The sequence below is a fragment of the Glaciecola sp. 1036 genome, assembly GCF_050306235.1.
Classification (GTDB): Bacteria; Pseudomonadota; Gammaproteobacteria; order Enterobacterales; family Alteromonadaceae; genus Glaciecola.
This window is the reverse complement of the sequence record NZ_JBLWFH010000003.1, coordinates 346,028-461,370: the sequence shown is the minus strand read 5'-3', so window position 1 is coordinate 461,370 and position 115,343 is coordinate 346,028. Positions and strand designations below refer to the sequence as shown.

Sequence of the window (115,343 nt, the reverse complement as noted above, 5' to 3'; positions counted from 1 at the left end):
GGGCATGAAACCGTAGTTAAAACATGTCGAGAAGTGCTCAAATTATCTCAAGATGCGGATGATGAATCTACTTCGGCTCTAGTAGGTGACCGCATGCGAGTGCATGAGAAAACGGCTTGGATGTTACGAGCGACCTTGGATTAGGAGTACACATGCGTCATTCATTAACGGGTGCTTTTATCAGTGCATCCTTGTTGGTTTGTGCAACAGCATCCGCTGAAGCCCAATTCACTGTAACGGAAGTCACTGATGGATTAAAACATCCATGGGGCATGGCTTTTCTTCCCAATCAAGATCTACTTATTACAGAACGAAATGGTGGATTAAGATTATTAAGCAAAGAGGGTAAGCTCAGTGGCAAAATCTCAGGATTGCCTGAATCTGTGCAAATGGGACAAGGCGGTAACTTAGGAATTGCCATTGATCCAGACTTTGCTACCAATAATAAGGTTTATGTTTGCTCCAGCATGGCTGGGGATGGTGGATTCGGCAGTGAAGTGCACGTGGGTGAATTTACCGGCCAAGAGTTAGTTAATGTAAAAAAGGTCTTTACAGCATTACCTAAAAAGCAAACCCCTTATCATTTTGGCTGTCGCATAGTATTCGACAAACAAGGAATGATGTTTGTTTCGTTGGGCGAAAGAGGCAGTTTTAAAGAGGAAGCCCAAAACACCGACAATCACCTAGGTACCGTCGTAAGAATTCATCCTGATGGCAGTGTTCCTGAGGACAATCCTTTTGTTGATGGTCAGGCACCTGAAGTATTTACTTATGGTCACAGGAATGTGCAAGGCATGACGGTTCATCCCGAAACAGGTGAAATCTGGACCCATGAACATGGCCCTAGAGGTGGTGATGAAGTCAACATTTTATCCAAGGGTGATAATTATGGTTGGCCGGAAATTACCTATGGTATTAATTACAATGGATCGATAATAACTGACAAAAAAGAAATGGAAGGTATGCGTCAGCCGTTGCAGTATTGGGATCCGTCGTTTGCACCTTCTGGCATGACATTTTACACCGGAGATATGTTTCCAGAATGGCAAGGGGACCTTTTTATCGGTTCACTGAAATTCATGTACTTAAAGCACTTGAAAATCGAAAACGGTAAAATCCTTGGTGAAGAAAATCTGCTTCAAGATCAACAGGCTCGTTTTCGTGACGTTGTGCAAGGTCCTGACGGCGCTATTTACGTACTAACAGATTCTTCCGACGGGAAAGTACTTAAAATTAGCAAATAGTAATTATTATTTTTAAAGCGAATAGGTTTACACTTATTCGCTTTTTTGCACCTCACGCAGACTGATTTTCCCGAGCCAAATATCCTTATACATGACCCAATCTCCGATCAAGCTATATAAAGGATACTGAAAGGTCGCAGGTCGATTTTTTTCGAATACAAAATGTCCAATCCAAGCAAAGCCATAACCAATCAATGGCAGAAGCCATAAATAAACCCATTGAGCTGTTATAATGGTAAAGACCATTACCGCCAGCACAAGGGTAGAGCCAATAAAATGCAACAATCTGCACTTAGGATGGCTATGTTCCTCTAAATAAAAAGGATAGAACTCACGGAATGAAGAAAATTGTTTTGCCATATTTCGTACATAGAAGGTTGTAAAATCTCTAATCATCACCATAATTCTTGTTATCAAAAAAAGCAAAAAATGTAGTTATGTCAGAAAATATTCTAGATCTTAATGTCGAAAACTTTAAAGATGTGATTATTGACGGTAGCCAAACAAAATTGGTCGCTGTTTATTTTTGGGCGCCCCAAGATCCAACGTCAGCCCAGATGTTACCGAGTGTTGAAACCCTAGCAACTGAGCACGCCAATCACCTTGTACTGGCTAAAGTGAATGTTGAGCAAGAACCTCAAATCACCCAACAGTTTGGGGTACGAGGCTTGCCTACCATTATGTTGGTAAAAGAAGGGCAACCCTTGGACGGCGCAGCGGGTCCTATGGATGCTCAGCAATTAAGAGAGTTGTTTGAAAAACACTTACCAAATCCTGAAGATGACTTGTTGTTGCAAGCTGCTGAGTTGGTAAACCAAGGACAATATCAAGATGCCTATACCTTTGCTAAACAAGCATTTGATATCAATAACTCAAATATTGATGCCAGATTTTTACTTGCAGACTGTAGTGTTGAACTTGGGAAAGTAGATGCGGCGAAAGCCTTACTTTCTGAGGTTACCTTAGTCGATCAAGATGCACGATATACGAGTTTAATGGGTAAGATTGAGCTTGCAGAGAAAGCCTCTGAATCACCAGAAATTATAGAGTTGCAAAATAAACTAGCGGCAGAGCCAGATAATATGGAAATTAAGTTACAACTGGCTGTGCAATTACAACATGTGCATAAGGTGGAAGAAGCTTTAGAATTGCTATTTAGCATCATCACCAAAGACATGAATTTTGCCGACGCAAAAAAAACAACCTTAGATACTATCAATGCTTTACCTGACGGCGACCCTTTAAAGTCTAAATATCGTCGTAAGTTCTACAGTTTATTATATTAGCGATTAACATCATGCTCGTAAGCCTGCTGATAGCGTTTAGTCTGGTAATAATAATTGAAGGCCTTGGGCCTTTGTTAATACCGAATAAATGGCGGGCTTACATGCTACAACTTAGCCAATTGCCAAGTGAACAAATCCAACGACTTGGTGGTGCTTTGGTTCTCATTGGTACAATAAGCTTATTTTTAATTCTTATCTAAGCAATAAAAAAACGCAAATAAGCCCAATCCTAGACGTTTTATAACGAAAAAATCATATTTCAGAACTAAAGCCTCTCAACAATTCTGTATAATTTTGATAGAATCGCCGCCTAATTTATTTATCGAATAGTTTCATGGCAAAAAATGTAGTTGTACTTGGCACTCAATGGGGTGACGAAGGCAAAGGAAAAGTTGTTGACCTTTTAACTGATCAGGCGCGTTATGTTGTGCGTTATCAAGGCGGTCACAATGCAGGTCACACACTGGTTATTGACGGTGAGAAAACCGTTCTTCATTTGATTCCCTCTGGTATTTTACGTGACAACGTTACTTGTGTTATTGGTAACGGCGTGGTGCTAAGTCCAGAAGCATTGTTGACTGAAATGAAAATGCTGGAAGACAAAGGTATTCCAGTGCGCGAACGTTTAAAAGTGAGCGAAGCTTGTCCTCTCATTCTGCCCTTTCATGTGGCATTGGATGTCGCACGTGAACAAGCGCGAGGGGCTAAAGCCATTGGTACTACTGGCCGTGGTATTGGTCCTGCCTATGAAGATAAAGTATCACGTAGAGGCTTGCGTGTAGGTGACTTGTTTAATGCGGAAGATTTCGCTATTAAGCTAAAAGAAGTCATGGCTTATCATAACTTTATGTTAACCGAATACTATAAAGCCCCTGCGGTTGACTATGATGCAGTATTGAAAGACGCATTGGCTGTAGCAGATCTATTTAGATCTATGGTTACTGATGTTACGCATTTATTAGAAGTCGCCAAACAAAATGGTGATCCTATTATGTTTGAAGGTGCCCAAGGTACTTTGTTAGACATAGACCATGGGACTTACCCTTATGTAACCTCGTCTAATACCACTGTTGGTGGTGTAGCTACTGGCGCTGGTTTTGGCCCTTTAAGTATTGATTACGTCCTAGGTATCGTAAAAGCCTACACCACTCGTGTTGGTTCAGGTCCTTTCCCTACAGAATTGGATTGCGAAGTTGGACAACATTTGGGTGTTAAAGGTCATGAATTTGGTGCTACTACTGGTAGAAAACGTCGCACAGGTTGGTTTGATGCCGTAGCAATGCGCCGTGCAGTTCAACTAAATTCAATTACTGGCTTTTGTTTGACTAAATTAGATGTATTAGATGGCTTAGAAAGCTTAAATATTTGCGTTGGTTATCGTGATGGAAATGGCAATATCAGCGATATTCCTCCACTAGCTGCAGAAGGTTATGAAGCTATTACACCTGTGTACGAAGAAATGCCTGGTTGGTCTAGCAATACCTTTGGTGTGAAAGAGTATGATGGATTACCACAAGCGGCAAAAGATTATATTAAACGATTAGAAGAACTAACGGGTGTACCTGTAGATATTATTTCTACTGGCCCAGATCGTAATGAAACTATAGTGTTGCGTCATCCGTATTCAGTATAACTTCAAAAAATGTTGGTATATAAAAGCGGCTATCTTTTGAAGAAGCCGCTTTTTTTATACCATGCATTTTTACTAGTGAATGAGTTGATTCAAAATTCTAACCTTTGAGAATAACTCAAACTTCAACGGAAACAATATTTATGCAAGCCTATTTAGACACCTTTGAAAAACATAAAACTTATTTTGATACAGGTGTTACTCGGGATGTGGAATGGCGTAAACAACAACTGTCAAGGTTAGCTGATTTAATAAAAGAAAATAAAAATGCAGTATTCTCGGCTTTGCAAAAAGACTTGGGCAAGTCAAAACAGGAAGCCTATATTACGGAAGTCGGCTATGTGTTATCTGATATAAAACACAAGCTAAAAAGGATTAAAAAATGGAGTAGGGCTAAAAAAGTAAAGACTCCCCTTGCGGCTATGCCTGCACATTCTTTTATCCAGCCTCAACCTTTGGGTACTGTGCTTATTATTGGGGCATGGAATTATCCGTTTCAACTATTACTTGCGCCCTTTGTTGCTGCCATAAGTGCAGGCAACTGCGCAATTCTAAAGCCAAGTGAATTGGCCCCCAACGTCAGCCAATTAATTGCAGATTTAGTGCCTAAATACCTAGATGAAAAAGCGTTTTCAGTGGTGCAAGGGGGGAAAGACGAAACTAGCGGATTACTAGAACTATCGTTTAACAAGATTTTTTATACTGGCGGTGAGGTAGTCGGCAAAATTGTAATGACGGCGGCGGCAAAGCATTTAACACCAGTGACCTTAGAACTCGGCGGGAAAAGTCCTTGTGTAGTGGATACCACTGCAGACTTAGCGGTTACTGCTAACCGCATCGTATGGGGGAAGTTCATGAATGCAGGACAAACCTGTATTGCCCCAGATTACATATTGGTTGAACCTTCAATTAAGCAACAGTTGATAGACGAACTGATAAAAGCGATTGAAACTCAGTACACAGCCACACCTAAAACATCAAAAGATTATGGACGCATCGTCAATGAAAGGCATTGCCAGCGATTGTCAGATTATTTAAGTAATCAAAAAGTGGTGTATGGAGGAGATGTAGATATACAACAGAAGTATATGGCACCTACTTTAGTGGTTGATCCTGAGCTGTCAGATCCACTGATGCAAGAAGAAATATTTGGGCCTATATTGCCCATTGTCGAAATGAATTCGCGAAACGCAATGCTGTCCTTTATTCAGCAGCGGCCACAGCCTCTCGCGGCCTATTTATTTACACAGGATGATGAATTTGAATATAGGTTTGTAGACGAGGTGAGTGCTGGTAATATGTGTATCAATGATATTAGCATGTTCGCACTCAATCACGAATTGCCTTTTGGCGGTGTTGGGACTAGCGGCATGGGGCGTTATCACGGAAAGTTTGGTTTTGATACCTTTAGCCATCATAAAGCTGTTATGCACCGTAGCTTTTCCATGGAAAACACCTTACGTTATGCGCCCTTTTCAAAAATTAAGTTTTGGCTGTTAAAAAGGTTTATTTAGTATGAGTTTAGCTCCATTTCATTTAGCAATTCCGGTAACCAATTTGGCTCAAGCAAGAGAATTTTATGGAGAATTAATCGGCTGCGAACAAGGACGCGAAAGTCATCATTGGATAGATTGGAATTTTTACGGTCATCAGCTAGTCACGCATTTAGTCGAGGCGATGCCAACCTCGTTAAAGCCAAATGAAGTGGATAGTAAAGCTGTGCCTGTACCACATTTTGGCTTGGTATTACCAAAACAACAATGGCATGCATTAGCGGATAAATTTACTTCAGTAAACTATGAATTTGTCATTGCACCCTATATCCGGTTCAAGGGACAAGTGGGGGAGCAAGGAACGTTTTTTATTTACGATCCTAGTGGCAACGCGCTTGAATTCAAATACTTTGACGATATGTCGCAATTGTTCGCTTCTTGATCTCAGGACGAGCCTGTTTGGTCAATTTCGCTTTCAAGTTGTATGATTTCCCGATAATACTGTGCAATAAGGGCGTGCCTACTGTTAATTTGTAATTTTCGATAGATATTGGCGCAATGGAACTTAACTGTTCTTTCGCTAATATATAAATCATACGCAATTAACTTGTTTGGTTTGCCTTCCATTATTTTGACTGCTATTTGTTTTTCCCGTTGAGACAGCAACTCAATGTTGTTTGCAATTTCCATGTTTTCATTCCTTTGCTTTGGTTGATGTTAAAAGTTTGGGGTGTTGACGTTCGATAAATCCGTTAGAGGTGAGTTGCACTATGCGATCTGCGCTTTGAATAGTGTGAGGACGATGGGCTATCATGATGACTGTGATGCCCAGTTGACGAAGATTCTTCATTAAGCGTTTTTCGGTTGGAATATCTAGGTGGCTAGTGGCTTCATCTAGTAATAATAATTTGGGGTGGGAATAGAGTGCTCGAGCTATCATCAACCTTTGTTTTTGCCCGCCGCTAAGGCTACTTCCCATGTCGCCAATAAGACTGTGAAACTGCATCGGCTGATTCATAATATCTTGATAGATACAGGCATGAATACAGGACATTACAACGCGTTTTATGTCAGTTGAGACATTAAAGCCGGTAATGTTTTGTAAGATGCTACCACTGAGTAGACTGTCATCTTGCATTACACAAGCAATGTTTAAATGCGAACGCGTCCCAGCAGTTAAAAGCCTTTGTTGAATATGGATTTGTCCACTGCTGGGCTGAGTTAATCCGGATAAACAATTAAGAAAGGTCGTTTTTCCACTGCCACTCTTTCCCAAAACAGCGACAATTTCGCCATCATAAATATTGAGGTTGAGATTTTGGAATACAGGGGGTTGTAGTGGGTAATGGAATGCTAATTTCTGAATGCTAACCTGATATGTATTTTGAGTATTAACGCCTGATGGCAAGGCAGTTTGAGATAGTTGGAATGGGGAAGTTTGCTGTTCTTTCGGGGAATAAAGAATATCTTCTAATCTGCCCAGATGCACTGACAGCATAAGGTAATTTATCCATTGTTGAATAAATTGGTTAACTGCGCCAGTAAATCTCGTTTTGTAGCTGATAAAAGCGAATAACATGCCCAAGCTAAAGGCGTTACTCATGACTAAGCCCGCCGCGAGGAAAACGATAACGATGTTTTCTAAACCAAAAATCAATTTATTCACTGACGCAAAGGCAATTTGCCATTTACTTAGCTTTACATTGTGCTGAGTAAGGTCGCACAGCTTATTCAACCATTCTGATTCAACTCTGGGGATATTGCCGGATAGCTTTAACGTTTTTATAGCTCGCAAACTTTGTAAAAAATGGCTTTGTTGTTTGGCGTCTGCGACCAAGGTTTCCGTTTGTATTTGTTTGATTTGACGTAGGCAAATCCAGCGAATAAGCAGATAAAAGCAGCTAGCAATCAACACTACATTTGCTAGAAGCGATGAATACACGTATAGCACAGCTAGAGTAGCCAGGGCCATAAAGCCATCCAATATGCCGCTTACAACGCCGGACACTAAAAATTCACGTATTGGCACTAAGCTGTTAAATCGGGTAGAAATATCGCCTAAATGACGACGTTGAAAAAATTCTGTAGTGAGTTGCATTAGATGGCGAAACACTGTCATCGACAACATTAAGCTTAAGGAGGTGGTGGAGCGCAAAATGAGGAACTCTCTAAACCAACTGAAAACAACTTCTAATAAAAGTAATAAAGTAAATCCAATAGCCAAGCTAAGAAGTAAATCTTGGGCATTTTGCACCACCACTTGATCTACTACAGTTTGAATATAAAAGGGACTCAACAGGGCTAGAAGTTGAAGACAAAGGGAGAGCAAACCAATTCCAATGAGTTGACGCTTAAAGCCTGAAGTCTTTTCCACAAAATGCCAAATAGATAACTTTTTTGGCGGTTTCTTGTGGCTAAATGTTTTGGTTGGCAGAAGTTCTAATGCTATGCCTGAAAACCGCTTATCAACTTCCTGCATGCTCACTTTGACTTGGCCAAGGGCTGGGTCATGAATCACAATAAAGTGTTTAGCGACAGATTTGAGAACTACAAAATGATTTAAATCCCAATGTAAAATACATGGCGTATTGAGTTCTTTGAGCTCAGATAAGGATAGTTGTAAAGGTCTTGCTGCTAAATCTAACTGCTGGGCATACTCAATTAATTGTGCCAAGCTTGTGCCATTGGCTTGTGGACCAAATTTTTGTCTTAGCTCGTCTATCGTCGTTTTATAACCGTGGTAAGATGAGAGCATAACCAAACATGCTAATGCACACTCAGTGTTTTCGTTCTGTAAAACCACGGATAATCTTGGTTTTATAAACAGGTCTTGTTGTAGGGCTGCAAACGAAGATTTCATCGACGATCACTCAAGCTCAATAAAGGCCCCAAAAACCACTCTAAAAGCGTTTGTTGTTGAATCACCAAATCAGCTTGTAAGGTCATGCCATCTCTAAGACTTAGATTACTAGTATCCGAAGCTGTTTGTTGCGTCGTTAAATCGACATGTGCAATATAGAAGGCCGGCGCTAGCTGAATAGGAGGATTAGTAATATCTGTGTGACTGCTAAGGGTACCTTCAATTTTACTGATTTGTCCTTGCACTAATCCAAACTCTTGGTAAGGGAAGGCGTCTATTCGCATAGTGACCTGGTTGGCGGTAAAGGATTTGCCGCCAATGTTCGATGGAATAGTCAGAATAGCTTTTGCTAAGCCAGTGGATTGTTGAATACGTATCAGCGCTTGCCCTGAATGCACGGTTTCACCTACTTCATATAAAATGCTATCGATTTTTCCGTCTACAGGGGCTCGCAATACATAATGGGTTTGAGTGGTTATGGTAGCTTTTTGATTCAATAGTTCATCTATTGATATTTGATGGGCTTTGCCTAAGTGAAGTAATTCTTCTTCAAGGGCGAACAACAGATTTTCTGTTGTTTCAATTCTATTTTGAACATCTTGTATTTGAATCTGCAATCTGTTGATTGTGATGAGAAAATCCGAGTGTTCGATCTCTAGCCTTATTACACTATCTTGACTAATGCTTCCTTTACTTTCGAGTAGTTCACTGGCGAGCAATCTAGCATGTAATTTGTCGGCACTCGATTGAACAAGTTGTTGTTGGGACTTAAGTAATTGTTGTTGGGTTTTTAAGTTTTTATTGCGTGCTTTGGCATCTTGAATCTGGCGTTGTATATCTTCAACAGATTCGTGGTAGTCGGTTTGAAGTTTGTTATTTAAAATTTCCCAATTTTTTAGCTTCAATTGCTGGGATTCAACAAATTCATTGTTGCGATTGAGGCGCATTAAGGGTTGGCCTTTCACAACAGCTTGGCCACTAGCAACATTATATTCGGCAATTTGACTGTTGTTCTCTGTGGCAAGCGCACGAAATGTATTGTCTTTAACAATCCAGCCTTGTACATTTTGAGTTTTAGCGAACTTCACAGTCGATATAAAAATCAAAATGCCTGCAACAATTGCGAGCAATATACTAATTGACCACCAATGAACGGCAGTTGGCATTAACAAACTCTTTCCATAGTCTTTTTGAAACTGCGCTTGCCAAGCTTGTTGTCTGAATAGCGGATTCTGTTGCATATTGCATCCCTCAATGATGATGCAACTAGATTAGAAAATCAGTGGTGTAAATACCGTTAATTAACGGACAATTTGTAACACTCACCAGACATCTAAGTTAAGCTGTCTGATAATTCATAGTGTATTCAAGTTCAGGTGAAGCTAATTTGTGGGCATAAAAAAGGGCTATCCGATGGCAGCCCTTAATTGGTCAATAGAATTTAGTGACGCCAATGATAACGTTCAGCTTTAGCTTCTATTTCTTGTTTAGTGTCTTGTGGTAAGAATAACTTATTGTTGGTTTCAAAATAGAAAGCAGGTCGTTTGTCATCACTGCCCACTTCGTTCATGCTGGTATTATCCAGTATTTTGCCATTGATAACAGTATGGGTGACAAATTCACTCAAACGGATGTCATTTAACACATCTCCATCAATGATCGCTAAATCCGCTAGCTTACCAACTTCTATACTGCCGATATATTTATCCATGCCCAAGGTTTTAGCTCCATCAATAGTGCCACCTCTTAGCGCTTCAAAAGGAGTGAAGCCGCCTTGATGCATGATCCAAAGCTCCCAATGGGCACCCAAACCTTCACGTTGCCCATGTGCTCCAATTTGCACTCGCACACCGGCATCTCTTAATTGTTTAGCATATTTAGCCACTTCAATATGATTGTATTGATCATCAGGCGCTGTTTGACGTCGAATAGCGCGACCATCGACTACATAATTGGGAACATAGCGCATCAAACGTTGGTTTTTCCACACCTCTGTTCTGTCGTACCAGAAATACTCCCCAGACAATCCACCAAAAGACACCACAAAGGTTGGAGTGTACCCATTTTGGGTGGCAGCCCATAATTGAGTTACGTCATTGTAACCTCGAGCAATAGGTAAAGAATGCTCCAAAGTTGTATGGCCATCCACTAGCATTGACATATTCTGTTGGAACTTACCACCACCTTCAGGCACGACTAACATCCCCAGCTCTCTGGCGGCTTGTAACACTTGTTGCCTTTGATCTCTTCTAGGTTGATTGTAGGATTTTACTGAAATTCCGCCCATGTCTTTTAAGCGGCGAACATGGAAATAGGCATCCTCATAATTATTGATCACGGCTTTATAAGCCAAGGCTTCAGCGCCATATAATATAGTGCCGGTTGAATAAATACGCGGTGCGAGTATTTTCCCTGCTTTTTGTAACTCTGACGCTGCCAATATTTCACTGGTTGCATTAGAAGGATCATGGATAGTGGTAACACCAAAAGATAAATTCGAAAACTGAATCCAGTTTTGTTGGGGAATAATGCCGTTGCTGGCTTGTGACCCATGAGCGTGAGCATCAATTAAGCCCGGAATTACAGTTTTGCCGCTAACATCCAACACCTCAGCGTTTTTGGGGATTTCTATTTGATCTCGAGTACCAACCGCTTGGATTTTTTCATTCTTGATGATGACTACGCCATCTTCAATCACTTCTTGCTGATTGTCAGCATCGCGCATGGTGACAATTTTTCCACCTACTAAGGCTTTAATCTCATCAGGTTTTGCATAAGAATGTTTAAAGCTTAGATCCATGCCTTCTTGCAATGGATCGGGCAGGGTTTCAGGGGCATTTTCACGGTACGCAAACGCTTCATCTAATGAGCGTTCAAAATACAAGGGTCCATAGGACCAACCTAATGTATTGTTATCATCGCGCCAAGTCATATAGTTTCCAGCACGAGCGGATAATTGAGTAACAGGAAAACTGCCTATATTAGGACCTATATTGAGTTTTTTTCCGGTTTGTACGAATGGCATAACATAGGTGTTATATTGATGCACAAATCCAATGAATTTACCATCTGGAGATAGTCTGTACTCACTAACTTTGTCACCACCATATAGGTGAGTAATTTTATCGTTACCTTGCAGATTGACACTTGAGAATTGGCTTTCCGGATAAGAACCATAGATTGATTCGGTAAAATAAACACGGTCATTTTGCTTTCCAAAATGCGGTTCAACGCCAGATTTTGCAACTCGAGTTGCAACTTCTTTATCAAGGTCAAGAACATAGATGCCTGGTTCTGTACCATAGGTTGGATCAAGTAGGTAACCACCACTTACTTTTTTATAAGTGATCAGTTTGGCATCCGACGAGAAACTTGGCTCTATATAATGTCCAGGGGATGTACTCACCACCTTTCCTTTGCCGCCGCGAGATGATATTACTCGAATGCTCCCCAATTCTTTATCGTTCCATGTGGTATATACGATTTGTTTGCCATCTTGAGAATATCGGGGATAGAACTCATCGTGAGAATCTTGCTTGGTCAACCGGGATACTTTGCCAGATTTTATATTTTTAATGTAGAGCTTACCTAAAGCTTGAAAGAGTATTGATTTGCCGTCTGGTGAACGTTGCGCCCAACGGATAGCTTTTACATCAAATTCATTTCCAGACACATCTACATCAAAGAGTAATTTATTCGCATATTTTACTTCTGTGGTGACGTTAACATCTAGCGTTTCAAGTGATTTATTGGCAACAGATAATTTATGGAATTTACCACCGGTCCAAAAAACTATTTGTTTGCTATCAGGCGTCCAATCAAAATAACTAAAATAGCCCTCGGTACCAAAACCTTCTTGCATGTCCCTTTCAAGGTCTAAATACAGTGGATTTTCTAGTCCAGTCTCAAGGTCTTTTAAAAATAGTCCTGTCTTGTCCTGCACACGCCGAATAAAAGCAACGTACTTGCCATCAGGCGAAGGGGTTGGCACAACGGCGCCACCTGTACCTGAAATAAAGGTTTCTTCTTCACCTAAACGTCTGTCGTAACGTTTAATAGCAAAAATACTTTTTAGGGGATCGCGATTGTACTCAAAATAGGAACCTGGGCTAATATCTTGAGTAAAGTAGATGTAATTGCCATCTGGTGAAAATGCAGGGTCGGCAATATTCTGTTGTTCAACGTTACCATTCTCTCTGGCTTTTATCACAATGCCATCGCCACCAGATTTATGGTACATCCAGATCTCCCCTGCAGGTATACTGCGAGACGACATAAAGCCCTTGGTTACTATTATGTATTCACCATCTGGACTCCATTTAGGCGCATGTATAAGATGCTTTTTCTCTTTGGTTATTTGGGTAAGATTGCCGCCGTCTAAATCCATAACCCAAACGTTTGATAGACCATCTCTGTCTGAGATAAAGGCTATTTTGCTGCCATCAGGGCTAACGGAAGGCTGGATATTCCAAGCGAAATCCTGAGTAATTGCAGAGGCACTTCCGCCTGTAATATCGGCGATAAAAATATCACCCAACATGTCGAAAACAAAATGTTTGCCGTCAGGCGTCACATCAAGAGAGGACCAGGTGGTCTGGTCGGTATTAATGGTTACTTTATTAAGTTCAAAGGGCGGATTTAACACATCCCATTGGGCGTATTTGTTTTCAGTGTCTGTTTTTGTCGATTCTTGAGCTTGCAAGCTAATTGGCGTTAGAGCACTGACTAAGGCACAAACAATAAGTTGTTTGTGGAATAACTGTCGAATTTTCATAGATTGTTCTTATTGATTGAATGCTAACAAGTTAACAATAAAAGTAATTTACTATAGGTGCAAGCTAGTTAAAGAGGATTTAGACGATAGTTGGTTACATCGAATTTAACGAATATTGCCTATTCAAAATCGCCATCAGGGTAGAGTCTGCTACCTCGCCAATTTCATGATAAGCAGGTCCTGTAGGCTCCAACAATAAATAGGTGGTTTGGTTTTGCTGAATCGTTATCTGATCTGGCGTTGCAGGTAACGGAATCCCAATCAAGGCATGCTGCGGCAATAACACCATAGTGATATCAAGATTTTCGTTGTAGCCCATTAAAAGCGCTGCTAATAAGGTTGACTTACTATCACAATCCCCACGATTCATTTTAAGTAACTCAATAGGCGATAAAAATCCTGCTCCATTGGAGGTGATTCTATTTTCCAAGTCATCGTAAGGAATACTTTGAATCCAACTTAATGCAATATTGATAAATTCTCGTATGTCTTTGGGTTGTTTTTGAATACTTTTTATCGCCTCTACCACGGCGGTTAGAGCAGGAGCGCTTTGACGGGCGAAGTGACTATGGTCGTAAATAATGCCTTGTTCCCCAACTGCATTCTGGTGCAAGGTAAATCCATTTTTTTCTAAAAACTCAGATTGCGCCCCTTGGCTGGCAGCTTTTAAGTTTTGCATTACTTGATTCACTTGTTCGTCACTTGGACCTTGTACATTAAAATCAAATCCCTCGTTTAAGCGTCTAATATTGACTTGTATTCCCTGTGCTTGAGCATCGCGTGAGACAGCCATTAACGCCATATAGATTTCTTGCTGCATCATGCGATTGCTGAATCTAATGGGGGTTTCCGGTACTTGCATTAAGGTGTCACGCGACAACACAAAGGACAAGTTATAAATGTTATTCTTAGCTTTCCAAGCATAGGCAAATTGAAGATTGCCATCTTCATTGGTGCGGGAAAAGCTAGTTTGATTTGCCAGAGAATTTTTAGCCACTAGAAAGGAAAAAGCACAAATGAGTATTAGAGCAATAACTCGGTTCAACATAGTCAAGGCTCCTTATTGCATCTTAATATTTGATTTATTGGTGGTTAAACCAATCCAAGCTTTTGTGCAAACTAACAACACCACCGACAATGATCAAGGTTGGAGGCGCAATTTCATCTAGCCGAGGATCGTCTAGTATTGTTGACAAAGTAGCGGTAACTACTTTTTGAGTATTTCTGGTGGCATCTTGTACTAATGCAATCGGGGTTGCAGCACTTAGACCATGCTCAATGAGGGATTTACAAATAATCGGTAGTCCGGTAAGTCCCATATAAAATACAATCGTTTGATTCGGCTGAGCCAGTGCTTGCCAATTTAAATTGATGCTGTTGTCTTTTAAATGGCCGGTGGTAAAGACTACGGATTGCGCGTGGTCTCTATGGGTTAGAGGAATACCGGCATAACTAGAGGCTCCACTGGCTGCGGTAATGCCTGGGACCACTTGAAAATCAATGCCATGGGCGATCAGCGTTTGAATTTCTTCTCCGCCTCTACCAAAAATAAAGGGATCCCCCCCTTTTAATCGGACCACTCGTTGTCCATCTTTGGCTAATTTAGCCAGTAGTTCATTGATATCCTTTTGTGGAATACTGTGGTTGCTTTTCGCTTTACCTACATAAATTTTCTCAGCGTCTCGGCGCACTAATTCTAATATCTCGTCAGAGACTAAACGGTCATATACAACAACATCGGCTTTTTGCATTAACCTAAGCGCGCGAAAGGTTAATAAATCAGGATCACCGGGACCTGCGCCGACCAAGTACACCTGACCTTGGGTTCTTTTATTTTGTTGATAATCAACGAGTCTTTGCTCAAGCTGTTGATCGGCCAGCGCATTATTCCCATTAAGTACGTTTTCTCCAACGTCGCCATCGAGAATATCTTCCCAAAAATAACGCCGTTGTGTCACTGAACTAAGGGCCTGTTTTACTCGCATTCGCCATTTTTCTGAAAATTTTCCTAAACGGCTTAGATTGTTAGGGATTAAAGATTCAAGACGTTGACGCATATAGCGCAATAGCACGGGAGCCACTCCGCCGCTAGAAAGCGCAATGACGATGGGATCTCTGTCGACGATTGAAGGCGTGATAAATTTACACAGAGGCGTATTGTCTACCACATTGACCAGAATATTTTGTTCATGCGCCAAATCATGAATATCTTTGTTCAACTGTTCATCGCTGGTGGCAACAAATATCAGGTTTTTACCCTCGATATCCGCTTCACTAAATTCTTTTTCAATCAACTCAACCTGAGTTGACGCTGATAGTCTTTTTACCGTATCACATACCCAGGGCGCAACTATAGTAATCTTGGCTGGGGTTTTTAAAAGCAGTTCACACTTGCGCGCAGCAACTTCTCCAGCCCCTACAATTAGGCAGTTTATATGTTGAGCATCAAGGAAGATAGGGAAGTAATTCATGCTTAAAAAGAAGTAAGGCCAAGTGTCATGGGTAATATTATGACCTTGGCCTTAGAAGTTATAAACAATAAAAATCGACTTTTATATAATTAAATTTACTGAAAGTTTGTTTTTATCGTTTTTTGGGTGGTTTATCGCTCCACGGACGAATATTCAATTTCTGTCCAGCTACACGTGCTTTTGATAGCACAGCTTGGGTTTCTTTAGGCATACTTTCTGGCAAATCTACCAAGGTATAGTTTTCATGTATATCAATGGCACCAATATACTGACTGCTAATATTGGCTTCGTTCGCTATAGCACCAACGATATTGCCAGGTTTTACGTTATGCACATAGCCAACATCAAGTCTAAATCTTTGCATGCCTTTTTCTGGCTTGCCTCTTGTGCGAACACTTGGCTTACGATCGCCATTGCGAGGGTTCTTACCGCCGCGGTCACGCTCTCTAGGTCGTCTTTCTGGACGATCATTTTTCATTGGCGCATTTAGGTCTTCGCTTTTTTCTTCGTCCAATAATAATGGCTCGTCACCTTGTGCAACCTTGGCTAATGCGGCCATGACGCGCTCTGGTGTGACTTCGGGATTTGCAGCCAATGCATCTTCTACAATAGATTCAATCATTGGAACATAATCGCTCAAATCACCTTCATTCAGTACATTTAATACGTTGCGTTTAAACTTATCCAACCGAGTTTCATTCAACTGTGAAACAGATGGAATCTGCATCTTTTCGATGCTTTGTTTGGTGGTCTTTTCAATAGAGAACAACAAACGTTTTTCACGATTAGAGATAAATAAGATTGCATCTCCAGAACGTCCAGCACGACCTGTACGCCCAATTCGGTGTACATATGATTCAGTATCGTAAGGGATATCGTAATTGATTACGTGACTAACACGTTCAACGTCTAGCCCTCTAGCGACTACATCGGTAGCAACCAAAATATCGATAGCACCATTTTTTAAACGCTCAACAGTACGTTCGCGGGCATTTTGTGGAATATCCCCGTTTAATGCTTCAACATCAAAACCACGGGCACTTAATTTATCTGCCAATTCAAGAGTAGCGGTTTTGGTACGTACAAAAATAATAACACCGTCAAAGTCCTCAACTTCCATGATACGAGTCAAGGCTTCTAACTTATGATGAGGCGCAACCAAACAATAGCGTTGCCTAACCGTACTTGCAGTAGTTGCTTTAGCGGCAATTTTCACTTCTTGCGGATTGGTTAAATAACGATTGGTAATCTTTTGAATTGGCGCAGGCATTGTGGCTGAGAACAATGCAGTCTGACGTTCTTTCGGCGCATGGGATAAAATAAGCTCAACGTCGTCGATAAAGCCCATTCGCAACATTTCATCGGCTTCGTCTAATACTAAAAATTTTAGATTATCAAGTTTAAGTGTTTTACGTTGAATATGGTCAATAACACGCCCCGGTGTTCCAACCACAACTTGAACGCCACGCTTCAACTGACGAATTTGATTATCGTATGACTGACCGCCATAGATAGGCAATACTTTAATCTTCTTTGAAAAACTGGCGTAAACTTGAAACGCCTCGGCGACTTGGATAGCCAATTCGCGAGTAGGAGCCAACACCAACAATTGCGGATGTTGATCGTCTGGATTAATGTTGGCAAGCATAGGTAAAGCAAAGGCGGCAGTTTTGCCGGTGCCCGTTTGGGCTTGTCCCAGAAGGTCATGACCTTGTAACAATAGTGGGATACTTTGTGCTTGAATTGGAGATGGCTTTTCATAGCCAACTTTTTCTAATGCTTGTAATATCTCAGGGGGTAGCCCTAAGTCTGCGAAAGTCATATCGACAGAGTCGCTCATAAATTTTCCTGATAACAATTGAAATGGGGCAAAGCAGAGAGGATGCGAACGCCGTATATTCGATATATTATACGTCATTAAATCTATATATACCATTAAACTATTGGGGTATGTTATGGTTTAATGCGATTATTACTGGTATTAATACACCACACGCTTGTCACTAAAAGGAATGAAGTATGCAAAGCGAACAAAATCTCGCAACATCTCGGACGATAATTTCCAAATTTATCAAAGGATTATCTTTAAGTGCTTGTTGTTTGTTTATGTGGGCTTGTGCTGAAAAAAGCGCAGAAGAACACATAGAGCAAGCAAATGTATTCTTGCAACAAGGCGATAACAAATCTGCCATTGTTGAACTCAAAAACGCAGTTCAACAAAATCCCTCTCTCCCCGTAGCTAGATTTGAACTAGGCAAAATATATCTTGATATTAAAGACTTTGAATCAGCAGAAAAAGAATTGTCCAGAGCGTTAGAGCTTGGTTATAGCGCATCTAAAGTCATTCCTTTGTTATCTGAAGCTTACCAGCGCACTGGTGCAAATGTTGCGCTTTCAGAGCTTGACTTAGAAACCTCTGAATTAACATCTGCTGAAAAGTTGGAAGTAGGATATCGAAAACTCCAATCTTTATTGCAACTGGAAAAAAATGAAGAAGCGCAAAGTTTAATTGAAGAATTGTTGGCGCTAAATTCCGATACTGTATACAAGGGCTTAGTTGCCGCCATTAGTAAAGTGATAGAGCGCGATTTTGTTGGTGCTTTAGAGACTGCTGAAAGCATGCGTGAACGAGCGCCACTGAATCGGGACGTTCTGAATTTTACCGCGCGCATGCACATTATCAATAATCAACAAGAAGAAGCAGCCAAGGTATACGAAGACTACATCAGAGTTGCTCCTGATGATGTTGAGATTAAATTCGCTTTAGCCAATATGTTGGTAGAACAAGGGCAAATGGAAAAAGCCGAAAAGTACATTGACGAGTTAATGGAAATTAACAATCAAAATGGACTTTTAAATCAACTAAAAGGTGTGGTGAGAGCTGCTGCTGGCGATCATGAACAAGCCTTAACCTTTAGTGAAACTGCAATCCAAAACGGTCGAGTAGAACCTACGGTGAGATTAGTTGCTGGTTATTCTGCTTTTCAATTAGGTAGATATGAAAAAGCAGTTCAGCATCTTTCCTATATTGCCGAATTCTTGCCCGATAACCACCCTGGATTGAGAATTCTAGCAGCAAGCCAATTGCAGTCGAACATGGGCGATCAGACTCAAGAGGTGTTAGCCCGTGTGGATCCGAAAGTTGGAACTGACGCTTCGCTATTTTCACGCGCTGGGTATGAATTATTAAAAGCTGGTGACGAAGAAGGCGCTAAAAAGATAATAGAGCAAGCTGAGAAGATCAGTGAAACTGCGGATGATTTGACCCGTTTAGGTATTTTAAAACTTTCCTTAAACGATATTGAAGGTATGATCAATCTTGAGGATGCCGTCAATAAAGCGCCTGAGTCGGTAACTGCTAAAACTACGCTTGCCACGGCCTATTTGGCTACCAATCAATTAGACAAAGCTATGGCTTTGGCTAAAGAGTGGCAATCAACTGCACCAGCAGACGTTGAAGGTTATTTGTTACAGGCGGAAGTTGAACAACGTCAAGAGAACTACCAAGCAGCAGCGCAAACGTTGGAAAATGCAGCCTCATTGGATGATGCTAACGACAACGTATTGGCCGCTAAAGTACGTCTACTCTTAAGACAAAACAAAATTGATGATGCTCTTGCAGCCACTGAAGAGCTTCTTGCAAAAACGCCAGCGCATTTAGTTGGTCTTGCTAGTTACTTTGCGATTAATGCGCAAAAGGGTGAAGTAGAAAAGGGCAAGCAAAAATTATTTGAGCAATTAAAAGCAAATCCAGACAATAAAGTAATTAAATTACTTGCCGCTAGAGCTTCCTTAATTACTAATAAAGTAGATGAAGCTCTAGAAGTGCTTTCTACAATTGAAGCAGATAAAGAAGCCCCGGCGCAATATTGGCCGTTAAAAGGTACTGCGTTGTTGCGATCTAATGCAGTCAATGAAGCAGAGGCTCATTACAATACTTGGTCTAAGCTTTACCCTAATCAGGAAGCCGCAGTTTTAGGTTATATTTTAGTTTTAGATAGTAAATCTGAGTACCAAAAGGCCCTGGACAAGGCGAACGAATTTTTAGCCAAAGAAAATAACCTTCAGGTTAATTTTGCTCGCACTTATTTGTTAATTATGACTAATCAATTTGCTGAAGCGAAAACTGCTTATGAGAAAATTGATAACAAATACAAAGAGCTTCCATTCTTGAGAGGCATTCAGGCGCGCTTACTATTAATTGATAATAAGCCGTCAGAAGCTGTGCCACACGCGGTTGCAGCCTATGAATCTAATAAAGGTATCAAAAACCTGTTAGTCTTGATTCAAGCCTATGAGCTTGCTGGTCAGCCAGATGAAAGTTATGAATTAATTAAGCAGCATGCGGTAGAATTTCCGAATGATGTGCGCAACTTAATGTTGTTGGCCGAGCGTCAAATTGATAAAGATCAAGAGGAAGCAATTGCCACCTACAATAAGATATTAGAAGTAACACCCAATAATTTTGTCGTGTTAAACAATTTGGCTTATTTGGAAATGGAAAAGGGCGATCTAGCTAAAGCTGAAGTTCTGGCAAAGCAGGCCTTAGATATTCAAGCGGATAACGTTGCCATTGCCGATACTTATGCACAAATTTTAGTAAAGCAGAGTCGGATCGAAGATGCACTGGAAGTTTATAAGCGTGTGATTACAGACAATACTCGAAATGAAGAGATTCTTTTGAACTATATTGAAGCATTGTTGCAAAATGGTGATTTAGTAATTGCTGAACGACGCTTGGAACGAAGCAGTTTTACAGCCGCAGAATCTAAAGCACGAATTGATTCACTAAGACAAACTTACAATTTATAATTCCAACTAAATGTTAGTCAGCTGGCCCAGTCTAACCTGGGCCAGTTTTGGTTTGGAACCCCTTTAAATGATCAAAAAACTTCATCAAGGTCTGATTAAGCTTAGACACAATAAGGTGTTTGAGCTTTTCGTAATTACCGTGATTATAGTGTCTGCACTTGAGATTGGTGCTAAGACTTACCAATTATCTGAAAGTGCCGTGCGCTTTACATTGTATCTGGATGTGTTTATCACAGTGTTTTTCCTCGTGGAAATTCTCATTAGGTTCATTGCTGAAGAACGCAAAAAAGACTTCTTTAAATCAGGGTGGAATATTTTCGACACGCTAGTGGTGGTTATTAGCCTGATGCCTATGCAGGATTCAGAAATGGCGCTCTTAGCGCGATTGGTGCGAGTCTTTAGAGTATTAAGGATGATTTCCATCGTCCCTGAATTGAGGGTACTGATAAATTCATTATTTAAAGCACTTCCTCGGCTGGGTTATGTTGTACTGTTAATGTTTATTATTTTCTATATTTACGCTGCAGTGGGTAGTTATTTGTTCCATGACATTAATCCCGTGTTATGGGGAAACATCGCCATCTCTATGTTGACCTTGTTCCGTGTGATGACCTTTGAAGATTGGACAGACATTCAATATGAGACCATGGATGTTTATCCCATGAGTTGGATTTATTACATGACCTTTATATTCTTTACCGCGTTTGCTTTCTTAAACATGGTGATAGGTATAGTGGTTGGGGTAATGGAAGAAGAACACCTTAAAGAGCGTGAAGCTGAATTAGAAAAGAAAAACATTGGCAAACCTACGCTAACCGACCTTCAACAGCAAATTGCGGCTCTGAGTGAGCAAATCAGTCAATTACAAGCTAGTCAAATAGCTTCAGGCAATAAAAAAGCTGGCGAATAGCGCCAGCTTTATATTCATTTAACCTTTGATTAAGAGTTTGAAGATTGAACAGGCGCTGGTGATAGGGCTCTGTTAATGTCTACAATGTCTTCTTTAGTCAAAGTACCCGCAGATTGTTTTAGCGTAACAATTGCTTGAATAAAGTTATATCTAGCATCAGCTAAATTTCGACGAGCATCAAACAGGTTTCTTGTGCTGTTTAATACGTCTACGATTGTTCTAGTACCCACATCAAAACCTGCTTCAGTAGCGTTTAATGCACTTTCTGCAGATACTACAGACTGTTCTAGAGCTCTGATAGTAGAAATAGCTGCTTTAACATCGTTAAATGAACTTCTTACTAAACGTACTGTTTGACGGTATGTAAGTTCTAAGTTTTCACTTGCGACAATGTAATTTGCTCTGGCTCTTTTAGTTTGCGCTGTTGTTGCGCCACCTTCATATATAGGCACATTTAAGCTCAGTGTAATGCTTCTGTTATCCAATGGATCAGGATCGTTCACACGGGTTTCAATTGGCAAGCCAGTATCTGGGTCGATACCGTCCAAAGATGTCTCGGTTTTACTATCGCTTCTAGAGTATGAGCCGCGTAAACCTAAGCTCGGATAGTGACCAGACTGAGAAATATCGATATCTTCTTTTGCAATATCACGAGCAAATCTTTGCGCTAACAAATTAAGGTTAGCTTCTTCTGCTGTAGATAGCCATGAAGTCACATTATCTGGGCTTGGTGGAACTGCCGAGAACTTACTAGTATCCAAAATATCAATTCTGTCATGATATTTACCGGTGATTTCACGTAACTCTTCTAATCGTAGTTCTAACAAGTTTTCAGCTCTGATTTGACGAGCAATGGTATTATCGTAATTGGCTTGTGCTTCGTGTACGTCAGTGATCGCTGTAAGACCCACTTCAAATCGTTGTTTTGTTTGTTCTAATTGACGCTCAATAGCGCGAAGTTCTGCTTTTACAAACTCAACGTTGTCTTGTTCTCTAAGCACAGCCAAATAAGCGGTAACTGTTCGGCCCATCAAATCCTGTAAAGCAGCACCTAGGCTAGCATCACTTTGTTGTGCAACGATTTCTGCTCGGTTTAAATTTAACCAGTTAGAGTGGTCATACAGTGACATGTTAAGGTCAAGACCATAACTCAAGCTGCTGGTGTCAACGTCACCACTGATTTGGATAAATTCAGTTTCGCTAATCAGCTGTTGGTCAACGATTTCACGGCTTGAATCTGTATAACTAACAGAACCACTAATTTGCGGCAGTAAGCTTGCACGGCTGATATCAATACCAGCATATGCTGCGTCTTTTTGTGCTTCCGCACGGTTAATAAGCGGATCATTTTCTACAGCCATTTGATAGACGGTGAGTAAATCATCGGCAAAAGCTGAACTTGACAAACTAATGCCAAGGAAAATGGAAACAAGCGTTTTTTTCATCCGATAAAGCCCTTATCAATATTCTAATTTTTTAACATTAAGGTCATTTTAAAACAATCAAGCGTTACTTAGTATCGCAAGCCTGTATCAAATTTGGTTTAAGTGTAACAGAATATGTGAAAAACTCTGATTTAGATTGCTCAAATATGAAATTTCGACAGATTTTCGTTAAATTAAGTAAAATTAAACTAAGATCGCAGTGAAAGGGAGCCAGTTTTCATGCAAGAGTTAGGCAAAGATGATGTGAAGGTTATTAACAAGGAGTCGCTACATACTGGTTTTTTTAAAACTAATTTATATCACGTCCAACATAAAAAGTTTGATGGTAGTTGGACACCAGTATTTACCCGTGAAGTGTTTGAACGCGGGCATGCGGTGGCTGTATTACCTTATGATCCTGAGCTTGAAGAATTTGTTTTAATAGAGCAATTTAGGTTTCCTGCCATGGAAACGGCTAAAACTCCCTGGCAGTTAGAAGTGGTTGCTGGCATTATCGAACCAAACGAATCCTATGAAGAGGTGATTCACAGAGAAGCTAAAGAAGAAGCGAATCTGGTGTTGGATAAAGTGTTTGAAATACCGAGTTTTTTAGTCAGTCCAGGTGGCACCACTGAACGCATTTATGCTTATATTGGCAAAGTCGATGCGTCGAACGCTGGGGGCGTACACGGACTAGATGAAGAAACAGAAGATATTCGTGTGCATAGAGTATCAGAGGCTGTTGCGAAAGAATGGTTATTGTCGGGGAAATTAGAAAACGCGACAGCAATAATCCTGCTACAATGGTTCTTTTTAAATAAACAAAATATTCTGGATGCATGGGCATCTTAAGTTGGAAGTGAAGTGAAACAGCGATATGTACCACATTTACCTAGTATTCTCTCAATTTGTGAGAATAACTATATGTGCATGTTAAAGCTGTTGCCTGATTGTGACACAGAAGATTTGTCTTACCAGTTTATTATTAACGGCGCACTGGAGTATCGCATTCAAATTTTGGAATCTACGCCCTATACAAGTACGCTTACTATGGCGCAAATAACATCAGGCACACCTGCGTTTTTGCGCCCTGCGATGGTCATCCGAATGTATCATGATGCAAAAGTTGCTGAAGTTTTGGAAACGCAGCGAGTGAAACGCCTAAAGCCAGTGTATGAATACCCCAACTTACATATGCATCAACGAAATGAAAAATTTATGACCAACTTATTCTTAGCAGAATGGCTAAAATTCTGCATGGATAATAACGACAAGAGCATAAGACAAAATCAGTCTTCAAATACACAGAATTAATACATGCAGCATATTATTTATTTACATGGGTTTTTAAGTTCCCCCATGTCTGAAAAAGCGCGTCAGACTCAAGCATTTTTTAAAAAACATTATCCAAGCATAAATTTACATGCGCCCCGATTGCCCGGAAATATTGATCGTGCGGTTGACATTATTGATTCTTTGGTTAAAACATTACCAGCGAACGAGCTAAGATTTATTGGCAGCTCTATGGGCGGATTTTTATCCAATTATTTTGTTGAAAAATATGGCGGTAAAGCTGTCTTAGTTAACCCAGCTGTGGAACCTTTTCGATTATTAGTAGACTATATGGGGAAGCACATTAACCCATATAGCGGTGAAGTTTTTTATATAACGCCAGAAAATATTAGTCATTTATACGGCTACTACAGTGAGCAAGTTAAAAAGCCAGACAATTACATGGTGCTACTGCAAACCGGTGACGAAACTTTAGATTACCGTACAGCTGCAGAAAAGTTTCGAAATAGCCATTTATATATAGAACAAGGCGGCGATCATAGCTTTGTTGATTATCACCAATGGCTACCAAAAATAATCGCCTTTTTGCGCTAGTTGATTATTGCTCGGAACAAGTCCCCTTGATACTATTGAGGGCTATTAAAGGGCAAATATAAGTCCTGATGTCACTGCTGTTCGCTAGCTGAAAACAAGCTTAACAATAAAGAAAAATAACTATGACAAGCCAATATAATTCAGATGCCATTGAAGTCTTAAACGGGTTAGAACCGGTAAAGCGACGCCCCGGAATGTACACAGATACCGCGCGCCCAAATCACTTGGCACAAGAAGTCATTGATAATAGCGTGGATGAAGCTTTAGCGGGTCATGCGAGCAACATTAAAGTGATACTACACCTAGACCATTCTTTAGAAGTCATAGATGATGGTCGTGGTATGCCAGTGGACATTCACCCAGAGGAAAAAATATCTGGGGTCGAATTGATCATGTCCAAACTCCACGCGGGTGGTAAATTCTCAAATAAAAACTACGAATATTCCGGTGGTTTGCACGGCGTTGGTATTTCGGTAGTAAATGCGTTATCGAATAAGGTCGAAGTAACCGTAAGACGTGATGGCCAAGTTTATGAAATGGCGTTTGCTGACGGTGATAAAACCCGCGAGTTAGAAGTCGTCGATAGCTGTGGGAAGCGCAATACTGGAACACGGGTACATTTTTGGCCAGATCCCAAATATTTTGATTCAGAAAAGTTTTCGGTAAGCCGCTTATTGCATCTTTTGAGAGCCAAGGCGGTGTTGTGTCCAGGTTTGAAGATTCGCTTCGATAATAAACAAACGAAAGAAAGCCAAGAATGGTATTACGAAGACGGCTTAAGAGATTATCTATATCAATCAGTCAAAGACAGTATCACGATTCCTGAGGACACGCCTTTTGTGGGGCAATATTCGGGTAACGGGGAAACTGCAGATTGGGCGGTCATGTGGTTGCCAGAAGGCGGCGAGATGGTCACCGAAAGTTATGTGAACTTGATTCCAACTGCCCAAGGCGGTACTCACGTTAATGGTCTCAGACAAGGTTTATTAGATGCCATGCGAGAATTTTGTGAGTTTAGAAACTTATTGCCGCGCGGCGTCAAAATTACCGCTGATGATATCTGGGATCGTTGTGCCTACATTCTTTCTACCAAGATGCATGATCCACAGTTTGCGGGACAAACCAAAGAAAGACTGTCTTCACGTCAAGCCTCTGCTTTTGTTTCTGGCGTAGTGAAAGATGCCTTTAGTTTATGGTTAAACCAACACACTGATGTTGCAGAAGTATTAGCGGAAATGTGTATTTCAAATGCACAACGTCGCCTACGTCAAAGTAAAAAAGTCGCACGTAAAAAGGTCACTCAGGGGCCTGCATTACCAGGTAAATTAACCGATTGTTCGACGCAGGATACCTCGCGCTCTGAATTATTTTTAGTCGAGGGTGATTCAGCCGGTGGTTCTGCTAAACAGGCGAGGGACAGAGAGTTTCAAGCCATAATGCCACTGCGCGGAAAGATTCTTAACAGCTGGGAAGTGGATTCTTCTCAAGTATTGGCGTCTCAAGAAATTCACGATATTTCAGTAGCCTTGGGCATAGATCCAGATTCTAGCGATTTATCCGATTTACGTTATGGAAAAATCTGCATTCTAGCCGACGCTGACTCTGATGGATTGCACATCGCCACCTTATTATGTGCGCTCTTTGTTAAACATTTCAGAGCTTTGGTAGATGCTGGTCACGTGTATGTGGCTATGCCACCCTTATTCAGAATTGATATAGGTAAAGAAGTCTACTACGCCTTAGATGAAGCAGAAAAACAAGGGGTACTTGATCGTATTGAAGCTGAAAACAAGCGTGGCAAAGTGAATGTTCAGCGCTTTAAAGGTCTTGGTGAAATGAATCCACTACAATTACGTGAAACTACCATGGATCCCAACACGCGACGACTGGTCCAGCTAACTTCCGAAGACGCTGAAACCATGCTTGAGCTTATGGACATGTTACTAGCGAAAAAACGTTCCTCAGACAGAAGAGCTTGGCTCGAAAGCAAAGGAAACCTCGCGGTTATTGATTGATTGGTGATTAAACCATAAATTGACAATGGTAAACCATAAGCTGACAAGGATTTAAGCATAAGTTGACAATGCCAAACCAAAAGCGATTGAAAAAGAAAATGCTATCATTTTTGGTGGTTATATTCTTTATTATCATTCAAATAGCAATAGGTATTTTAATCCCACAGAGTGTTTATCCATACATGGCTGGGATATTCGTTGGAATTGGGTTTTTCGTTTTCGATTGGTCGCAAACAATAACATCAGAAAACAACGAAGAACAGAGTTAGATTAAAAACACCTATGGCAAAAGTAAAGCAGGCAATAGTACTGTTTCCTATGAGGTATTGGGCAATATCAAGCACAATAGTTATTTCAGCATGAGTTATAATTTGGCAAATCAAATGATAGCAGCCAATGGCAATAGCTATCTCTATTATAGTAAAAGCTAAAGTCGGGAATTAATGAGCGATAATTTCGGAATATCTTGGCAATATTTCTTTTTGTCCTTGCTCCTGCCCGTTTTTATTTGGGCGGTATTATCGTATTTACATTTTACTTTCTTGGAAATAGTGAGTTTAGGTTTAGGAGCGTATTGTTTTACATTGGTTCGGCTTGCTTTGCTTTATTGTTTTATGCGGGCGGAGAAGAAATGCTCTATCTTTCAACCAAGAACATCACGAAGTTTGTGACTGAAGACAAGAGAATATTCAGATATTCTTCCTTATTCTTCACAATCTTTTTAATTCCAATTGTGATTGCTGAATCAATGCATATGAATTGGAACCGATATATTGGAATCTTTCTACTATTTCTAAGTTATTTCGCCGCTGCTTTTTTTGCTAACTTTCGTGAGCTTGAATTCTCCTCATCAACATTAGAAACAATTAGTTGGATTTTTCGAATCTTTTCGATATTTTGCGCTCTCTTAGCGATAATTTTCGGCTTTGTAAACCTCTTAGCTGGGGACTGGTCATCGATATTTTAAATGTTCCTGATATTTTTTGCTGGTAGGTGGACTTAAAAAATTTATTCACACACCAATACCGCGTTCACACAACATTTATAAAAAAGTGCCGCGAACTTTTATCGTAATTCGTATTCAAAATTAATTAATGCCTGAAATCTATTGTTGATAACTAACAGGTCATTTATCATTGCGCAAACACCCTTAGGTTTCCTTTTATTGTTTTGTATATTAGAAAAAATTGTCATTTTATGGTTTATTTTAGTGAATGGTTGTCAATTTATGATTAATAAAGAAAATCCAAGGAAAATACTCAATACCATTTCAAGAGGCTTCGACGGAATGTTCGTTGTCAATTTATGATTTAACGGACATTGATTAAATGTGGCAAAAAGTTAAAGTTAGCTTACTGATAGTACTTGTTTTAGTACTAATACTGGTTTTTCTATCTGTCGATTTCTCGGGTTCAGTGAGTGCAGATGGCGGCCGACAATTAAATGATGCTGATTCTGTTAATCAATTACTATATGAATCCAGACAAGCCATCATTAAAAGAAAAAACAACCATCAAATTAAAATTACCCAGAGTCAAGCAACGAGCTTAGCTGGGTTTTTACAACGGGCCTATCCAGAAGCCAGAGCGATCGTAGATTTTCGAAGTGACCACATAATGATTGCTGCAACCTATCAATTTACAGAGTTATTTGGTGGCTTGTACTTTAATCTCTACGCTGAAGTTGTCGAAGGTGAAGGTTTTAATTTAAGGTCGGTCAGTGTTGGTCAAGTCCATGTTCCAGGCGGGTTGGCACTATGGTTGACTGAAATAATCGCTAATAGGTATACCCAAAGTGATGTTGCCAGTGTCGCTTTAGATACAATTGAAGCTGTTCAGGTTATTGATAAAACGGCAATTGTTTCACTCAAACCTTTACTATCATTATTGTCAGAATTTAAGAAGGTCGATACTAGCGGGGAAGATGAACGCAGCAACATATTTAAACAAAGAGTCATGGGGTATCTTTTCTTTTTAGATCAATTACCACCAAACCCTGAAAATCGTAATTCACTAAACTATTATTTAGTGGAATTAATGAAAGAAGCCAAGGTGTATAGCCAAAATGGCGATCCGGTACTAGAAAACGAAGCAGCTATAATGGCTTTATCAGCCTATGCAGGGCATCGAAGGTTTGCTAGGACAGTAGGAAATTTAAGCGAAACTATGGGCGGGGTAATACCTACAGTTGATAAAGGAACCACGCTAGCTGGGCGTCATGATTTAAGTTTGCATTTTATATTTTCAGCGGCAATCAAACTTCTATCGCAACAAGGGTTTAGTATTGCCGTCGGCGAATTTAAAGAGCTTATGGACAGAGGTCAGGGCGGGTCTGGATATAGCTTTGTAGACTTGTCAGCTGACATGGCCGGCGCGCATTTTGCGTCACTAGCGGTAACTCCCGAATTGGCAGAGAGCATTCAGGATATTATTATCGCGTTTGATGATGAAAATGCCTACTTTCCACAAATTAATAATTTAGATGAAGGCCTGTCAAAGCAAGCATTTATACAAAAATATGGTAGTGTTGACAGTGAGACATATCAAAAAGTAGTCAAGGTAATTCAAGGGAGAATTGACGCCCTGCCTATTTCTCATTAATTGCAAATAAGGACACAATGATGCAAGTAACAAGATTCAAGTTTTTAACCGCTTTGGTGCTACTGCTAACAGCATTTATTTCCAATGCTTCTTCGGTTTATAAAGTTAGTAAGGGTGATAAGTTTCTTTATCTTGGAGGAACTATTCATATTTTAACTGCAGATGATTATCCTCTAGCTTCCCCTTATCAAGAAGCATTTGAACAAGCAAAAGAAGTGTATTTTGAAACTGACATTGCAGCTTTGAACTCGCCAGAGTTTCAGCAACAAACCTTGCCAGTGATTTTGCAACCGCAAGGACAAACCTTGAATGCTCAGTTATCTCCAGAAGTGCAAACTCAATTACAGACTTACTTGGATAGTCGGGGTATTCCTGCTGCCCAGATTCAAGCACTAAGACCTGCTGGTGCTATGCTAGTACTTACTATTACTGAGTTTCAACTTAGAGGTTTCACCCAACCTGGTGTCGACGATTTTTTCTTCAACAAAGCAACTGAAAATAAAAAGCATATAGGTTGGTTAGAGTCTGTTGAATCTCAGTTAGATCTTATTAAAGGATTTAATGACATGGACCCTGATGCACTTATCAAATACACCTTAGAAGATGTCAGTAAAGGTGACGAGATGATCTTGTCTCTTCACGAGGCTTGGAGGAAAGGTGATTTAAGTGGTCTTTTTGCCGCAGGTATGGATTCATGGATAGATGAATATCCAAAGGTGTATCAAAACATAATGGTCGATCGCAACAATGCTTGGTATCCGCAAATCGTCAATATGCTAAAAGATGATGATGTAGAATTTGTACTAGTAGGTGCTCTTCATCTTGCAGGTGAAGATGGGTTAATTCATTTGCTAGAACAAGATGGCTATAAGGTAGAGAAATTTACTCCTTAGAATCACTTTAGAGAACCGAATGAAGAGTTAAATCCCCAATTAGATATTGGGGATTTTTTTATGTCTATTTTAATCTAGTTAGGCTATCTGTTTTATGCAAACTGACTTACAGCGAGTGCCAAGGCATTAAACACTGGTTTTAAATTTAACCAAGGTTGCTAACAAGAGCTCTAGTTTTTTCACCGTTTCTGGAAGCGCTGCTTTTATTTCTTGTTCGCTTAATTGCTGCAACTGTTCAACATCTGAAGCAATTTCTTGTACATAAGGAATAAAGCGTTTGCTTGAGGTTTCAAATGGCGAGTCATCAGGAAATATAGCGGCAAACTTGCCCTTACCGTCTTTTTGCAGCTTATCTAAATTATTGTCTGCATCCACCGCTTTTCGATAAGCAATTTGTAAATTGTCATTGAACGCGTCAATAAGATTGTTCATATTTTCGGCTATCATGTCGATACTATTTAATGGTGGGCAATTTTGCCTACTTTTACTTATTGCTACAAGCAATTAAGGAAAAAAGTATGGATATTCAAGGTAGCAACCTTGCGTATGCACTCGATGTTAAAACGGCACAGATGTCGAATAACCAACAAAAACAGGAAGGCCAAGCGGTATTGCAACTTTTAGAATCTGCAGTTATCGCGCCTGTCGGAAGTTCTGGATATAACATCAATACTTATGCATGAGTAATAGGGAAAGGGTAGCACCTTTCCCTATTTTTATTGGAGCTCTAAATACTGACGTTTTTATTTTCGATCAAAATATTAGATTGGGTAACCTTAGTCACATTTTCAATAATCGACGGCTTTTCCACATTTTCAATGGTTATGTTAGTCAAACTTAACCCAGTGATAGGCGTATGGTCATAACCACGCATCATAAAAGCTCTTTTGGCATTTTTCACATGTAAGTTATCAATACGAATATTTTCAAGCTTAGGTGGAAATTTCCCAACATCGCCTTCTTCATAATGAAAATTCACCACTATGGCGTCTTTCACCTGACCGATATCGATATTTCGATAATTTAAGTTGGATAAATGTCCACCGCGTATGCTGTTGGTTTTAATTCTAATGCCTCTATCAAGCACAGGACTGCTCATTACACAGTCTTGGGCATACAGATTACGCACACCGCCAGAGATTTCACTACCGATTACAATACCGCCATGGCCAGCTTTCATTTGGCAGTTTTCAATGATGATATTTTCACAGGGTTGATTGACTCGTCTTCCGTCAGCATTTCGACCAGATTTAATGGCTATGCAGTCATCTCCTGTATCGAAAATACAATTTTGAATTAGCACGTCGGTACAAGACTCGGGATCACAGCCATCAGAGTTAGGACCAAAGCTTTCACAGTGAATACCATCGACGATGACATTTTTACATAGGACCGGGTTGACCAACCAGAATGGTGAGCGATTAATGGTTACACCTTCAATCCAAACATTTCTACAGCGATAAGGTTGAATAAAGGGAGGTCTTAAATAGTTATCTTCAAACACGCGCTCTTCAACAGCCACACCGTCCTCAGCCATCCGTTGAATAGCATCACGAGTATATTTTTGATTGAATTTAGGGTGGTCGCCCCATTGCGCTTCTTTCCACTTTCCTTTCCAAGGCCACCAGTTATCTTCACTGGCCCCGCCGTCAAGAGTTCCTTTACCCGTGATCGCAATATTTTCTTGTTCGAACGCATAGATCAACGGTGAATAGCCAATAAGCTCTGTTCCTTCCCATCGGGTATATACATAAGGTTTATAATCATCGGGGTCAGTTGAAAACTCTAAAATAGCACCTTCGGCCAAATGAAAGTTAATATTGGATTTTAGATGCACCGGCCCTTTAATGAAGAACTTTCCTTCGGGTATCAATAAAGTGCCTCCACCTTGAGAGGATAATTCTTCAATGGCCTGCCTTATAGCATCACCTACATCTTGCTGTGAATTAGGCTGCACACCATAATCTGTAAGTTGCACTTGGCGGGAAGGAAAAACAGGCTGTTTAATTCGCGCTTTGATATTCGCAATTTCTTGATCCCAATCATTTGTCGTAGTTGCTACAGGATTGACTGCTTGACTGCAGCCTATTACTGAGAGAAAGGGAACTGCGGCCAAACTAGCCGCGCCATATTTTAAAAATTGCCTTCTACCTATTTGATTACTCATGAATAGTTACTCTTATTTATTTAAATAGTAAGCAGCTAGAATAAAAGGCCCAACGCCTTTGGGATCGTTCGGTGTGATAGGCTCACTCAAATAATATTCAAACGACCCATCTCGGTATGGGTTTCCTCCAAGACCAGCTACGCGGCAGACTTTTTCTAGAGTGACCACATTGGTTTCAGGATCTACACTTATCATCTGATCGATCATACCAGCAAAGGCTTTTTCAGCGTATTGTCGATATGATGTAGGTAGTAGTCCTAATTTAACACCTTTAGCAATTGAGTAAGTCAACATAGCTGTGCCTGAGGCTTCTAAATAATTCCCTTCTCGTTCACCTAGGTCGGTCACTTGATACCAAGTGCCTGATGTATGTTGATATTTCAGCGCAGCATCAATGAATTTCTGAAAACGCCCTTGTAACCATTGTGTTTTGGCATGCTGAGTAGGCACAATCTCCAATACATCAACCATAGCCATGGCATACCAACCTAGAGAACGAGACCAATGATGCGCAGACAGTCCTGTCTCTTTATCAGCCCAAGCTTGTTCTTTCGATGCGTCCCAACCATGACGAGGAAGCCCAGTTTTTTCATCATATAAATTAGCTTCTATTAATTCGAATTGCTTAAACACGTCTGCTAATTCTGCAATGTCGCCATAGCGCATTATATATTCAGCGTAGAAGGGCGCGCCCATGTATAAACCATCAAGCCACATTTGGTTTGGATAGCGTTTCTTATGCCAAAATCCACCTTGCTTGGTTCTTGGGTGATCGACTAGTTGCTGTCTTAGTATATGGGCTGCTTTTATGAATTTTTCTTTCCCAGTTTCTTCATATAAGAAAAACAGTAATTTACCGGGATTAATCATATCTATATTATATTTTTCGACTTCATAGGTCTTTATATTGCCTTGATCATCAATTAATAAATCATAGTAACCAAGAATATAATTCAAATAGCGAACGTCGCGCGTTTTTTCGTACACTTTAGAGATTGCAAGTAAATCTAAACCGTGAACATAGTCCCAATAAGGGGCTTCGTCCCAATCAATTTGCCAGGCCTCAGGAAACCTCACCATCTCTGATTCAACCATTCTAACGTGCCATGGTTGTGTGTTATCTAGTGGTGTAGAAGAATAGGCGAATACTGATGTAACTAGAGTGCATATGGTTACAAAAGTACGTAAATACTTAAAAGCCATTTCTATATCCTTTTCTAATTAAAATAATTGCTAAATGCTACCGGTAGCATAATGATTATTTATTAATGAATTGTCAACTTTTTACGCCATAGAAAAATACATTAATGTAACAATTAATTTTCATATTGTTTATTTTGCGTAACACATTGAATTATTTATATATAAGTTACAAATAGAAACTTACCATTGAATATTAAATTAGTATTTAGTTTATTAAATTTCATTATTAAAAAGTGAAAATATTAAAAAAATTTCTTTTTTACAATTGCCACCGGTAGCATAACGGTATAGTATGTAAATCAAATGTAAAACTTGTGATTATGTTTCGAGGTTGCATTTAACATTGAGAAAGAAATTAGACTAGGTTGTTTTTTCTTTTTCAATTTTTAAAAGTTTATCCAACACATAAAAAGTGAAACTTTAGGAAAAACACATGACAGCACACAACATCAATGATGCGAAAGCGTCAGGGAAAGGCATTGTTCGATGCCTTATTTTTGCAAATTCTCCAAATTTGATTGGAACAATCTTTAGGGTTGTTAAATCCATTAGCTTCAAGTCACACACTATTCAAACCTTGCTTACACGTTAAGGGGAACACGATAATGAACTTTAAAAAATCAAACATAGCCATTTTGGTCGGTCTTGCAATGGCTGGTACCATAGTTCAGGCACAAGAGTCTGAAGAAGTTGATAGCTCTCCAGAAGCTCAGCTAGAAGTTATCGAAGTCACGGGCTTTAGAGGCTCGTTAAACAAATCTCTTTTAGAAAAAAGAACCTCTGTAAATAATAAAGAAACCATAGTTGCCGAAGATATCGGTAAGTTTCCTGATTTAAACATTGCTGAATCAATCCAACGTTTGCCTGGTGTGGCAATTTCTCGTGAGGGTGGTGAAGGTCGCCAAATTACCTTACGCGGTTTAAGCCCATCTTTCACCAGAACTACATTAAATGGTATGGAAGTACCTGCAAGTACAGATGGTACTGATTCAGGCGGTGGCGTAAATGGTGGTCGTGGTTTTGACTACAATGTATTTGCTTCTGAACTATTTAACCGCGTAGACGTGCAAAAATCTCCAGTGGCTTCAATGGAAGAAGGTGGAATTGCAGGTACAGTCGACCTCTATTCTGCAAAACCTTTCGACTATGATGGATTTAAAGTGGCGGCTTCTTTGCAAGGTGGTTACAACTCAATTACCGAAGAAGTTGACCCAAGAGCTGCATTCTTAATTAGTAACACTTTCGCAGATAATACCATAGGGGTATTATTTTCAGCGGCAATGTCGGATCGTACAGTGCGTCAAGAAGGTTATGGAACAGTACGTTGGACAACTCCAGTACTTGACGGTGGTGGTATTTTTGCAGATACATCTTCTACTGTAGTGACGGGTACGCCGGATGTAGGGACTTGTGAAGACGACGGTGTCGCAGTCGATCCAATCAACTGTCTCTGGACTCCTAGATTACCGCGTCCAGATTATTTTGGTAATGAACAAGAAAGAACAGGTTTTACCGGCTCTTTCCAATGGGCACCTTCAGAAGACTTTACGTTAACCTTGGACGCATTGTTATCAACTTTAGATAACAAACGTACCATGTATAACTTCTTCCATATGTTTAGAAGTACCTTTGATGAAATTACCCCAACAGCTATCACCATAGCTCCCAATGGAAAACAAGTGCTAGCAGGTTCCTACGACGGTGTTCAAGCAAGAATTGAGAGCCGATTGCAAGAATCAACCACGGATTTTTCTCAGTATGTTCTTTCCGGCGAATGGTTTGTAAACGATGATCTCACCATCACAGCAATGGCAGGTACAGCAGAATCAGATGCGCGTTCTGAGCAATACAGATACAACATGACCCAACAGGGCACCACTAGTTTTGCCTTTGATTTTACAGATAATATGAACGCTCCAACCGTGACATACGGTTACGACGTTAATAATGCTGCCAATTACAATTTAAGCGATGGTCGGTTACGAGCGACTGACGTATTGCGCGAAAATGACACTATTAAGTTAGATGCTGTATATGAAACTGATGATGTTACCATTAAGGCTGGATTTGCCTATAACGATCGTCAAGTAACCTATGATGAAGAGCAAATCAATGGATTCCCAGATCAAAGTTCAGCGGTAGGTTATGCTGAAATGATGCCGGTAGATGATTTTGGTAGCGGTTTTGATGGTCCTTTAGCGCCTTTCTTGGTAGCGGATTTTGATGCTATTAGTTCTGATTTATTGGATGTTACTTGGACTCCACGTTCTGCTCAAAGTTGGAACGTTGGAGAAGAAACTCAAGCTGTCTACATCGAAATGGATTCTAGGTACGAAATTGGCGATATGGAATTACGTGCTAACTATGGTGTACGTTATGTTGAAACTACAACAAGTGCTGAAGGTTTCATCCAGGGTGATGTAGTACAAATTGAAAACGACTACAAAAACTTCCTTCCAGCATTAAACTTTGCCCTTAGTGCGACAGATGACATCGTTGTTCGTTTGGGATTAACCCAATCGATGACTCGCCCAAGTTTGAGCTCACTGAACCCTGGTAATCCAAGTTTTAGTTATATCAATGGTACCGTTAGTGTAGGCAACCCTTTCCTAGACCCATTCACGTCTAACAACGTAGATTTTGGTGTTGAATGGTATTTCGATGACGAAGCACTACTAGCAGCGACCGTATTCTATAAAGACATTGATAACTGGATTGTAAGATCATCTGAAGAAAGATTAGTCGACCCTGCTTATTACAACTTTATAGATAATGATCCTCAATATGATCCTGTAATTGCGTTGGATCCTCGCACAGTACCTTATGAGCATAGCAGTCCAATTAATGCTGAAGAGCGCACAGTGAGTGGTTATGAGTTAATTTATCAACAACCCTTTACCTTCTTACCTGCGCCATTTGATAATTTTGGTATCTCTTCTAACTACACTTACGTAAATGCAGATGATATTGAAGGGTTATCTGAAACTTCGTACAACTTTACGACTTATTATGAAACCGACAATTATGGTGCTCGTATATCGGTTAATAAACGTGATGATTATTTAACTGACTTTACTGGCAGTAATGGTAACGTCGCTCACGGTACCACAGGTCCGACTCAAGTTGATTTCTCATCCTTCTACAACGTGAGTGAAAACTTGACGGTGACGTTTGAGGTTATTAACTTAACTGATGAATATGAACGTTTATTTACCACTGGAGATGGCACTCTGAACTTAATGCGTGAGTATAATCACACTGGACGCCAATTCTTCTTAGGTGCTAGATACTCTATGTAAATCTTCTAATATATTAGAATGTAAAACGGCCATCTTTAATGGCCGTTTTTTTTATCAAGGGAGAACTCCTAATTGACAGATGTTGTCCAAGATTTCCCCGTATATTTACCGGTAAAATCGAGAGGAAAATCTTGTACGCAATCTCCTCGAACTTCTTGAGAGCGTTTATTGATGTAATGCCAAAGTTCGATATTTTCCTCACTTGGCCGTAAACCCAATTTATTCATGCTTTCAAACAGAAAACGTCCGCTGTTAAGCATAGACGCATTTAAACCATTTAAAGCAGCTATGTCGCGACTCAAGGTCAACCTTGTGGATTCATCCATAAGTTCAATCATCTCAACCATGGCTAGACGAGAAGTCAGTGCATCTTCTGCTTCTTCTATTTCAATCATTTGAACCACCCAGCCATAGGCTTCCCCGTACAATTCAACCTTTTCAATAGACATATGATCAAATGCACCTGTGGCAATGGCTCGATCAAAGGCTCTTGTGTAATAAGACCACAAAGGCACAGGATAATAGGTATTAAACGCCGCATCGCTTTCATCCGTTGCTTTGGCGATAGGCGGTTTTACAAAAGCTTCCCCATTAGGCGTTTTTACAACTGTTGCCAGGTTTTTCAAACTTTCCAACATACATGGCTGAGCACTAAAGCGTCGCATGGTGCCAGTTGCCATAAAGAGCAGATCCTGGTCCATGGCTTCAGCAATAATATCAGCCGTTTCCTTGTCATTTAACTGTTTGACCCATTCTTGAGTCCAAAGGGCGAGGAGGACACCAAATACAACAATGATAAATTCCATTGACCATTGTTTAATGCCTTGCAAGTTCTGCAATTTGCGACTTAGTCTTCTTAACATCAGTTCCTCCTATGAGCTGATTTAATGGTAAGCTTAAACACGGAAGCAGGGTATTTTTTAGTTAATCGAGCATTTCATTCATATAGACGCATTAAGTTAAACGCATTCTGCTCTTTTTTCTATTTTACTTTAACAGTATTTGGTCATTGCATTCAAAAGGAGTTGGAAATGTTATATCAACGAATATCTCGTCATTTCAAACGTCAAGATTGGTTCGCGGCATTCCTTGACTTGCTTATAGTGGTAGCCGGCATCTTTATAGGTCTGCAAGTCACCGAATGGAACATTGCACGCTTGGAAGCCAAACAAGAAAAAGCCTATTTAGAGCAAATTTTGCTAGAAACTACGCTTTCTATCGACCGTAATAGTTACCATATAGATAAACTGAACGAGTGGATTGGCTACCACAAAGTAGCCATTCAGGCTCTGGAAACCGGCGAATTAAAACCAGAAGATATGCATGATGTGGCAAAGAGCTTTGAAAGCTTGCTGTTTAGTTCGACACCCCATATGCAAAAAGAAAGCATTGAGGATTTAACCAGCTCAGGCAAATTTTCTGTCTTTAAAAATACAGAATTGGTATCCAGCATTAAAGATGCAGTTACCTTACACAATACTATTTTGACAAGCTTTAATGCTATGCAACTTAGGATTTATTCAAAATCCTCATATTTAGACGGTATGGTCGCGTCCTTTGATCGTGGCGATGATTTTAGCCGTTTTGCAGATTTTGATTTTGCTGCGTTGAGTAAAGACAGAACATTCATCAGACACCTCAAAAATATTGTGATTACATTAGAAGTTAATAAAAGGTGGATCGATACCTTGAGAAACGCGCAAATTAATGTTCAAGACATGTTACAGGCAGAGTTGGAAAGGGCTGATTAAGCGAAAGAATAAGCCTTTTATTGACATTTTCTCTAGTTTGCCATGAAATTGACTTACATAAGCATATCTAGTACCTGTCGATTCGCGCGTATCTAGACGTGTAGATAAAAAGATTGTTAAACCCAATATGAAAAACCTACTTCTATCGTTAAGTCTACTAGTAAGCCAATTTGCCTTGGGAGAAGGTATGGATGAATTTATCCAAAAATTAGAAAACAAGCAAATTGAAGAGTGGGCTTTCAACTACGAGTTCTATGAAAAAATACACGGCAAAGTTAACCCAGATGTCTGGCCAAATTACTCGTCATTAAATATTGCTGAACGCTATGTAGCATTAATCCTAGATCTTGAAGGGCAAGTGAACAACGGTGGTTTTGATCAGTACTACTTTAACTCTTACGGTGATAATGCAGCTGAGGCTGTCTTGGCGCTAAGAGCAATCGGTGCAAATAGTGTTGCAAAAATGCTTGTCGAGTCATTTTCTGTTTTTCCTAGTTCAAAGCCATCCCCCGATAGGTGGGTGCGTCAGGCGCAACTTGAGAAAATCGGTGAGTCAGGCAACGAAAAGCTCTCAAAATTAGATGATCAATTTTATGAGTACCCTGATAATATAAATGCATTGCTAAGTGCTTATATAATAAGCAATCGTGCTCAATTTGAATAAAGGTTTAACAAGCGGCTCCACCGGACAAATTTTATTGTCACCTTTTTTGCGCCAAAAAAGCCGCCAACAAAATTTGCTCGGTGAGCCGGGCGTTATCTTCTATTTGGCATCTGCACTTTTCTCAGTTAATCTTATCATATGCCAGCAGTATTAAGATTAGGTCCTTACCGTTTCTTCTTTTTTAGTAATGAGAACGGAGAACCTCCACATATACACATTCAACGAGAACGTATGCTTGCAAAATTTTGGTTGCAGCCTGTATCTCTTGCGAGCTCTACTCGATTTCCACCGCGAGAATTGAGGAAGCTTGAGCAGCTAGTGAATGAGAATAGAACAACTTTATTGGAGTCTTGGAATGAGTACTTTAGCAGTTGAGCATCACCCGTTAGCGGAATCAGTAGAGTGTGATGCGGATTCTTTAACCGTTTTTTTGATTGACGGAAGAAAAATATCTGCGCCTTTGATTTGGTTTCCACGGTTGTCAAAGGCCACGAAAGAACAATTAGAAGACTGGGAGTTGCTGGGAGATGGTGAAGGTATCCATTGGCCGCAACTTGATGAGGACATTAGCGTAAATGGGTTGTTGATTGGCAATAGTGCGAGAAGATAACGAGTCAGTTAACTCATTTCCTTCGGTCATTGAGACACAGCCTTGGCTGTCGCCAAATCTGCGTTATTTACTGAGGCGTTAAGTGAAAGTAGAAACTGAGTAATGGTTATACCAATAGAACAAGAGTTGAAGGCCATTTGCCAAGAGATTTTTGATAAAGCTCTTGGATTGCCTGAATGGTCAAAGATCGAATCAGGAGACATGTTTCAACAAGGTAATTTTATTGGGGGCTTTGATGCCGATGAACAAGAATTCTGTTTTAGCTATTTTGCCACAAATAAAAATGAATATTGGTTTCAATTCAGTCTCGAAACGGCAGAAGAAATATCACAAGGCATTCGGCTAGTTCTAGTTGGTCGACCAGCCTAATGAAAACACATAACAATCACAGCCATGCTCTCCAAATACCTCCGCTATTTGGCCGGACCTCCCTACACGTTGCTTCGGTCGGGCCATGCTGCGGGTGTTAAGTTTCTTGGGAATTATTAAACAAAGAATCAATAAAAAATATGCCAAAGCAGTTTTGTTCGCCAATTTTTGTGGTGGACTTGCAACATTCGTTGCTGCTTTTCTTTTTCTAGTGTCTTGGGAAACTAATAAACAACCGTCTTACCTTTCATTAATGAGCGGCGCCGCGAATGTCGCAGTCTTGTTTGGATTCGTTGGGCTGGTTTATAGCTTTGTATTGGTGACTCCGTTACTAATGTTCACTTCACACATTAGGCTGTTGTATTTAGGATTAGGTTCTATCATCGTTTTGTTACCTGCAATTACGGTTTGGGGCAGTGGGTATTGGGATATCTTAGCTCTATGTTATGGTGTTACTGCTTCATTGGTTTACATAAAGATGAATCGAGCAAATGAAACTTAACAACATGATTAACGCACTCGCTGCGCTCGCTGGGACGTATTTTTGCTGCGGTTTCGCCATTTTCGCAACAAGCATTCGCTCGTTATTGGGGTATTATGGCGCATTAAGAATGAAGCAACTTTTATTACTCAGCTTACTAATTCCAATTAATTCTCTAGCAAGTAGCTATAAAGAGCTAGGAGAAAGTGGAGGTACTAAAAAAAGTGCGCTAGAAAAGTTAGGCGCTCCTACAGTCGAAGCAGAGTTATCTGTCCCTGACTTTATAGTTAAAGGCCTCGGTCCTGTTAGCTGTGAGCTAGCGAATGAACTAATTGATAAATTTTACTACTTCGAATTGAGTTAACTATCCCATGTATATGTCTTAGACATATATATGAGGGTAAATCTTGGATTGAATCTACAAAAGCGCCATTTGTTGGTCAAAAACATCTTCTGGAATGATTGCACCTTTTTGACCAATAACCACATTGGCAACTTTAGCGCCAAATCTAGCACTTTCGGAACAGGATTTGCCAGTTAATCTATAGGCTAGATAGCCTGCATTAAATGCATCGCCAGCGGAAGTTGTATCTACCACGTTTTGAGAGGGTTTAACTGGGACAATGCACTCTTCCAGACCTGTGATAATTTTGATATCAGTAGGACCGTTTTTAATGACGATTTCGGCGCAATCTTTATCTTTCAAGTAAGCGTAAATGTCCTCGCTTGAATCATGGTCAAACAGTACTTTATGATCATCGCCACCCGGAAAAACCAAATCTGCGCATTGATAGGCTATATCGATCCAGTGGCGAGCTGTTTCTGGATTTTCCCATAGTCGGGCACGGTAATTAGGGTCAAAGATAATTTTACAGCCTATTTGTTTTAGCTGCTGCAACTTTGCAAACAAAGCCTTGCGTTGCGCTTCGTCTAATATAGCGATGGAAATACCGGAGAAGTAAAACCAATCGGCCTCGATGACTGTATCGCCCAAAAGATTTATTGTCTGTTTAGCAGCTGATTGTGAACGCCAGTATAAAAATGATCGCTCTCCGTTAGGATCATTTTTAATCATATAAAGGCCAAGGGTATCTTGTTCACTGCGCAGCACTAAATCAGTTTTAATTCCCTTTTTATCAATGTCATCAAACAGCTCATCACTGATAAAATCATTGCCAATTGCGGTTAAATAACTCACCGATATCTTTGGTTCGCAGCGTTTTAAATAGACCGCAGTGTTGTAAGTATCACCTGCAAAACTTCTATTTAAATGCTCAGTTGATTGGGTACTGAGCTCCAACATGCATTCACCAAATATGACCAGCTTTGTCACTTTAACTGCTCCATAACTTCATCGATATTATCTGGGGTGAGCGTGGATAATAATTGTACTTTTTGCTGCACGATTTGACGAAAATCGCGGTTATCTGACAATTCTGCAAACACCTGTTTTTGATCTAACACGGCATCTACAAGGGCACTGATGTCGCCTTTGTGTTGTTTAGCTAAAGAAAGCAGTTTATCTGCCAGCGGATCAACCAGTTTTTCATCATCTGTTTCACGTAATGCTAAAAATAAACACCATGCTGCAATAGGCGCGCATAACAAAGAATAAGACGTGCCTTGCTTAATATGGTCTCGTACAGTGCCTAATATCCTAAATGGCAATTTCTGTGAACCATCCCATGCAATTTGCGACAACATATGCCGTATATGGCGGTTCTCATAGCGTTGAATGATGGCTTGTGCATAAGCTTCAACGTCCATATCGTGGGTTTCACCAAGGGTTGGAATGATTTCTTGTGCAAGTAAACGTTGGATAAATGCTTTTATAGAGGGTTCTGAAATGGCCTCATAAACAGTAGTTTTACCGCATAAGGTGCCTATGTACGCGAGTGAAGAGTGAGTGCCATTTAAAACTCTGAGTTTTGCGCGTTCAAAGAAACTAACGTCTTTAGTAAATATCACCCCAACTTGATCCCAATGCGGTCGTGGTCCGGAAAACTCGTCCTCGATAATCCATTGAGTAAAGGCTTCTCGTTGAATAGGCCAGTTATCAAATACCCCAAGCGTTTGATAGACCAGAGTTTTGAAGTTTTCGTCAGTGGCCGGGGTAATGCTATCGACCATGGTACAGGGAAATGCAATAGTCTGTTCTATCCAAGTCGCCAATTCTGGAGAATACTCATGAGCCAATTGTACTACGGCTTTTTTTAGTTTTTTGCCGTTGTCGGTCACATTGTCACAACTAATGATAGTAACTTCTTTCAGCCCCTTAACCATCCGAGTATTTAACATTTGTACCAATAGACCAACGGCACTAATCGGAGCTTGCTGATTAGCTAAGTCATGCTTTATATCGGCATTTTCACGATCTAATTCACCAGCGGCATTTAAACAATAGCCCTTTTCGGTGACCGTTAAAGTCACTATTTTAGTTTCGGGGGCAGCTAACGCCTCTTCAATGTCTTTTCTATCATTGCTCAAGGTCGAAAGATCTTTTATCGCGCCAATAACTTGCATCGACGATTCATTATCTAATGCGGCTAGCGTGTATAAATTGTCTTGATCACTCAGTTCTTGCTTCAAGGTATTACTGCGCATCGATACACCGTGAATACGCCAGTCACCGCCTTTTTCTAACGCTAGCTCTGTGTAATAGGCTTGGTGTGCTCTGTGAAACGCCCCCGGTCCTATATGCACAATGCCGCACTGAGTATTTTGTAAATCGTACTTAGGCGTTTTGATCTGAGAGGGAAGCGACGCCAAGGTACTTAATTTAAGTTGCTTCATGCTAATTATCCCAGTTTGTAAGCTTTTTTCGCTAGGTCATAGGTGAGTTGTTTAGCAATGCTGGTAGCTTCAGATTCGCTAACTCGGTGTTCAACCACTAACTGAGCCAGGAAACGACAATCTATTCTACGTGCAACATCGTGACGAGCAGGAATAGATAAGAATGCACGCGTATCATCATTAAACCCTACAGTATTAAAGAATCCTGCAGTTTCCGTTACTTGATGACGGAAGCGAAGCATGCCCTCAGGGCTATCATGGAACCACCAAGCAGGTCCAAGTTTTAAACAAGGATAATGACCAGCTAGCGGCGCTAATTCGCGACTGTAGGTGGTTTCATCCAAGGTAAACAATATGATATTGAGTTCAGGCGAGTTGCCGTATTTGTCTAACAGAGGTTTTAACGCATTGACATAGTCAGTTTGCATTGGAATATCGTGACCTTTATCTCGTCCAAACTGGGCAAATAAACTTGAATTGTGATTACGATAAGAGCCAGGATGAATCTGCATGACCATACCATCTTCAACGCTCATTCCGGCTAGTTCAGTTAACATTTGTGCTCGGAACAATTCTTGATCTTCAGCGCTACTATTTCCAGAGTTTACTTTCGCAAACAAGGCGACGCATTCTGCTTGGCTAAGATTAGCTGTGCGAGCGGTAGGGTGTCCGTGGTCAGTTGCTGTAGCGCCGTGATCTCTAAAATAAGCACGACGTTTTTTCAATGCTGCTAAATAGCCATCCCAAGTTGATGTATCTTCGCCAGTCAAATCGCCAAGCTTGGCAATATTGCTAACAATATCTTCTCTGGATGCATCCACCACGTCATCTGGGCGGAAAGTCGTAATGACACGTTTGTCCCATCCTGTACCTTTAAGCTTTGCGTGGTGAGGTAAAGGATCTAAAGCGCCTTCAGTGGTGGCAATCAATTCAATATTAAACTTGTCCATTAATGCTCTAGGTTTAAAAGCATCTTGGGTTAATTGCTCGGTAATATGTTGGTAATATTCCATTGCATTTTCTTTGCATAGCATATCGCTAAAACCAAACACATTTTTGAATACAGTATCTAGCCACATTCTAGATGGCGTACCCGCAAATAAGTAATAATGCTCAGCAAACAATTGCCAAATTTTCTCTGGGTCTTTTTCGGTTTCGCCACCGTCCCAACGCGGGATCCCTAGCTGTTCAAGGGAGATTCCTTGGCTGTACAGCATTCTAAATACATAGTGATCGGGGATAATCAGTAACTCAGTCGCGTTACCGAAATTGGAGTTTTCAGCAAACCATCTAGGGTCGGTATGCCCGTGGGGGCTAATAATGGGTAAATCCTTTACTGATTGATAAAGGTTACGGGCGATATCGCGCGTTTTTGTGTCTACCGGAAAAAGTCTATCATCATCGAGTAATATTGGAGTCATTATTGTTTCTTCTTAAAGCGTTACGCCACGTTTCCAAATGGCAATTTCCTGACTACCATTTTTTTCGTTGCATGTGAGTTGTCCAGACGCAATATCGATACACTGCTGTAGAAGTGCATTGGCACATTCATCTATGGGAGTGTCTTCTAAAATTACGCCTGCATTAAAGTCAATCCAATGAGGTTTTCTTTGTGCTAAATCGGAGTTAGATGAAATCTTAACTGTAGGTACGGGAAAGCCTAAGGGAGTTCCCCGACCTGTGGTAAATAACACAATGTGCGCGCCACTCGCCGCTAGGGCCGTTGAGCTCACTGCATCATTTCCCGGTGCTTGTAATAGCGATAGTCCCTTGCAAGCTAATTTTTCACCGTATTGCAGCACACTTTGAATTTGCGCCTGTCCACCTTTTTGTACTGCACCCAAAGATTTTTCTTCTAAAGTAGTCAAGCCGCCGGCTTTGTTTCCCGGAGAGGGATTTTCATACACAGGCTGTTTATGACTAACAAAGTACTGCTTAAACTCTAATATGAGTGATTTGATATTTTCAAACACAGTCTGGTTTTTGGCGCGATTCATTAATAATTGCTCTGCACCAAACATCTCAGGCGTTTCAGTTAGTAGCACTGAACCACCTAAATCACACATAAGATCTGTCACGCGTCCTACTGTTGGATTTGCCGTGATACCACTAAAAGCATCACTGCCGCCACACTTCATTCCCAGCACTAACTCACTAACACTGACATCTTCTCTTTGGTCATTTTCCATAGAGCGCAATAGTGATTCCACTGCTTTGATGCCCTCTTCAAGTTCGTCAGTGACTTCTTGAGAGTTAAAATAGCGAATACGATTTTCGGGTTGATCAACATTAGGCAGTAATTTAGACAATTGATTATTTTCACAACCTAGACCGACAATTAACACTGCCCCTGCATTTGGGTGAGAAGCCAAAGAAGCCAAAATTGTGCGAGTGTCGTCGAGGTCGTCACCTAATTGGGAGCAGCCAAATGGGTGGGTATAAGATCTAAAACCATCGCATTTGCCAAAAAATCGTAGTGAACACTCTTGTGCAATGCGTTCAGCCGTTCGATTAACACATCCTACGGTGTTAATAATCCAGACTTCATTACGAATACCGACTTTACCATTTTCTCGACGGTAACCTTTAAATGTACGTGATTGAGGTGCTGGTGTATCAGCAAAAGAAACCGGTGAATATTCAAATTCATCTGAATCTTTTAATAAAGTCTTTAGATTGTGGGAATGAACATGAGCACCTTGAAGTATATCTTGGGTTGCCATACCAATAGGGAACCCGTATTTAGTAATGACATCACCCTGTTTTATATTTTCTAGCGCGATTTTATGGCCTGCTGCTATATCTTCAAGAGGACTAATGTTTAGCGGCGATAGCGTTTCACCGGATGTTACCGCTCTAGTACATACAGCGACATTGTCGTCGGCATGGACTTTAATTAGCGATATTTTATTGACCATAATATTCTCTCAAAAAATTAAATTTAACGCTTCTCTTGATAATCAAAGATGTCTTTAAAGACGCTATTTTCTGTCCGGTGTTTTATCTATCGATGCTACCGGTGGCATAGTAAGGTTTAATACAACTTTTTTCAACTTTTATTAACATTTAAAGTCGCTTAATAGATTCTCTGATCATAAGCTGAGGTTTGACCAAATAAGTATCAATATCACTTAATTCAGTCCCTTCAATGTGAGCAATAATTTTCCTTGCTGCTAGAGCAGCCATATCGCCGACAGGTCTTTGAATAGTGGTTAAAGACGGAATAACTCTAGATGCCAGTAAGTTATCATCAAATCCCGCTACTGATAATTCCTCAGGGACGGATATGCCCATCTCGTGGGCCACTTTGAGTACCCCAGCTGCCATTTCATCGTTGTTGGCAAAGATCGCTGTAACTCTTGGTGACTGTATTAAAAGAGTGCGTCCGCATTCGATGCCGCTTTCATAGGTATTTTTACCCTCTACAATTCTAGTCGATGAAATTTGCACATCTAACTCGGTTACCGCCTCCAAGAAACCTTCTAGACGTTCTGTGGATGAATAATAATGTTTGGGGCCACTAATTATACCGATATCGCGATGGCCTAAAGATACCATATACCGGGCTAGGTCCCTTAGTGCCGCCCTGTCATCAGATACCACTATGTTGCGGTGATCGTCTAAATCAACTGACGCCATGCGAACGTAATTAATTCCACTGCTTTGCAGGGCTTCTGCTAAGGATTTTGATTCAGATACTGGAGGTAAAATGATGACACCATCAATATTTGAGCGACGCACAAAATTGACGCAATCATTGACAAAATCAGGACTATCATATCGACAAGGATGAACGACCAGTTCATATCCTTTTTCTGAACAAATACTTAATACACCACGTTGCACTTGGTCGATATATAACGCATCTGGATTATCATAAATCAAACCAATTAGGAACGAACGACTTGCCGCTAGGCCCCTTGCTTGCTTATCTGGCGCAAATCCAGTTTCATTAATAATTGACTGTATGCGTTCCCGGGTTTCTTTACCCACATTCGATGCACCATTGATAACTCTAGAAACAGTGCGTTTGGACACGCCTGCTAGTCTAGCGACATCATTTATTGTAGGACGTTTATTCATTCTTATTATTCTTCCGTAAACAAGCGGCTATAGCAGCTGAATAGTATCATAATTAAAACGTCTTTGATGGGCATTCTAAAATCCTAATGCTCTGGGTAAAGCTTCACTCACCCAAGGGAAATAAGTTACCAACATCAAGACTACGAACATTGCAAAGTAAAGCGGAAGCAATGGGCGTATTATATTTTCAAGTTTTGTTTTGGCTATTGCACAGGTTATAAATAACACAGAACCGACCGGAGGAGAACATAGACCAATTGATAAGTTTAAAACGATCATGATGCCAAATTGCAGTGGTGTCATCCCTAGTTCTATGGCGACTGGTAAGAAAATGGGCGTGAAAATCAATACAGCAGGCGTCATATCTAAAAATGCCCCAACCACTATCAATAATAGATTGATCAACAATAAAATTAGGATCGGGTTTTCACTCAAGGTCAGCATAGCTTCACTGAGCGTTTGCGGAATACTCTCATAGGACAGCACCCAAGACATCGCGGTAGAGGCTGCAATAAGTAGCATCACTATGGCAGTGGTTTCAGCGGATTTTAAAAATATACTGGGAAGTTCTTTAATGGTTACTTCTTTATAAAATACCACTGATAGTAATAGGGCATAGACTACCGCCATTGCGCCTGCTTCTGTGGCAGTAAAAACACCTCCTACAATGCCGCCTATGACCAATACGATTAAAAACAATGAAGGTAGGGCTGCAAGTAACTTTTGCAAAACTACAGACATAGGAAGTCTAGCTGCCAGCGGATATCCGTTTTTCTTTGCGTACACTAGGCAGACAACCATTAAGGCCAAACCAACTAAAATACCAGGAATGTAGCCCGCCATAAATAGCGCTGCGATAGAAACACCACCGCTGGCTATGGCATAAATGATGAGGATGTTGCTAGGTGGGATCAGCATGCCAGTTGTCGATGCAGCTGCAGTTACAGCGGCACTAAAATTATCGTCATACCCTGCTTTTTTCATTTCAGGCAACATAAAGCTACCAATAGCAGAGGTCGCAGCTACCGCAGATCCTGAAATTGCCCCAAACAACATACAAGATACCACGTTTACCAATGCCAAACCGCCAGGCAAGGCACCAATTAATGCCATGGCACATTCAATCAGACGCTTGGCAATACCGCCGCGCCCCATGATTAATCCAGACAATACAAAGAAGGGAATAGCCAATAAGGCAAAACTGTTTAATCCTCCAGCCATGCGTTGAGCAATAGTAATCGCTGCTGGTTCAAATTCCATACTGAACAATAAAGCCACTAAGGTAGATAATCCAATGCTGATAGAAATAGGCACATTTATCAGTAGCAACACGAAAAATGTAACAATGAGAATCAATCCGGTAAGTTCCATTATTGAATCTCCTGCTGTGTGTTATTTGTCCAAACGTCAATAATATTCATGATGGCGTAAAAAATAATTAAACAGCCAGATAGTGGCAATACAAAATATATAAAGCCCATTTTAACTTCCAAAGCCGCAGATATTTGTTCCAGTTCAAAAGTCAGATTGACCAGTTTCATACCACCATAGCTTAGCGTGACGGCGCAAAAGGCAATGACACAAAGCTCAACAATGGTAAGCACAATACGTTTACGAGTTTGGGACATCTTCTCAACGATTAAATTGAAACCTAAATGGGCCTTTTGACTATACGCATAGGCGGCACCAAGAATACCAATCCAAATCAAAATAAAACGGGATAGCTCTTCGGTTACAGAAGCTGGATCTTTCAAAAGGTAGCGAGATATGACTTGCCATATAACGGTTAACAGAATACTCGACATTGCTATGACTAAGGCAACAGCAAGGGCATTATCAAGAAATTTTTTGATTTTTAACATGTTACATAGCCTTTATGGTGTTGATGATTTCGCCGACTTCGGTCCCTTCGAAACTTTGATGAAATGGTTCGACCGCTTTAACAAAGGGTGTTTTGTCAGGGGTGATAACAGTAACCCCTTGTGATTTGACAAAGGCCAAGGATTCTTTTGTAGATGTCTGCCAGAGTTCACGTTGAAACACAATGGAATCATCCATTGCTTGTTGCACCCAGCGTTGTTGTTCGGCAGTAAGTTTGTTCCAGATGGGTAAGGAAAATAACATCACATCAGGGACACTGGTATGTTCATCTAAACTATAATAGCGAGCAATTTCATAATGGCGTGAAAGGTGATAACTCGGTGGATTATTTTCTGCTCCATCGACCACACCTTGTTGTAAAGCTGTGTATAGCTCACCCCAAGACACAGGAGTAGCGGCACCGCCTAATGCTCTCACAGTGGCAACCGCTGTGGGACTGTTCAGTACTCTAATTTTCTGGCCAACAAGATCTTCTGGGGTGTGAACAGGTGCTTTGGTGGTATAAAAACTTCGACTTCCTGCATCATAATAACCTAGGCCTTTTAAGCGGAACTCTTCCACACCAGATAAAAGTTGTTTACCAAGTTCGCTGTTGAGTACCTTCCAAAAGTGGCTGTTATCTCTAAAAATATAGGGAATACTAAACACTTTCATGGAGGGGGCAAAACCTTCGAGAGGGCTAGCAGATACCTTGGTCATAGCTAATGAGCCAATTTGCAACAGCTCAATCATCTCTCGTTCTGTTCCCAACTGGCTACCAGGATATATTTTTACCGTCATTGCACCATTTGAGTAATGCTCTAAGCGTTCACCTAAAAATACCATGGCTTTATGCACAGAGTGTTGGGTATCCAAGGTATGCCCTAATCGCAATACGCTGATACGATACTCATCTTCTTGCTTTGAGCAACTAAAAAGGCAAAGCACCAATGTTATGAGCAAGATATGTTGTTTCATTTTCTGCATAAATAATCTATTAACCTGTCACCAGAGTTTGTTGCAATATATTTGCAAAGTTTTGTTAACATTTAATAAAATAATTGCCACCGGTGGCATTTGTCAATATATTATTCAATAAATATATGTAGACAGCAAATAAAAGAGTTGAAAACCATGTTAAAAATCAGATGGATAGTGATATTACTCAGTGTGTTAATATTTTCTTGCAAAGATTTAGAAAAGACAAAATCTGTACACTTTGTTGTTAAAAACCCTGAACAAGGTGCAAAGATGTCGCAAAAGGTGACATTAGAAACAGATCCAAAATTTATTGGATGGAGTGTTGAAAACCATGTGTCGGAATGGGTCGAAAAGGAAGACGGTTCAATGGCGCTGGAAGTTATGGTAGCCCTAGAACCTGGAACTGAAACAAGTTTGACTTTAGTACCGGAAGAATCCAATACACCGGACTTAGCACACGCGGAATTGTCAGTGCGCACAAATGGAAAATGGGAAGAGCGAGAATACAAAGCACAAGGTTTCGATTTTACGCCTGTTACTACCTTTGAATCGCCTGAACAATTGACCGACCATTCTTACTATTTACGCTATGAAGGGCCCGGGTGGGAAAATGATCTTATTGGATATCGCTTATATTTAGACTGGCGCAATGCCATTGATGTCTTTGTAAAAACGGATTCTGAATTGGTGTTAGATCAAGTAGGTTTGGATGGATATGATAGTTATCATGAACTTGCAGATTGGGGGGGAGACGCGCTAAAGGTCGGTAAATCTTTGGGAGTAGGGGCCTTAGGCCGCGTGTCAGGCGATGCAATTATGCACTTTCAACATGTTGAAAATACCCGATGGGATTTAGATAAAAATACTAAATTGCAAGCGGGTTTTACCATCAACTATGCAGGTTGGAGATCAGCTGCAGAAGCTGATGACGAGGTGGATGTCAGTACAGAATATGAAATTGTAGCACGCGATCCTTCTTCTTCTATAAAAGTGTCGCTTTCAAGACCTATTGAAGGATTGGTGACAGGTTTAGTTAAACACAAAGGCACCGAAGATATTCGTTTAAACCTTGGAAATTGGAGTGTAATTGGTACTTGGGGTAAACAAAACTTGCTTGCACCAGATGCACAGTTAGGAATGGCATTGTTTTACCAAAACGACCAAGTCGAAAAGGTGTCCACCTCTTCTATTGAACATTTACTGCATTTTAAATCGCTAAAAGAGTTTGAATATCTTATTTTTGCCACTTGGCCTGGACATCCTAAAGGACCTCAAAACCAAACTGAATTTGAAGCGCAATTGAATGAAAAATTAAGAGCATTGGCGGCGCCTGCTTACGTTGTTTATCAATAATATGGCGCCTTTGCGCAGGTAAAATACCTGCGTAAAGGGGGATTATTTTAGTCCGTTATTTTCTGCAGTAAGCGTTAATAAACGCTTGGTGAGAAGGCATTGTTTGAACATTTTTTTCGATGGACATTTCAATGCCTTGTAGAAAGCGTTGTAGTTCAGTTACAGGCATTCCTCTCACACTCGCGTGGAAGTTTTTAGGCATGATGCCTTGACCTAACATTACTTGAGTCCAAGAATCGACTCTAAAGAGTTCGCCATCTTCTTGAAAAGCATGACCAAATTCTTCAAACAACTGCATACGATGTTTTAATGTTTCTGGTACTTGCATATCATGACAATATTGCCAAAAAGGCGTGTCTTGTCGAGCCGTTGCGTGGTAATGCAAAATAATAAAATCACGGATTTTGGTAATTTCATCTATGGTTTGACGATTATACTCATCTTCAATGGTCTGATTGACAACACCATTTGGAAACAGTTTAAGGAATCGAATAATACCCATCATAATAAGATGAATACTGGTTGATTCAAGTGGCTCAACAAAGCCGCTAGACAAGCCCAAGGCCAAGCAGTTTTTATTCCATGCTTTTAGCCGTCTTCCGGTCTTAAATTTAATGACTTTAGGTTGAGTAATGGGAGTGCCCGATACTTCGTTAAGCAAAAATGGTATTGCCTCTTCGTCGGGCATATATTGACTGCAATAAACTAAGCCATTGCCGACCCTATGTTGCAAAGGAATTTGCCACTGCCAGCCACTATCGTGGGCGATAGCTCTAGTAATAGGTCTTGGGGCTCCGACGCTTTCGGTTTGCACTGCCACCGCACTATCGCAAGGAAGCCAATGGGACCAATCTTGATAACCCGTTTTTAAGGTTTCTTCTATGAGTAAACCTCTAAATCCCGTGCAGTCGATAAAGAAATCGCCAGCAATTTCTTCTCCTGATTCAAGCACTATACTTTGGATAAAGCCAGATGTTGGGTCTTGTTTTACCTGTTTAATTTTGCCTTCTTTTCTGACAACGCCGCGACTTTCACTGTAATTTCTTAACAGCACAGCATATTGACTGGAATCTAAATGATAGGCGAATTGGACGTTTGCCTTTTCAGATGTGGCGAACTTGTCTTGTTTTGCCGCTTCTAGTTCAAAACAATACTTACCAAATTCTTTGGCAAATCCTTGTTCTTTACCATACAGCCAAAAATGATGAAAAGGCGCAACAAAACTTTCTCTGCCCGTCAGCCCAAATGAATGGATATAGGTATCACCTTTTTGTCCCCAATTTTCAAATTGAATGCCCAATTTGAAGGTTGCAGAGGTTGCTCGCATGAAGTCTTGTTCATTAATGCCCAATAGTTTATGAAAGACTCGCATTGGTGGAATTGTAGCTTCACCAACTCCTACAGTACCAATATCATCAGACTCCACCAGAATAAGATTCACCGTAGGTCCCATTTGCTTAGCAATTGCAGCTGCTGCTGTCCAACCGGCAGTTCCTCCGCCGGCGATTACAATGGTCTGAACCGTATTTTTCACTGCTAAACTCTCTTTATCTATTTAATTTGTTGATTAACATGGCGCGTAACTGACGAGATTTAAATTCGTCCATGGGCTCAAGAAATCCATGGGACTCTTCAGGTAAATGTTCAGTTGGTAGCGATTGATTATTGAATATGTAGTAATCAAATACATGCTTCCATGCGGCTTTTTCATGGGGAGGTTTATCACGCAGGCTCAACATTGCATGATAAAGTACATTCATAGCCGAGCCCATAAATCGCTCGGCTGCACTCCACCAATAATTGACCAGAATATTAAAATTCCCTAACCCTTCTACCTGATGCCACCACATACTTGGAATGAAGATAGCGTCTCCGGGCGCTAATTCCGCAACTAGTCCATGCTCTACCGCTTGTTTGAACTTCGGATGCTGTAGATAATCTGGGTTGTGTAAATCCACCATGCTAATAGCTTGGCCGCCGGGTGTTGGCGATAAGGGGCCAGGATACAAATTTTCGATTTGATCAGGCGGAAACAAAATAAAGCGACGCTCACCTTTTACCACGCAAGCAATATTATCCGAGGCGTCATAGTGGCATCTCGCAATGGATTTATTACCGATCCAAATACTTGGAATTGGCGGTTCTGAATTGGGATTCTTAGTGGCGAATGACATATCTAAGTCATTGTTTTTTCGTAACCCTGGAAAATTTAAATCAATAACGTTTGAAGCGATATAAATACTGGGTGGCGATTCATCTTGGATATGGCTAACAATTTGGTCTAAGACTTCATCTAATTGCGCTTTACGTTTTTCAAAGTTGAGTTCAGTAGCGTTTTCGTTGTAGCCGTATTTCCCCAGCAAGTCTGGACTGCCAAAGTAAGTGAGAGTAGGACGACCATTATAAAATGATTTCAAATGAGCCGCAGTTTTTGTATCTGACTCTTTACCTATGTGAACCAGATCCCAATCTTTTACTAAACCTCTTAAAATTAGAGGCTCAAGATTTGAATCTATGTCTTCAGGAATTTGACCCGGCTCGACAATCTCAATTTCTTTGACTTTTTTACTTATGGGTAACATGTTGCCCCGTGCTATTGCGCCAAGCGTAAGTTTTTTAAATTGATTAGTTTTCTCACATTGGTCATGGATGAAATAATTGCGAAAGCAAGTTGTAAATACCCAGCTTTATTTAGATCATATAAGCTCTGCGCAGGTAAAGATGATAATTTCTCTTCATGAATGGTAAAGTTACCTGAAAGTTGCCGCTTTTCACCGTTTGCCAATTCAAAATCGATGTTAACGGGTTCAATTAGGTCTAATTCAACAAATTTTGCCAACATATCGGCTTGCATGTTCATACCAGAATTAATTACCTGCAGACATTTAGATATATGTTCCAAATAAGGACTATTTCCACCGTGCGTTAAGAATACGGATTGTCCTTCATTTTCATTGACCTTTGGATGATCCATATCAATATGAATTACGGCTTTTTGCTCATCTGAGTCTTCTTGCGGTTGAAAGCCAATAAGAAATGGACCTCGACTTACTATGGCTGGTACATAATCAGCATTCCAGCCTGAAGGGTGAGACTCATCTAAAAACAAATTTTCATCTTTTTCCAAGCCCAAGAGAACAGCGCATTGATACTTTCCCGATCCTTGGTCTTGTCGAAGGAAGATAGGGTAATGTTTTTGCAATTCTATAAATTCAGTAGGAAACACTAAGACACTTGCTAGGTTGTCGCCATACTGACTTCCATAGTGAGAAATGACTTTGGTGTCTTTATGAGTAATATTATTTAATAACGCATGATTTGCCATGTATACAATATCCTTCGGCCACTAAATGCTGATTTTGCTTCCCGTTAATAAAAAGCAGTTTACAATAATGCCCATTTGAAACAAGCTTACTAGTTATTGATTAGAATTGAAAAAGCCGCTTTTATCAGCGGCTTTTTGATAGCCAATGCACTGGCAACTTAAGTTACCAGTGCTGAGTTCTTATACTTAGAACTTGTATCGAGCACCAAGGTTGTAACGAGCACCAAGTTCAGTTAAATACCATAACTGTCTTTCGTTACGCGCATGTTCACGAATATTTTCTTCGGTTATGTTTAAACCTTCGAAGAATACTGTCAGATTTTCACTAATATCATAACTAACATTAATATCGATCTGTGTGTAAGCTTCTACATAACGAGGGTTATTCGAACTACCCTTGTTAACTTCTGCCAAATACTCGTCACGCCAGTTTAATGCGATACGCGCTTGTAATGCGTCTTTTTCATAAAGTGCAACCAAGTTAGCCGTATCACTTAAACCCACAAGTGCGAACTGAGATTCATTCGGATCAGCTTCGTTATTAAAGCCTACATCGCCACGTACAATGGTGTAGTTCGCCTGAACACCAAAACCAGTTTCGCCGAAGAAATGCTGTACCGCAAACTCTGCACCGTAAATCTTGGCCGCGCGGTTGTTGTCCGGCGTGCTGGTTCTAAACACCGTCAGCGGATCTGAATCATTTGCTCTTAAGTCCCAGCCTGCAGTTTCTGCTAATTGCTGAATTTGCTCAGGTGTACCTGTGTAGTCGTCAGCTCCGTTCGGGAAGGCACCTGGCTGACTCAACAATACTGCCATTGCGTACAAGGAAGTATCGTCAACAGCAAAGCCACGATCTTGCAAGGCTTGAGCCGCGGCTTGAGCTCGAGGACCACCAGTAACATCGCGAATACCAAGTAAGGTTTGGTCAACTTGGCGAGATCCTAAGAAGTTAACCACATCTTTTTGGAACAATCCGACAGATGCATAGCTAGTGGGGTCGTAATACCACTCTAAAGATAAGTCAACGTTGGAAGACTCTAATGGCAGCAAACCAGGGTTCGACGCGTTAGCTGTAGGTTGTGCACCTAGCAAGGTTGAACCACCACCGCCAGCAAAGTTACTTGCAGAAACACCTAGGCTACCTAAGCCAGCTCTAGCAATAGTTTTACTGTAAGAGAAACGACCAATTAAATCATCAGTAATTTCAAGTTTTACGTCTAAGCTTGGCAGTAAGAAATCATATTTGTTTTCTGCACTGGCAGGAGAAGGCGGAACACTTCCATCGACATAAGCTATGATATCGTTGTTATCTTCCCACTGGAAGTAGGTTGAACCCACCAAAGATGTCGATGTAACTTCCGTTTCTTCGTAACGAATACCAGTAAGTACGCTAAAGAACATATCACCAATTTCACCATCTAAAGCAACTTGAGCATACGCTGCTAGCGTGTCTTCTTGGATGGTATCGTCAAATGAAAGTGCGGTTTCTGTGCCAGAAGGAATACCAGGATATAAACTCTCAGCTGCAGTATAAAGTTCTCTTGCATCTGCAATGAAGCCATATCCGCCAGCTCTTACCCCGTAATCATCAAATTCGCCAGGCAGATCGAATGGCTGAATCAAATCACCAAATTCGCCAGGATTAGCAACACCCCAGTTACCTAGTGCGATGTTGTTACCGGCAGTTTGGAAAGAACGCGATTCCATTTCACGCGCTTCGATACCAAAATCAAAGCGGCCGTTATCCAACATATATTCAGCGTCTAATTTAAATTGTGTAATGGTAGATTTTTGTGATGCGTTTCTGATACGCGCGATTGACGAGCCGACATCGCCTGCGTCAACTTGTCCGTTATTGTTGGCACCGCGGATACTGTCATCATAACTGTTCAAGTAAGTGGGTAATTCACCATCCCAGAACCATTCGCGATCAGTAACTGTTGGCGCACCAAGACCCACTGCGATTTCACCTGAACCTCTAGGACCTGTGCCTCGGCTGTGCATTTCTGAGTCGTGAGCATCAAAAATGATGGTAAAGTCGTCACTGACTGCATATTCAAAATTAACACCAATGGAATCTAACGTGTTAGTTTGTTCGCGCCATTGTTGCTCATAACCTTCATCAATACCGCCAGCATATACTTCTGATACGTAAATTGGTGTTTTTACAACTGAGTTATCAAATTCAACTGTATCAGTATTGGTACCTGTCTGAAGCCAGTTGGTAATTTCACCACGTTGCTCAACAATTTCGTTTTCAGCAAAGGTATAATCGATAGAACCTGTGAAATTATCAGTAGGTGCAAATTGAAGATTTAACTGAAGATTATCTCTTGTACGTTGAGTATTAGAAAACGCATAACGGATATCATTCGGACGTGCATATAACTGACCTTGTTCAGGTGCATTTACATAGTTAGCATCTGCGTTGTTCCACAATCTATCAGGATCTGCAATGTCATCCCAATAATCTATGTTCCAGTTGTTTACGGTTGCGCCAGTGTAGCCAGAATCTCGTTGTTGGTGGATAGCCGCAACACTAACACCCCAAGTCGCATCATCGTTTGCATAACTTACAATGGCCGACACTTCTGGCGTAATATCATCACCAGTACGATTCGTGGTATCGTTTACAGCTTTAACCCCAGCAGTGGCAACAAAGCCTTCTTGATCTAAAGGCTTGGCGGTTATGATGTTGATGGTTGCACCAATACCACCAGTGGCTATGTTAGCTTTACCGGTTTTGTAAACTTCTACAGCACGAATGGCTTCAGAAGCTAAGTTTGCAAAATCAAATGAACGGGTGTTACCGCCGCGAGTCGTACCATCAGCGCCAGAGCCTGCGCCATAAGTGATAGCGGCTGGCATGGTTCTGCCATTTAAGGTAATCATGTTGTTACCGCCAGCAAAACCACGAACAGTAACCTCAGAACCTTCACCATTAGTTCGGCTTATCGATACACCGGTAATACGCTGCAATGATTCTGCTAAGTTTGTATCAGGAAATTTACCTATATCTTCAGCAGAAATTGCGTCAACAACACCTGCGGATGAACGTTTAATCGAGGCTGCTTCTTGTAAACTACCTCGAATACCGGTTACCTGAATGACTTCAGTTTCGCCATCTGCGCTACTATCTTCTTGAGCTAATAGCGGTGTCGACATCGAAACACCTAATATTAATGATAAACTTGTTGCCAGTTGTGTCTTGGCAAACTTTCTTCTAGCCATGTGCTTTCTCCAGATCCCACAATGATGAATGTGCTATATCGTTTAACTTGTCGTTTTTCCTTTACCATTTTCATGCACTAAACGTGTTGAAAAGTAGCTATGAAAGCGCTTTCATTAAACTCTCATTTATTCAAAAAAAGCGCGGTCGCTAGCTTACAAAAAAAAATAGCGACAATCAAACATTTCATTTTTTTTAAATATTACGTTTACTAATAATTTACATGCATTAAAACTTCGTTGCGAAAAGTCTCTACTACATCATGTAATTAGCTGTAACGTAATACCCTAAAGTATAGGTTTTTCAAGCTATTCGGTCAAACGTGAGGCGTTATGTAATTTGTTTATACGTTAACTAAATTTTAACAAATTAAGATTCGAATGGGTGGTAAAACTTCGAGTGGTTATAATAAAAATACAAATATTTTACAAATTGTTATAAGCAACTCTTGGATTTTTGCCCACAGTTACTGCAATTCTTCTCCTGCTATAAACAATGTTTTGAACAAAAAAACAAAATAGCTTGAAAACAATATTCACCAACCGAGGGTTTTAAATCTTTTATCTAAACAATGCCATTAATGCTGATAGTTAGCTTTGGTTTGCATATAGGTCTACTGGTGTTTTACTGGATTCGCCTGGGATCTCTCTGACAAGCTTTGGTACTAAAAAGCCTGGTAACTTAGTTAACAGTTCTTGCGCTAAGGTTACTGCTTTCTCATGAGAAACATCGAAATGACCTGCACCTTTTACTTTATCTAATAAGTGTAAATAATACGGAATAATCCCTGCCGAAAAACTTGCCTCGTGCAAATTAACCTGTGAATCCAAGGTGTCGTTTATACCTTTTAATAATACGGCTTGATTCAATACAGTTACTTTAGAGGCATTTAATTTAGCGACTTTTTCTGCCAAAAGAGGACTAATTTCATTTCCATGATTAATGTGCAACACCATTACTTTCTGCAGCCGACTTTGCGTTAACCATGCTAAAAATTCTGCATTAATTCTTTGCGGTAATACAACAGGTAACCGAGTATGGATTCTTAACCTTTTAATGTGCGGGATCTGTTCAATTTGTTGGCACATCCAAGACAAATGACTGTCCTTAGCCATAAGTGGATCGCCACCGGATAAGATGACTTCATTTATATTTTTGTCTTGTTGAATAGATGAAAAAACAGAAATCCAATCGCCTTTGCTCATGGCGTTTTGCTGATATGGAAAGTGGCGTCGAAAACAATATCGGCAATTGATTGCACAGCCGCCTTTGACAATCAGAAGCACTCTTGATTGATATTTGTGCAATATTCCAGGGGAAGTTGTTTTTTGTTCTTGCAACGGGTCTGGTAAAAATCCTTCGAAATCTAAATATTCATTCGAATGAGGCATCACCTGTTGCAGTAAGGGATCGTGCCAATTACCACTTTCCATCAGACTAGCAAAATAGCGGGGCACTCGCATAGGAAATAGTTGCCGCGCATCAAAGTGCGACCTGTATTTATTAGGATCTAAGCCTAAATATTCAAGTAAAGTGTCGGGTCTGGTAAACGAATTTGCGAGTTCTTTTTGCCAGTCGCTCTCTACTTCGATGAAATTTTTCTGTATTATCTGCATTTGTATAGTTTACCCGCTAATTAATCAGAGGACTACATGGCGAATTACAGCACAAATGAATTTAAAGCCGGTCTTAAAGTCATGCTTGACGGTGAGCCTTGTGCAATTTTAGAAAATGAATACGTAAAACCAGGAAAAGGGCAAGCGTTCAACCGCGTAAAAATACGCAAACTTATTTCCGGTAAGGTCTTAGAAAAAACGTTTCGTTCAGGTGAAAGTGTTGAAGGTGCTGATGTAATGGACACCGATTTAGCCTATTTGTACAACGATGGTGAATTCTGGCATTTTATGAATAATGAGACGTTTGAGCAAATCGCAGCAGATGAAAAAGCGGTTGGTGATAATGTTAAGTGGTTGGTTGAAAATGATGTGTGTACACTGACCTTATGGAATGGTAGCCCAATAGCTGTTTCACCGCCTAATTTTGTTGAAATTGAAATTGTTGAAACCGATCCTGGATTAAAAGGCGATACAGCAGGCACAGGTGGAAAACCAGCAACCTTAGCCACAGGTGCAGTTGTGCGCGTTCCTTTATTTGTGCAAACTGGCGAAGTGATCAAAGTCGATACTCGTAGTGGTGAATACGTTTCTCGCGTTCAAAAGTAAAGGTTAATATGGGGTGGTACCCATCATCTGATATTGAAATGCTGCACACTCGTGCAGCTTTTCTTTCTAATATTCGTGAATTTTTCAAACAGCGAGAAGTGCTGGAAGTCGATGTGCCTGCATTATCAAGAGGCACGGTGACAGATGTTTTCCTTGAAGCCTTAGAAACCCAGCATCAGTTACCCGGCAGCCAAGAAAGTACGTTATTGTATCTACAAACGTCACCTGAGTTTTATATGAAACGGCTGCTGGCAGCGGGTAGTGGTGATATTTTTTATTTAGGCAAGAGTTACAGAAACGATGAAGTAGGGCGGCATCATAGCCCTGAATTTACTATGCTTGAATGGTATCGTTGTGGTTTCTCAATGCAACAACTTATTGATGAGATAAGTGCATTGGTAAATGTACTATTAGGCATATCATCAGAACAAATTACCTATCAACAGGTATTCCAAAATCTATTAGGATTTAATCCTCTTTCAGTAAGTCTTGAAGATATGTTAATAATGGCTGAACGATATGACTTGCTAGAATACGCTGAGTTATTAAAGACAGAAAGTTCAGACTCCCAGTATTTTATTGATAGTTTGTTACAGGTATTATTTAACCGTCATATAGAGCCTAAAATTGGTCAGGACAAGCCTGTTATTGTGACCCATTTCCCTGCATCTCAAGCTTCCCTAGCAAAGTTATCTGGGGATAAGCATACAGCGCTTAGATTTGAAATGTACTTTAAACAGTTGGAACTGGCCAATGGCTTTGAAGAGTTAACGGATTCCAAAGAGCAGGCTATTCGATTTAAGCAAGATAACAAACAAAGAAAAAAACTAAACAAACAGATTAAACCTATTGACCATGCATTTTTATCAGCCCTTGAAAGTGGCTTGCCAGAATGCTCTGGCGTGGCGATAGGTGTTGATCGATTGTTGATGTTAAAAACTGGCAAACCACATATTCGACAAGTACTTCCGTTCTCCTTGTATGACTGATTATTCTCACTTCCTCAATGCAACTAAAGACAAAGTTCTTATAGCAGGATATGGCTCATTATTGAGTCAACAGAGTAGAGAAATTTACTCAAAGGTATACACAAGTGTACTCCCTGTGACTATTAAAGATTGGTCTAGAGCATGGATTACTAGAGGTTTTCATGAACAGCAAACATACGTAGGCGCAACTAAGACTAAAGGGCGACAATTAAACGCTCATCTGGTACCCATGCAATTTTCATCAGAATTTTCATTGCGGGAACGAGATTATAAATTCACAAAAATAACAGTAGATGAGATCACATTTCCAACAATAGAAAGTGAAATCCCCAATTCGTTACAAGATTATTTTTCGACCGCTGACATTTATATTTGTGAATCGTTAGAAGTTTACCCCTCTACAACAGATTACCCTGTTTACTTATCTTATGTACTAACTTGTCTAGCTGGCTGCTACCAAGTAGGAGGGCTTCAAGAAGTACGCTTCTTTATGCAACATACAAAGGGCTGGGACTCTGCTGTTATTGTTAATGATTTATTGGCACCCAAATATCCCCGCGGTGCAATTTTGCAGGACGAAATTGAGACATTATTACTGACAGAATTAAATAACCATCTTGGACTTCAGTGGTAAATTAATTTTAAAAAGACTAAGGAGCAGCAAAACTTGGTTGTTTTGCTGCAAAGACGATTAGATTATTCCCTTATTTTTGCGGCGTACGCAATACCATTAAACGCAGTTCGGTCATATCTTCAATGGCATAACGAATACCTTCGCGGCCAAGCCCTGAATCCTTAACACCGCCATAAGGCATGTTGTCGACTCGCCAACTGGGCACATCACCAATAACGACACCGCCAACTTCTAATACATCCCATGCTTTATGGGCTTTGTAGATGTCCCGAGTGAAAATACCGGCTTGCAGTCCAAATTGGGAATCATTAACACGCGCTAGCGCTTCATCGAAATCTGAAAATTGACTGAGCACAGACACAGGACCAAAGGCTTCTTCTGATACTATCTTACATTCGCGAGGGACATTTTCTAACACCGTGGCTTGCAACATTGCGCCGTCTCGTTCACCACCGCAAAGCACACTGGCACCTTTATCTTTGGCTTCATTGATCCAATTTTCCAAGCGCTCAGCTTCTGATGGCGCAATCATAGGCCCGACGAAAGTCTCTTCGCTGTGAGGATTACCATGCACTAAAGCTGAAACTTTTTTCACATAGCGGGCTTTAAAATCATCGTACAATGAAGTGTGCACTAAAATTCGCTGAACGCCGATACAACTTTGTCCTGACTGATAATAAGCGCCAAAAATAATGCGCTCAATTGCGTCTTCTAAATCGGTGTCATGATCCACAACCACAGCGGCGTTTCCGCCTAATTCTAACACCACAGGTTTCTTCCCGGCCTTTGCTTTAAGTGCCCAACCGACATCAGGAGAGCCAGTGAAACTCAACAGCTTAAGACGCTCATCTGTAGTGAATAAGTCTGCTCCGTCTCTACTACAAGGTAAGATTGAAAATGCACCCTTTGGCAAGTCAGTTTCAGCTAAAATTTCACCAATTATCAAAGCACCTATGGGAGTGCGACTAGCAGGTTTTAAAATGAAGGTACAGCCTGCTGCAATAGCTGGTGCTACTTTATGCGCAGTTAAGTTTAACGGAAAGTTAAACGGTGAAATAAAGGAGCAAGGGCCTATAGGCACTCGTTTATACATGCCAGTATAGCCTTTCGCTCGTTCGGTAATTTCCAGATTGGTCACTTCACCATTAATACGCACCGCTTCTTCAGCCGCAATTTTGAAAGTATCAATCAGGCGCGTAACCTCACCTCTGGCATCTTTAATCGGTTTTCCCGCTTCGATACACAAAGCATCAGCCAATTCATCAGCGCGTTCTTTAAACCGCTTTATACAATGTTCTAAAATTTGCTGGCGCTTATAAGGCGGCATCTTGGTCATTTCTGGTTGCGCAGCTTCTGCCGCAGCAATTGCCTTATCGATGACGCTGGCATCTGCCATCGCTACTTTGGTAGCGGTTTCTTGAGTATATTTGTCAACAACACTAAGGTCAGTATTTGCATAAATCGGTTCATTCGCCAAATAATAGGGATATTTATCTGCTAGCATTCTATGTCCTTAAAGTTTTTCACTTAATTCTTTGATTGTTTTGTTCAGCGTTTGGTCATTCAGACTGTAATCAACTGCAACATCAATAAGATGGACAGCATGATCTGATAAACACTCCTTGATTCTATTGCCTAATTCGGCGACAGAATTGACTCTCCAGCCTTTGCCACCGTAACTTTCAACGTATTTCACAAAATCTGGGTTACCATAATCTAAACCGAAGTTTCCAAATCCCATATTGGCTTGTTTCCATTTAATCATGCCATAAGCATCGTCGCGTAAAATAATTACCACTATATGTAAATTCAGTCGTACCGCGGTTTCTAATTCCTGACTGTTCATCATAAAGCCGCCGTCACCACACACCGATAATACAGCTTTGTCAGGGTAAACTAATTTTGCGGCCATGGCTGATGGTAAGCCTGCTCCCATGGTGGCTAGCGCATTATCAAGAAGTAACGTATTGGGGAAGTTTGCTGCGTAGTTTCTGGCAAACCAGATTTTATACACGCCATTATCAAGGGTTACAATTCCATCGTTGGGCATTGATTCGCGAACTTCTTTGACTAATCGCTCAGGTAATATAGGGAATCTGTCGTCTTTTTCTGCCTGAGTTCTATGCTCACAATAGGCATCATGCACATCTTTATAAAAGTCTAGTTTCCAATGTGGCTGGGATTGAATCGCTTCTTTAACTTGCCAAATACTATTAGCAATGTCGCCGACCACTTCTAACTGCGGAAAATAAACTGGGTCGACTGCCGCAGAATCAAAATTAATATGAATAACTTTTTGACCATTGCTTTCCATGAAGAAAGGTGGTTTTTCCACAACATCGTGTCCAACGTTTATAATCAAATCAGCTCTTTTGATTGCGCGGTGCACGAAGTCTCCGCTGGATAAGGCGGTGTTGCCGACAAACAAGGGATCGGTTTCATCAATTACGCCTTTACCCATTTGAGTAGTGATAAAAGGAATGCCAGTTTTATCCACGAATTCACGTAGCATTTTTGCTGTCAGTTTACGGTTGGCACCTGCGCCAATTAACAGTAAAGGCGACTTTGCTTTTTCAATCATTTCAACCGCTTTATTGATCGCCTTGTACTCAGCAATCGGGCGCCTTACCACACTTGGGGGGATCAAGGATGCCTTGGTTTCCTCGTCAGCGATATCTTCAGGAAGTTCAATATGCACAGCGCCTGGGCGCTCTTCACTGGCAATTCTAAAAGCCTCTCTAACAACCGATGGAATGCGATCGCCGCTGACAACCTGAGTTGTGTATTTGGTAATTGGTCGCATCATATCGACAACGTCGATAACTTGAAAACGCCCTTGTTTACTGGTCTTTATAGGTTTTTGGCCAGTTATCATTAATATTGGCATCGCTCCCAATTGCGCGTAAGCGGCACTGGTTACTAAGTTAGTTGCCCCTGGTCCTAGCGTGGAGATGCACACGCCAACCTTACCGGTCAATCTGCCATAAGTAGCGGCCATAAAGCCGGCGCCTTGTTCGTGTCTAGTTAATATTAACTTTATGCTGGATTCACGTAGTGACTCTAGTAAATCCAGATTTTCTTCACCTGGTATGCCGAAAATAAACTCTACGCCTTCAGCTTCAAGTGCCTTCACCATTAAATCAGATGCTTTCATGGAACTCCTTATGCAAAATGCCAGTAACATACTTACTCTATGGTCACTACTTTAGACCAATGTTGTTCATATTGAACTGATAAAGGGCTTAAATAGTTCGTTTTTTTTTAACTATAAAGCAGTAGATTATGCAATTTGAACAAGGACTTTTGTCAAATTGAAAAGGGTGATGGGCTGTCATAAACTAGCGGTAAATGCTTTTACAGCCCTTGATAGGTGTGTAAATCAAGCTTCAGGTAAGATGGTAACTTTTTTTAGTATGATAGGTTCTACAGGCACGTCGCTAAACATTGAAACCATATTGAGCTCGGTTTCTACTACAGCCATTTTATCAATCAGTTCGGTGCCTTCTACAACATAGCCGAAAACCGTATAGCCCCAATCTTTGCCTGGATCTAAGTTATCATTGTCTTGAGCGTTGAAAAAGAATTGTCGAACAGCTGAGTGGGGATCTGATTGGCGTGCCATTGCAATGCTGTATTGTTCATTTTTAAGGCCATTGCCTGACTCATTAAAAATAGGCGCAAACTGCATTTTCAATTCAAATTCAGGGGAATAACCGCCGCCTTGAATAATATAGTCATAGACAATGCGATGGAAAATGGTGTTATCGTATTGCCCAATTTTTACATAGCGTAAAAAGTTATTCACCGTGATGGGCGCACGTCGTCGATTAAGTTCTACGGTAATATTTCCCAAGGTTGTTTCAAATTGAACTCTTGGATAATAATTATTGGGCTGTACACTTTCACCTAAGTCCTTTTTATCTGCGTAGGCTGACGATGTGAAAATCGCGCTGACTAAAAAACAGAGGGCGATAAATTTACCCATTAATTTCTCCTTGTTGCACTTAAAATTGTAAATTTTTTATTGCTGGTTATGACTTTAGCGCCGCCAAATAGTTTACGTAATTTACTCATATAATCTAGATGCCGATTGGCAACAATTCTTAATTCTCCACCTATTTTCAGAAATTTATATGCATCGCTGAACATGCTCCAAGCGATTTCATCTGTAATGGTATTTTGTTGGTGAAAGGGCGGATTACAGAGTACTAGGTCGATATTTCCTTTATCAGAAGAGGGTAAACTACTTAAACAATGACTAACAACGAAATTAGCTTGTCTATTTTTGCATGCTTTCTCAAACGTTAGTTTTGCAGAAGCCACTGCCATAAAAGATTCATCCACAAAGGTCAGCTCACATTCAGGATTAAGTAAACTAAATGCTGTCCCTAGCACTCCATTTCCACAACCTAGATCTATGACTTTAGCGGAGGTGTTCTGGTGGTTTTTAGGAAAATGCTTTAGCAGAAAACGAGCCCCAATATCTAATTGGTCGCGACAAAACACATTTGCATGATTGTAAAGTTCGAAACAAATATCTGGGTCATTCACCACGGTCGGATAAGGCGATTCTTTATGGGTTAAAAGTGCGGGTTGAGCAAAAATCAATCTGGATTTTTTGACTGCTAGAGATGTATTGGTCTTACCAATATGGCGCTCAAAAAGTTTCAACACAGAGTTTGTCACCATTTTGGTTTTCGCCGCACCTATGATCTGGGTACTTTCCGTCAGCAAGGGTGATAAACTGATTAATATCTGTTCTAACAGAGCTAGCGTCCTAGGGATTTTAATTACCACAAGCTTTGGCTTATTTTTGCAGTACGACTCAAAGTTTAAGACATCACAAAAAGCAATCTCTTGTTGAATGTTATTTTGAGCAAGATTTTTTTTTGTACCGCAATGGCTCATGAAAGAATCAGACACAAAAGTTGGCTGAAATTCAGCGAAATAGCAGGTGAGAGCGCCAAAATCATCATTAAAAATCAACATATTTTGGAGGTCATTCTGATCAATTTCATTGTTGATATGATCAATTAATAATTCATCTGCAGAATCCCAAGCTTGCAAAGAATTATCTCTAGTGACAGGAAATCGAGATAGCACTAATTGTTTTCCAGCTATCTCAACGCTTGTTTTACTCAAAACACTTACTCATTAATGATAAACTACCCCGATTGTACCATCTATTTTAAAATATGAATGCCAAAGATAAGCAGGCTCTAAATTCATCTATGCAGACAAGCTTTGTTTTTGATCAAGATACAAAATTTGAGCGGCTAAAGCTCAATGATGCGGATTTAATTTATTCTCGAAAGTGGCTGCCCTATGATGCTGCCTGGGAGTATTTTGAAACTCTGCATAAGGAGTTACCTTGGTCTCGGGATAACATTGTGCTCTTTGGCAAAACCCGTAAAATTCCCAGACTTCAATCTTGGCATGGTGAGCATAATGCCAGTTATATGTATTCGGGAATTAAAATGCTTCCAAAGCCATGGACACCCGCTTTACTGGCGCTAAAAGCCAAATGTGAACAGGTCTGTAATACAGAATTTAACTCTGTACTGGCCAATTTATACAGAGACGGTATGGATAGCATGGGTTTTCATTCAGATGATGAAAAAGAGCTGGGGAAATATCCTATAATTGCTTCGGTAAGTTTGGGGCAATCGCGAAATTTAGATTTTGTTCATAAAATCAATCAACAAAAACACAGAGTGGAATTACACCATGGTAGTCTATTAATTATGCGAGGAAGCACTCAAGAGTATTGGAACCATGGCATTAATAAGACAAAACAGGTAGCATCCCCTAGGATAAATTTAACCTTTAGACAGATCATACTGTAGGACACAGATGCAGATTCAAAACCAAATTACAGACAAAATTCAACAAGCACTATCTCCGAGCTTTTTATCTGTTGAAAATGAAAGCCATATGCATAATGTGCCAGCGAATTCAGAAACCCACTTTAAAGTCACCGTGGTTACGGATGATTTTAATGGTAAACGCCTGATTCAACGTCACCGACTTATAAACGAATTAGTTGCTCAAGAGTTGGCCGGCCCCGTGCATGCGTTGGCACTGCATACCTATACTTGTGAAGAGTGGGACAAAAAACAACAACAAAGCCCGCAATCTCCAAATTGCCTTGGTGGTGGCAAAAAATAGCATTAGCGTATATTTTTTAGGCGCTCATGGATTTTGATTTATAACCTGTTATACAGCATCGAATTTTAAGGTAATTGATGAAAATTTTGCACGACTTAACTGCTGATCCGACTATGTTCAAAGGGGTGCTTACCATTACAGCCGTAATTGTAGCTGCTTTGATCAAAGCCATTTTAACTCGTGCGATTGTGAAGCACTCAAAACATAATCGGTTAGATTACAGATCTAAAGTGAACACAATGCGCAATGTCGTGAACGTTAGTATGGTAATTTTACTACTAGTGTTCTGGTCAGGAGAAATTCAATCATTTGCACTATCTATTGCGGCCTTCATGGTAGCCATAGTGTTTGCGACCAAGGAATATTTACAATGTTTCATCGGCTATTTTTATTACCTGAGTGCACGGCCATTTAGAATAGGTGATTGGGTTCAAATGACCGATGGGGTAGGCGAGGTGATCGCTGCTGACTGGACAAAAATAACCCTTTTAGAAGTAGATCAAAATAACTATAGCTACACCGGCAAACATATTTTCATCCCTAACAATCAAATTTTGTTGAAGCCGGTGCGCAATCTAAATTTCTTGCGCCGTTATACCTTAAGTAGTTTTACTATTACATGTGAACCAACGGTAGATGTATTTCCTATTATCGATGAGTTGCGCAAAGACGCTGAGGAGTTCTTTAAAGACTTTGTAGACGTGGCGCAACGTTACAAAGGGGTGATTGAAAAACGACTAGATGTAGAGTTTATTCCGGTCCAACCCAATTTCACTATTGAAACGAATCAATTCGCCAAAATTTGCATCAGTGTGGATATTTTCTGTCCGGTTGAACAAAGCATCGAATTGAAACAGAAAATCATTCAACAATTCTTTAAGCGCTGGCATGAAACCGTGGGAGCGACGCCGTCTATTGAAAGGCGCAGAACGGTTCAAGTGCAATCCGATAGTTAACTCCCCTTAAGTCACATCAAAATATCAAAGGGTTGAACCAAGTTCAGCTCGATATCGTCTTTGGTTGTGTGTTTGTGCAAATATTACGAACCCCTTTGTAGTTTCTTCATAACAAACTGTCCTAAAAAATATTAAATTCAGTAAAAACATAAGGTTAAGTCTGGCTTGAATTTCGCTTACTGTCCATAAATCAGTGTGATCATAGAATTTTGGAGATGGTGTCAGTGGAACTTAAGTCACTCAATAATTTTTGGCAGATAATTTTTGAGAAAATGGATAAGTGGACAGAGACCCTAATCAAACATCTCCCTAATTTAGTCGTTGCAATCGTGATTGCGATCATATTTGCCATAATTTCGCGGATCGCCGGCAAAATAATGCTGAACCTGCTTCTACGGGTGTTTGATTCAAGGCAAATAGCGGGACTTTTAGCGGCAATTTTTAAAGTCATTATCTTTGTTACAGGTATTTTTATCGCCTTAGAATTTTTGGGCTTAACGGGAACTGTGACGTCGTTATTAGCGGGTGCAGGCATAGTAGGTCTAGCCATCGGTTTTGCATTTCAGGATATGACAGAAAATTTGATTGCGGGCATCGCCATGGGAATAAGAAAACCTTTTGAAATTGGCGATGTAATTGAAGCCGAAAAGGTGTTTGGGACCGTTAAAGCGATTAATCTGCGTAACACCTTGGTTGAAACCTTTTACGGTCAGTTAGAAATTATTCCTAACAAAATTCTGTTTCGAAATATAGTGACCAATTATTCGATTAATGGTGAAAGAAGAATTGAAGTGCCGGTGGGTATTTCCTATGCCGACGATGTGGACAAGGCAAGAGATGTGATTGTTTCAGCGCTGAAAGAAAAGGATTTTGTTATTAAACATGATGATTTAAACGTGTTTGCTGAGGGCTTCGGAGATAGCAGTGTTAATTTGCTGGTATGGCTATGGATTAAGTATCCGGGTGAAGTTGGTTTTATGGAAGCAAGGCACCAAGCGGTTGCCACAGTGCATAGAACCTTGGCAGAGAACGACATTTTAATTCCGTTTCCTATACGCACTTTGGATTTTGGTGCAAAAGGAGGCGAAAAGTTAAATTCCATGTTGCCACAGAAATTAAGGGATTCAGAAGACAAAAGCGACGCTGATTCTGTTTCTGAGGATAATAGTAAGAGTGAAAATCAAAACGAAGAGTAATAGGAGATAACCATGAAAAATAAGCTATTGATGACGGCAGTAACTGTGTTATTTGTGACATCTGCAAATGCTCAGGTTGATACCACCACCTCTGATAAAAAATTATTGGAAGGTAAAGACAAACAGGAAATGTACGAGGTGGCTAAACCCTCTTCACGTTTGTACATGCGCGTTGAAGGTATGGATGTTCCTGTGCGTATTAAATTTGAGGAGCAGGGAGTCCTACTGCTTACAGAAGCGAAATTTATTGAAGACAAAGAGTTACTTATTGCGGCATTTAACGAAGCGACGGGTAACACCAACAAAGTCAGAGTTGTGATTACTTCATAACGTACGCGCAAATGTCAAACTGGCCTCGAAAAAAGAGGCCAGCAATTCAACTATGTATCATTTACCGCTGCGATGTCGTTAGCATTATAAGATTGTTCAAATTCCCGCCGAACATACACAAATACAAATGGGCGAAAATAAATAAATTGTAAATAAAACGTTACATACTTTCGTCTATTTATTTTGTTGACTAATACTATTTCATCCATTTCAAAAATATTTATCGACTTTTCTTTGAGTCATCAGAATTGGCCCTTCATCACGTAGATTCTGTCTTGCAGGCGAATTTTCGTACAAATATTGACACCTTTAATTAGATTAGAATCGTACGATTTGTTTCAATTGTTATAGTGATGAAACAATTTATTCACACCAAGTGCTTGTAAACTATCGAAATATAGTAACACTGCGATCCACATTGGCATTGACCAATAAAAAAAGGGGTGTATATTATTAGTATGAAGTCTGATAACACATTACTAAATGTAATAATAAAAAGTGGCGTTACACACTTATAGCGCCGAATTAAAACGACTAGGGAGAACCCACATATGTACACTAATACTAAGCTGTCGAAGTCAATTCGTCTGGCTTTGGCATTGAGTGCTGCGTCTGCTACAGCATTTTCAGGTAGCGCGTTTGCTCAATCCGATGAGTCAGATGAAGAGTTAGTGGAAAAAATTTCCATTACTGGTAGCCGAATCAGCGCTGTTGATTTAGCTTCCTCATCGCCTGTGATGACAATTGACGAGCAAGCTATTGAATTCTTGCAAGAGCCAGAATTTGAGAAAATCTTGAGAATAATGCCTGGTATTATTCCTGCGGATGGTGGCAACGTTAACAACGGTACCGCTGGTGCTGCTACTATCGATTTACGAGGTTTAGGTCCGCAAAGAAACTTGCTTTTAATCAACGGTAAACGTTTAGTACCTTTCGACGTTAGTGGTCGCGTTGACTCTTCAATGATCCCTTCTGCGCTTATTGAACGTGTCGATATCGTAACCGGTGGTGCTTCAGCGGTATACGGTTCTGACGCTATCGCTGGTGCGGTTAACGTTATCTTAAAAGATGACTTTGAAGGTGTTTCTATTGACCTAAACCATTCTGAAACAATGGAAGGCGACGGTGATAAAGATAGCATATCTTTCACTGCGGGTAGCAATTTTGACGGTGGCCGCGGTAATGCGGTAATGTCTTTTGGTTATTTTGATCGTAAGCCTGTTTTATTAGGTGACCGTTCATTGGGTCTTTTAGGTATCGCGACGGCGAGCGGTGCTGGTTATGAGCAGTTCTTAAACGGTGAAGATCCAATTGAAGCACCTGTTAATTGTCAAGGTCCAAATGTAGTTGATTTTGAACTTGGAAGTGGTTCAACTACTGCAATTCCTACCCGTTTTGAAATCTTGGGTGGTGGTGCAAATGGTTCTGGTCAGTTCCGTGAAGACGGTACAATAGGGCCAGAATGTAGCCGTTTCAACTTCAACCCATTTAACTACTATCAAACACCAAGTGAGAAGTATACTGCGTCTGCAATGTTAAGTTATGACATTAATGATGATACTGAAGTTTTCTCATCTTTCTTATTCACCAATACTACTGTACGCCAGCAAGTAGCGCCTTCAGGTACCTTTGGTGCGTCATTTGACCTACCATTAGCTAACCCATTAATCGGTGCTCAAGCCCTCACTTGGATTTTAGACCGAGCAAATGCTGCGGTAACCAGTGGTCTTTTAGAGACAACTGAAAACGGTGGTCAGTGGCAAGATATCAATGGCAACGGTGTGGTTGACACAGAAGATTACTTAGGTGTTCGTTTACGTCGTCGTACTCTAGAGCTTGGTCCTCGTAGTACTAACTATGATGCAGACTTATGGCAATTAAACTTAGGTGTTCGTGGTGTTTTCTTAGACGATTACACTTATGAATTAAGCTATCAGTATGGTGAGTCTAACCGTTTATCAGTTTCAGCCGGTTATACGAACCTAACCAACGTACAAAATGCGTTAGACACAGTTGACGGCGTTAACTGTCGTAACGGTGATTCTTCTTGTGTACCTATTAACCTATTTGGTGGTTTCGGCACTATTACAGAAGAAATGGCTGCCTATTCAAGTGCAACGGCTTTCTTACAAGACACTTATGAGCAAGAAATTATCAGTGGTTTCATCTCTGGTGAAGTTGATGGTTTCATGCTGCCAACGGCTGACTCTCCGTTAGCATTCAGTGTTGGTTATGAGCACAGAAAAGAAACAGCAGCAGCAAATCCTGATGAATGTTGGAAACAAGCGCCTGCAAGTTGTCTAGGTGGTGCTGGTGGTAACATTCTACCAATCGAAGGTGGATATAGCGTTGAAGAGTTCTTCTTCGAAGGTATTTTACCAATCGTTTCTGATGCACCTATGGCCGATAGTCTTAACTTAGAATTCGGTTTCCGTACTTCTGATTACTCAAGCTTTGGTCGTGCTAATTCTTGGAAACTAGGTTTTAACTGGTCACCAGTTGACGAACTACTTGTTCGTGTAATGAGCCAGAAAGCAAACCGAGCGCCTAACGTTGGTGAGTTAAGTTCTCCAATTACGCGTGGTCTTGGTGATGCGACAATTGACCCTTGTTCTGTAGCTAACGCCGGTAACATCAATGCTGAACTAGAAGCACTATGTATCTCTACAGGAATGTCAGCTGCGCTAGTAGGTAACGTACCTGATATTATTTCTGGTCAGATAAATACATTCTCTGGAAGTGATCCTTTGAACACTCCTGACCCAGAAGAAGCTGATACTTTAACTGTTGGTTTCGTATACTCACCAGAAGTTGATTTTGCTGATGCATTATCAATTACTGTTGACTACTATGACATTGATATTGAAAATGTAATCGGTGAATTCTCTTCACAAGAAGTGTTAGACGGTTGTTATGTATTAGGTGATGCTAATGAGTGTGCTAAGATTCGTCGTCAAGGCGGTGACTTAACAGGTGATTTAGCAGGTGTTGAAACCTTTACATCTAACTTAGATTACATGAAAGCATCTGGTATTGAAGCAACATACCGTGCAGCCTTTACTTTAGGTGATGCTGGTGCATTAACACTAGACGGTAGTTTAAACAAATACCTATCTCAAGAATCTCAAAGCTCTTCTACTACTCCAGTACTAGAGTGTAAAGGTTACTATAGCCCAAGCTGTGACCCAATTGCGGCATTACGCTTCAATCAACGTGTAAGCTGGGATTATGAAGACTTTACAGTGTCTTTATTATGGAGATACTACGATTCAATGGAAGTTCATCCTACGATCAGAGACAATACCTTTGAAGCATTCAGAGAAATCGATTCTTATAGCTATTTTGATTTGTATGCTAGCTATGCAATCACTGATTACGCTAAGCTTACTTTAGGTATTGACAACTTGTTTGATAAAGAGCCTCCAGTAGTAGGTGGTGAAGCGGGTGATACTAGCTCAAACGGCGGTAACACTTTCCCAAGTAACTATGACGTACTAGGAACTCTTTGGAAACTAGGTGTTAAATTTAACTTCTAATTAGAAGCCTAAATTTACATAATATTCAATAGTTAAAACCAGTAGCCTAAGCTACTGGTTTTTTTATTGCTTGAACTTTTAGTCATCTGTTGCTGTTAGTCCAAAGCCAGCTTAGAAGGTATTGGGTGTCCGCCTTTGTCACTGTCCCAAGTCACCGATATTACACACCATCGATTACCATCATTCACGAGTTGAAATGAATTTATACCAGTAGAATAAACAGGCTGCCCTGGCGCTTCTCGAGACTCGTAAAGGCTTATTATGGTTGCCATATGGCCAACCTCAATGATCATGCTATCTACCTCACTTTCGTAAAATCCAATGTCATTAAATAAGCTTTCGTTTAAGGCGATAAAAGACGCAACTGACATCTGTTCTATTACAGGTTTATCTTGTTCATGAAAAACAGGGGTTATAGTGCCGTTGTTTGCAAACAGGCTCTTAAATAAGTCCCAGTTTCGGGCTTCGCCTGGTGCGCCAGACACTATGGAATATAAAGTAGGCGCAATGTCTTCAAGGGCTATATTATCCTGAGAATGAATCCCACAAAAAGGCGCTGGTTCTTCTGCGGCGGCCAAAAAACTAACATTTGTCATTAATAATACTAAGATTGCATAGCCGATAGATTTAACCTTCGGCGGAATCCTCGTTTGTGTGGCTAAGATAAATTTGAGTTGATGCATTATTACTTCCTGATTGTAGAAATTTGATGCGAGTAAGTGTATAGAAAGGTACGAGGATAAAATGTGCCAAGCGTCTTAACAAATAAACCGATCGTTCAAATTAATCGGCATTTTGCAAAAACATGAGAGGCAAGCACAGGACAATCCCAGAAACGGGCTGTCCTGTAGCGACTATAAAATCGTTAAGAAGGTGTTGAATCAAGTGTTTGGGATTTTGAATTAAAAAATTTATACGCGAAAAAGCCCGCCATAGCCGAAGTTGTTGTTACCACTGTTCCCCAGACCCAATCTGAAATCGTGATATTCAGTGGCCAATTTTCTAACATTGCGTAATTGGTGAGGTTATAAGCACCATAACTTGCGGCGCCTAAGAGTATCGAATGCGTTAGAGCACGAGAAAAGCTTGGTTTGTTGCTACAAAATATACAAAGCTTAAGGATGACAAATACGTACAAAAGGTAAAAGGTTACCCATGGCCAAATAGGCACATCTTCACGCATTAAAAAACCAATAGCATCCACATAGTCTTGTCGAGCAACAATGCCTAACCATATGGCATCCATTAACAAATAAACGATCAGAGTGATCCCATAGACTTTTAGTACGTTGGACAATTGCATAATAAGTTTCTCCTTTTGATTTTAACTTGTTACGCAACTACTGGATAAAAAATTCACTTATTTTAAGTGTAGAAATAAAAAACCAGTAGCAAAAGCTACTGGTTTATTGTTTAGTTTTGATAAATCCTTATCGGAATAGCGCGACCGATTTTGATTTGATCAAATGGTCGCCTGCGCTATTCCACTGGAACAATTCGTAAGTTATCAATCACTACTTCGCCACCGCTTTCTGTGCGTAATTGTAAGAAAGAAGTTGAAGTTGCCACGAAACCAGGAACCGTTAGCTCGCCAGTAGTCATATCAACTATCGCAGCAGTGAAGAATTTCGAGTCACCGCCGTGCATTGATTTACTGCTACTACTGGTATTGTTGTCAACGTAGATAAAGAAGTTATTATCGCCATCAGGGTCACTGACACTCACTACATCCATCACTATTTGATAGTTTTGGCTTAGGTCCAATGCGCCATTAGCACTGGTATCTGTAGACGCTGTTTCAATATCAGGCTGGGTTTGGCCAATAGTGAATCGACCGCTGTTGATCCTAAGTGCACCCTCGGTTAATTCAACTGTTCCACCTGTTCTAACGTACATGGGTTGGGTGTCATCAGTTGGTAAGCCTTTAAAGTCAGCAGAAAAGAAATCTGCCTCTGTATTATTAAAGTCTTCCTCTAGAATCGCCGCAGGACCCACATACTCGATACGCAGGTTATCGATTTCAACTGTACCACCACTTTCAGTTCGTAACTGGATAAATGAAGATTCAGTGGCAACTAAGCCCGCAATCTCGATTGAACCTGGGGTCAATGAAGTAATCGGCTCTGAATAAAACTTAGAGCTTGAACCATGCATTGAGTTACTGCTACCAGAGGTATTGTTATCAACGTAAATGATAAAGTTATTGTCGCCATCAGGGTCACTGACACTCACTATATCCATGAGTATTTTGTATTCACGACTTAAATCAAACACGCCGTTGCTACTTATATCCCCACTAGCTGTTGTAACATCAGGGGTTGTCTCACCTATGGTGAAGCGAGCACTTGATAGGGTAATGGCACCATCGTTAATACTGATGCCACTACCGCCACCTGTGATGGTGTTAAGAGGAAGTGTGTTATCTCCTGGCAAACTCTTATACTCAGCAGAGAAGAACTCATCGCTATCCGCTGCAGAAAAGTCTTCACTGTATGGCAAGCTAACATCAGTACCTTGAGAGCCGCCATCGATGGGTGGAATATCCAAATTACTTTGGTCTATTTTCCCTACGCCAGAGAAATTAATCACATTGGCTTTCACTACATCAGCATCTTCTAACTGATAGCTATAAGGTACTTCATAGTTAGATGTAGGTGTTGCATCTGGTCCAGCAGAAACATCGTTCCCACTTGGGGTCGTCCAGGTTACGCCAGTGCCAAACACATTACCTCGGGTATTCCAATAACCAATGACATCTGAATAAAATGACACAATAGGGTTTTGGGTGTTTTCGAACACATTATTTTCTATCAACAACTCAGCGCCTATACGAGAGTTAATCCCGGTAGAGGTAATGTTGTTGTAATAATTGTTGTAAAGGTGCCCATTACCGTAACGGAATAGCGGTAATCTAGATTCTATGTTTTCAAAACGGTTGTGGTGGAAGGTGATTAGCCGGTCAGTATTGCTGCTGTTCGAATCATCTTCGGTATGACCGTGTAGTGAGGCTTTCCAATGATCATGCAAGTAGTTGTACGAAATAGTGATATTTTTCGCACCGCTCTTACTATCCACTAAACCATCGTAATAATCCTTATCTACTGCCAAAGTACTGTACAACTCATTATGGTCTATCCAGATATTGCTAGTAGTAGAACCATCATTATCACCCTCAATAGAAATAGCATCTTTGCCGCTAGTGAGCACATGATGAATTTTAAGGTTTTGAATTATGATGTTATTCGCACGTCTGATAGAAATACCTATACCATCGAATTCACCTCTATCGGCGACACCAATAATAGACACATTGTCCATGTCTTTAATATCGATGGAGCGATTTAGGCCACCGCTATTTGCATCAGTAATTCGACCATCTACGTAAACAGTGATAGGCATATTAGCGTCAGATGCTTCTTCTAAGGCAGCGATTAAATCAAGCCCATTGTCTACAGTCACAACCATTCCACCAGCACCGCCAGTAAGGTCAAAGTTATAACCTGCAAACCCTTTGTCATCTAAGATGCTACCAAGAACTGGTTCGTTGCTAATCGTAGGATCCCATCCTTCGCCATTGTTATAGCCAGCGAAGATGTCATTACGTTGGGTTAAGCCAGTAATTTCAGTGTCATCCAGAATATAGCCGCCTACACGCTCTGAAAGGTCGAGTGGGTTTCCTGCTAAGTCAGTACTTCCATACTCTCTCCAACCACTTAATGCAGTAGGTACAGCTGGATTTGGTGCTGGCTGGTTATTCACCCCTAGCACTGCCCATCCACTAGTAGCTATATGGCTGCCAAATTTATTATTAATAAGTGTTACATTATCAAAATAATTGGCATTACCACCGCTTCTTGCAATGTAAGTTGAATTATCAAGTACACCATTGCCGAGAGGTCCAGGTCCGTTAGTGAATTCACTGTTAAGGAAAATAAAACCAGGGTCACTCTCATTCGGTACTCGAGCTTGTAAAACATACCCGCCTGCAGTATCCGTATTTGGATCGCCATTTTTAGAATCACCAATGGTTCTGATTTCGCTTTCTTCAAATAGTGCGACATTTGGATAACCCCAGATAAAGTCGACATTACCCGCGATTAGTGACTGATAAACCCATACGTAACCTTTAACAAGCAAGGTGTCTTGTTCACTAAATAGCGCTACATCTTTAAGCACCAATCGATCGGCACTATTGAAGTACATGGTTTCAGCTTGATTCGAGTACTGATTATCACGTATGTGCGTATTTCGAATGGTTAGACTTTCAATGGTTAATAGGTCAGCACCTTCAATCAAAAATACGCTTCTACCACCAGCAGGTGTGCCAGTGCCAGGTGCTTCGCTCGACCCTGAGCCACCGTTTTTACTTTCATAGTTAGTAAACTCAATAACAGTATTGGCTTGGCTTTCACCTTCAATGGTAAGCTTATTCTTATTGCGTAAGTATAGAGGCTCTTTATATAGACCATCTTTCACCATGATTTTTGCTGGTGTATCTTTGGCAACCGTTTCCATCATATAGTTCAGGGCGCCTTGAAGAGTTCTAAAATCAGCATTACCGTCATCATCAACAGTGACAATATCACCGCTAGGAGGACTAGACTTAGTGGTAAATGTCCAGTTACTGTTTTCGCCTAAGCCTTCAAACGGAATATTGTTTAATGTGGCATCTGCTAATACACCTTCGCCAATAACTACATAATAAGTAGCGCCGTACTCTAAAATACTATTGTGGGGCTTGATAACTAAGTCATTACCGTCTACCCAGATAGATTCAAGGTTAAGGCGACGAACTCTGTCTTGTCCTTGATAGCCTAAAGCATCAATTTCAGAACCTACACGAATGATATCAACAAGACTATCATCGGTTGCGTTGTAAATTCGTACTTCACCCAAATCACCAAGGGTTGGTGCTGAATCAAAACTTAAACGTATAGAAGTATCTACATATTGACTACTTGAACCTGCAGCAGGACTGAGTTTTGAGTTAATATCTCCATAGGTAATAACAGGCATTACAAAACCTTCGGCAACCTCCACTTCAATGGTACGCATTATAGATGTGTCTGAACCTGACACTACTGTTATGGTTGCAGTGCCTGCAGCCATTGGTGTAAGGGTTATTACATTACCTTGTACGTCTAATGCAACCACAGTTGAATCACTAGAATTGGCGCTAAACGTATCTGCGGTAGTACCGTCGTTCTGTACCGCTGTCACATTAATGACTAGAGGATCACCTGTAGTAGAGGTCTCCCAAGTCGGTGACTTATAATCAAGGGTAAGCTGAACAGGTTTAACACTTGGATCGCCGATTTTAAGGTCATCAAGTTCAAATGAACGGTTGTTAGTAAAGATCCCTGCTAAGCCTTTTGCTGAGAATGTGGATTCTGTTGTAGTTCCCATTTTCTCACCATCGACATAGATAGTTAACTCACTACCAATCATCTCGAATCTTGTGGTATACCAAACACCATCAGTACCGTCTTTTTCGCCCAATAAAATTGGGGTTTGCGCTTGTACAGGACGAGAAATTGAACCGCCCATACTGATAGCTACTTCAGCGCGAGTACTGCTTGAAGAGTTTTGTACATTTAATCCGCCAGCGTACCAATTGCCTTCGCTATCGTAGCGTCCCATTAAATACAAGTGTTTATTCGCTGTGGTGCTGTTTTGACGAGGACGAATTCTCGCCTCTACAAAATAATCACCGCTATCAGGCACATTTGCCATTGCACTTTCAGTGAGTAATAGAATTTCGCCACCACGACCGTCAGCTGTGTAACGAAGCACTGAATTTCCATCGTCATTTAGGAAATCAAAACTGCCAAGCGGACCATCTGTGTTAGTCAAATTCGAAAGTAACTGATAGTTGCTAGTATCTTCAGCAGAGAAATCGTCACAGTAATAAAGATCAGGTTCGTCTTCACACTTAAAGCCTGAGCTCACATATTCAATGCGTAAGTTATTAATAACCACAGTACCACCGCTTTCGGTGCGTAATTGAATAAAGCTATGCTCAGTAGCAATTAATCCAGGTACGGTTAGTGTTGTTCCTGGCGTTAAAGTGTTAATTAACTCACTATAAAATTTCGACGCTGAACCACTAGGCGAGGAGGCGCTGCTACTAGTATCGTTGTCTACGTAAATTTGGAAATTATTGTCACCGTCAGGATCGCTTACTGAAACAATATCCATCACCACGTTATAAGGACGGCTTAAATCAAACACACCTGTGCTACTGGTATCCTCTCCAGTGGTTGTTGTGTTTGGATCGGCGTCGCCAATGGTGAATCGACCACTGGATATTTGAAGTCCATCCGCTACCACAGTTACGGATCCACCTGTACGGTTGAGAAGCGGAATAGTCGCGCCGCTAGCGTCTTCTAACGAAGCAAAATCAGTTGAAAATATATCGCTTGTGACACCAATAAAATCTGCACTGAAAGGTAATGCGACTTGAGGCCCCCAACTTGGTTCAGTGGGCTCTGTTGGTTCCGTCGGCTCTGTCGGCTCAGTAGGTTCTACTGCATCCGCAACAGTTTCAATGACCAAGTTGTCAATTGTAATGTCACCACTGCTATCAGTTCTCAATTGGAAAAATGAATTGGTCACATTGGCATCTAATATACGGGCGTCTGGGTCATTTGCTGGCAAACCTGTAACATCAGTTCCTGGCACATAGGTGTAGGTAAATCTTTGACCTGTAGGTAAGTTTTCTTCAGAAATAGACTGTCCGAAGAATTTAGATGCAGCCCCATGTACAGAATTACCTTGTGAAGATGTGTTGTTATCAACATACAAATTCAAGGTACCTGAACTTGTATGAGATATAACATCAAAGCTAATAGTGAAACCTTCACTAATATTAAATATCCCAGTTCCTACCGTATCATTGGCAGAGGTTTGGGCGGCGGGATTACTGGCTGCGTTACCAATGGTAAAGCGAGCTCCAGCTAAGGTCAGTTGGCCTAATGTTGGATCAAGGGCAGGGCTTCCGCCAGTTTTAAAATACATAGGATTAGAATTAACATCATCACTAAGGCGTTTATAAGACGAAGTGAAAAATGTCGCCGTATCAGTATCAAAGGCTTCTGATAAAGCTGGCTCTATTGTGTTTGCTCTTTCAGTTAATTGCTCAAGTTCGGTATTAGCTTGCTCTTCCTCTGTGACTAACAAATTTTCTTTTGGGTCTTCATCAGTGTCACATTGTTGAACTGCGGTCGCTAAACCTTGTTGTGCATCTTCAACACATAAACTATAAACGCCATTGGTAGTATTAAACGACCGCACAATAATATATTGGCTTTGGTTTTCGGAACTTAGCAGGATAGCGCGTCTACCAAAGACAAACTCATAGCTACCTGAAACTTGGGTGTCATCAACTAGTTGCGTGTATGTTCCACTTAAACCTGATGTATCAGCGGGAGTAAAAGTGAACACATCAAGTTCAGCGTTACTTCCTTCAAGATGCGGGAAATACAGGGTCCCGTTAATTAACTCGGTATCAAAAGTATTGGCAAATAAAGTACCATACTCGGTGGCTAAATAATTTACGAAGTGCTCTATAGACGAATCAAAGGGCGCTAACGTACTCATTGCGCCACCTGCTGCCGCTAACCAAGGTTCAACATCGGCTGCAAAGTCGTCGGTTGGCCGGTCAAAAAATTGGGTAATCGTTTGGCCATCTTCTAAGAGCATAGAAGCAGCCGATGCTGCATTTGGACTAATTTCTATGCCATTACTTGGGTCACCATCCATATCAAGAGCTTGAAGTAAACGAATAGTATTCACTACAGGCTGCTTGAATGGTGTGTCAGCATTAAACATATCTAATGGTGATAGAACTCTAGAACCTGGTACATCCGGAAATTCAAATTCGCCAATATGGAAGGTGATTTGCTCCCCTCTAAAATAAGAAAATTCTCCGTTCGCATTAGTTGTGCCATTTGGCGTGCTATCGGTACGATATCCAAGTCCAGCGACAGGGCTGTCGACAAACTGACCGGTAATCGCCGGTGGAGGCGCTTCTTTCACGTTTGTAGTGCTCTCACCACCACAAGCGCTTAACAATACAGTCGCCATAGTCGTTGTTAATAATGTTAATTTATGATTCATCACCACCCTCCTTAGGATGCAATTAATCTATATTTTTTTGAAACTAACTAGTTGTAGTTGTTTATTTTTATCTAATATGTGTTTCGAATTCGGTTAGTAGAATTTGTAATCCATACCAAGTTGGAAAGTCCTACCATAGGTTTCTTTTTGGTAAAGAATATTGCCGCCACTTAACTCATTACCCTCGAAGTATCGTAAATCGCTCTCGTCGGTAATATTGATGGCATCAATGTACACATTCAGTTGTTTGGTAATCTTGGCTCTAAACTTAAAATCTAGGGTGTTTATGGCGTCTTGGTAGCGATCAGCCCAAATTTTACAATCTCGGACAGCACTTATTGGAGTGCCTTCTGGACATGCGCCAACTTCCTCTAATATTTCTGAACGGTAGTTACCAATAACGCGGGCGGAATAGGTTTCATTTTCCCAGCCAATTGAAAGGTTGGCAGTAAGGTCTGCTTGATCAGGAAGTGGAACTTTGTCACCTCGCACCGTTCTATCAAGTTGCGCTTTACTGTCAAGTAAGGTTAGGTTGCTTTGAATAAAAAAGCCATTTTCAAAATATTGGTTGTAGCTTAATTCCATTCCCAACACTTTAGCGTCTTCGCCATTCAACGTGATATTAATGTCATTCAAAAACAAGTCTTGTGGAATAACGAACTCAGTGATTTGAGACACGGGTAATGATAAAGGCAAATCCTGAATAGAGCGCGGTATGCCGCTGACATCTACGATAAAGTTATCAATGTCTTTGTAGAAAATGGCAGCTTCTAAAAATAAGTCGTCGTCAGCATACCAACCAATAGAGGCATCGTAGTTAACAGATGTCATAGCTATTAAATTAGGATTACCCACATCCAATGTATTGTTGGGTCCTAAGGTATAGTCTTGTAATTGTCGAATATTGGCGCTACCTTGTGAATCGTCACAGTCATCACTACCCGGGGGACATAATTCAATATCACTGTCAAACTTGGCGAAACCACGGGCTTGCTTAAATGAGGGACGGGTAAAACTGGTCCAAATTGCACCTCGAACTAGCACGTCTTCATGTGGCTCATATTTCAAATGGACGCTTGGATAAAATTCACTATATTCAATGGATGCTTCGGAAAGTGGAACAGCAATATCCAAGCTACCTTGATCGACTCCGTTAAACTCAAAATCATCGTTTTCAAGGGATAAAAATCCAGTAGAGGAAAACTCTGTTTCAGCATATCTCACGCCTGTAATTACAGTCATGTCGTCACCAAATTGAAACTGCGCCATAATGTAAGCCGCTTTGGTATCTTCATTCAACGTGTAATCTTCTTTAGTGCTGTCAATTGAGACTTCATTTCTGGTTGAGCCTTCACGCGTGATTGATGCGTTATCTACCATGAATTCAATTTGATCACGATTCACAAAAGGATAGAAAAAATTACTATTTTCAGGGATAGCGCTGGCATAATCAGAATGAACAGAGTTAACCACATCGATACAGGTCTGAGAGCCACCGCAATCAGCTACATCAGGTTCAAAACTCGAACGATTTTTATCTCTAAAATGGGTACGCTCAGAAAATGCTGCTCCAACTTTTATGTAGTTGAGAAAAGAAGAGTCATAAAAGTGTCTGGTGATATTCAGGTTTCCGTTTTTAATTTTGTCTTCTCGAACACCGTCTTCTAAAAATAGATTGTCAAATTGCCAATTACTCAAATTGCTAGCATCACCCGAACCTGAAGTGCCGAAAATGCTATCGTTAGGATCATATGCAAAACCACCTAAGGCGGCCGCTTCTTCTGGAGAAATCGCATAACCAATTATGTTATCTTTAAGGCCTTGACCAAACACTATGTTGTCGCGTTCTCGAAACTGAACTCTACGATCATTTAGGGATTCATCTCTGCTTTTTGATTGGGCGTATTCATAATCAATCACCCAACTTTCAGCAATGGTGTTTTCACCGCCGATACTAAAATTCCTTGTTGTGGTATCTCCACCTTGAATAAAATACTGATGAAAAATATCAATATCGGTTAAAACAAATTCCTTAGTCTCTGAGTTGACATAGGCAATTTCGCCATTACCCACACTACCAGCATCCTGAAAATCATAAAATTCACGCAGGGCAATATCTTCATCTGTATATTTGGTTAGGTTACCTTTTACATAATAATATGCGTTGTCATTTGGTCTGTATTCAAGATTAAGAGAGGCTGCACGGCGCTGTCTGTTGGCAATTTCACGCCGATATTCAAGCTGAGATGGGGCGAGAATTTCTGGTCCATCACTCGCACTTATATCAGCTTGATAAAATTTCATTTCATTTGAGCTATGATGACGTATTTCATCCACTTGCGTTTTTCTATTTTCAGTGGACAAGGCAAACCCAATACCAAAGGTTCTATCTGAGAATAGAGAAGTCCCATCGATACTTAATTTAGGAGAATGCTCTTCTCTAAAGTCACTGTAAGCATCTTGAATGCGAACTTTTAAGGTGTCTCTGCCGCGATCGAATGCTGAAATCGCTTTCACATTTACAGTGCCACCAATGGAGTTTAGATCCTGATCTGCCGTTAACGTTTTTAATACTTCAATTGAACCCAAAATGTCAGCAGGGATAGCATCTAAACCGACTTTCCGGTCTTCACCGACGCCAGACATTTCTGAGCCATTGATATTGACAGATACAAACCCAGGACCTAGACCTCTAACCGATACAAATTTGCCTTCACCTTCGCTACGCTGAAGGGTCACACCCGGTAATCTTCGTAACGCTTCTGCAACATTCGGATCGACAAAATTACCTAAATCATCTGCTGCAATTATAGAGCTATATCCATCTTTACCTCTTTCAAGGTCTCGCGCTTTTAAATCTACGCCTCTTACCCCTTCAACAAGAATAACTTCAACTTCTTCATCCTGTTGCTGTTCATTTTCCGCAGTTTCTTCTGTTTGTTCTTTCTTTAGTTGCTCAGATACTTCTGAGTCAGTATTTTGCTGAAGAGCGTATGCAGATCCTGACATGCCCATAACCGCCACTAGGGTAGAGGTCAGTGTCATTACTTCCTTATTAAAATACTTCATTAGGAATTATCTCCCACCATTAAGGTTTTTAATTAATAATATGTTATTTGCCACCGGTGGCAATTGGGGTGCATATGTATCGCGAGCTTAAGTATCATTCTGATTTGCTAAGACTTGAAAAGTGTTGCTACCGGTGGCATGATTATATTATTGATATGTTAATAGCGTCAACAAAAAATTAACATGCAAAATTAAGTAAAGTGATTTTTACTTATCGTAAATACTATTTTTTAGGTTAAATCGCTTGTAAATAAAGTCTGTAGCTAGCGATAATCATCATAGGCAAACACAAGTACTTTGCGTTTTAGCATTGGCATTAAAAGGTTTTAAAATGGCATCACAAGGTAAACTCGTTGTATTGGTGTTTCTGTTATTTTTTAGCACTATTTTGTTTGCGGGTGGTGCGTCTCAGCGTATAGCCTTTGATGGTGCCAAGGGATACGGACGCTACACCCTTGGGGGATATGGTGGAAAAGTTTATGTCGTAACCTCATTAGAAGATAACCAAAAAGCCAAACCAGGGACTTTACGACACGCGATTAAAGCCAAGGGCCCCCGGGTAATTGTTTTTGATGTCTCCGGCATAATAAATCTGTACAAGCCATTAGAAATTAAAAATGACTTTATAACCATTGCGGGACAAACTTCGCCGAAAGGGATTGTCATCACAGGCGCAGAAACTCAGATAAAAGCAAGCCAAGTCATTATTCGCTACATGAGATTTAGAACTGGTATCAAAGGCGCTCAAGATGACGCACTAAATGCTAAAAACCAGTCAGATATTATTATCGACCATTGCTCGTTAAGTTGGGCTAGCGACGAAGTAGGTTCTTTTTACAACAATCGTAATTTCACTTTACAACACAGTATCATTAGCGAAAGTCTAAATAGTGCAAATCATGTTAAAGGCGAGCATGGTTATGGCGGCATATGGGGAGGAAATAATGCCAGCTTTTTATCTAATGTTCTCGCTCATCACAGTAGTCGAAACCCTCGTATTAATGGATATCGTTTAGGCGCTAAGTACCCTCAAAGCGAAGAGTTTGTCGAAATTTACAATAATGTCATATACAACTGGAAAGACAATTCCACATATGGAAATGAAAATGGTCGCGCGAACATAGTCAATAACTATTATAAGTTGGGTCCTGCGGAAGGCCCAGTCCGCTTTTTTCAGCTAGACAAAGAAAACAACGGTGTTGCATTTGTGCAGGGTAATTTTATGTATCAACACCCAAACCTGACGAATGAGAATAGACGCGGAGTAGAAGTAAAAAACCATAAAAAACTTTCCACGAATATAATAGATGCACGTATAGCCAACTTTTTAAGTAAAGTACCAATTTCGCCCTCTAGCCAGGTGAAGTCTGACGTGGTTGGCAAACTAGCAGTTTCAGCTTTGAATAGCTTTAATCAACTTGTAGCTCAGCAAGAAGTTGGCGCAAATCGCAATCGGCACGGTAAATTCTCTGATTCAGTAGATGTTAGAATTCTTAACGACGTCAAAAGCGGAACAGCAAAAGAAGGCAATGGAATAATTAACAGCGAACTTCAATCTATTGTTAGTTGGCAAGAATACGCTAACGAGTTTGATGTAGAAGAATACAAGCCTATTCCCTTAGACATTATTAACGATGCCGATGTGTTAAATGATTGGCTAGATGAATTAGGGCGTTTTACCCCCAAGTGAGACTAAATTTATGCTAAATATCGACCTAATAGTCTATTGCACTTAAATTACACCACTATCGAGTGGCTCGTCAGTCGTATACAGTGGGTTGGAATATCTTACGAGATCCTTTTGTAAAAACTACACGGTTTCAAACCAACATATAATCACTTCCAGTAAATCTTTAATAAAAACAAATCGATAATTAAATCTGACCATTGGCGCTCTTCTTGCTGAGAAAGATCTAGAGACGAAAAAAATAGCGACAGAATTTGGAGAGCTAGATGAAGATTTTTGAAGCACTACGACAGGATCATGATAAACAGCGCGCTTTAATGAAAGCCCTAATTGAAACACAAGGTAATTCTGCTATGCGGGCAGACTTCTACGAACAGTTGAAGCATGAATTAAATGCACATGCAATCGCGGAGGAGCGTCATTTCTACAAACCCTTAATTGACCAAGACAGAACCATTGAATTATCAAGACATGGCATTGCTGAGCATCACGAAATAGATGAAATTGTTGAGCAGTTAGATGAAATAGAGTTGAACAGTCCAGCTTGGCTCAACACCATGAAGAAACTGCAACATAAAGTCTTGCATCATTTGGAAGAGGAAGAGCAAGAGTTTTTTCAGCAAGCAGGAAAAGTATTAAGCAATAAAGAGAAGGAAAACTTAGCAGATCAATACGTTGAAGAAATGGAAATGAATTTAGAAAAGCAATAGACCTTATTTCTTATCATAGAGGACGCCAAAATGAGTAACGCACTACACAAGCAATTATTTGAATTGATGAACGAAGAAGCCACTGTAATGGTAAGTTTGAACCGAAATGCTGACCACAGCGAGCCAATGCGAGCTTGCATTAGAGAAGGCAATTATAAGCAAATATGGTTTTTTATAAGTCGTGAAAATCGGATTGCTACAGGTGGTAAAACTACCGCTCAATATGTTAGTTGTAAGGAGAATGTTTTTGCTAGCATTGTGGGTCACTTGGAACATGAGAAAGACCAAGAGATTATCAAAGAACTTTACTCCCCGGTAATAGGCGCATTTTTTGAAAACGGTATTTTAGATGAGGAACTTCGTGTTGTGCGCTTAGACATTAGTTCCCTTGAGATATGGAAACAAGACATGTCGATGTCCACCAAAATCAAAATGCTAGCCGGTATCACAATAGATCCTGAGGAAATGGGTGAGCATAAAGTTATTGCGGTATAGTAAAAGGTAGAAACTGCCGATGAATGCGAAAATTCAGTCAAATCAGGAATATATAATATCATCAGATTTTTGTACTGGGTGCATCGTACGCCGGTCTCGAGGAAAAGGGTTTTCTTACCACTATCAAGATGGCAGTTTGATCACTTGCTCAGAGTTAAAGCAACGCATCAAAAAGCTCACCATCCCGCCAGCCTGGCAAAATGTCTCGATTTGCCATAATAAGGATTTCAAAATTCAAGCGAGGGGAATAGACGCCAAAAACCGTAGACAATATATCTACCATCCCAATTGGCTATTAGAGAGACAAAAAGAAAAATTCTCAAAACTGGCTAAATTTGCCGGTCGATTACCAAAGTTAAGGCGCTTTTGTGTGGAGCAGATGGGCAAAGACGATTTTTCGAAAGACTCTGTGATAGCAGTAGCAATTATGATTCTAAATGAAACTGGTATCAGAATAGGGAACGAAAAATACAGTAAAATGTACCGCACCCATGGATTAACAACTTTGAATACTGGGCACATCCAGCATGATGAAGACTCCCTTCAACTAAGTTTTACTGGGAAGCACAATAAACCCCAAACATTTGAAATTTATAATCAAAATTTAGAAGAACAAATTGATGACCTTTTGGAAATTCCCGGTCAACGATTTTTCCGCTATGAGCAAGAGGGCCAATGGCATAAACTCACCCATGACGATATCAACACTTGTATAAAACGTATTATCGGCGATGAATTTTCCAGTAAATTCTTTAGAACCTGGGCTGCCAGCCGTTTGGCGGTATTTTTTGCACAACAGGCCGCTGAAATAAGCAAGACGCAAGGAAATCGCGAGTTTATCCCAGCATTAGTGTCTTTAGTGGCAAACGAGCTAAACAATACGCCCAGCGTTTGTCGAAAATACTATATTCATCCGAGTGTTCTGCAAAAATTAAATGACATTTTTGAATCAGGAAAAACATTTAAACGCTTTTATAAAAAGGGCTTGGGTTGGGAGAGTTTATCAGCGTGCGAGCGTTATACTCGCAAACTGATGAAAGATTAGTATGCAGCGGCTACCATGGCATCCGCCAAGCGTCGAAAGCCTGCACGGGAAGCGGCTTTCGAATAATCATTAAACGACAAGGTTGAGTCAGCAATTTCTGCTAAGCACTTTTGATGAATGGTTTTCATTACCTCCTGAGGATAAATTATCAATTATGTTTTCTACTACTGTCATTTAGATCCTCTACTTTGCTTTTTATCGAATTGCCCCCAGTAACCGCAATCCGCATAGCGGTTTCCACGTCAATGTTGAGTGGTTTGGTTTGATTGGGGGAAATATAGATGGTGTAGCCGCCAATTTGATAACTCAAAGGTATGTACACAGCGACTTTTTCACCTTCAGGAAACATTAGATTTGTGGCTTGCTCACCGGTTATAAAGCCCACCACAAACACGTCTTTTGCTAATTCGACTAATACCGCCCGTTTTTGATTTTCTTGTTTGCTTACTTTAAATAATTCAACAGCATCGCTTATCGCACCGTATAAGGTTTTGATAAGTGGTAGCTTTTCTATGTAGGTTTTGATTTTATTAATCAAGCTTTCAATTAAATAAGCGTTTACCAAAATGCCAATGATTGACAGCACCAATAATGAAACTAGGATGCCGAGACCTGGAAAGTAAAGAGGACTATCTAGGTAAGGTTTCGCAAAATTTTCAATGGACAAGCCTAGCCAAACGATTAAATACAAGGTTAAAAACACAGGTAAAATCGTCAGAAGCCCTTTAAAGACCCTATATAAAAAAGCGTTCATATTACTTACTTCCTTTATGTACGCATTATTGACATATAACGCGTAGTGAATATTGATTCTTCACTTTAACAAGGCTCATATATCTTCGGCTACTACAATATTCACTGCTTTGGCGTTGATCCTTATGTCGACTTTCTGAGATTCTCTAAGCTCTCCATCAATAGAATATTTAATCTTTTGGTCGGAATCAGTCTGCAGTAGGACATGGGTTGCATACCAATGCTCACAAGCATCTTCAATGTCAGATTCAAAGTCTAAATCAAGGGCCTTTCCACCCATAGATGCTACAGATTTTATAGGCGTTTCATTATGCAGTAATAAGGTAACGTCCATTTTATTGTCGAAAGGATCCGGTTTGCCATTACCTTGGGCTAGCACAGTGGTGGAAGGGGCTGCATTGGCAATAACTAAACTTGAAAATTCCTCATGAGACACTTCATTATCATCTATGATTATTTTCATTTTTATCGGTGAATTTTCTTCAATCGCTTCTTTCATCCCGTGCAGGTAGGCCAATTCACCGTGAGAGTCTTTTTCCTCACGATTGGCTTTTTCAATCATTTGTTGCTCGAAACCTAAGCCTATTGCAAGAATACTGAGCTCATCATTACAATGCATAACGTCCATGGCTTTTTTATTCCCATTAATTAAAGCATCACAGGCGATATTAATGCCGTCAAACTTGGTTGAAAAACCCAGTAGCACATGGGCCAGCGCATTAGTGGTACCGCAGGGAATGATGCCTAGAGTCGTGTTAGTATTTTCAAGTGCTTGAGCAACTTGATTCACAGTACCATCACCGCCACAAGCCACCACAATATCGGCTTTTTCTTTAATCCTTTTCTCAACTAGGGCAGTTACATCAGTGTCGGCTTCAGTCTCTTCAATATGCAACATAAAGTGAGGCGAAAGCGATGCAAGTATGTGTTCTTTGTTTTCCACCCATTTACCACCTCCGGCTTTAGGATTGGCGATCAAGGTCATGTGCTTTTTCAATTTCAATTGATCGTCTTGCAGCATGCGATTAAGTTTTTTATCTTGAAACTTGTTTAAACGAGCGGTTTCTCGAATTGAACTAATAATCGACAGTGCTTCATCAACACTGGATGCATGACTTTTCGCTAGCAAATAAGCCGCCACTATTAACACTGAACGCCCTCTACCTAAAGCGCAATGAACAACCACCTTGTTACCGCTAGAAATTTGATTGTCGATCCAATACAACGCATGCTGAATGTCTGATTTATGCGGTGCTTTATGGTCTAGAATAGGCAAGTTGTAATAATGCATGCCTTCCCACGCTGAAGAACTGCCGAGTCCATCAAATTCAGAGGTGGCATCGAATATCGCGCTAATGTCTTTTTCTTTCAATGCTTCTACGTCGGAAGGAAAAAGACGACAAGCGAGAAAAAGGTCTGAGGTAATTTCTTGCAGGATGGGGACGGAATCGGTTTTTCTAGACCATGCATTATAAATTTGTGCGGATAAAAAAAATGGCATCATTAACCATTTTATGTACCAAGGAATTCTCCCATCAATGTTTTTTCTAAACACTTTAGGTATGTCAAAAATATAGGCAATGGTAACGATCCCGAAAGACGCACTGATCCAGAAAAGAATTGCCTTAAAATAGATACTTTCAACAAAGATCCCAACTGAAAAAAACAGTATTGACACTAACGCATAATATTTAACAATAAACATAATGTCCCTTCATAATGGTTCTTTTTATGGCGCAGCAGCTTCTGCCAATAATTATTACTCTAAGCTGGTAAAAGCAAACTTGAGACCATTCCAAAATGTATTTAAAATCAAAGGTTTGAAATAGAAGGTAGGATGTTTCTGAAAATATTGGGAAATTTATTCATGCATCTAAGCAAATTCTTCCCATAAAAGTGGGGACTTATGAGGATTTATTTTAGTGTCTAGTGCTACAGCGTTATTTAAAAATTATATGGATATTTTCTGGCGTTTTTTATATTTAGGCTGTACATCCTTTGGAGGGCCGGCCGCTCATATTGGCTACTTCAGACAAAGCTTTGTGGTAAAACAAAAATGGTTGTTAGATCATGAGTTTTCGCAACTGGTTGCACTGTGTCAGTTTCTACCTGGACCTGCTAGCAGTCAGCTAGGATTCGCTATTGGTTATGCCAGGGCTAACTTGGGCGGCGCTATTTTAGCTTTTATCGCTTTTACTGCTCCTTCTATTATTTTACTCATTTTGTTCGCTAAGAGTCTTGCTCTCATACCTCAGGATATTGAATATATGCTGGTATACGGACTTAAATTGGCTGCTGTGGTCATTGTTGCTGACGCTGTATGGGGTATGTGGCGAAACTTATGTGTTGGTCTGCAAAGAAAGACGATTGCTATTTTAAGTGCTGGTATTATTTTGATGCTACCTTATCTGAGTGTGCATCTCGCGGTTTTGCTAGCTGCCGCAGTCGCAGGCGCTCTGGTAATTAACCACAACAATGTTGAACAGCAATCGATAAGGTTTAATGTAAGTAAGCGTGCAGCCGGATTCTGCTTGTCACTTTTTTTTACCCTATTAGCCCTTAGTGTTGTCCTTGTTTTACAATCATCACCTAATCAGGATGCTGATTTAGCCGCTTTATTCGCCGGCTTTTACCAATCTGGGGCACTGGTATTTGGTGGAGGGCATGTTGTATTACCCCTTCTGCAAGATGTTACCGTGGCTAATCATTGGTTAGACGAATCTAGTTTTTTGGCTGGCTATGGCGCGTCTCAAAGTGTTCCGGGACCATTATTTTCATTTGCAGCTTACTTAGGCTTTAGTGTTGATTCTCAAGGATTTCCTTTGTTAAATGCGGGTGTTGCGACATTCGCAATATTTTTACCGGGATTTTTGTTGCTAATGGGCGTATTGCCGTTTTGGCAAAAATTACAGGCGTATTCAATTATTAAAAATGCGATAGCGGGTGTTAATGCGGGTGTTGTCGGATTACTCGGTGCAGCTTTCGTCAATCCTGTATTTACTAGTGCAATAACCCACACTAACGATATCTTTTTCGTGGTCGTGTTGTTTGCTTTGTTTAAATGGCGATCCTTTTCTCCTTTGCTGGTTGTCCTTGCTGGGATCATATATGCTGTAGCGACAGTACTCATCGATTTGCGAGTGTGAACTTAGTCATTATTCAGATTTAACAATCTGTTAAAAGAAAACCTGTGGAATTTTTGATACACTCGCGCTCCTTTGTTAATCAATACGTGATTTTTTTATGTTTAATCATTTCAACGGTGCTCAAGGCAACGTAAAAAATGACCTGCTGTCGGGCATTACTGTTGCTCTTGCATTAGTGCCAGAAGCAGTGGCTTTTGCATTCGTCGCAGGTGTTGAGCCTATGGTCGGATTGTATGCTGCTTTCATGATGGGGTTAATTACTTCGGCAATTGGTGGGCGTCCAGGTATGATTTCTGGTGCTACAGGGGCAATGGCGGTGGTCATGGTCGCTCTAGTTAAGGACCATGGGGTGCAATATCTTTTTGCTGCGGTAGTCTTGGCGGGTTTAATTCAGATTTTAGCCGGTGTGTTTAGGCTTGGGAAATTTATCCGGTTAGTACCTTATCCTGTGATGCTAGGCTTTGTAAATGGCTTGGCGATAGTGATATTTTTAGCTCAATTAGGTCAGTTCAAAATTGAAACTGCAGTCGGGCAATCTCAATGGATGTCAGGAAGCCTATTGTACTGGATGTTAGGATTAGTGACATTAACCATGGCGATTATCTATTTATTGCCAAAGTTAACCAAGGCGGTACCAGCATCTTTGGTCGCCATTATAACAGTGACATTGTTGGTGCACGGTTTAGATCTTGAAGCGCGTACGGTGATAGATTTTGTGCGAGATTCAGTTCCTGCTGACCAAAAAGCAGGTGTAACATTGGCGGGTGAGTTACCGAGTTTTGCGATTCCTGAAATTCCTTTTACCTTAGAAACTCTATATATCATTCTTCCTACGTCTATTATTTTGGCGTTAGTAGGTCTTATTGAGTCTTTGCTGACCTTATCCTTAATAGATGAAATGACAGATACTCGCGGCCGAGGAAATAAAGAATGTGTTGGTCAAGGCGTTGCCAATACAGTCAATGGATTCTTTGGCGGCATGGGTGGATGTGCCATGATCGGGCAAAGCATGATTAACATTAACAGTGGTGGTCGTGGTCGTTTATCTGGCATTACAGCGGCCATTGTATTGCTCGCATTTATTCTATTTGCAGCCCCCTTAATTGAGATGATCCCACTTGCTGCCCTTGTGGGGGTAATGTTTGTGGTGGTAATCGGGACTTTTGAGTGGGCGAGCTTTAGGATCATTCGAGGCATTAATAAAGAAGACGCGTTTGTGTTGTTTTTGGTAACTGCTGTGACAGTGATTGCCGATTTAGCCATTGCTGTGGTGGTCGGTGTCATAGTGTCAGCGTTAGTGTTTGCATGGAAACACGCAACACATATCAACGCCAAGACTCATACCGATAAAGATGGTTGGAAAGTATATGACTTAGAAGGCCCTTTATTTTTTGGGTCAGTGTCGCACTTTAGAGATATCTTTGATCCACAAAATGATCCTGCAGATGTGGTAATTGACTTTAGAGAGTCAAGAATCTGGGATAGCTCAGGCGTTGATGCCTTAGACGGTTTAGCAGACAAATATAAAGAGCAGGGTAAGACACTGCACATTCGACACATAAGTACTGAGTGTCGCCAATTACTGAAAAAAGCCGGTGAATATGTGGAAATTAATGTTAACGAAGATCCGCGTTATCGCATCGCTTCAGATGAATTGGCCTAATTAACGTCGCCAATAAAAAAGGCAGCTTAAATTAAGCTGCCTTTGTTTTTCATAAGGAAACTATTTTTGCTCTAGCAACCACAGAATTAAATCAATGTAATCTTGAGAAGTTTCTAATCCTTCAGCGCCTAGTAAAACTTGATATTTTCCGTTAACGATGAAATTTGGAACGCTACCTAAATAGGCTCTGTTTTTCTTAACATCGTTATTATTCCTCACTAATAAACTTTTACCAGCAAAGCCATTCGCGTATTTATCAAACTCTTCAGGTTCAACGCCATTTACGATAAATAAGCGGCGAAAATCTTCTAAGGATGAAATGTTTTTACCCTGTTGTTGCACATGTATGTAGTCAAACATTCTGCTTTTTAGGAAATCACCATTGTCCAAACGTTCTGCAATTTTCATTGCAAGTGTGGCGTGATCTTGAATTGGTTCGGTGGTAAATCCCATGAAATTTACATGGACTTTTTCAAACTTTACTTTTTCTGGAAGTTGTTGTTGTAATTCACCTACCATAGATTCAAAGCGAAAACATGCAGGACACCAGAAAGAAAAATATTCTTTCACTATTGGCTTTGATGATAACTTTTCATCCAATACTTGGTAGTGCTCACCTTCTTCCCACAGATTTACTTGACCGATGGCTTGTAAAGGCACCATTAAAGCAACGAAGAGTCCCAAAAAGATTTTTTTCATGTAACGTCCTAACCTTTGATTCTATTTTTAATGTTTATACTGAGCAAATGACAGTTAGACATTAATACTGATTAAAAAATTCGTAGATCATTATAACGCGCTTGATAAGCAAACGCGTTATCTAAATTAATACAAAGTATTTTACCAAGTGAAAGTTAAACTTGCCATTAGACCAAAGGGTTTGCCAACAAATCCAAACACATTTTCATATCTTTTATCGGCGATATTTTCTAACTTCATAGCTAAGCTCAGATTTTCGCTATATTTGTATTGGTAATTAGCATTGATTAACCAATATGCTTTAAGCGCAACCAATTCTGACGGCAAGGGATAGGGAGGATAAAAAACATCCATCCTGCTACCTGTGTAATCCGCTTGCACATAAACATTATGCTTTGGCGCCAGCGTATAACTCACCCAAAAGCTGCCAGAATGGGCAGAGCGACGTAATTGCTTACTTTGCTGCCCTTGTGTATCCAAATAGCTATAACTTATCTGCCAACGAAAATCTGCTAATTCTTGGTAAAACCTGACATCTAGACCTCTATGTTGGGTATTTAGTTCCCCATTTTTTGCAGTATAAAGTCCAGAGTCAATGTCGTATTCAAATCCAAGGATTTCATTTTCCAGTTTGTTTTTAAATAGGCTGATTTCCATAGAATATAGATTGTTCAGCCAAGTTAAACCGATTTCTGAGCCTGTTATTTGTTCAGGTTCTAATTCAGGGTTACCTAAAAATGTACCTGGGAAATAACCAAATCTTTCAGTAAAACTAGGATTTTTAATCGCTTTACCCTGGCTAGCAAACAAGGTCACTTGATCTAATAATTGTATTCTAGTACCAAGACGGTAACTATCAGCGTCGTCAAAATCACTGTTTTTATCAAACCTGTAGTTTGCAATGAGTTTTATCCTGTTGTTAGCTTGATAATTAATGTCTGCGATCAGTGCATCTGAAGTGGTGTCTTGAATTTGATTAGGATCACCATAAGGCGTGGCAAGTCCTCGTTGTTCAAAGTCCTCTTCAACATGTTCGTAAGCTAAATTAACAATGCTATCTTCGGTAATGGAAAACTGATGGTTCCACAGTAAGCGTTGTTTTTTGCCAATGGTACTACCAGTATCAAGTCCAGCGCTTAGGTTGTCATTACGGTTTCGACTAACATGATAGGTGAGGATTTGAGACCAAATATTGTTTTCAGAGGAAAACTGCCAACGCAAGGCGCCCGAATATTGCTTTCCTTCGGTTTGATTATCAGCATCCGCTGGTAATCCTGTAAGAAAACTCACCTCATCAAATTCATTGGTGTAATCAACAAAGCGAAAATTAGCATCAATAATATTTGCCGTGTTTATTTGCCAAGTCACTTTGCCATTAAAGGACAAATTTTCATAGCCGTCATCTTCGTCACCCACTCTGGAAATATTGTGACCATCTGTTTGGAGATAAGATAACCCTGCGCTGTAATGAACCTTGTCGAATGCTGCTGATGTACTGGCCGACAACTGGTAGCTATTAGCATTACCATACGCGGCTGTTAAAGAGGAACGCTTAGTTTGACTGCCGGTTTTTGTTACTATGTTGATAATGCCACTTACTGCAGCACTGCCCCATAATGCACTTTGAGGACCTTTTAAAATCTCGATGCGCTCAATGTTATTGGTAGTAAGATGAGCTAAATCAATCAGCCCACCTTGAGCATTATCATTAATTTCTACGCCATCCACGGTCACCAAAACATGATTCGATTCACTGCCACGAAATCTTATTTCAGTTAACGCACCTAAGGGCCCTGACGTTGATATGTTGGTTCCCGAAACAGAGGATAAAAGCTCAGCGATTGTGTTTGCACCAGAAGCTTCAATTTGTGCTTTATCAATGCTGACATAGCTTCCTGTCACCCATTGTTGCTGAATGTGGGTCCGTGGGCTTGTAATAGTGATGGTTTCTACAGCGTTTGCGGTTGAAAGGCAAAGGAGGCTGGTTGCGCATGAAATCAGCGCAATACTAGTATTGTTTTTCATTGTTGTCCTTGTTGATTGCTCCGCCCGAGCAATGAATCAAATTGTTTGAATTTCAAACACCCATATCAAGGCCGGTATCCGGGCTCACAACTTCAACTAAGACCTTCCCATGTTCAGCAAAAACATCTTGCTCCATACACAGTGGTTGACCTATCGAAACCTTCGACATACTTAATGAGTTTACGTTGTTTACCGTTGCGGGGGCAGCACAGGTATCGCACCTGTTTCCCGTTTAACGCACTATTGCAAGAATAGTGGGCACCTCAACGGCGGGCACTATACCTTGTTAGCGAGAAAGTACAATGGTTAAATTTGTTTTATGATTTATGGGAGAAGCTTTAATGCGGGTTCTTGTAAATTAGCAAATTCTTCTTTCAAAGCGAGAATTTGATTTTCCCAGTACTTATCTTCACCGAACCAAGGAAATGCTACTGGAAATGCGGGATCTTCCCAACGTTTATCTAGCCATGCCATATAGTGAACCATGCGCATCGCTCTTAATGGCTCAATTAGGCTTAGCTCTTGGTGATTGAAGTCATAAAATTCTTCGTATGCACTGACTAAGGTATCTATTTGCAGCAATTGTTGCTGTTTGTCGCCATTCATCATCATCCACAAATCTTGAATGGCCGGGCCTTGACGACAATCATCAAGATCCACAAAAATAGGGCTGTCGCGCCACAAAATGTTACCTGGATGGCAATCACCATGCAGCCTAATACTGGTATAATTATCCGTGAATTTGCTGCTAGCGCTGTCGACTACTAGTTTTAAAATTGTGAAAAAAGATTCATGCAGGTGGCTAGGTACAATGGATGAGTTTTGCAGTTGTAGCAATGGTTTTTGTAAGTAATCTTGAATCGAAATTTGTGGTCGAAACTGAAAGTTTTGTTTAGCTGCAACGGCATGAATTCGGCCAATTAGGCGTCCCATCCACTCCAATTGATCTAAATTATCTACCTCGAACTGTCGTCCACCAACCGAAGGAAATAGCGCAAATTGATATCCGTCATATTGATGCAAACTTTGCCCTGCAAAAAGCGCCGGCGCTACCACAGGTAATTCGGCTTGTTGCAGCTCTAAAGCAAAGTTGTGCTCTTCTAAAATTTGCTCTGTAGACCAGCGAGATGGGCGATAAAATTTAGCCACCAAGCGCCTACCGTCTTCCAGCGCAAATTGATAAACGCGGTTTTCGTAGCTATTTAATGCTAAAAGCCCAGAGTCAACTCGGACATCTAGGCTTTCTATGGCATCCAGAATAAGATCTGGCGTTAATCGGTTAAAACTAAAATCAGACACCGGTAAATATAAAGGTAGTAGGTTCGCTTACCTCTATAGTATCACCTTGTGCTGTAACAGTACTAACGTGTATGTAAATCTTTTGGGTACCAACTTCAAGATTATCAGGAGAGACCCCAATACTGACAGGTAATGTGTAGACACCACCGCCAGGTACGGTCACTTGCTGATCACCATAAAATTTGGAATCTTGTAAACCTTCTACCGAAATCGTATAGGTAGCTTCGTCTTGAGACTTATTAAGGACTTTCAATGTATACACATTTTCAATAAAGCCTTCCATATTTTCCCGATCAAGAGAATTTCGGTCACGAATTATATCCAGCTCTAAGGGCACTCTTGAGGCTAAATCCCAGACTAACAAACTACACATGAGGGTAAGAACAATGGCATAGCCGATAAGTTTAGGTCGAACAATTTTAGTCGTGCCACCTGCAAGTTGATGTTCAGACGTGAAGCTGATGAGTCCTCTGTCATATCCCATTTTGTCCATCACCCCATTACAAGCGTCCACACAAGAACCACAATTGATACATTCATATTGAAGTCCGTTGCGAATGTCTATGCCGGTGGGGCAGACCTGTACGCAAAGGTTACAGTCGATGCAATCACCAAGTCCTTTTGCTTGAACTTCTTCTTGGGACATTTTACGAGTTCTAGGACCTCGTTTTTCACCTCGGGTTGGGTTGTAAGAGACAGTAAAGGTGTCTTTGTCAAACATAGCAGACTGAAAACGCGCATAAGGACACATGTGAGTACACATAATTTCTCGCATATATCCAGCGTTACCATAAGTACAAACAGTAAAGAAGATGACCCAAAAACCAATCCAGAAAGGGGTATTAAGGGTAAAAAAGTCGACAAACAACTGATCGATGGGTGTGAAGTAACCCACAAAGGTTAATGACGTCAGTAATGCAACTCCCACCCAAGCGATATGCTTGAGTGTTTTACGAATAAACTTATCAGCGTCCATTTTGCGCTGATCAAGCTTCATTCGTTTATTTCTTGGTCCTTCGATTTTTTCTTCAAACCAGATGTAAATAAAAGTCCAGGTGGTTTGAGGACACATAAATCCACACCATACTCGCCCAGCAAAGGTGGTTACAAAAAATAAGGCAAATGCCGAAACTATTAGTATGTAAGCTAAAACGGTTAAATCTTGGGGCCACAAGGTGAGAGAAAATATATTAAATCGTTGTTCCGCGATATTGAAAAGCACAGCTTGTTGACCGTCATAGGGAATCCAAGGGACTAAAGCAAAGCCCCCAAGAAAAATGAGTCCAAAGAAACGCCTAATATTTTCGAAAATACCTTCAACAGCCCGGACATAAATTCGACTGCGGGCAGAATAATTGGGTTTCTTAACTGATGACGTTGGCTTTTCTACCTTGACCGGCGTGACGTCCTTTACCTTAATTTTTTCATTCATGTGTAAGGCAATTCCTATACGACTATGACTTTTGCAACAGTATAACAAGTTTGACCACTAAAGTATTAACTGAGATCAATATTATCAACATTCACTCTTTGTATTTAAACATCATACGAACTTTTAATATTAGATACCCTCTAATGAAGGTAAGCGTTGACAATAGGAAGTATTCACAATATACAGTAACTCCCTGTTGTATAAAGGAGAACGGCTTAATACATGTGGCGCAAAATTATTATCGTCGTGCAAGTGCTATTAATTATTTGGGTCTTGCAAACAAACTGGGCAAGAGATGCAATTATGAGTATTGGTCAAACTTTTTCAAGTTGGACAGGTACCGTGATCAATTTGCCTGATAGACAGAAGATAATGACGTTGCGAGATGATTTCATGCGCAACAATATGTCACTGAAACCGCATCAAACAGATTATGTTATCGAAGTAACTGAAAACGTTGATTCAATTAATATTTTTCATCAACGATATTGTATTTCAGAGGATAAGAATCCGTATTTGTTTGGGGAAAACCTTACTCGATTTTGTGGTTTAATTGAGCAATCAGGTATTTTGCCAAAACCTTTATAAACGACGTTAAGCAACTAAAATGAAAAAATTAACGTATATTAAGTAGCTAGTTTATAATTAAGCTTACTAATTACCTCAAGGGGGTGTTCTATGAAACCAATAATCTTAAGCCTTGCCTTGCTTCTATCAAGTAGCCATGTATTAGCGGCTGAAGAAGAATCCTCAACTGTAGTGACAGAAAGTGAAGAGAATTCTGTAAGAATTGAATGGATAGAGCCTAAATCTTTTACTGATGTTCGAGACCGTATCAGCAGTACTGAAAAGTATCGTCGCTATGTATTTAATACTATTCAAAAGCATTTTGAAAAGTTAACCGCAGAGTTACCTGCAGGTTATCAATTAAAAATGCAAGTAACAGATTTAGATTTGGCTGGTGATACAAGAGCTGGAATGTCACTGTTTAATGATCCTAATATGTATGACGTAAGAGTAATTCGTCGTATTGATATTCCTAGAATGCAATTTTCGTATGAATTGATTGATCAAGCCGGTGAAGTCCTAATGTCCGAAAATGTTAAACTTAAGGATATGGGATTTTTGGAAGGACCTCGCTCTATCCGAAATGACCGCCCGCTTTATTATGAGAAAAAAATGTTGACCGATTGGTTCAATTCTACATTTAAAGATGTAAAAGCCGCGTAGCGCTTGAGGTGCCTGACTTAGGCACCTTATCTTCAAGTACATCTTTGCGAAAAGTTATCAATAAATTTCAATTTTAGACTAGACCGTCAAAATTTTGTCACATATAGTTCATAGATGACCTGTACTTTGGTGCAGGTTATTTTTACTATAATGAAAAATGGACCTATGTGATGAAAAAGACCCTTACGACTCTATCGTTGGCGATGCTAGCCGCTTCTAGCGCCCACGCCAATGTCTTTATTTCAGAATACATTGAAGGATCATCGAACAATAAAGCTGTAGAAATTTACAATGCAGGTGAAGCTGCTGTTGATTTAGGTACCTACACGCTCGATTTCTACTTCAATGGTAATACTTCTGCTGGTAATAGTATTTCACTTTCAGGCATGTTAGCGCCGGGTGAAACTTATGTGGTAGCAGATAATGACGCTGCTGATGCCATATTAGCTGTCGCCCAGCTAACGAATTCTGGTAACTTTTTTAACGGCGATGATACTGTTGTTTTGGCAAACAATGGCGTTACAGTAGACGCGATAGGGCAACTAGGTGTTGACCCAGGTTCATCGTGGAATGTCGGTGGTGTGTCTACGCAAAACGCAACCATTATCCGTATTCCTCAAATTACAACAGGCGATACAGACGAATTCAATGCCTTTGATCCTAGCGTTGAATTTACCGCTTTACCGCAAGACGACTTCAGCAATCTAGGTGAGCACACAACTGATTTAGACCCAGGCGATCCGGGTGATCCAGGAGACCCAGGTGATCCGGGCGACCCAGGTGACCCAGGAGATGGCGAGCTAGTCGCTCCATGTTTCAACTGCCCAGACTTATCACCTATTGCTGATCCGGATTCTTTTGATTCTTTAAGTTTCTATGCTGACGTATTTAATGCTATTAACGATGGATTACCCGCTGCACAAGTAAAAGCCTTACTGACAGATAAAGCAACCCAAGGCCATACGCCTTTGTCTTATTCTCAAGTTTGGAGTGCGTTGACTGCTTCTGACGAAGACCCAAATAATTCTGACAACGTGATCTTATTTTATTCTGGTCGTTCGCAAAGTAAATTTACTAACGGTAGCGGTAGTCAATCTTCGAACCCAGATAACTGGAACCGTGAACATAGTTGGCCGAATTCTCATGGATTCCCTTCAAACTCTCAAGACGGTTACACTGACATCCATCATCTTCGTCCCACGGATATTTCAATCAATAGTTCACGTGGTAACTTAGATTATGACAATTCAGATGCACCATTGAGCGAATCTCCAATCAATCGCATAGATAACGATTCTTTCGAACCTCGTGACGAGGTGAAAGGTGACGTAGCACGTATGATGTTCTATATGGACACTCGCTACCAAGGTGCTTCCGGTGATGACACACCAGACCTAGTTTTAGTGAACACCACTACAGGTCCTGGAGAGCCTAGATTAGGTATGCTTTGTACGCTTATTCAATGGCATCAACAGGATCCAGTTGACGATATTGAAGCGAATAGACATAACAAAATTTATCAGTATCAAGGAAATCGAAATCCATTCGTTGACAATCCAAGCTTTGTTGATGCGATTTATACTGCTGAAAACTGTGATCAAGATCCAGGCGATCCAGGCGATCCAGGCGATCCAGGCGATCCGGGAGATCCAGGTGATCCGGGAGACCCAGGTGATCCAGGTGATCCGGGCGATCCTCCAACGCCATCTGCTGCACCGCTTATTTTAACAACGGTAGTAGACGGCACACTTTCAGGTGGAACACCTAAAGCAATAGAGCTCTTTGTTACACAAAACATCGCTGATCTAAGCGCTTGTGGCGTAGGTAGCGCAAACAATGGCGGTGGTACTGATGGTCAAGAATTTACTTTCCCTGCAGTATCTGCCAGCGCTGGCGACTATATCTATATAGCCACTGAAGAACCAAACTTTGAAGCCTATTTTGGTTTTGCGCCAGATTACACTTCAGGTTCAATGGCCATCAACGGCGATGATGCAGTTGAAGTTTTCTGCGATGGTGTATTAATTGATGTCTACGGTGACCAAAATACCGATGGTACAGGTCAAGCTTGGGAATATTTAGATTCTTACGCTTACCGTAATCCTAACACCACTGCTGACGGTACTTTTGATATTAGCAACTGGACAGTTGTAGCACCTAATACACTTGACGGTGTAACCACTGGTGAACAAATTCCATTAGCTTCTTTCAGTATTCAATTGGGCGGCATTTTCTTCTCAGAATACATCGAAGGTTCAAGTTTAAACAAAGCCGTAGAAATTGTTAATTTAACAGGTGCAGACGTTAGTCTTGATGGATACTCCGTTGCTATATACAACAATGGTGCATCTACTCCTAACAGTACGATTAACTTAACCGGTACGTTATTCGCAAACGACGTCTACGTAGTCGCCAACTCTGGTGCAACAGGTGCGATTACTGATGTAGCAGATGTTCTAACGGGCGCGGTAAGTTTTAACGGTGACGACGCTGTTGTGTTATTTAATGCCGACAATGAAGTCTTAGATGCTATTGGGCAGGTAGGTTTTGATCCAGGTAGCCGCTGGGGTTCAAGTCCTATCAGTACTCAAAACAATACTATTCGAAGATTAACTTCAGTCACCGAAGGTGATACAAATCCTGATGATGTATTTGATCCAAGCCTTGAATGGGAAGGTTTTGCCCAAGACACCTTCGATGGTCTAGGTAACTATCCGTTCGATGGCGGAGAAGAGCCGGGATTAGAAATTGGTCTTTGTTTGGACCCTGCGACTTATATCTCTGAAATCCAAGGAAGCGGTTCAAGCTCTCCTTTAACCAATGAAACTGTAGTAGTGGAAGCTGTAGTAACCTCTATTAATGAAGCCATTGGCGGATTCTTCATTCAAGAAGAGCCGGCGGATGAAGATGGTGATGCCACAACTTCTGAAGCTTTGTTTGTACTGAGTGACGATGTGTCAGGTTTGTTAGTGGGTGACCAAGTACGAGTGCTCGGCACAGTGGTTGAGCAATTCAATAAAACCAGTATCGCTGCAGACGAAATTTCAGATGTATGTGGTCAAGCTAGTGTATTCCCGGTTGCCTTAACCTTGCCGTTTGCGGAAGGTTTTGATCTGGAATCACTAGAAAGCATGCTAGTTGAAAATAGCCAAGATTTAACTGTAAGTGATAACTATAACTACGCTAGATTTGGTGAAGTAGTACTATCAACAGAAATGTTGTATACACCTACCCAAATTCACACGCCGGGTTCTGCAGAAGCGCTTGCACTTGAAGCATTGAATGGTAGAAACGGCATTATTCTGGATAACTTAACTGATGGAAGTTATGGTGAAATCCCAGATACATTCGGTGGCGAGTTAGCGACTTACAATCCGTTACGACTTGGTAGCACTGTGTTCTCTGGTGGCCAGTATATTTTAGACTATGGTTTTAGTAACTATCGTTTACGTCCAGTTTCTAACTTATTGACTGAATCACAAGCACGTCCTTATGCTCCAGAATTGGAAGGTAACTTAACGATTGCGTCATTCAACGTATTGAATTTCTTTAACGGGAACGGTTTAGGCGAAGAGTTCGATAGTTCGTTTGGACCAGAATCTCAAGAAGAACTTGAGCGTCAGATTGCTAAAACTGTAGCAGCCATTACTTCAATTAATGCAGACGTTGTTGGTTTAATTGAAATTGAAAACGATGGTTACGACGCCTTAAGTGCTATTGCGCAATTAACCGATGAATTAAATGCGTATATGGGAGAGGGTACTTATGCCTTTATTGATGCTGGAACTGCACAATCAACCAGTTCTCAGTCTGTTGGCATTATTTATAAACCCGCAGCAGTATCTCCTGTAGGAGCGGTTCAGGTATTGACTTCTGATAACTCTATTGAAGATGCCGATGGACCATTGTTCCTTACACCACGCAATAGACCTTCATTTGCCCAGCAATTTGAACATCTAGAGTCGGGTAAAACATTTGTTGTCAACGTTAACCACCTTAAGTCAAAAGGTAGTTCTTGTGGTGCTGGTGATGACAGTGATAATGGACAGGGTAATTGCAACCTAACTCGCGTTAGAGCTGCTATAGGTCTTAAAGCATGGTTAGCGCAAACCTTTGATGGTGAGCCTGTGTTTGTGGTAGGTGACTTGAACTCTTATGCTAAAGAAGATCCTATCGTTGAACTAGAAATGGGCGGTTATCAAAACCTTTTAGCTGCGGCTGAATCTGACGAAGCATTCAGTTACTTGTTCCGCGGTCAAGTAGGAACCCTTGATTATATCCTTGCTAATGATGCCGCGGCAGAAGTGGTTACAGGTATTGCTGAGTGGAATATAAACGCATCTGAAGTTGATGTATTTGACTACAACTTGGATATGCGCTCTACCAGTACGCCAAAACCAGACCAGTACTATGATGAATCACCTTATCGTTCATCTGACCATGATCCATTGATCGTTAGTGTGTATCTGGAAGATCCAGTAGCACGTGCTGACTTAAATGGCGATGGTGTTCTGAACTTGCGAGATTACGTCATTATCGTTCGAGCTTATAATTCAGTCGAAGGACAAAGACGTTATAATCCTGCAGCAGATATGAATGAAGATGGTGTCATCAACCGTGCTGATACTGCTGTATGGCTAGCCACTTATCTTGATTATTTAGCTAATAGAAACAGTAACCGAGCTAATGGTCGAGGTATTGTGAACAAATTAATTAAAGGTAAATTTAGTCGATAATCGATTGTTTTACAGATGTGCAAAAGCCCAGTGAAAACTGGGCTTTTTTGTTTTAATGAAGCTTAGTTTAAGTTTAGGCCGCGACTTTTTGTTTTTTTGTGGTTTTGGTTGCAAAGTTATAAGACTGCACCTGACTTCCTGGTTTCTTTTTCGCTTCAAACAATGCAGTGTCACCAAACTCAATCAGGTTTTTATAAGTAAGCTGGTCCATTTCTTCTTCACTTCCGAAGGAAACAATGCCAATAGAAGCCCCAATTCTTAATTTTTGATCACCGATCTCCTGAGGCATCTTCAATGCTTTCAAGGTTCTTTGTGCCATTTTAAGTGCATTGGCTTTATCTAATTTCGGTAATAGCAAACCAAATTCATCGCCTCCTAATCGCCCCAACGTGTCCATATCTCGGATATTTTTATTGACCACTTCTACAAATGCCTTAAGATATTTGTCGCCAACCAAATGCCCGTATTTATCGTTCACCTGTTTAAACTTATCTAAATCAAAATACATAAAGGATAAACACTCTTGTTGCCGCCGCGCTGCGCTGATGGCTTGTTTGGCACGGTCACTAAACAGATGCCTATTGCAAGCGCCAGTCAAAGCATCATAGTGAGCTAAGCGTTTAAGCCTTATATCTTTTCGAAAATCTCGTTTTAAAGTATTCAGCAAATAAGTGAGGATCTCGGGGGTTATCGCGTGAGTTGGGAATGCGTCTAATGTGTAGTTGCGATAACCTGATACATCAAAGCTATCAAAGCTGTCACTAAGCACAAGAATAGGGCAGGGCAACTCTTTTGCAGAATATTGTTTAGAAAGTTGGCGCCTTAAGGGCGCGAATTGTTCTTGGGTTACAACAATTGCGGAAGCATTGAAGGTATTTTCTTCAACTTCCAATTCATAACCTTTTTCATGCGGGATGACATCATCGACTTGAGGTATCATATTTAACGACGCCTTTAGCCACACCCTCTGCTTTTCGTTTTCACAGATAAGGAAGATTTTCATTTGCGCACCATAAGGTGGGATTTTTCTCTGGAAAACGAGAAAAAAGCCACTCTGTCGTTATTATTATTTTGTCTAATATATACTTAAGTATATGTGAATAATACACGAAACGATTAAAAAATAAACAATTTATATTATTTTTGAAAAAAGCTTGTGTTAAATCGAGGGTAATACACGGGTCGATTTGACCGTACCATAAGCAAAACTTGTATCGATGGATGCAATATTTCCAATGGCGTGCAAGTGTTTACGCACAAATGTTTCGTAATCATGAAGATCTTTTACAGCTACTTTTAATAGGTAATCTGAGCGCCCAGTCATAACAAAGCATTCTAATACTTTGTCTATCAGCTCAATTTCCTTTTCAAAATGAGAGACTACGTCAGCACTATGTCTTTCTAATTGAACCCTGACAAACACCATAATAGGAAGACCATAGGCATCATTGTCTACTTCTGCATGATAGCCTTTGATAACACCTTTTTCTTCTAACAGTTTAACGCGTCTCAAGCATGGGGATGGGCTTAAATTGACTTTATCCGCTAACTCTTGATTAGTAATTCTTCCGTTAGATTGTAATTCCCGTAGGATATTGCGGTCGATTTTGTCCATAAAGCTGAATTTCTTTAAAATAAAATGCTAAAAAATCCTATTTTAAAGCATTAAATGAGAACTTAATGCTAATTAATTTAGCATAAAATACTTAAATTGACAGTTGGAATTTAAGGGCTGGTATGTCGAACCACAACAAAGATTATAAATTCGAAACTCGAGCAATTCATCATGGATATTCGTCACAAGAAAATGCGGGGGCATTAAATCCCCCCATGCATTTATCCTCTACTTTTACCTTTGAGTCGGTTCAACAAGGTGCTGATCTTTTCTCAGGGCAAACTCAAGGACACTTTTATTCTCGCATTTCAAACCCTACGTTGAGTATTTTAGAGCAAAGAGTGGCAAATTTAGAAGGCGCAGAAGCTGGATTAGCTACCGCCTCGGGCATTGGAGCCATAACAGCGACACTTTGGACATTGGTAAAATCAGGCGATGAGATTCTTGTGGATAGCACCATTTACGGGTGCACATACGCTTTTTTACATCATGGACTTGGAAAATTTGGTGTCAACATAAGACATGTGGATATGACGGATATTCATGCTATTGAGTCCACAATTACTCCAAATACAAAAGTCATCTATTTTGAAACCCCAGCAAATCCAAATATGAGAATTGTAGATATACAACGGGTTTGCCAATTAGCGCAAAAATACCATGTGACTACAGTGGTTGATAATACTTACGCATCGCCGATGTTAACTCAGCCGGTCACTATGGGAGCCGATATTGTTGTGCATTCTGCAACTAAGTATTTGGGTGGGCATGGAGATCTGATTGGCGGCGTTTTAGTGGGCAGCAAAGCCATGGTGGAGCGCATCAGACTTGAAGGGTTAAAAGACATGACTGGCGCTTGTATGTCACCTTTTACCGCGATGCTGATTATGCGAGGTATAAAAACCTTATCACTAAGGATGCAAAGGCATAGCGAAAATGCAAATAAAGTTGCCCAATACTTATATCAACACCCTAATGTAAAGCACATGACGTACCCTCATCATGAAAGCTTTCCCCAATATGCATTAGCAAAGCAACAAATGCGAATGGGAGGCGGGATTATTACATTTGAAATTGCTGGCGATTTGCATGATGCCGCTAGTTTCATGAACCATTTAAAGTTGATCCAACGTGCTGTTTCACTCGGTGATGCCGAATCACTTATTCAACACCCTGCATCGATGACACATTCTACATACAGTCCAGAAGAAAGAGCTGAACATGGTATTTCTGAAGGCTTGATTAGATTGTCTGTTGGTCTAGAGGATGCATCAGATTTAATAGATGATTTGCAGTATGCGTTAGCAAAGGTAAGTAAAATCAATGCCGCTTAACTGATGTAAGCGGCTAAAAAAAATTAATCCGAGCTAAACACTAGTGATAGTCAAACTCTTGGTCATCGACTGCAAGTAAATCTGCTGCTGAGCTTAAAAGAGCGGATTTATAAAGGTCTTTTCTGGGCAACAATCGTTTCAAGTAAAAATCACATGTTTTACTTTTGCCCGCAGCAATTAAATTGTTGCTAGTGCTTTTTGCACATGACGCCATATCTAACCATAAAATGCCTAAAATCACATAAGAGCTGTAATGCATATAGTCAGTCGCAGCGCCGGCAACATCTACAGCAGATAGACCTAACAAGGCTTCAGAGGTATTTTGCCATTCTTGCAAGAGTTGCAACGCCTTTTGCTGATTCTCGTTTTCTTGCATGGCATCAATTCGTTGCTGCAATAGACTTATTGTGGCGGCTAGCATTTTGCCTTTATCACGAGTAAGTTTTCGGCCGATTAAATCTGCGGCTTGGATACCATTAGTACCTTCATAAAGCTGAGCGATCCTAGTGTCTCTTACTAGTTGTTCCATGCCCCATTCGCGAATATATCCATGCCCACCGTATACCTGAACACCTAAATTGGTCACCTCAGTTGCAATATCAGTCATAAACCCTTTGCAAATAGGCGTTAAGAATGCAATGACTTGGTTGGCTTTTTCCGCCGTTTCGCCACTAGCATATTTCTCTACATCCATTTGTTGCGCGTAAAGTAGCGATAATGCACGACATCCTTCTGTAAAAGCTTTTTGTGTCAGTAGCATTTTTCTGACATCTGGTTGCGCTATAATCGCATCAGCTTTACTTTCTGGTGACTGAACGCCTTGCGGCGCGCGAGATTGCAATCTTTCTCTGGCGTATTCTAATGCACCCTGATAACTGGCTTCGCTAGTACCAAGTCCCTGTAAGCCAACTTGGAAGCGAGCGTCATTCATCATAGTAAACATGCAAGCCAAGCCTTGATTCGCTTCGCCCACTAGCCATCCTGTCGCTTGATCGTAGTTCATCACACAAGTAGGGCTAGCTTTAATTCCCATTTTCTTCTCAATGCTTCCAACGCTTACAGCATTAGCTGCACCTGGTTCGCCATTATCATCAAGTAAAAACTTAGGTACTAAAAATAAACTTATACCTTTTACACCGGCTGGAGCATCAGGTAATCGAGCCAAAACTAAGTGGATGATATTGGATGTCCAATCTTGATCGCCTCCGGTAATAAAAATTTTATTGCCAGTAATCTTATAACTGCCATCTCGCTGTGGTTCCGCTTTAGTCGACAATAGGGCGAGGTCTGTTCCTGCATGCGGCTCAGTGAGGTTCATGGTGCCAGTCCATTCGCCGCTGATCAGTTTGGCTAAATACAGATCTTTTAACTCCTGCGAAGCATGTTTGTTCATCGCCAATACTGCGCTTTCTGTCAGCATTGTGGTTAATCGCCAGCTCAAATTAGCTGAATTTAACATCTCATGCACAGGTATAGCAGCGGTGTATGGCAGGTCCTGTCCATCAAATTCAGGGTTGCCTAACATGGCATTCCAACCGTTAGCGACATACTCCTGATATGCGTCGGCAAACCCATGGGGTGTAGTGACTTGGCCATTTTCCAGTTTGCAGCCTTGTTCATCCCCTTCTCTGTTTAACGGGGCAACGATAGTTTCGGCGAATTTTGCACCTTGATTGATAATTTCATAAACCAATTCTGCATCCATGCCCTCGGCGCCAACTTCTTGATAATGCTGTTCGATATTCAGCCAGTCATTAAGTAAAAACTGAAAATCGGCAAGGGGGGCTTTGTATTGCGGCATTAATTATCTCCTCATTGATCAATATCACTGCTGGTTGATCGCTTCATTGCTTTGTATTTAATTTGCTTAGTAAATGCATCTCTTACATTGACAAATTCGTCAGGCTTATGCCATTCGTGTAAAGTAATGGCAAAGGGGTCAATAAATCCAATACCTTTAACTTGCGTAGCCCAATAAGGCACAGGTATAGCTTCTTCAGATCCATCAAACCCAGCATCTAATTCACACTCATAAACCCAGAGATTTTGCTCTTGATTTAGAATGCCTAAATTAGTCCCTACTTCGACATTTAATCCTGTATCCTCCCAAACCGCTCTGTGGGCAGCACATTGTGCACTTTCATCGGAAAAATTATTTCGTACTGGAATATCAAATTTTCCATCAGGACGTTTTAGAACTAATAATTTGCCGCCTAAATTTATCAGGCAAGCTGCAGGTGCTTTGTAATCATTAAATTGCTCTGCTTCTACTCTACAACTAGGCGCAGGCATTTCTTCGGTTGTACAACCTAATAAAAGCGTAAGGATAAATAGAAAGTGGAAAAGTTTTAAATCAATTTTCATTATAGTCATCAATTGACAGTGATTAGCCCTTAGCGCACTTTACTGTTGGTGTATGGCAGACTCAAGCTTATTTGTTAAAACAGCTAATTCAACTCTATTTCCAATCTTGCCTATTTTGCTTAAGTTACAAAATATAGGACGCGGTAATTTTTGCGCTTACTGCTAGGAAAAAATTACTCACATTTGTGTATCTTCTTCTCCACAGAAATTTATAAATCCATTGAAGTTTAAAAATATTCTTTATAAAACAGTATGTTAAATAATGGCATTAAATTAGCTAATGGAAAAGTGAATGTGTAATTATCTTAATAAGACAACTAAGGAGAATACCATGTTAGGTTGGGCAATTACTTTTTTCATCGTAGCAATTATCGCAGCAGTTTTTGGTTTTGGTGGCATTGCAGGCGCGGCTAGTAGTATCGCACAGATTTTGTTTTTCGTATTTCTTGCATTGTTAGTGATTTCGCTAGTGGCTGGCGCTTTAAGAGGCAAAAAGCCGAGAGTGTAACCATTTACTAAATGTTAATTCATTAGAAACAAGACGTTTTAATTTTAAAAGAGGGATAATCAAATGAAGTTTAAGAAAATTTTAATGGCACTTACAGTAGCACTTTCAATCGGTTTATTGGCTGCATGTGAAGATGGTCCGGCAGAAGATGCAGGTGAAGAATTTGACCGCACGGTTGAAAACATCCAAGATGCTGCTGATGACGCAGGTAACGAGCTTGAGGATGCGTGTGAAGAAGCTAAAGAAGAAACTGGAATGGAAGACGACGATTGTTAATCAATCGATCTTTCGGACGTAAAAGACCAATCCTAATAGATTGGTCTTTTTTTTGTTTTTAATGAGTTATTTATGCTAAGTTGAGGCAAATTATTTGTGCTGGAAAAGTTGATCTGGGCCCCAGCAAAAAGCGTAAATATTTCTTAACAGAATAAAAATTAAATAGGCGAAAGGAATGAAATCAATACTGGTCGTGGATGATGATCCCGAATTCAACACTATTATGGGAAAATTGCTCGAGCATTTGGGGCATCATCCGTCTATATCCGACTCTGTTGCCGATGCCAAAGAGTGGTTAGATCTTAACGAATTTGATCATGTGTTTATTGATTTTATGTTACCTGATGGCTCTGGTTTACATGTATATGAGCATTTAAAAACCAAGAGCAAATTACCCAAAGTTACCTTTATTACCGGTAATCCCAAAATCAAAAAAACCATAAGTGAGTTGGTCGGTCCCAATGTGGATTATTTGATGAAGCCAATTCAACGAGAAGATATAGAACTTGTATTAAGTAGCAAATCTAAAAAAAGTAAAAAGACCACGGAAAAGACTGAGTTGCATTTTGGTTGTTTAATTGGTGAGTCAGCACCTATGCAGAAACTTTACACCATGATCGAGCGCGTAGCTCAAAGTGACGCCAACGTTATGCTAATGGGAGAAAGTGGGGCTGGTAAAGAGTTGGTAGCGCATGCAATCCATAATGCAAGTCAGCCAGAAGGTGATTTAATATTCACTAACTGTGGTGGTTTCTCGAAAGAATTAATTGGCAGTGAGCTTTTTGGTCACGAAAAAGGCGCTTTCACTGGCGCGGTGGGGCAAAAAAGAGGTGTATTTGAGCGAGCCAACAAAGGTACTTTGTTTTTAGACGAAGTAACAGAAATGCCCATCGATATGCAACCTAACTTACTTAGAGTATTAGAGACAAATAGACTTACCCGTGTGGGCGGTACTCAAGAAATAAGCGTTAATTGTCGAGTAGTCAGTGCTACCAACAGAGATTTACAAAGTATTGCAGAAGACAACGTGCTCAGAGAAGATATTTATTTTAGGTTGGCTGTATTTCCGATAGAAATCCCCCCCTTACGCTCAAGAATCGAAGACATTCCTTTGCTAGCGAATGCGTTTGTAGAGGAATTAAATCGCCAACATGATCAAGCTTACAAATTATCAAAAAGTCAGTTAACTATGTTGCAAAACTATGGCTGGCCAGGCAACGTCCGCGAGTTAAGACATGCCATTCATAGAGCTTTCATACTTAGTGACCCTGGCTCCAAAGAACTGCAATTTCCAGAAAACTTCGAATCGCCTTTTGCCAGTGTTAAATCAAAACAGCCTAAGGGAATTGAAGCCGGCAGAACCATAGAGGATGTTGAAAAATCCCTTATTTATGCGACGCTAAAAGAGGTCGATGGAAACAAGAGTATGGCCGCTGATATGTTAGGCATTAGCACAAAAACCTTATACAACCGTTTGCATGCTTATGGAGAAGACATCTAATGGCTATTTCCAAAGCAGAAGTATCTAAACAGGTTCATGACCTGCGAAAACCTATGAATGGCATAAGTATGCAGGCTGAATTGATTAAGATGTTAGTTGCTGGGAATCCCATTGAAAAAGACATTGTCGAGGCAGCAGATAAAATTATTCAACATAGCAAAGATTGTTCAAATGGCTTACAAAGTTTATTCGAACAAGTAGAAGCGACGCTGGATGATAAAGAGTAATATCCCGAAAAATAAAATATCGCCATTAACTTGGATGGTATTGTCAGCAGTATTGATTTGCATTGTCAGTATTAATGCTTTTTTATCCAGAGCCAATCTTAATGAGTTTGAAAGCTTACAAGACAGTATTCGTAATTCAGGGGATGTACTTGTCGCCATAGAAGATCTTCACGTGGCCGTGTTGAACATGGATAGGGTAATTTCTAACACCGTATTTTCGGTACAAAATATCGATACTAAATTGTTAGAAGATAATCGAACCAAGTTATCAATGAATATCAAAGCACTGCAAGCACAAAAAAGCGAAATGGCGTATCAGCAAGGGTTAATAGACAGAATGTTGATATCCTTATCGACCTACGTGCTCGACATCGATATATCACTCAAAAAGCTAAAAGAAGCCCCAATTCAAAATAGAAATATCTTTGCTAGTCATATTTTCAGTGAGTCTAAGCATCAAGAGTATGACGACATATTTTCTAAACTGGCGCAAAATGAAGAAAAAATGCGTAAGGAAAACATCGGTAAACTCCAGTTTGCGATCAAAGAATCAGCGCGCAATCAGTGGATATTTTTTGGCGTCAGTTTTTTAGCGACCCTGTGCATTCTTTTACTGGCACGTTATTTAGTGAGAGAGCAGCTTAATCAACGCCGTCAAATTGAACTTAGAAACATAGAACTTGCGCGTGCGGTAGAAGACAGAACAAAAGAGCTATCTTTATATTCTCAAGAACTCGCAAGAAGTAACAGAGAATTAGAAGATTTTGCCTTTGTTGCTTCCCATGATTTACAGGAACCCCTTAGAAAAATTCGTGCATTTGGAGAAAGATTGCACGCACACTGCCATGAGGTCATGGATCAGCGAGGAAACGACTACTTAAATCGCATGTTAAATGCTGCAGAACGTATGAGT

The 115,343-nt window shown here is 40.5% G+C and carries 94 protein-coding genes and 1 riboswitch (2 of these 95 running past the window's edge); of the genes, 49 read left to right on the top strand and 45 right to left on the bottom strand.

The features are described from left to right. Both ACNKW3_RS07025 and ACNKW3_RS07020 read left to right on the top strand, forming a co-directional pair. Window positions 1-144, top strand: the 3' portion of a protein-coding gene (locus ACNKW3_RS07025) for a Dps family protein (RefSeq protein ID WP_427398573.1). It extends 327 nt beyond the left edge of the window; only the last 144 of its 471 coding nucleotides appear in the window; its start codon lies beyond the left edge, outside the window; its stop codon occupies window positions 142-144. Window positions 145-152: 8 nt separating this feature from the next. Beyond that, window positions 153-1,244: a PQQ-dependent sugar dehydrogenase gene (locus ACNKW3_RS07020; RefSeq protein WP_427398572.1), complete on the top strand. Its 1,092-nt coding sequence runs from the start codon at window positions 153-155 to the stop codon at window positions 1,242-1,244. Between the two features lie 33 nt (window positions 1,245-1,277). Here ACNKW3_RS07020 and ACNKW3_RS07015 read toward each other — a convergent pair whose 3' ends face one another. Continuing rightward, window positions 1,278-1,640 (bottom strand): Mpo1-like protein, encoded by a 363-nt coding sequence (locus ACNKW3_RS07015; RefSeq protein WP_427398571.1) that lies wholly within the window; start codon window positions 1,638-1,640, stop codon window positions 1,278-1,280. Between the two features lie 41 nt (window positions 1,641-1,681). Here ACNKW3_RS07015 and ACNKW3_RS07010 point away from each other — a divergent pair, with 41 nt between their 5' ends. The 5 genes from ACNKW3_RS07010 to ACNKW3_RS06990 all read left to right on the top strand — a co-directional run bounded on the left by ACNKW3_RS07010 (window position 1,682) and on the right by ACNKW3_RS06990 (window position 6,095). Beyond that, a complete protein-coding gene (locus ACNKW3_RS07010; protein WP_427398570.1) occupies window positions 1,682-2,530 on the top strand; it encodes a tetratricopeptide repeat protein in 849 nt (282 codons plus the stop codon). Between the two features lie 11 nt (window positions 2,531-2,541). Next, window positions 2,542-2,730: a DUF2065 domain-containing protein gene (locus ACNKW3_RS07005; RefSeq protein ID WP_427398569.1), complete on the top strand. Its 189-nt coding sequence runs from the start codon at window positions 2,542-2,544 to the stop codon at window positions 2,728-2,730. Between the two features lie 134 nt (window positions 2,731-2,864). Continuing rightward, window positions 2,865-4,163 (top strand): adenylosuccinate synthase, encoded by a 1,299-nt coding sequence (locus ACNKW3_RS07000; RefSeq protein ID WP_427398568.1) that lies wholly within the window; start codon window positions 2,865-2,867, stop codon window positions 4,161-4,163. 140 nt (window positions 4,164-4,303) lie between these two features. After that, window positions 4,304-5,674, top strand: a complete 1,371-nt coding sequence (locus tag ACNKW3_RS06995) for an aldehyde dehydrogenase family protein (protein WP_427398567.1) — start codon at window positions 4,304-4,306, stop codon at window positions 5,672-5,674. 1 nt (window position 5,675) lies between these two features. Continuing rightward, a complete protein-coding gene (locus ACNKW3_RS06990; RefSeq protein ID WP_427398566.1) occupies window positions 5,676-6,095 on the top strand; it encodes a VOC family protein in 420 nt (139 codons plus the stop codon). A gap of 2 nt (window positions 6,096-6,097) precedes the next feature. On the opposite strand, the gene ACNKW3_RS06985 is transcribed toward ACNKW3_RS06990, so the two are convergent. The 7 genes from ACNKW3_RS06985 to ACNKW3_RS06955 all read right to left on the bottom strand — a co-directional run bounded on the left by ACNKW3_RS06985 (window position 6,098) and on the right by ACNKW3_RS06955 (window position 17,598). Beyond that, window positions 6,098-6,343, bottom strand: coding sequence for a LuxR C-terminal-related transcriptional regulator (locus ACNKW3_RS06985; protein ID WP_427398565.1), 246 nt, complete (start codon window positions 6,341-6,343; stop codon window positions 6,098-6,100). 4 nt (window positions 6,344-6,347) lie between these two features. Then, window positions 6,348-8,513, bottom strand: coding sequence for a peptidase domain-containing ABC transporter (locus ACNKW3_RS06980; RefSeq protein ID WP_427398564.1), 2,166 nt, complete (start codon window positions 8,511-8,513; stop codon window positions 6,348-6,350). After that, a complete protein-coding gene (locus ACNKW3_RS06975; RefSeq protein ID WP_427398563.1) occupies window positions 8,510-9,754 on the bottom strand; it encodes an HlyD family secretion protein in 1,245 nt (414 codons plus the stop codon). The genes ACNKW3_RS06980 and ACNKW3_RS06975 overlap by 4 nt, the downstream gene beginning before the upstream one ends. Window positions 9,755-9,954: 200 nt before the next feature. Continuing rightward, window positions 9,955-13,287: an amidohydrolase family protein gene (locus tag ACNKW3_RS06970; RefSeq protein WP_427398562.1), complete on the bottom strand. Its 3,333-nt coding sequence runs from the start codon at window positions 13,285-13,287 to the stop codon at window positions 9,955-9,957. Window positions 13,288-13,381: 94 nt separating this feature from the next. Next, window positions 13,382-14,335 carry a hypothetical protein gene (locus ACNKW3_RS06965; protein ID WP_427398561.1) on the bottom strand — a complete coding sequence of 318 codons (954 nt, stop codon included), beginning with the start codon at window positions 14,333-14,335 and terminating at the stop codon, window positions 13,382-13,384. Between the two features lie 34 nt (window positions 14,336-14,369). Then, window positions 14,370-15,758 carry a siroheme synthase CysG gene (gene cysG / locus ACNKW3_RS06960; RefSeq protein ID WP_427398560.1) on the bottom strand — a complete coding sequence of 463 codons (1,389 nt, stop codon included), beginning with the start codon at window positions 15,756-15,758 and terminating at the stop codon, window positions 14,370-14,372. A gap of 112 nt (window positions 15,759-15,870) precedes the next feature. Beyond that, window positions 15,871-17,598 carry a DEAD/DEAH box helicase gene (locus ACNKW3_RS06955; RefSeq protein ID WP_427398559.1) on the bottom strand — a complete coding sequence of 576 codons (1,728 nt, stop codon included), beginning with the start codon at window positions 17,596-17,598 and terminating at the stop codon, window positions 15,871-15,873. 179 nt (window positions 17,599-17,777) lie between these two features. Here ACNKW3_RS06955 and prsT point away from each other — a divergent pair, with 179 nt between their 5' ends. Continuing rightward, complete coding sequence (gene prsT / locus ACNKW3_RS06950; RefSeq protein WP_427398558.1) at window positions 17,778-20,570, top strand: XrtA/PEP-CTERM system TPR-repeat protein PrsT; 2,793 nt, start codon at window positions 17,778-17,780, stop codon at window positions 20,568-20,570. A 67-nt stretch (window positions 20,571-20,637) separates the two neighbouring features. Beyond that, window positions 20,638-21,480 carry an ion transporter gene (locus tag ACNKW3_RS06945; RefSeq protein ID WP_427398557.1) on the top strand — a complete coding sequence of 281 codons (843 nt, stop codon included), beginning with the start codon at window positions 20,638-20,640 and terminating at the stop codon, window positions 21,478-21,480. Between the two features lie 29 nt (window positions 21,481-21,509). Here the strand turns inward: ACNKW3_RS06945 and tolC are convergent, their stop codons facing one another. Beyond that, window positions 21,510-22,925: an outer membrane channel protein TolC gene (tolC, locus tag ACNKW3_RS06940; RefSeq protein ID WP_427398556.1), complete on the bottom strand. Its 1,416-nt coding sequence runs from the start codon at window positions 22,923-22,925 to the stop codon at window positions 21,510-21,512. A 219-nt stretch (window positions 22,926-23,144) separates the two neighbouring features. On the opposite strand from tolC, the gene ACNKW3_RS06935 reads away from it, so the two are divergent. From ACNKW3_RS06935 to ACNKW3_RS06910, 6 genes are all read left to right on the top strand, one after another. Beyond that, on the top strand, window positions 23,145-23,756 hold the full coding sequence (locus ACNKW3_RS06935) for an NUDIX domain-containing protein (RefSeq protein WP_427398555.1): 612 nt from the start codon (window positions 23,145-23,147) through the stop codon (window positions 23,754-23,756). 12 nt (window positions 23,757-23,768) lie between these two features. After that, on the top strand, window positions 23,769-24,218 hold the full coding sequence (locus tag ACNKW3_RS06930) for a DUF1249 domain-containing protein (protein WP_427398554.1): 450 nt from the start codon (window positions 23,769-23,771) through the stop codon (window positions 24,216-24,218). 3 nt (window positions 24,219-24,221) lie between these two features. Beyond that, window positions 24,222-24,791 carry a YqiA/YcfP family alpha/beta fold hydrolase gene (locus ACNKW3_RS06925; RefSeq protein ID WP_427398553.1) on the top strand — a complete coding sequence of 190 codons (570 nt, stop codon included), beginning with the start codon at window positions 24,222-24,224 and terminating at the stop codon, window positions 24,789-24,791. Window positions 24,792-24,913: 122 nt separating this feature from the next. Next, on the top strand, window positions 24,914-26,806 hold the full coding sequence (gene parE, locus ACNKW3_RS06920; protein WP_427398552.1) for a DNA topoisomerase IV subunit B: 1,893 nt from the start codon (window positions 24,914-24,916) through the stop codon (window positions 26,804-26,806). Window positions 26,807-28,134: 1,328 nt separating this feature from the next. Beyond that, complete coding sequence (locus ACNKW3_RS06915; RefSeq protein ID WP_427398551.1) at window positions 28,135-29,406, top strand: hypothetical protein; 1,272 nt, start codon at window positions 28,135-28,137, stop codon at window positions 29,404-29,406. Window positions 29,407-29,423: 17 nt separating this feature from the next. Further along, window positions 29,424-30,299 carry a TraB/GumN family protein gene (locus ACNKW3_RS06910; protein ID WP_427398550.1) on the top strand — a complete coding sequence of 292 codons (876 nt, stop codon included), beginning with the start codon at window positions 29,424-29,426 and terminating at the stop codon, window positions 30,297-30,299. 126 nt (window positions 30,300-30,425) lie between these two features. Here the strand turns inward: ACNKW3_RS06910 and ACNKW3_RS06905 are convergent, their stop codons facing one another. Beyond that, complete coding sequence (locus tag ACNKW3_RS06905; RefSeq protein ID WP_427398549.1) at window positions 30,426-30,731, bottom strand: hypothetical protein; 306 nt, start codon at window positions 30,729-30,731, stop codon at window positions 30,426-30,428. An 86-nt stretch (window positions 30,732-30,817) separates the two neighbouring features. Here ACNKW3_RS06905 and ACNKW3_RS06900 point away from each other — a divergent pair, with 86 nt between their 5' ends. After that, window positions 30,818-30,982, top strand: coding sequence for a hypothetical protein (locus tag ACNKW3_RS06900; RefSeq protein ID WP_427398548.1), 165 nt, complete (start codon window positions 30,818-30,820; stop codon window positions 30,980-30,982). A 44-nt stretch (window positions 30,983-31,026) separates the two neighbouring features. Here the strand turns inward: ACNKW3_RS06900 and ACNKW3_RS06895 are convergent, their stop codons facing one another. Together ACNKW3_RS06895 and ACNKW3_RS06890 are read right to left on the bottom strand one after the other, a co-directional pair. After that, complete coding sequence (locus ACNKW3_RS06895) at window positions 31,027-32,466, bottom strand: glycoside hydrolase family 28 protein (RefSeq protein ID WP_427398547.1); 1,440 nt, start codon at window positions 32,464-32,466, stop codon at window positions 31,027-31,029. Between the two features lie 12 nt (window positions 32,467-32,478). Then, window positions 32,479-33,669 (bottom strand): glycoside hydrolase family 88/105 protein, encoded by a 1,191-nt coding sequence (locus ACNKW3_RS06890; RefSeq protein ID WP_427398546.1) that lies wholly within the window; start codon window positions 33,667-33,669, stop codon window positions 32,479-32,481. Between the two features lie 605 nt (window positions 33,670-34,274). Between ACNKW3_RS06890 and ACNKW3_RS06885 the strand changes: the two genes are divergently transcribed. Further along, window positions 34,275-36,968 carry a TonB-dependent receptor gene (locus ACNKW3_RS06885; RefSeq protein WP_427398545.1) on the top strand — a complete coding sequence of 898 codons (2,694 nt, stop codon included), beginning with the start codon at window positions 34,275-34,277 and terminating at the stop codon, window positions 36,966-36,968. Between the two features lie 68 nt (window positions 36,969-37,036). Here the strand turns inward: ACNKW3_RS06885 and ACNKW3_RS06880 are convergent, their stop codons facing one another. After that, complete coding sequence (locus ACNKW3_RS06880) at window positions 37,037-37,831, bottom strand: hypothetical protein (RefSeq protein WP_427398544.1); 795 nt, start codon at window positions 37,829-37,831, stop codon at window positions 37,037-37,039. 168 nt (window positions 37,832-37,999) lie between these two features. On the opposite strand from ACNKW3_RS06880, the gene ACNKW3_RS06875 reads away from it, so the two are divergent. The 7 genes from ACNKW3_RS06875 (at window position 38,000) to ACNKW3_RS06845 (ending at window position 41,207) form a co-directional block, all read left to right on the top strand. Then, on the top strand, window positions 38,000-38,719 hold the full coding sequence (locus ACNKW3_RS06875; protein ID WP_427398543.1) for a hypothetical protein: 720 nt from the start codon (window positions 38,000-38,002) through the stop codon (window positions 38,717-38,719). 187 nt (window positions 38,720-38,906) lie between these two features. Next, window positions 38,907-39,383, top strand: coding sequence for a DMP19 family protein (locus ACNKW3_RS06870; protein ID WP_427398542.1), 477 nt, complete (start codon window positions 38,907-38,909; stop codon window positions 39,381-39,383). A gap of 138 nt (window positions 39,384-39,521) precedes the next feature. Then, window positions 39,522-39,758, top strand: coding sequence for a DUF4160 domain-containing protein (locus tag ACNKW3_RS06865; protein WP_427398541.1), 237 nt, complete (start codon window positions 39,522-39,524; stop codon window positions 39,756-39,758). Next, window positions 39,739-39,993 (top strand): DUF2442 domain-containing protein, encoded by a 255-nt coding sequence (locus ACNKW3_RS06860; protein WP_427398540.1) that lies wholly within the window; start codon window positions 39,739-39,741, stop codon window positions 39,991-39,993. The genes ACNKW3_RS06865 and ACNKW3_RS06860 overlap by 20 nt, the downstream gene beginning before the upstream one ends. Window positions 39,994-40,095: 102 nt before the next feature. After that, the gene (locus ACNKW3_RS06855) at window positions 40,096-40,362 is read left to right on the top strand and encodes a hypothetical protein (RefSeq protein WP_427398539.1); all 267 of its coding nucleotides are present in this window, start codon (window positions 40,096-40,098) and stop codon (window positions 40,360-40,362) included. Window positions 40,363-40,468: 106 nt separating this feature from the next. After that, entirely contained in the window at window positions 40,469-40,864 is a 396-nt protein-coding gene (locus tag ACNKW3_RS06850) for a hypothetical protein (protein ID WP_427398538.1), read from the top strand. Further along, a complete protein-coding gene (locus ACNKW3_RS06845; RefSeq protein WP_427398537.1) occupies window positions 40,854-41,207 on the top strand; it encodes a hypothetical protein in 354 nt (117 codons plus the stop codon). The genes ACNKW3_RS06850 and ACNKW3_RS06845 overlap by 11 nt, the downstream gene beginning before the upstream one ends. A 54-nt stretch (window positions 41,208-41,261) precedes the next feature. On the opposite strand, the gene ACNKW3_RS06840 is transcribed toward ACNKW3_RS06845, so the two are convergent. The 8 genes from ACNKW3_RS06840 to ACNKW3_RS06805 all read right to left on the bottom strand — a co-directional run bounded on the left by ACNKW3_RS06840 (window position 41,262) and on the right by ACNKW3_RS06805 (window position 50,566). Further along, the gene (locus ACNKW3_RS06840) at window positions 41,262-42,176 is read right to left on the bottom strand and encodes a sugar kinase (protein WP_427398536.1); all 915 of its coding nucleotides are present in this window, start codon (window positions 42,174-42,176) and stop codon (window positions 41,262-41,264) included. Next, window positions 42,173-43,636, bottom strand: coding sequence for a mannitol dehydrogenase family protein (locus ACNKW3_RS06835; protein ID WP_427398535.1), 1,464 nt, complete (start codon window positions 43,634-43,636; stop codon window positions 42,173-42,175). Before ACNKW3_RS06835 ends, ACNKW3_RS06840 begins: the two co-directional genes overlap by 4 nt. Window positions 43,637-43,641: 5 nt before the next feature. After that, a complete protein-coding gene (uxaC, locus tag ACNKW3_RS06830; RefSeq protein WP_427398534.1) occupies window positions 43,642-45,057 on the bottom strand; it encodes a glucuronate isomerase in 1,416 nt (471 codons plus the stop codon). Window positions 45,058-45,069: 12 nt separating this feature from the next. Beyond that, window positions 45,070-46,554 (bottom strand): UxaA family hydrolase, encoded by a 1,485-nt coding sequence (locus ACNKW3_RS06825; protein ID WP_427398533.1) that lies wholly within the window; start codon window positions 46,552-46,554, stop codon window positions 45,070-45,072. A gap of 148 nt (window positions 46,555-46,702) precedes the next feature. Beyond that, a complete protein-coding gene (locus tag ACNKW3_RS06820; protein WP_427398532.1) occupies window positions 46,703-47,719 on the bottom strand; it encodes a LacI family DNA-binding transcriptional regulator in 1,017 nt (338 codons plus the stop codon). A gap of 75 nt (window positions 47,720-47,794) precedes the next feature. Continuing rightward, window positions 47,795-49,090: a TRAP transporter large permease gene (locus ACNKW3_RS06815; RefSeq protein ID WP_427398531.1), complete on the bottom strand. Its 1,296-nt coding sequence runs from the start codon at window positions 49,088-49,090 to the stop codon at window positions 47,795-47,797. Next, window positions 49,090-49,581 carry a TRAP transporter small permease gene (locus ACNKW3_RS06810; RefSeq protein ID WP_427398530.1) on the bottom strand — a complete coding sequence of 164 codons (492 nt, stop codon included), beginning with the start codon at window positions 49,579-49,581 and terminating at the stop codon, window positions 49,090-49,092. The genes ACNKW3_RS06815 and ACNKW3_RS06810 overlap by 1 nt, the downstream gene beginning before the upstream one ends. Before the next feature lies 1 nt (window position 49,582). Further along, window positions 49,583-50,566: a TRAP transporter substrate-binding protein gene (locus tag ACNKW3_RS06805; protein ID WP_427398529.1), complete on the bottom strand. Its 984-nt coding sequence runs from the start codon at window positions 50,564-50,566 to the stop codon at window positions 49,583-49,585. 147 nt (window positions 50,567-50,713) lie between these two features. On the opposite strand from ACNKW3_RS06805, the gene ACNKW3_RS06800 reads away from it, so the two are divergent. After that, window positions 50,714-51,913 carry a DUF4861 family protein gene (locus ACNKW3_RS06800; protein ID WP_427398528.1) on the top strand — a complete coding sequence of 400 codons (1,200 nt, stop codon included), beginning with the start codon at window positions 50,714-50,716 and terminating at the stop codon, window positions 51,911-51,913. A 55-nt stretch (window positions 51,914-51,968) separates the two neighbouring features. On the opposite strand, the gene ACNKW3_RS06795 is transcribed toward ACNKW3_RS06800, so the two are convergent. The 5 genes from ACNKW3_RS06795 to epmB all read right to left on the bottom strand — a co-directional run bounded on the left by ACNKW3_RS06795 (window position 51,969) and on the right by epmB (window position 60,083). Next, a complete protein-coding gene (locus tag ACNKW3_RS06795; protein ID WP_427398527.1) occupies window positions 51,969-53,447 on the bottom strand; it encodes a tryptophan halogenase family protein in 1,479 nt (492 codons plus the stop codon). Between the two features lie 13 nt (window positions 53,448-53,460). Beyond that, a complete protein-coding gene (locus ACNKW3_RS06790) occupies window positions 53,461-54,495 on the bottom strand; it encodes a cupin-like domain-containing protein (protein WP_427398526.1) in 1,035 nt (344 codons plus the stop codon). 11 nt (window positions 54,496-54,506) lie between these two features. Next, entirely contained in the window at window positions 54,507-55,238 is a 732-nt protein-coding gene (locus ACNKW3_RS06785; protein WP_427398525.1) for a SapC family protein, read from the bottom strand. Between the two features lie 186 nt (window positions 55,239-55,424). Continuing rightward, window positions 55,425-58,469: a TonB-dependent receptor gene (locus ACNKW3_RS06780; protein WP_427398524.1), complete on the bottom strand. Its 3,045-nt coding sequence runs from the start codon at window positions 58,467-58,469 to the stop codon at window positions 55,425-55,427. Between the two features lie 588 nt (window positions 58,470-59,057). Continuing rightward, complete coding sequence (epmB, locus tag ACNKW3_RS06775; protein ID WP_427398523.1) at window positions 59,058-60,083, bottom strand: EF-P beta-lysylation protein EpmB; 1,026 nt, start codon at window positions 60,081-60,083, stop codon at window positions 59,058-59,060. Window positions 60,084-60,119: 36 nt separating this feature from the next. Here epmB and efp point away from each other — a divergent pair, with 36 nt between their 5' ends. The 3 genes from efp to ACNKW3_RS06760 all read left to right on the top strand — a co-directional run bounded on the left by efp (window position 60,120) and on the right by ACNKW3_RS06760 (window position 62,312). After that, the gene (efp, locus tag ACNKW3_RS06770; protein WP_427398522.1) at window positions 60,120-60,689 is read left to right on the top strand and encodes an elongation factor P; all 570 of its coding nucleotides are present in this window, start codon (window positions 60,120-60,122) and stop codon (window positions 60,687-60,689) included. A gap of 8 nt (window positions 60,690-60,697) precedes the next feature. Then, entirely contained in the window at window positions 60,698-61,678 is a 981-nt protein-coding gene (gene epmA, locus ACNKW3_RS06765; RefSeq protein ID WP_427398521.1) for an elongation factor P--(R)-beta-lysine ligase, read from the top strand. Between the two features lie 115 nt (window positions 61,679-61,793). Beyond that, the gene (locus tag ACNKW3_RS06760; RefSeq protein WP_427398520.1) at window positions 61,794-62,312 is read left to right on the top strand and encodes a hypothetical protein; all 519 of its coding nucleotides are present in this window, start codon (window positions 61,794-61,796) and stop codon (window positions 62,310-62,312) included. A gap of 70 nt (window positions 62,313-62,382) precedes the next feature. On the opposite strand, the gene ACNKW3_RS06755 is transcribed toward ACNKW3_RS06760, so the two are convergent. The 4 genes from ACNKW3_RS06755 to ACNKW3_RS06740 form a co-directional block, all read right to left on the bottom strand. Beyond that, window positions 62,383-63,816, bottom strand: coding sequence for an aldehyde dehydrogenase family protein (locus tag ACNKW3_RS06755; protein WP_427398519.1), 1,434 nt, complete (start codon window positions 63,814-63,816; stop codon window positions 62,383-62,385). Between the two features lie 9 nt (window positions 63,817-63,825). Continuing rightward, window positions 63,826-65,466 (bottom strand): acetolactate synthase large subunit, encoded by a 1,641-nt coding sequence (locus tag ACNKW3_RS06750; protein WP_427398518.1) that lies wholly within the window; start codon window positions 65,464-65,466, stop codon window positions 63,826-63,828. Between the two features lie 225 nt (window positions 65,467-65,691). Further along, window positions 65,692-66,297 carry a peptidylprolyl isomerase gene (locus ACNKW3_RS06745; RefSeq protein ID WP_427398517.1) on the bottom strand — a complete coding sequence of 202 codons (606 nt, stop codon included), beginning with the start codon at window positions 66,295-66,297 and terminating at the stop codon, window positions 65,692-65,694. After that, window positions 66,297-67,454: a methyltransferase gene (locus ACNKW3_RS06740; RefSeq protein ID WP_427398516.1), complete on the bottom strand. Its 1,158-nt coding sequence runs from the start codon at window positions 67,452-67,454 to the stop codon at window positions 66,297-66,299. Before ACNKW3_RS06740 ends, ACNKW3_RS06745 begins: the two co-directional genes overlap by 1 nt. Window positions 67,455-67,543: 89 nt before the next feature. Here ACNKW3_RS06740 and ACNKW3_RS06735 point away from each other — a divergent pair, with 89 nt between their 5' ends. The 6 genes from ACNKW3_RS06735 (at window position 67,544) to ACNKW3_RS06710 (ending at window position 74,498) form a co-directional block, all read left to right on the top strand. Then, entirely contained in the window at window positions 67,544-68,158 is a 615-nt protein-coding gene (locus ACNKW3_RS06735; protein ID WP_427398515.1) for an alpha-ketoglutarate-dependent dioxygenase AlkB family protein, read from the top strand. 7 nt (window positions 68,159-68,165) lie between these two features. Then, complete coding sequence (locus ACNKW3_RS06730; RefSeq protein WP_427398514.1) at window positions 68,166-68,480, top strand: BolA family protein; 315 nt, start codon at window positions 68,166-68,168, stop codon at window positions 68,478-68,480. A gap of 77 nt (window positions 68,481-68,557) precedes the next feature. Continuing rightward, window positions 68,558-69,436: a mechanosensitive ion channel family protein gene (locus tag ACNKW3_RS06725; protein WP_427398513.1), complete on the top strand. Its 879-nt coding sequence runs from the start codon at window positions 68,558-68,560 to the stop codon at window positions 69,434-69,436. 224 nt (window positions 69,437-69,660) lie between these two features. Beyond that, a complete protein-coding gene (locus ACNKW3_RS06720; protein WP_427398512.1) occupies window positions 69,661-70,632 on the top strand; it encodes a mechanosensitive ion channel family protein in 972 nt (323 codons plus the stop codon). A 12-nt stretch (window positions 70,633-70,644) separates the two neighbouring features. Next, complete coding sequence (locus ACNKW3_RS06715) at window positions 70,645-70,962, top strand: hypothetical protein (protein WP_427398511.1); 318 nt, start codon at window positions 70,645-70,647, stop codon at window positions 70,960-70,962. Between the two features lie 551 nt (window positions 70,963-71,513). Further along, a complete protein-coding gene (locus tag ACNKW3_RS06710) occupies window positions 71,514-74,498 on the top strand; it encodes a TonB-dependent receptor domain-containing protein (protein WP_427398510.1) in 2,985 nt (994 codons plus the stop codon). A 95-nt stretch (window positions 74,499-74,593) separates the two neighbouring features. Here the strand turns inward: ACNKW3_RS06710 and ACNKW3_RS06705 are convergent, their stop codons facing one another. From ACNKW3_RS06705 to ACNKW3_RS06690, 4 genes are all read right to left on the bottom strand, one after another. After that, window positions 74,594-75,181 carry a hypothetical protein gene (locus tag ACNKW3_RS06705; protein WP_427398509.1) on the bottom strand — a complete coding sequence of 196 codons (588 nt, stop codon included), beginning with the start codon at window positions 75,179-75,181 and terminating at the stop codon, window positions 74,594-74,596. Between the two features lie 182 nt (window positions 75,182-75,363). Next, window positions 75,364-75,801 (bottom strand): DUF2177 family protein, encoded by a 438-nt coding sequence (locus ACNKW3_RS06700; protein WP_427398508.1) that lies wholly within the window; start codon window positions 75,799-75,801, stop codon window positions 75,364-75,366. Window positions 75,802-75,977: 176 nt separating this feature from the next. Beyond that, the gene (locus ACNKW3_RS06695; protein ID WP_427398507.1) at window positions 75,978-82,616 is read right to left on the bottom strand and encodes a pectinesterase family protein; all 6,639 of its coding nucleotides are present in this window, start codon (window positions 82,614-82,616) and stop codon (window positions 75,978-75,980) included. 93 nt (window positions 82,617-82,709) lie between these two features. Further along, window positions 82,710-85,685 (bottom strand): TonB-dependent receptor, encoded by a 2,976-nt coding sequence (locus ACNKW3_RS06690; RefSeq protein ID WP_427398506.1) that lies wholly within the window; start codon window positions 85,683-85,685, stop codon window positions 82,710-82,712. 331 nt (window positions 85,686-86,016) lie between these two features. Here ACNKW3_RS06690 and ACNKW3_RS06685 point away from each other — a divergent pair, with 331 nt between their 5' ends. The 4 genes from ACNKW3_RS06685 (at window position 86,017) to ACNKW3_RS06670 (ending at window position 89,622) form a co-directional block, all read left to right on the top strand. After that, window positions 86,017-87,375, top strand: coding sequence for a pectate lyase family protein (locus tag ACNKW3_RS06685; protein ID WP_427398505.1), 1,359 nt, complete (start codon window positions 86,017-86,019; stop codon window positions 87,373-87,375). 263 nt (window positions 87,376-87,638) lie between these two features. After that, window positions 87,639-88,082 carry a hemerythrin domain-containing protein gene (locus tag ACNKW3_RS06680; RefSeq protein WP_427398504.1) on the top strand — a complete coding sequence of 148 codons (444 nt, stop codon included), beginning with the start codon at window positions 87,639-87,641 and terminating at the stop codon, window positions 88,080-88,082. Between the two features lie 30 nt (window positions 88,083-88,112). After that, window positions 88,113-88,577, top strand: a complete 465-nt coding sequence (locus ACNKW3_RS06675) for a pyridoxamine 5'-phosphate oxidase family protein (RefSeq protein ID WP_427398503.1) — start codon at window positions 88,113-88,115, stop codon at window positions 88,575-88,577. Window positions 88,578-88,596: 19 nt separating this feature from the next. After that, window positions 88,597-89,622 carry a DNA topoisomerase IB gene (locus tag ACNKW3_RS06670; protein ID WP_427398502.1) on the top strand — a complete coding sequence of 342 codons (1,026 nt, stop codon included), beginning with the start codon at window positions 88,597-88,599 and terminating at the stop codon, window positions 89,620-89,622. On the opposite strand, the gene ACNKW3_RS06665 is transcribed toward ACNKW3_RS06670, so the two are convergent. The 3 genes from ACNKW3_RS06665 to ACNKW3_RS06655 form a co-directional block, all read right to left on the bottom strand. Beyond that, complete coding sequence (locus tag ACNKW3_RS06665; protein WP_427398501.1) at window positions 89,619-89,750, bottom strand: hypothetical protein; 132 nt, start codon at window positions 89,748-89,750, stop codon at window positions 89,619-89,621. The two genes, ACNKW3_RS06670 and ACNKW3_RS06665, sit on opposite strands and share 4 nt — an antisense overlap. Window positions 89,751-89,770: 20 nt before the next feature. Next, entirely contained in the window at window positions 89,771-90,376 is a 606-nt protein-coding gene (locus tag ACNKW3_RS06660) for a DUF502 domain-containing protein (protein WP_427398500.1), read from the bottom strand. Window positions 90,377-90,451: 75 nt separating this feature from the next. Then, window positions 90,452-92,080 carry a diacylglycerol kinase family protein gene (locus ACNKW3_RS06655; protein ID WP_427398499.1) on the bottom strand — a complete coding sequence of 543 codons (1,629 nt, stop codon included), beginning with the start codon at window positions 92,078-92,080 and terminating at the stop codon, window positions 90,452-90,454. 217 nt (window positions 92,081-92,297) lie between these two features. Here ACNKW3_RS06655 and chrA point away from each other — a divergent pair, with 217 nt between their 5' ends. Then, the gene (chrA, locus tag ACNKW3_RS06650) at window positions 92,298-93,521 is read left to right on the top strand and encodes a chromate efflux transporter (RefSeq protein ID WP_427398498.1); all 1,224 of its coding nucleotides are present in this window, start codon (window positions 92,298-92,300) and stop codon (window positions 93,519-93,521) included. Window positions 93,522-93,618: 97 nt separating this feature from the next. Further along, the gene (locus ACNKW3_RS06645) at window positions 93,619-95,184 is read left to right on the top strand and encodes a SulP family inorganic anion transporter (protein WP_427398497.1); all 1,566 of its coding nucleotides are present in this window, start codon (window positions 93,619-93,621) and stop codon (window positions 95,182-95,184) included. A 60-nt stretch (window positions 95,185-95,244) separates the two neighbouring features. On the opposite strand, the gene ACNKW3_RS06640 is transcribed toward ACNKW3_RS06645, so the two are convergent. The 4 genes from ACNKW3_RS06640 to ccoG form a co-directional block, all read right to left on the bottom strand. Beyond that, complete coding sequence (locus ACNKW3_RS06640; RefSeq protein WP_427398496.1) at window positions 95,245-95,883, bottom strand: thiol:disulfide interchange protein DsbA/DsbL; 639 nt, start codon at window positions 95,881-95,883, stop codon at window positions 95,245-95,247. Between the two features lie 141 nt (window positions 95,884-96,024). Then, a complete protein-coding gene (locus ACNKW3_RS06635; protein WP_427398495.1) occupies window positions 96,025-97,908 on the bottom strand; it encodes a TonB-dependent receptor plug domain-containing protein in 1,884 nt (627 codons plus the stop codon). Between the two features lie 52 nt (window positions 97,909-97,960). Beyond that, a riboswitch (cobalamin riboswitch) is annotated at window positions 97,961-98,189 on the bottom strand. 43 nt (window positions 98,190-98,232) lie between these two features. After that, complete coding sequence (locus ACNKW3_RS06630) at window positions 98,233-99,207, bottom strand: serine/threonine protein kinase (RefSeq protein ID WP_427398494.1); 975 nt, start codon at window positions 99,205-99,207, stop codon at window positions 98,233-98,235. Beyond that, entirely contained in the window at window positions 99,200-100,639 is a 1,440-nt protein-coding gene (gene ccoG / locus ACNKW3_RS06625; protein ID WP_427398493.1) for a cytochrome c oxidase accessory protein CcoG, read from the bottom strand. The genes ACNKW3_RS06630 and ccoG overlap by 8 nt, the downstream gene beginning before the upstream one ends. A gap of 222 nt (window positions 100,640-100,861) precedes the next feature. On the opposite strand from ccoG, the gene ACNKW3_RS06620 reads away from it, so the two are divergent. From ACNKW3_RS06620 to ACNKW3_RS06610, 3 genes are all read left to right on the top strand, one after another. Continuing rightward, entirely contained in the window at window positions 100,862-101,227 is a 366-nt protein-coding gene (locus tag ACNKW3_RS06620) for a hypothetical protein (RefSeq protein ID WP_427398492.1), read from the top strand. Window positions 101,228-101,317: 90 nt separating this feature from the next. Continuing rightward, a complete protein-coding gene (locus ACNKW3_RS06615) occupies window positions 101,318-101,869 on the top strand; it encodes a DUF3016 domain-containing protein (protein ID WP_427398491.1) in 552 nt (183 codons plus the stop codon). Window positions 101,870-102,039: 170 nt separating this feature from the next. Further along, a complete protein-coding gene (locus tag ACNKW3_RS06610; protein ID WP_427398490.1) occupies window positions 102,040-106,605 on the top strand; it encodes an ExeM/NucH family extracellular endonuclease in 4,566 nt (1,521 codons plus the stop codon). A gap of 73 nt (window positions 106,606-106,678) precedes the next feature. On the opposite strand, the gene ACNKW3_RS06605 is transcribed toward ACNKW3_RS06610, so the two are convergent. Next, on the bottom strand, window positions 106,679-107,608 hold the full coding sequence (locus tag ACNKW3_RS06605; protein ID WP_427398489.1) for a GGDEF domain-containing protein: 930 nt from the start codon (window positions 107,606-107,608) through the stop codon (window positions 106,679-106,681). A 156-nt stretch (window positions 107,609-107,764) separates the two neighbouring features. Next, on the bottom strand, window positions 107,765-108,220 hold the full coding sequence (locus tag ACNKW3_RS06600; protein ID WP_427398488.1) for an Lrp/AsnC family transcriptional regulator: 456 nt from the start codon (window positions 108,218-108,220) through the stop codon (window positions 107,765-107,767). A gap of 122 nt (window positions 108,221-108,342) precedes the next feature. On the opposite strand from ACNKW3_RS06600, the gene megL reads away from it, so the two are divergent. Then, window positions 108,343-109,554 carry a methionine gamma-lyase gene (gene megL / locus ACNKW3_RS06595; protein WP_427398487.1) on the top strand — a complete coding sequence of 404 codons (1,212 nt, stop codon included), beginning with the start codon at window positions 108,343-108,345 and terminating at the stop codon, window positions 109,552-109,554. Window positions 109,555-109,594: 40 nt separating this feature from the next. Here megL and ACNKW3_RS06590 read toward each other — a convergent pair whose 3' ends face one another. Continuing rightward, on the bottom strand, window positions 109,595-111,355 hold the full coding sequence (locus ACNKW3_RS06590; protein ID WP_427398486.1) for an acyl-CoA dehydrogenase family protein: 1,761 nt from the start codon (window positions 111,353-111,355) through the stop codon (window positions 109,595-109,597). Window positions 111,356-111,366: 11 nt separating this feature from the next. Further along, a complete protein-coding gene (locus tag ACNKW3_RS06585) occupies window positions 111,367-111,918 on the bottom strand; it encodes an NUDIX hydrolase (RefSeq protein WP_427398485.1) in 552 nt (183 codons plus the stop codon). Window positions 111,919-112,249: 331 nt separating this feature from the next. Here ACNKW3_RS06585 and ACNKW3_RS06580 point away from each other — a divergent pair, with 331 nt between their 5' ends. The 5 genes from ACNKW3_RS06580 to ACNKW3_RS06560 form a co-directional block, all read left to right on the top strand. Beyond that, window positions 112,250-112,426, top strand: coding sequence for a DUF1328 domain-containing protein (locus tag ACNKW3_RS06580; RefSeq protein ID WP_427398484.1), 177 nt, complete (start codon window positions 112,250-112,252; stop codon window positions 112,424-112,426). A 63-nt stretch (window positions 112,427-112,489) separates the two neighbouring features. Next, window positions 112,490-112,702: a hypothetical protein gene (locus ACNKW3_RS06575; protein ID WP_427398483.1), complete on the top strand. Its 213-nt coding sequence runs from the start codon at window positions 112,490-112,492 to the stop codon at window positions 112,700-112,702. Between the two features lie 175 nt (window positions 112,703-112,877). Further along, complete coding sequence (locus ACNKW3_RS06570) at window positions 112,878-114,203, top strand: sigma-54-dependent transcriptional regulator (protein WP_427398482.1); 1,326 nt, start codon at window positions 112,878-112,880, stop codon at window positions 114,201-114,203. After that, on the top strand, window positions 114,203-114,430 hold the full coding sequence (locus ACNKW3_RS06565; protein ID WP_427398481.1) for a histidine kinase: 228 nt from the start codon (window positions 114,203-114,205) through the stop codon (window positions 114,428-114,430). The genes ACNKW3_RS06570 and ACNKW3_RS06565 overlap by 1 nt, the downstream gene beginning before the upstream one ends. Continuing rightward, on the top strand, window positions 114,417-115,343 hold the 5' portion of the coding sequence (locus tag ACNKW3_RS06560; protein WP_427398480.1) for a sensor histidine kinase. Its footprint extends 573 nt past the window's final position; only the first 927 of its 1,500 coding nucleotides appear in the window; the start codon lies at window positions 114,417-114,419; the stop codon falls past the right edge of the window. Before ACNKW3_RS06565 ends, ACNKW3_RS06560 begins: the two co-directional genes overlap by 14 nt.

What these genes read in the sequence shown, in the direction of transcription:
- ACNKW3_RS06565 (WP_427398481.1), top strand. Translation starts at nt 114,203, where the DNA reads ATGGCTATTTCCAAAGCAGAAGTATCTAAACAGGTTCATGACCTGCGA.
- ACNKW3_RS06605 (WP_427398489.1), bottom strand. Translation starts at nt 107,608, where the DNA reads ATGAAAATCTTCCTTATCTGTGAAAACGAAAAGCAGAGGGTGTGGCTA.
- ACNKW3_RS06815 (WP_427398531.1), bottom strand. Translation starts at nt 49,090, where the DNA reads ATGGAACTTACCGGATTGATTCTCATTGTTACATTTTTCGTGTTGCTA.
- ACNKW3_RS06855 (WP_427398539.1), top strand. Translation starts at nt 40,096, where the DNA reads ATGGTTATACCAATAGAACAAGAGTTGAAGGCCATTTGCCAAGAGATT.
- ACNKW3_RS06925 (WP_427398553.1), top strand. Translation starts at nt 24,222, where the DNA reads ATGCAGCATATTATTTATTTACATGGGTTTTTAAGTTCCCCCATGTCT.
- ccoG (WP_427398493.1), bottom strand. Translation starts at nt 100,639, where the DNA reads ATGAATGAAAAAATTAAGGTAAAGGACGTCACGCCGGTCAAGGTAGAA.
- ACNKW3_RS06945 (WP_427398557.1), top strand. Translation starts at nt 20,638, where the DNA reads ATGATCAAAAAACTTCATCAAGGTCTGATTAAGCTTAGACACAATAAG.
- ACNKW3_RS06580 (WP_427398484.1), top strand. Translation starts at nt 112,250, where the DNA reads ATGTTAGGTTGGGCAATTACTTTTTTCATCGTAGCAATTATCGCAGCA.
- ACNKW3_RS06710 (WP_427398510.1), top strand. Translation starts at nt 71,514, where the DNA reads ATGTACACTAATACTAAGCTGTCGAAGTCAATTCGTCTGGCTTTGGCA.
- ACNKW3_RS06800 (WP_427398528.1), top strand. Translation starts at nt 50,714, where the DNA reads ATGTTAAAAATCAGATGGATAGTGATATTACTCAGTGTGTTAATATTT.
- ACNKW3_RS06570 (WP_427398482.1), top strand. Translation starts at nt 112,878, where the DNA reads ATGAAATCAATACTGGTCGTGGATGATGATCCCGAATTCAACACTATT.
- ACNKW3_RS07020 (WP_427398572.1), top strand. Translation starts at nt 153, where the DNA reads ATGCGTCATTCATTAACGGGTGCTTTTATCAGTGCATCCTTGTTGGTT.
- prsT (WP_427398558.1), top strand. Translation starts at nt 17,778, where the DNA reads ATGCAAAGCGAACAAAATCTCGCAACATCTCGGACGATAATTTCCAAA.
- ACNKW3_RS06895 (WP_427398547.1), bottom strand. Translation starts at nt 32,466, where the DNA reads ATGAGTAATCAAATAGGTAGAAGGCAATTTTTAAAATATGGCGCGGCT.
- ACNKW3_RS06730 (WP_427398514.1), top strand. Translation starts at nt 68,166, where the DNA reads ATGCAGATTCAAAACCAAATTACAGACAAAATTCAACAAGCACTATCT.
- ACNKW3_RS06820 (WP_427398532.1), bottom strand. Translation starts at nt 47,719, where the DNA reads ATGAATAAACGTCCTACAATAAATGATGTCGCTAGACTAGCAGGCGTG.
- ACNKW3_RS06690 (WP_427398506.1), bottom strand. Translation starts at nt 85,685, where the DNA reads ATGAAGTATTTTAATAAGGAAGTAATGACACTGACCTCTACCCTAGTG.
- ACNKW3_RS06870 (WP_427398542.1), top strand. Translation starts at nt 38,907, where the DNA reads ATGGATGAATTTATCCAAAAATTAGAAAACAAGCAAATTGAAGAGTGG.
- ACNKW3_RS06875 (WP_427398543.1), top strand. Translation starts at nt 38,000, where the DNA reads ATGTTATATCAACGAATATCTCGTCATTTCAAACGTCAAGATTGGTTC.
- ACNKW3_RS06825 (WP_427398533.1), bottom strand. Translation starts at nt 46,554, where the DNA reads ATGGTCAATAAAATATCGCTAATTAAAGTCCATGCCGACGACAATGTC.
- ACNKW3_RS07015 (WP_427398571.1), bottom strand. Translation starts at nt 1,640, where the DNA reads ATGATTAGAGATTTTACAACCTTCTATGTACGAAATATGGCAAAACAA.
- megL (WP_427398487.1), top strand. Translation starts at nt 108,343, where the DNA reads ATGTCGAACCACAACAAAGATTATAAATTCGAAACTCGAGCAATTCAT.
- ACNKW3_RS06910 (WP_427398550.1), top strand. Translation starts at nt 29,424, where the DNA reads ATGATGCAAGTAACAAGATTCAAGTTTTTAACCGCTTTGGTGCTACTG.
- ACNKW3_RS06575 (WP_427398483.1), top strand. Translation starts at nt 112,490, where the DNA reads ATGAAGTTTAAGAAAATTTTAATGGCACTTACAGTAGCACTTTCAATC.
- ACNKW3_RS06660 (WP_427398500.1), bottom strand. Translation starts at nt 90,376, where the DNA reads ATGAACGCTTTTTTATATAGGGTCTTTAAAGGGCTTCTGACGATTTTA.
- ACNKW3_RS06645 (WP_427398497.1), top strand. Translation starts at nt 93,619, where the DNA reads ATGTTTAATCATTTCAACGGTGCTCAAGGCAACGTAAAAAATGACCTG.
- ACNKW3_RS06905 (WP_427398549.1), bottom strand. Translation starts at nt 30,731, where the DNA reads ATGAACAATCTTATTGACGCGTTCAATGACAATTTACAAATTGCTTAT.
- ACNKW3_RS06685 (WP_427398505.1), top strand. Translation starts at nt 86,017, where the DNA reads ATGGCATCACAAGGTAAACTCGTTGTATTGGTGTTTCTGTTATTTTTT.
- ACNKW3_RS06680 (WP_427398504.1), top strand. Translation starts at nt 87,639, where the DNA reads ATGAAGATTTTTGAAGCACTACGACAGGATCATGATAAACAGCGCGCT.
- ACNKW3_RS06785 (WP_427398525.1), bottom strand. Translation starts at nt 55,238, where the DNA reads ATGGCAAATCATGCGTTATTAAATAATATTACTCATAAAGACACCAAA.
- ACNKW3_RS06890 (WP_427398546.1), bottom strand. Translation starts at nt 33,669, where the DNA reads ATGGCTTTTAAGTATTTACGTACTTTTGTAACCATATGCACTCTAGTT.
- ACNKW3_RS06980 (WP_427398564.1), bottom strand. Translation starts at nt 8,513, where the DNA reads ATGAAATCTTCGTTTGCAGCCCTACAACAAGACCTGTTTATAAAACCA.
- ACNKW3_RS06900 (WP_427398548.1), top strand. Translation starts at nt 30,818, where the DNA reads ATGGATATTCAAGGTAGCAACCTTGCGTATGCACTCGATGTTAAAACG.
- ACNKW3_RS06835 (WP_427398535.1), bottom strand. Translation starts at nt 43,636, where the DNA reads ATGAAGCAACTTAAATTAAGTACCTTGGCGTCGCTTCCCTCTCAGATC.
- ACNKW3_RS06955 (WP_427398559.1), bottom strand. Translation starts at nt 17,598, where the DNA reads ATGAGCGACTCTGTCGATATGACTTTCGCAGACTTAGGGCTACCCCCT.
- ACNKW3_RS06620 (WP_427398492.1), top strand. Translation starts at nt 100,862, where the DNA reads ATGTGGCGCAAAATTATTATCGTCGTGCAAGTGCTATTAATTATTTGG.
- ACNKW3_RS06745 (WP_427398517.1), bottom strand. Translation starts at nt 66,297, where the DNA reads ATGGGTAAATTTATCGCCCTCTGTTTTTTAGTCAGCGCGATTTTCACA.
- ACNKW3_RS06885 (WP_427398545.1), top strand. Translation starts at nt 34,275, where the DNA reads ATGAACTTTAAAAAATCAAACATAGCCATTTTGGTCGGTCTTGCAATG.
- ACNKW3_RS06880 (WP_427398544.1), bottom strand. Translation starts at nt 37,831, where the DNA reads ATGTTAAGAAGACTAAGTCGCAAATTGCAGAACTTGCAAGGCATTAAA.
- ACNKW3_RS06670 (WP_427398502.1), top strand. Translation starts at nt 88,597, where the DNA reads ATGAATGCGAAAATTCAGTCAAATCAGGAATATATAATATCATCAGAT.
- ACNKW3_RS06860 (WP_427398540.1), top strand. Translation starts at nt 39,739, where the DNA reads ATGAGTACTTTAGCAGTTGAGCATCACCCGTTAGCGGAATCAGTAGAG.
- ACNKW3_RS06615 (WP_427398491.1), top strand. Translation starts at nt 101,318, where the DNA reads ATGAAACCAATAATCTTAAGCCTTGCCTTGCTTCTATCAAGTAGCCAT.
- ACNKW3_RS06810 (WP_427398530.1), bottom strand. Translation starts at nt 49,581, where the DNA reads ATGTTAAAAATCAAAAAATTTCTTGATAATGCCCTTGCTGTTGCCTTA.
- ACNKW3_RS06585 (WP_427398485.1), bottom strand. Translation starts at nt 111,918, where the DNA reads ATGAAAATTGATTTAAAACTTTTCCACTTTCTATTTATCCTTACGCTT.
- ACNKW3_RS06805 (WP_427398529.1), bottom strand. Translation starts at nt 50,566, where the DNA reads ATGCAGAAAATGAAACAACATATCTTGCTCATAACATTGGTGCTTTGC.
- ACNKW3_RS06715 (WP_427398511.1), top strand. Translation starts at nt 70,645, where the DNA reads ATGAAAAATAAGCTATTGATGACGGCAGTAACTGTGTTATTTGTGACA.
- ACNKW3_RS06995 (WP_427398567.1), top strand. Translation starts at nt 4,304, where the DNA reads ATGCAAGCCTATTTAGACACCTTTGAAAAACATAAAACTTATTTTGAT.
- epmA (WP_427398521.1), top strand. Translation starts at nt 60,698, where the DNA reads ATGGGGTGGTACCCATCATCTGATATTGAAATGCTGCACACTCGTGCA.
- ACNKW3_RS06985 (WP_427398565.1), bottom strand. Translation starts at nt 6,343, where the DNA reads ATGGAAATTGCAAACAACATTGAGTTGCTGTCTCAACGGGAAAAACAA.
- ACNKW3_RS06600 (WP_427398488.1), bottom strand. Translation starts at nt 108,220, where the DNA reads ATGGACAAAATCGACCGCAATATCCTACGGGAATTACAATCTAACGGA.
- ACNKW3_RS06915 (WP_427398551.1), top strand. Translation starts at nt 28,135, where the DNA reads ATGTGGCAAAAAGTTAAAGTTAGCTTACTGATAGTACTTGTTTTAGTA.
- ACNKW3_RS06845 (WP_427398537.1), top strand. Translation starts at nt 40,854, where the DNA reads ATGAAACTTAACAACATGATTAACGCACTCGCTGCGCTCGCTGGGACG.
- ACNKW3_RS06755 (WP_427398519.1), bottom strand. Translation starts at nt 63,816, where the DNA reads ATGCTAGCAGATAAATATCCCTATTATTTGGCGAATGAACCGATTTAT.
- ACNKW3_RS06750 (WP_427398518.1), bottom strand. Translation starts at nt 65,466, where the DNA reads ATGAAAGCATCTGATTTAATGGTGAAGGCACTTGAAGCTGAAGGCGTA.
- ACNKW3_RS07010 (WP_427398570.1), top strand. Translation starts at nt 1,682, where the DNA reads ATGTCAGAAAATATTCTAGATCTTAATGTCGAAAACTTTAAAGATGTG.
- ACNKW3_RS06640 (WP_427398496.1), bottom strand. Translation starts at nt 95,883, where the DNA reads ATGAAAAAAATCTTTTTGGGACTCTTCGTTGCTTTAATGGTGCCTTTA.
- ACNKW3_RS06790 (WP_427398526.1), bottom strand. Translation starts at nt 54,495, where the DNA reads ATGTTACCCATAAGTAAAAAAGTCAAAGAAATTGAGATTGTCGAGCCG.
- ACNKW3_RS06635 (WP_427398495.1), bottom strand. Translation starts at nt 97,908, where the DNA reads ATGAAAAACAATACTAGTATTGCGCTGATTTCATGCGCAACCAGCCTC.
- ACNKW3_RS06735 (WP_427398515.1), top strand. Translation starts at nt 67,544, where the DNA reads ATGCAGACAAGCTTTGTTTTTGATCAAGATACAAAATTTGAGCGGCTA.
- efp (WP_427398522.1), top strand. Translation starts at nt 60,120, where the DNA reads ATGGCGAATTACAGCACAAATGAATTTAAAGCCGGTCTTAAAGTCATG.
- ACNKW3_RS06965 (WP_427398561.1), bottom strand. Translation starts at nt 14,335, where the DNA reads ATGTTGAACCGAGTTATTGCTCTAATACTCATTTGTGCTTTTTCCTTT.
- ACNKW3_RS06705 (WP_427398509.1), bottom strand. Translation starts at nt 75,181, where the DNA reads ATGCATCAACTCAAATTTATCTTAGCCACACAAACGAGGATTCCGCCG.
- ACNKW3_RS07000 (WP_427398568.1), top strand. Translation starts at nt 2,865, where the DNA reads ATGGCAAAAAATGTAGTTGTACTTGGCACTCAATGGGGTGACGAAGGC.
- ACNKW3_RS06780 (WP_427398524.1), bottom strand. Translation starts at nt 58,469, where the DNA reads ATGGCTAGAAGAAAGTTTGCCAAGACACAACTGGCAACAAGTTTATCA.
- ACNKW3_RS06700 (WP_427398508.1), bottom strand. Translation starts at nt 75,801, where the DNA reads ATGCAATTGTCCAACGTACTAAAAGTCTATGGGATCACTCTGATCGTT.
- ACNKW3_RS06970 (WP_427398562.1), bottom strand. Translation starts at nt 13,287, where the DNA reads ATGAAAATTCGACAGTTATTCCACAAACAACTTATTGTTTGTGCCTTA.
- ACNKW3_RS06725 (WP_427398513.1), top strand. Translation starts at nt 68,558, where the DNA reads ATGAAAATTTTGCACGACTTAACTGCTGATCCGACTATGTTCAAAGGG.
- epmB (WP_427398523.1), bottom strand. Translation starts at nt 60,083, where the DNA reads ATGCAGATAATACAGAAAAATTTCATCGAAGTAGAGAGCGACTGGCAA.
- ACNKW3_RS06655 (WP_427398499.1), bottom strand. Translation starts at nt 92,080, where the DNA reads ATGTTTATTGTTAAATATTATGCGTTAGTGTCAATACTGTTTTTTTCA.
- ACNKW3_RS06990 (WP_427398566.1), top strand. Translation starts at nt 5,676, where the DNA reads ATGAGTTTAGCTCCATTTCATTTAGCAATTCCGGTAACCAATTTGGCT.
- ACNKW3_RS06935 (WP_427398555.1), top strand. Translation starts at nt 23,145, where the DNA reads ATGCAAGAGTTAGGCAAAGATGATGTGAAGGTTATTAACAAGGAGTCG.
- ACNKW3_RS06975 (WP_427398563.1), bottom strand. Translation starts at nt 9,754, where the DNA reads ATGCAACAGAATCCGCTATTCAGACAACAAGCTTGGCAAGCGCAGTTT.
- cysG (WP_427398560.1), bottom strand. Translation starts at nt 15,758, where the DNA reads ATGAATTACTTCCCTATCTTCCTTGATGCTCAACATATAAACTGCCTA.
- tolC (WP_427398556.1), bottom strand. Translation starts at nt 22,925, where the DNA reads ATGAAAAAAACGCTTGTTTCCATTTTCCTTGGCATTAGTTTGTCAAGT.
- ACNKW3_RS06610 (WP_427398490.1), top strand. Translation starts at nt 102,040, where the DNA reads ATGAAAAAGACCCTTACGACTCTATCGTTGGCGATGCTAGCCGCTTCT.
- ACNKW3_RS07005 (WP_427398569.1), top strand. Translation starts at nt 2,542, where the DNA reads ATGCTCGTAAGCCTGCTGATAGCGTTTAGTCTGGTAATAATAATTGAA.
- ACNKW3_RS06695 (WP_427398507.1), bottom strand. Translation starts at nt 82,616, where the DNA reads ATGAATCATAAATTAACATTATTAACAACGACTATGGCGACTGTATTG.
- uxaC (WP_427398534.1), bottom strand. Translation starts at nt 45,057, where the DNA reads ATGACTCCAATATTACTCGATGATGATAGACTTTTTCCGGTAGACACA.
- ACNKW3_RS06590 (WP_427398486.1), bottom strand. Translation starts at nt 111,355, where the DNA reads ATGCCGCAATACAAAGCCCCCCTTGCCGATTTTCAGTTTTTACTTAAT.
- ACNKW3_RS06865 (WP_427398541.1), top strand. Translation starts at nt 39,522, where the DNA reads ATGCCAGCAGTATTAAGATTAGGTCCTTACCGTTTCTTCTTTTTTAGT.
- ACNKW3_RS06675 (WP_427398503.1), top strand. Translation starts at nt 88,113, where the DNA reads ATGAGTAACGCACTACACAAGCAATTATTTGAATTGATGAACGAAGAA.
- ACNKW3_RS06665 (WP_427398501.1), bottom strand. Translation starts at nt 89,750, where the DNA reads ATGAAAACCATTCATCAAAAGTGCTTAGCAGAAATTGCTGACTCAACC.
- parE (WP_427398552.1), top strand. Translation starts at nt 24,914, where the DNA reads ATGACAAGCCAATATAATTCAGATGCCATTGAAGTCTTAAACGGGTTA.